Below are 99726 nucleotides of genomic sequence, written 5' to 3'. Positions count from 1 at the left end.
TACTGCGACCCAAGTCGTGGGAGAGTAGGTCACCGCCAAACCTGATAAGAAACAAAAAAACCTCATTCTATACGATGATACTGAACAGACCGAATTGTCGCGGGGTGGAGCAGCCCGGTAGCTCGTCAGGCTCATAACCTGAAGGTCGTAGGTTCAAATCCTACCCCCGCAACCAAATTCCTACGCGTTTCCAAACGCTTAAACGCCGCCCTCCGGGGCGGCGTTTGCGTTTCCAACACCCGTGGAAGCACTGTGGAAGCAAGAGGGGCCGAAGTCCTTCATATCGCTGCGTATTCTATGAATCCGACATAATGGCTGGTCTCGGCTCGAGGCGAATTTGCAGGTCGCCGAGCATCGAGCCATCCATACCAGCACCTATGATATGCTGCAGATACTCCAGAAGATCATCCTGACGGGGCTGGCCGAAGGCCAGGCGATACACTGTCAGGCTGCGCTTGAGCCAAGCCAAGCGGGTTACCTCCCGGCTGAACGGCAACATCGGCACGCGCCGTTCGACCCTCACTGAGCCCTCATAGATCCAATAGGGGATGAGATCGGTGTCTACTGGCGCCTCGGATCGGGCGCGTTCGAACATCAGTCTCCACGGATCGTCAGGAGATCGCCCGCCGCCCCTGATGGCGTCGGCCTGCCGTTCGGCAAGATTGAGGCGCACTGCGTGGCTCTTGAATCGGTGAACGCGGCCTTCACGCTGTTCGAGGTCAACCGGGTTGCTCGGCAAGTTCCAATGGTAGACGCGATAGCAATAGGGATGAAAATCCAGCCCCTCCTGTCCGACCGAGGTCGTGGCGAGAACAAACGGCCGAAACGGTGAGTTAAACGCTTCGCGGACGCCTCCGAGCCGTGCAACGGCGCCATCCTCATCTTTGTAGTCGGCGAGCCGCATCGCAAAGCGTCCGCGCATCTGGAACTTGCTGATGGCGAGGGACTCGCCGTCGACATGCACATCATCGACGTCGATCTGCGAAGGGCGAATGGCGAGGGCATGGGCCATCGCATGAGCGACCCCTGTGGCTCGTTCTTTGGCTGGACGGGTCCCGAGGCCTTCTGCGTCGACGAGGTAGTGGGCGTATTCGTCGAGGACGGCCTGAAGATTGTGCTGGGCCCCATAGACCAGAACGCGCCGCCAGTAGTGGTCGTCTGTATCCCGTCGAAGCAACGCGACCGCGTCATGCTGATTGAACAACGTCCGGAATGACCAAGCGACTTCAGCGGCAGCGCTGAGTAGGCATGGATCGTCCCAAGCCAGTTCGGAGGCGATCCGCTTGAGGGCGCGAAGCGCGCAGACCGCCGGGCTCCCCAACGCCACGTCGACAAGCAGTTCCGAAATATCAGCCGGCAAAGCGCCAACGTCACGCGTCGTCACCGCGGCCGCTAACTCACGGACATGATCCTGATAAGCGTCCTCGCTCGCCAGGGCGCGCATGCCTAGGGGAGACTCCAGCCATGTGCGGGACCGTGCGCCAAGGAGGTCATCGATCACTGCGGGAGCGGCCCACTCCGCGCTGCCGGTATCGTGCCGCGCTTCGACTTGTTCGTTCAGACCATCGAGGACGGGCTTGAGGCGGTCGCCTATCACGGCGCGCATCCCCTCCTGCGACAAGAGAGTCTCGGTTTCGCGGAACACCATCAGCGGATCAGCCAGTTCCGCCAGCTTCGGTGATGGATAGATCAGCAGCAGAGCGCGCAGACCTGCAAGCCGACCGTGGTCGTGCCGGAACTGCAACGGGCGCAGGCGATGCTGTTCGAAATAGCGCCGACCGGATTCGCCGACGCCCATGCGCCGTTCGGCCTCGTAGGACAGCAGTGCTGCAATCGCGTCTGGCACCATAGACCAAGAGGAGAACAGCAGCGCCTTGGTCAACGGCGCGCCGGAACGTGGCTCGCCGTAATAAGGCATAGCGGGGGGTATCCAGAGGTTCTGTTCAAGGTTCTGGCCGAAGATGTCGTCCATGATCGCACGCATGCGGCCATTGGCCGGGTCCAGAGGCGCGTAGGCATCGATGGCGTCGTGATCGAGCATCGTCGCGCGCGCTGACTGAATTGCGGCGCGGAGCGCAGCCGAAGGAGCGTCCACCTGGTTCTCGAGCAGCCGTTTCAGACTGTAGTGACGCATGAAGTTGAGTAGGTACGGTGAAGACTTCCAGTACTCGATGATTTCCGGAGCATCGAGTATGCGCGCCACTTGGGAAACGGCGGATGCCTGCGCGAGATCGGCGGGCGCGACCGAGACGCTGATGGCCGGCTCACTCATCATTGAGTCGCGATCGACTGTGGACGCCACCCGCTCGGTTCGAGCGATCACCTGCCGAAGGCGCTTTTCAATGGCCTCGCGGCTCGCGACCGCTGGCGCGTGAGATTGTGGCAGGGCATGAAGGAGCCTGCGGAAGTCGCGCATTTCGCGCGCAAGCGTCGCCGCTACCTCCGGTCCCTTTTCCCGGCCATAGAGGAAACTGATGGTCTCAAGGAAGTCCTGGTAGTGGTCGCCTTCGTCAGGCTCGTCGCCGTTGAGTGTGAGCATCCGGTAGGGCGTGGCGGAAAGCAGCAATGTGCGGGCTGCGTGCCCATCGCTGCCCGAGTAGTCGAACAGCTCTCGCGCTAGGATCGCTGCGTCGCTGTCGCCGTGCAGTAGGTCCCGAAACCGCTGAAACTCGTCCATGATGATCAGGTCGGGTTGCAGTGCATCCACGCAGGCGTGGGACAGCTTTGCGCGGAGCCGTGCGACCAAGCTGTTGCGGGGCTGTGTGATCTCCGGGGGATAGAAGTCCCTGCGGCGTGGGAAGAGTTCGCAGACCCGCTCAAGTTCCTCGAAGAGATTGTGATCTGCCTGTACGTCGCGGCGGAAGCGATCGATTATTCGCTTGTCGACCCCTTCGAGGGTGAGATCGTGCACTGCGCGGTTCCAGCCGTCCACGCCGGCCGTGACCTGCAGCAGGTTGTGTAGGCCCCGTGGGCGCGCAACGAGATCGCGCAGGAGATGGCACAGCAGGGCGCGTTCCTGCGCAACTCCCGTTGAGGAGCGCAGATCGAATGTCGTGCCCGGCGTCAGACTGATGAAGTTCACCTTGTTGGCATCGAGACCCACTTGGCCGCGCAGTTGCAGAGGAACGAGAGTCATGCGGGTCGGCAGGGCGAGCTCCCGCCGACCGAGGACATTTAGCCGATTGAGGTTCTGGGCTGCGATCGCCTGGTTCGAGCAGATGTAAAGGATGTCGATCCGTTTGGTGCTGTCCCACAGATGCTCGATCATGCGAGCGATGACTCCGCGCGCCACCATCGTCTTGCCGAGGCCGACTTCGTCGGCGACCAAGAACTGGCGGACAGGATCGTCCTCGCCGTAGAGCCGATGGAAAACATAATCGACGGTGCGTCGTTGAAAGACCTTAAGAGGAGCGAGCGCTGAGTCGGCGCGGAACCGTTCATTCACCATGCACGGTATCCTGCGAAGCAAGCGCAATTCGGAAGGTGTTCCAGAGCGCGCGGAACTCGGCGGGGATCGGGTCGGTATCGGTACCGTCGCCGGTTCCCAGGCGTTCGATGAGGCGTTCTATGGCGCGGAGCTGGTCGCCGCCTTGGCAGAACGCCCGGACCATCTCTTCGAGGATTGGAGCGTCGTCGCTTGCCGCGCGCCAGGCACCTTGACCGGACCCGTCCTGCGCCGCCAGAGCGGCGGCGAAGGGATCGCCCAATTCCGAGAGTAGAAGCCGCAGGTAGCGAAAGAAAGCGTCCCTGCTATCGATGACCCAGCGAAGGATGGCGGCGTGGCGTTCTGCGGGGAGCCCATCCATCATGAGCCCAGTGCTGAACAAGATAGAGAGATTTTCCTTTTCGTCGGTCAGATGACAGGCGAGGAATCGGGTGAGGTCGACCAACGGCATCGTGCCAAGGTCAGCCGGCTGTCCTTGCCGAAGCAGCTGTAGCACGAAGTGCGCATGCCCTTCGCCCCGAGTGATTGGCCAAACGCGCAAAGCGCCAATCCCAGCAAGCGGCATCGGTTCGGGTGGTACAAGCCAGACCCGCCACGTCGAAGCGCCTTCATCGGTTGGCTCGCCACGCTCGCAACGGAGCTTGAGGCCCGTTCGGCATATCTCGCGCCGCGCCAATTCCAAGCGCGCCTCGGCTGCCCGTTGCGCCGCATCGGCTGCACTCATCTCGTTGCGGACGAAAGGCCGCGTCAGCCTGCCAAACCCCTTCTCGCCAAGGATTTCCTCGATGCTCCCGACCCGCGAGCGCTTCCCCGTCAGGGTGGCGAAGATCTCTACATTCTTTCCGGTCAGCAGCGCTGGCCGCGTTGCGTTTCCCGAACCGATCGTGATCGCGGTGTCCCAGCCGCGCTCGGCGATGAACGCCTTGGCGTGAAGCCCTTGCAAGGCCGTGGCATCCTCCTCCTCGCCATCTTCCGTGGTCGCCATTTCATCGAGTACCGCAACGCGGGCAAAGCCATCCAGCGTGACATCCGAGACTTGTGCGAGTTCGTCGGACCGGCCGATGAAGATGGGTTTTCCGGCGCTGGTCAGGCCGCCGAGCATCGACAGGGTCTGATCATCGCAGAAGGGTGAAACCACGCCCAGCCGCGCGCAGGGTTCCGGGCGCCAAGGCTTCCCGCCGAGTCCGTTGACCGAGAAAGAGACGCTCTGGAACGGCTCGGGCAGAGTCCATTCGGCGCGCCGGATGTCTGCGGCGAGTTCATCGACGAGTGTGTTCACGCCCTCGGGAGCGCCTGCGGTCGTGATGCCGGGAAGCTGACGGAGAAATTCGGCGATCGGGCGGTTGATGGCTTTGGGCTGCTTGGTGACCACGCCGTCGAGGGTGGCCGCAAGATCCCAGGAACGATCACGTGTCAGGTTCCGAGATAGGATGAGTAGGCGAACGCGCGCTGGGTCTTCGGGTCTTAGCGGTGTGAAACGAAGCGCCCACATCTTGGGATGGAAGGCTCCGCCTTTGGGTGCTGCCACCTCGACCACAATGCGTTCGAGCAGCGAGCAAAGGCGGGAGTGCGGTCGGGCACTCGCCTGAATGTGGCCCGCGTCGGTGAAGACGACGAGCCGGCCCGCGATGCGCTCGGCACCCTCCAGCAGCGCCAAGGGGTGAGAAAGTATGTCGTCGCGATTTTCCGCTGCAAAGAGCGCCAGACTTACCGGCACCGCGAGCGCGGTCTCGAAGTCGAGCGAGAAGGTCGTGGCGACCGCCGCGTCGAAGACATAGCCTGCGGGCGGCTGAAGGTTGGCGCCGTATAGTGTTCGCTGCTCGGGATCGAGGCTGCGCCTATTTAGCATTCGCGAGATCCCGGAGATGGGATTTGGCCTGCGCCCAGCGGAAGCTGAGGCGTTCTGCGCCCGATGCACCGGTCCAGCGGTCGCGCACGGCATGATTGGCGTAGCGGGACTGGCTGGTCTTGAGCCGGCGTTCACGCTCCTCGACAAGCTGTCGCCCCGCGGGCGACGTAACCACTTGTTCTGTCCCCGCTAGAACCAGTTCTCGCCACTCGGTCACGAAGCGCTTTGCGGCTGGTCGGACGGCGTGCGCCGGATGCTCCACCACGTTCCAGAAATCATCGAGCGACCACGCACGGACGGCGCCGAGATCGAGTTCGTCGCTCCAGGCTTCAAGCCGCTCGCGATAGGTGTCGATCCAATCATCGCGCTGGCGCAGCTCGCTGAGCGCGAGGTTGTAGAGCAGAGCCGCACCGTGCATCAGATGGGAGAAGATTTCCCCATGTTGGACGAGGCGCCGAGCGGCGGCCGGAAACGCCGCTAGATGAGGATGCGTCCAGATCTGGTCGCAGTCCGCGTCGATGCCTTCGCGCGCCAGCATCGTGAGCAGTGAGTTCGGTTGACTGGCGACCAGCCGATCGATGAGAAACTGCGCCTCCTCAGCGGTCAGGTGGAAGACGGCGCGCTCGAGCAGGCCGCTTGGCATCTGCGGCAAGGCTGGATTCCAGACGGTGGGCGCCTGGGCGCCGGCCATGGCTTCTTCACCGCTCGATGTGACGTGCGAACGGCCTCGGCGGCGCAACGCGACGAATAGGCTGTCAAGGGAACCGGGGAAAACCCGAATCCCCCATGCGCCGAGCCCGGCCCAATACACCGAACTCGGAAGTCGCTGGAGACGCGGCCCGGCATCGCGGCCGATGATGCCGTTGGACTCGCCGCCGGCTTTCAAGGCGTCGGCGAGCCGGATCTCCGCGTCGCGCGCCTGAGTGCGCAACTGCGCTTCGGGAAGGTCGCGCTTTTCCAGATCCCGATAGAGCCACGGAATGAACAGCATGTACCGCAGCCGCGTCTGGATCGTGCTCGTGCCGGGGAAGAGGTGATCGGCGATGGAGTCCCGGATCGCGCCAAGCCCCAGCTCATCGCGGGTCTCGCGCTCTTGGAACAGCGCCGTGATGCGCTGTGCCCGCTGACGCTCTGCTTCATCAAAGTCTATCCAGGCAAGCGACGACATGTGTTCAGGCGCTTCGTGGCTTGCGTCCGTTCCGTGAAGGACCAGTCGCGCGTTCAACTGCCTGCATCATGTACGGCCGCCTCCGCATGGGCCGGTCTCCTTCACTGTTGATCCCCTTGTGGATAAGGCGTAACAGTTCGCATATCCGCGAACAAGCGGATTGACAGGGAGATGAAGCGATGAACCGGCCATGTCCGCCGACGGTGTGACCTTCGGCCAGGCGATTTCGAAGGCCCGCAAGGCACTCGGTCTCAGCCAGAAGGAGCTCGCAGCGCGCGTGATGAAGGAAGAGGGTGGCGGGTCGATATCCCCGCAGTACCTCAACGACATCGAGCACGATCGACGCAGCCCCAGCTCGGGGCACCTGATCCGCCAGTTCTCCGGCATCCTGAACATACCGGAGGACTACCTGTACGCACTTGCAGGCCGGCTGCCGGATGATCTGCGACCTGGACGAAAATCGGTCTGAACAACACCGACTACAACGACCAAGGCGCGTTCGACGCCACGAACAACCGCTTCGTGGCGCCCGCGAACGGCACCTACCTCTTTGGCGCGACGCTGCTCTACAAGATCAATGCCAGCACTTCGGCGCGGATGAGCGGGCGGCTCGTCCTGAACGGCGCGACGGAAATCCGCGGCTCCCTCGGCGAAATGTCCGCCACCCACGTTTCGCTGGCCACCGCCATCTGGCTGCAGACCATGGTGCCGCTCACCGCGGGCGATACCGTCGAGCTGCAGGGGTATTTCCGGGTCGCGGACGGGTATTTCGCCGCCGACCACACGTCCTTTTGGGGCTGCAAGGTCGGCTAAATTCTCGGCACGCTGACGGTACCGTTCCCCGGGCCGTCGCAACCTTCAGAATTGGCCTGACGCATCGCCCGCCGCATCTTGGTTTGCCTCCCAATCCGCGTAATTGCGTCCGTCTGGGAGCTTCCAGAGGATCCGGCCATTGGCGCTCGCACCAATGACGGCCGCAGCTGCGGCAGAGGCAGATGTGAAGCTGTAGGCGCTTGTGAAGACAAGAAAATCACCTTCCTCGCGGAGGACGCCCTTCTCGACAAGGGTGTTCCGGAGCGTGACCGTCCCTCTCGGTATCGTTCGCGTCGTCCGTACCCTTGCCCTCGAACCTGCTGTGACGACGAAATCCCCGGAGGGCCCGATCTCCATCTCTGCCGCGAAGCCGTCGCCCCGGAAGAAGAACCGAGGGCTTTCATGGAGTTCAGCCTTTGGCAGTTCTTGCTCCGCGATCTGCTCCGGCGCACGACCGCGGACTTCTCGGAAGAGATCCCAGCCAAGGGCCCCAACCAGAGTTTTCGTCTGATCCACGAACTCGTCCATGGCTGCGCGGTCGGGGAGCGGTAGCTTGCCCGCGTCGTCGGACGGCGTGCGCGTGTTGGGCAGGGTCCAACGGGGATTGCTGACGACCCCCCGGATCAGACAAGCTTCGACATAGCGCGCGTGGCTCTTGGTCAGGTTCTCGTCCTTGCTTATCAGCACGACCGTGTCGGTCCAGAAGCCTTTGGCATCGCGACCGGCCTCATTCGAGTTGTGATACGACAATCGAGCGCCGACGCCTTCGGACTCGCCGATGTAAGCCAGTTGCCGGTCCTGCGCATCTTCATCGGCGCCGATCAGGATGTACACGCCTGGCCGTTCGATTTCGGGGAAAGCCTCACGGACCCGGCGGAGCTGATTGCGCCGGAAGGCGATCGCTTGGATCGTCGACATCGAGATTTGTGCCACCCGTATGCCATTCGGATCGCCGTCGAGCAGGAAGATATTGATCGAGCGGGGCTTCATCACGCCGCACGCCCGACCAAGTCCATTAGCTTCCCGTAGTCGGTCACAACATCGTATTTCACGCGATCTGTGGTGATACGCTTGCTGATCTCGTCGAAGAATTTGCGGGCGCACTCAATCTTCGTCTTCTCGATTTCGCGCAATTTCATGCTGGACATCGTGCCCTTCGTCTCGGCCACGAAGTAAATGTGCCGTACGCTGCCAGCCTTAAAGGATATCGCCCAATCTGGGTTGTAGTCGCCGACTGGAGTCGGGATCAGGAAACCCCGTGGGAGTTTGGCATAGACAACGACCTCGCTGCTTGTATCCAGCTCCTTCACGAAATCTCTTTCGACATCGGAATCGGTAATCGCATAGTCGTAGACGTGGTTCTTGAGCTGCTTCGTGGCTCGGGAAAAATCTTGGCCAGTCTGGTTCGCGGTGAAAATGTCCACGTCGTACCGCTCAGCCTGACGCGGCCGCCATGCGCCACCTCGAAGATCAGCGGAAAGGGGATGGCCTTGTCGATGGCGCGCAGCACGTCACGGTCGAGCGTCGCGGTGCGCGCGGTGATGCGGAAGACCTGTATCTCGGCCACCTGCTTCGTCGCCGCCAGATTGACCGTCTCGGGCGCCAGCTTGTGCGACCAGACGATCTGATCGACCTCGCGCACGAAGAGGTCCTTGAGGCCCGTGTTCGCCCCGGCGTGCTCGTAGATCTTGGTCTTGGGGATCACGCGCCCGAAGGCGGCGGCGCGGGGCCAGTCGTAGAGGGTCATTCGCTGCCCCCTTCGATGACCAGGAAGGCGATCAGCTCGAAATCGTCCAGCCCCTTGATGGTGTGAGTCAGCGCCGTGGTGCGCCCGCCGCTGAAGAGGCTGTCGATATCCTTCTCTTCCTTCACCTCGATCATGGAACGGATCACGCTGGAGAGCAGGTCGGAGTAGCGGCCCATCTTGCGCCCGTCTTCGGTGCGTTCGTTGAAGACGCGGCAGACGTCGTGAATGGGCTCGATCCGCCCTTTGCAGCTGGATCGGATCAGATCGAGCAGGCGCTTGACCTCGGTATGGTCGGCGACGATCTGCCCGTCGTCGTCGATGTAGACCAGGTAGAAGGGGTGCAGCCGGTTCTGCTGGTTGACGTTCACGCTGTCGTGGATGTTCTTCAGCGCGAAGATGACGCCGGGCGCCAAGCCCAGCTCTGGCTGGGCGGGGACCACGGCGTGCATCCCGAAGGGCACGTTGTCGAGCTCGCCATGCTGTTTGACGTAATTGAGCAGGTCCATCCGGAAGTCGTTCAGCCCGAGATCGGTGATCGAGATGCCCGCTTTTGCGTCCTCCAGCTCGATCACCTCCTCCTGCATCCGCCTCAGTTGTTCCTTGCGGTAGGCGATGTCGTTGGACTTGGCGGTGAGGACGTTGTCGTCGCCGGTGGCAGTGACGTCGGCGATCACCATCCGGTTTTCGACGCGTTCCTTGAGGTTGATGTACTCGTCGAGCGAGATGTCGGGCCAGTAGTTGACCAGCTGGATCTGGCTGTTGGGGGAGCCAATCCGGTCGATCCGGCCGAACCGCTGGATGATCCGCACCGGGTTCCAATGGATGTCGTAGTTGATCAGGAAGTCGCAATCCTGAAGGTTCTGGCCTTCCGAGATGCAGTCGGTGCCGATAAGGATGTCCAGCTCTCCCGGCTCGTTTGGAAGGACGATGGCCTTCTCCTTTGACCGCGGGGAGAACAGCGTCAGGACGCTCTGGAAATCGTAGGACTTCTTGAGCGTCGTTTTGGGTGCGTCCGACCCGGTGACCTTGCCGACATGCAACCCGAGCTGCTGTGCAAAGGGCGCGAGATTATCGAAGAGGTAGTTTGCCGTGTCCGCGAAGGCGGTGAATACCAGCACCTTCCGGTTTCCGGGGTTCAGCGGCTCGTCCACTTTCTGCCTGATGAGGGCAAGCAGGTGCTGGAGCTTGGCGTCGTCCGCCGGTTTGACCTTCTCCATCGAGGCGATCAGCTCTTCGATGAGAACTATGTCAGCGGCCAGGTCGTGCTTCCAAGACGGCAGGTCCATGTCGGCTAGGCTGATCTGGACCTTCTTCCCGACCGTGAACTCGTCGAGGCCGGAGAGGTCATCGTCCTCCGGGTCAAAATCGCTCACGTCGGCAAGGTAGTCACTGACGCTCTCGCTGCGTCCCGTTCTCTCGAAATCGTCGATCGCGTCGATGGTGCGCGAGATGTTTGCGCCGAGAGACCGAAGCGTAAGCCGGAACGCTGCGACCGAGCTCTCCAAGCGTTTCAGGAGGTTGGTCGTCATCAGCGCCTGAAGGCTGCGCTCACGATCGGCCTGTCTGAGCTTGCCCCGTCCGCCCTCGACCTGCGTGTCGTAGATCTCCTCATACTTCCGCAGACGGCTGGGCAGGATGTAGCTGATCGGGGCGTAGACCGCGAGCTTCAGCACCGAAAGCTGGGTGAAGATGTCGTTAAACCCCATCACGTCCGACCGCTCGGTAATCGGGCGGTGATAAGAGAGCGGCTTGCGCCTTTGCCCCCATCGACGGGGCGGATAATCGTCGCCATGACCCTCACACCTTCAGCAGATCGAGCAGCGGATCAAAGGCGTACATTGCCGCACGTCGTCCGGAAGCCGGTTCAATGGTGCGCAGCATGCCCACCTCGACCAGCCGTCGGGATAGCGCGCGCGCCGAGGATGGTGGGATGCCTGAGCGTTCGACGAAGCGGTCGTTGCGGAAGATCAGGCTTGCGAAGACCAAGTCCAGCGCCTGATCATGGAACTGTGAGTTCAGGACTTCGCGGAACCGCTCCCGCATCTCGCCGTGCAGGCGGAAGATCGCGTCGGCCGTCTGGATGTTGACCGTCGCCTGGGCGTGCATCGCCTGGAGGAAGAATACCACCCAGCCGGTCCAATCGCTCTTGGCGGAAACGGCTCGCATCCGCTCGATGTACTCGTCCTTGTTGGCCTCGAAGTAACCCGACACGAAAAAGTTCGGCTGATGCAGGACGCCGAGCTTCCACAGCATCAGGGTGATCAGCATGCGGCCGATCCGACCGTTACCGACCTCGAACGCATGCAGCGCCTCGAATTCGACATGCGCGATGGCGGTGCGGATCAATGGCCGCATCGTGCTTTCGTTGATGTAGCGGACCAGTTCGCCCATCGCCGGGCCCAGCTGATCCGGGGCAATCGGAACGTAGTAGATCCTTCCCTGCCGTTCATCCCCGATGTAGTTCTGCTCAACCTTGTAGCTGCCGGGGCGCTTGCGGGCTCCCCGGCCAAAGGACAGCAGCTGCTGGTGGGCAGTCCGGATCAGGTGTTCGCCAAGCGGGGCGCCGTCGGCGAGGGCTTGCTGGGCATTCCGCAGTGCGCGGGAATAAAGGTAGGTCTCGACGTCGTCGTTGCGCGCTTCCCGATAAGGGTCGGCGCTGCCCGCGTCTTCTTCGGCTTCAAGGCGGTAGAGCTCTTCGTTCCATCCGAGACGAGGTAACCGCATCCTGGCGACGCAGGGGGGCGAGGAACAACTCGCTGTTCACCATTCCCGACATCTCGGCATCGTATCGGGCAAGGGAGGCCGCTGCCTCTTCAAAGGGTCCGAGAAACACCTCGTAGTCGAGTGAGCCAGGGGGAAAGTCGCCGGTGTGATAGGGAACGGCATCTGTCAGATCGTAGGGTTTTGATGATCATGCAGGCACTGATTCTGTCGTCAACGAGCGTTGCTGCGAACCGAGTCACAGAAAATGCGCTTGGCAACAGAATATCGCCCGATACTAGCATCAAAGGGCGTTGTCGCCAGCGGTCTGCCGCCAAGAAGGTTTGGTGACAGAAACTGGCAGGAAAACGGTATCAAAGCATGATCCCCTGTCATTCGCCGCAACTGATGCGGAGAATGGGGGTTCTAATCTCCGCATGAACATTGTGGCGACTTGTTTCCTGAACGACTGGGCGGGGTGGCGCCCAGCCGCTCCCCTGCATGTCAGGAGCCCCCGGACGATTTCTGTTCCTGTCCGAGGTCTTGCAACACAAGCTCGCGCGCAGGACAATCGGTACATCTGTGCCGCCGCTGCTCCGGCAGTCGCTCGGCCATGATCAGGATGGTGATCAGCACTGCATCCGAATGTTGCGCGAGCCGGATCAGATGCTCTCCGCTAGGCCCGCGTTCGCCAGACAGCCAGTACTTGGCCGTCCGCTCACTCGCTCCGGTCCAGCGCATCACCGTTTTGATGGCCTGATGCGTCGGCCCCAGTTCGCGGCGCAGGGCATCGGCAATGGCCGTGCGATACGCGGTCTGATCGGCGTCTAGGTGCACAGTTGTGCCCATTTTCGGCACAGATGTGCCCATCTTGATCCGCATCGCGGCGTCCTCCTCCGGTAAACCTGTGGAGAAGACAACACAGCGGCAGATTCCATTTTGCGCCCCAGCCAATACCCCGGGTCCGACCAGACGGAGACGCCTGCATGAACTGATCTGGAGACGGGCATGGCAGGCAGAGAGCTGCCCTCAAGAAAAGAACCGGCGAACTCCCCGCCAAAGCGCCGTGCGGCTGAATACGTCCGCATGTCGACGGACCATCAGAAATACTCGACCGAAAACCAGTCGGACGCGATCCGCAAATACGCGGAGGAACGCGGCTTTGAATTGGTCCGTTCCTATGCCGATGCGGGCAAGAGCGGGCTCAGGATCGAGGGTCGCGAGGCGCTGCAGCAGCTGATCCAGGATGTGCAGGACGGCACCGCGGATTTCGAGGTGATCCTTGTCTATGACGTCAGCCGATGGGGCCGTTTTCAGGACGCCGATGAATCCGCCTATTACGAATACATCTGCCGTCGCGCCAACAAGCAGGTCGAGTATTGCGCCGAGCAATTCGAAAATGACGGAGGTCCGGTTGCCACAATCGTCAAGAGCGTCAAGCGCGCGATGGCGGGGGAATACAGCCGGGAACTTTCCAACAAGGTCTTCATCGGGCAGTGTCGCCTGATCGAACGCGGCTTCCGTCAGGGCGGTGCGGCAGGTTTTGGCCTTCGCCGGGTCCTGCTTGACGAACGGGGTGAAGTGAAGGCCGAGCTGAAGCGCGGTGAGCACAAGAGCTTGCAGACAGACCGGGTGATCCTGGTGCCAGGACCCGACGCTGAGGTGCAGACCGTGCGCTGGATCTACAGTCGGTTCCTCAAGAACGGCCGTTCGGAAAGCGAAATCGCCAGAGAATTGAATGAGCGCGGGATCCTGACCGATCTCGGCCGGGCCTGGACCCGCGCCACCGTCCATCAGATCCTGACCAACGAGAAATACATCGGCAACAACGTCTACAACCGGCGCTCCTTCAAACTGAAGCAGAAGCGGGTCGCGAATGGTCCGGAGATGTGGATCCGTTCGGAAGGGGCGTTCGATGCCATCGTCGAGCAGAAACAGTTCCGACAAGTGCAGGCGATCATAGCCGCCCGGAACCGCCGGTTCTCGGACGACGAGATGTTGGAACGGTTGACGCGGCTGTTCCAGCGCCACGGCTACATATCCGGTCTGGTGATCGACGAGGCCGACGGGATGCCGTCCAGCGGCGCCTATGCCCACCGGTTCGGCAGCCTGATCCGGGCCTATTCCCTCGTTGGCTTCACACCGGACCGGGACTACCACTACATCGAAGTGAACCGCTTGCTGCGGCTGTTCCACGGCGACGAGGTGGAGCGTGTGATCCGCGAGATCACCCGTCTCGGCGGCACCGTGACGCGCAATCCGGCGACCGACCTGCTGACGATCAATGGCGAATTCACCGCCTCCGTTGCTGTCGCCCGCTGCCGCGAAATCTCCACCGGCGGCCTGCGCTGGAAAATCCGTTTCGACACCGGCCTCGTGCCCGACATCACCATCGCCATCCGGATGGACCGAACGAACACCGCCGCGCTCGACTATTACCTGCTGCCCCAATTCGAGATGCGAACAAGACCCCTGGGGCTTGCCGAGGAGAATGGCCTGATGCTGGACGCTTTCCGATTTGAAACGCTCGATTTCTTCTTCGACATGGCCCGCCGCGTACCGGTTGCCGAGGTGGCACCATGGTGAGCGAAGTCGAGTTGCGGGACGAAGTGCAGATCATCCCGATTTCAGCCATCACGGTGGAGAACCCGCGTGAACGCTCGGACAAGACCTTCCGCGCGCTTGTCGACAGTATCGGCAAGGTCGGGCTGAAAAAGCCGATCACCGTCGCCCGGGTCGATGAAGAGGCGGGAGTGTCCTATCGTCTGGTCTGCGGTCAGGGTCGGATGGAGGCTTATGTCGCCCTTGGGGAAACCCAGATTCCGGCCATCGTCGTGGATGCGAGCGAGCCCGAGCGACTTTTGCGCAGCGTGATCGAGAATATCGCCCGCCGTCAGCAGCGGCCGCTCGAGCTGTTGCAGGACATCGCCATCCTGCGCGACCGAGGCTACTCTGATCATCAGATCGCCGACAAGACGGGGCTTTCCTTCGCCTATGTTCATGAAATCGGCGAGTTGATCGCCAACGGAGAAGAACGCCTGCTGATCGCGGTCGAGACCGGGCAAATGCCGCTCAGCGTCGCGCTCTACATCACGCGGGCCGAGGAGAAGGACGTGCAGAAGGCGCTCGAGGCTGCTTATGCCTCCGGTGAACTGCGCGGAAAGAAATTGCTGGAGGCGCGGCGGCTGGTTGAGTTGCGCCAGCGCCACGGCAAGCAGCGAGGCGGCGCGCGGAACACACAGGCACGAGCGCGAATAACTTCTGCCGCGCTGGTCAAAGCCTATCGCGCCGAGGCCGAGCGACAGCAGGACATGGTCCGCAGGGCGCAGTCGACGCGAAGCAGCCTGCTGTTTCTCGATGCGGCGTTTCAGTCTCTGCTGAAGGACGAGAACTTTCTGACGCTGCTCCGTGCCGAGGGTCTCGACAGCCTGCCGCGCATCATCATCGACGGGTTGCGGGAGCCAAGAGCATGACACAGACAGGGAGAATGCCTCCGCCGAAGAGCCCGGGATTTGAAGCGAACCTGCGCACGATCCCGATCGATGCGATCCTGCCGGTCAAGCAGTTGCCAGTCACCGTGACCAAGAGTCAGAAATATGGGCAGATCGCCGCGACGATCCGTGAGGTCGGGCTGATCGAGCCGCCGGTGGTCGCCCGCGCGGCTGGGCAGGACGGATCCTTCATCCTTCTGGATGGCCATGTTCGGCTGCATGTTCTGAAGGAAATGGGCGAGACGACCGTCACCTGCCTGGTGGCGACCGACGACGAATCCTTCACCTACAACAAGCGCATCAGCCGCCTCGCCACGATCCAGGAGCACAAGATGATCCTGCGCGCGGTCGAGCGCGGCGTATCGGAGGCCCGTATCGCTGCAGCCTTGAATGTGAACATCGCGCTGATCCGACAGAAGCGGACCCTGCTGAACGGCATCTGTCCGGAGGCAGCCGAACTGCTGAAGGCCAGGCACTGCCCGATCAACAGTTTCCGGTCCCTGCGGAAGATGAAGCCCCTGCGGCAGATTCAGGCGGCGGAACTGATGATCGCGGCTAACAACTACACGGTGCCCTATGTCGAGGCGATCCTCGCAGCATCTGACGCCACAGACCTGGTTGACCCGGCTCCAAAGAAGCCACCTGCTGGCGTAACGCGCGAACAAGCCGAGCGAATGAAGGCCGAGATGGCCAACCTGCAAAAGAACATAAAGCTGATCGAAGGCACCCTTGGACCCGATCACCTTCGGCTGGTTGTGGTCGGTCGCTATGTCGAGCGGCTTTTGCAGAATGACCGTCTCGCCCGCTACCTCGACAAGAACCACGGTGAAATCCTCGGCGAGTTTCGCCAGATCGTGGCGGGCCTCGTGCAGCCTGCGTCCACGACGGAAGCGAGGAGGAGCGAGACCGAGTAGTTCGGCAACTGTCCTTCTTTCGACGATGGGGACCTGGACCCGAAAGCGCGGGGACCGCAGGAGGCGCCGGACAGAGGGCCGGATCAAGTGCGGTGGCGGGGATGGCGGCGAACCCGCGCGGAGCCCGCCAGGCTGGATTGAGTTTTCACCGGCCCAATGGTCGGTGTCCGGCCATTGAAACAAGCGGGCGCATTCGCCGCCGAAGGTGAATGCGCTCGTTCATCATGGCGAAGCCCTTAAATTTCTCGTTCCACCGGAACCCGAATCCTCTGAGCAGACGGAGTCGCATTCGCTCAGCTGTTTGGAACAGCTTTCACCGGCACGCCCGCGCCTGATCGCGCAACACGGCGTAGTCGGCGAGCATCCTGACGATGACGGCCCCTTGCGGCAGCGCTTCGACCTCGTCGGCGGCGCGCGCTTGTTCGGCGCTGGTGTATTCAACCATGGGCGGGCACGGCGCGCGGGCGTCAGAACCTGCCATCGCGCAGCCGGTCAGCCAGAGCATCGCAATCAGGAGGGCGGCGGGCGGCAGCGTCGAGCATCTGGCGGTGGATCGCATCGTTTCTCTCTCGGTTGTCCAACCCTTCGGCGGCGCGCCCAGCGCGTTCACCGGCGCGGCGCGCTTTCCGCGCCGGGCCATGGGTGAGGAGCCAACCCATCACCGCTGGCCCTCTTCCAGTCGTCCAGCCGGGCGTGGATGGTGACGGCGATGCCGATCAGGGCGATGGCGATCAGCACCCAGCGCAAAGTGTCGAGATACGGCACCAGTGGCTGGATCGTGGACTGGGTTTCGGCGAGGACGTCCTGTAGCACTCCACCCCGGCCGCGCCGACAGTGGCATTCCCAGCCGCACCCCCACCGCGCAGGGTGCGGCTTTCCGACAGGACTTCGCGCGCGGGCGGTAGTTCCGGAGCGAAGGGCACGGGCCGGGCCGGGAAGGCATCGCCCCAGGGCCGGGCGGGGCCAAGGTCGATGGGCATGAAGCCGGAGCGGGGATAGTATCCAAACCCCAGGAACCCGACCGCTCGCGCCGCCGCCTCGAAAGCCGCGGGATCGTGGTTCGACATGGCGATGTCGAAAGCGGTCCCCTGCATGTGCTTCGAGCCCGGGGCCCCGCCGACGGCGCGGTTGTGCTCCGGACTGCGATAGGCCGACCGCACGATCAGCGGCTTGCCGAGGCGGTCGCGCAAGGCCTGCAGCTTGTCCATCGCCTCGGTGTTGATCTTGATCGCGCCGGTGCCACGGCAGCGATCTCGGTGGCCGAGAAGTCCGGCCAGCGCCAGGTGTTCGCGGGCGCTTCGCGCCAGTGGGGGTAGGTCAGGGTCGGCATAGGATCATCCAAATGAAAAAACCCGCCTTCGGGGGCGGGGGACGTGGCAGTCGCAATAGGGGTTCACGTCAGGCGGATCCGCCGCGCTGGACCGCGTCGAACAGCATGTCGCGCATCGAGCGGATGTCGGTTTCGATCCGGTCGAGACGGTCGCCCTCGGCCTTGCGATCCTCGCTGCGCTGACGGTCGATCCGGTCCCGGTCGGGGCGGTGCAGAAGGGCCTCGTTCGTGAAGGTCTTCCTCGTGATCGCCGCGATCAGCGCCATGGTGCCGCCGATCAGCGCGGCGGTGATCCCGTGGTCCCGAAAGGCCTGCGCGACCTCCCCGGCGATCGCGATCACGATAACCGTTGCGCTGTGCCAGCCGCTCAGGGCTTTTCTCACCGTAGCCGGTGCTGGTCTTGGCGCCAACCTCCAGCTCCATCAGACGTTCGGCGGCAAAGCCAATCATCTCACGCAGAAGGTCGGCATCTCCGCTCTTCTCCACCAGGGCTCGGAGGTCCATCATAGGTTTGGTCATCGGGTCTATCCCTCGGTTCAGGTTGGTTGTCGCAACCCGACCCTACCGAGAAACCGATGGCCACCGACACCTACACCACCAAACGGGACGTCACCCTACTGGGGCCATGTCGCCGCTCGGTTTCTCGTCCTCTCGCATGAAGTCGCGCGTCCGTACCGCTCGCTCGTAAATGCATCGCTCGCGCCGTTCTCCGCGCGGGTGAAGAGCCACAAGATGATTTCCTGGGCCTTCCGGGGTGCTCCGTCGGAAGATCGGTGCTGAAAGGGGCGAGACGTGCCTTCACCTCATGAACGTCATGGGTAAATCGTTGGAGTTCGTACCACCCGCCGAGTGTCCGGCGCTCGATGCCGACCGCCGTTTCTGGTGCGTCGATCTCACCATCGCCGCATGCCACTGTGCCGATATCAACCGTGCCGATGGCGCAAACCTGCATCCCGCGTTCTCGCTCACGCTCCAAGGGAGTACGAGAACCACGCGACATCGTCAGCCGCTCAGTCGCGCAACCCAATCATGGTAGTGCTGCAATGCCGGCTCATTGCGGCCGAAGACGAAGGCTTCGTTGGCTTTCGAGCTCAGCGTTTTCTGGATCTGGAAGCCCATGTTGTAATCCTCATCCCGAACGGCCCGGAGGGTCATCTGGCTGAACCCTTCCGTGGCGGCCTTCTCGGCATCGGTCTCGGGCTTCTTCGCACAAAGGATCGACTGGCGGGTCAGCGTGCTGTCCGGGTTGGGGCCGGGGAACACCTGGCTGACCAGCGCATGATCGCCGACCACGCCAGAGATTGAGGTGTTGGGAAACACGGAATGGATCAGGCGGATATGTTCGGAGGGGTCTGCCCAGGCGGTTTCAGGCTTGCGCGCAATTTCCTTGAGGGATTTCCGCCCGAAAACAATGCGTTGATGGGGACCATAGGTGTCGTGCAGCATCAGATTGCCGACGGTGTACTTGCCCACCGTTTCAGCGTGCAGGGTGTTGTGGTGATAGGCTTCCAGGTAGCCGTCCCATGCCACTTTCCAACCCGGCCCCGGCAGATCACGCTGATCGTAGAGATACCAGTTGCCCAGATCGAGCGTTTCGAGCTCGGCGGCGAAATCACCGAGCCATTCGTCAATGTCGAAGCTCTTGCCCGGCGTCAGGCAAACCCACACCAGTCCTGCCTTCTCGACACAGGGTAATTCGCGCAGGCCCATCTTTTCGATATCGACATCGCCGAACGTCTTGCCGCCATACATGCTGACCAGCGCACCCTTGGTGTCATAAACCCAGGCGTGGTAGGGGCACGAGAATTGCCGCGCTTCTCCGCGACCGTCGGCGCAGACCGGCGCGCCGCGATGACGGCAGGCATTGAGGAAGGCATGGGCCTTGCCCTCTCCGTCGCGGGTGACGATCACAGGCGTGCCGCAAACCTCGGTGGCGCGGTAGGAATTCGGCGTGGCAATCTCGATCGACAAGACAAGCGCGAGAGGCTGTTCTCGGAAGACCCGCTCCACCTCATGCCGATACCGGTCGGGATCGGTATAGGCCGAGACATCCAGCGCATAGGTATCCGGCGCCTGATCAGTGGTCCGGTTGACGTAATGGGTGACGGCGCGGCGCGCCAGGTCCATCGTTTCTTCGATCGGTCGTGTCATGGGGTCCTCCCTGTCAGATCGTTCGGCCGGTTACCGGGACCGGGCCGCGTTCCGCCGGGCCTCGAACCCGGCATAGCTGGGCAGCGGTTCGGGGATATCGGCATCAACCCGCTTCGCGCCAAGAACGACGCGATCCGTCTGTGTCAACGCACCGGGATATTCTGCGGCCGGAACATAATAGAAGAACCGGATGGCACGGTGGGCGATACGCCATGCACCGTCTTCGATCCGGTATTCGTCTTCATACTTCAGGGCTGCGAGGCTGTGGTTGCCGTTGGGCGTGGTCTCGGCGTGACCGAAAATGGTGCCGGCGGCCCGATCGTCGCCGGTGAAGCGTATGATATGATCATGGGTCCAGTGGAACCCCGGGCCGCGGACGGCCAGAACCTGTTCGAACATCGCGCTGATCCCTTCGCGCGTCTCCGCACGCATCGAGCCGTTCGGCGTATCGAAGACGGCGTCCTTGGTGAACAGGCTAGCCAGCAGGTCCAGGTCCCGCTCGTCACAGGCAATGGCGTAACGGGTGACCAGCTCCGAAATCTCGTGGCGAGCCTCAAGGCGGGCAAGCCGGGTTTCGATGTCGAGTGACTCACGCATCGCAATCCTCACTGTGCGTAGAAGAGATCGGGAAGCCAGGTCGCAAGCCCGGGCTGCCAGATCAGAAGAACGATCAGCGCCAGCATCGCGGCCAGGAACGGCGCAGCGCCGATGCAGACGTCGCGGAAAGGCGCGCCCCGGGCGCGGATGCCCTGCACGACGAACAGGTTCACACCGATGGGTGGCGTGATCAGCGCCGCTTCCATCAGCAGCACGACGACAACACCGAACCAGACCGGGTCGTAGCCGACGGAAGTCACCAGCGGGAAGACGATTCCGATCGTCGTCAGCATCATCGAGAAGGTTTCCATGAACATGCCGATCACCAGATAGAAGACGACGATCAGCGCCATGAGCTGCCAGGGTTCGAGCCCCAGCGCGCCGACCATCCGTGTCGCCGCCTGAATCGCGCCGAAATAGCCGACGACGATGTTCAGAATCATCGCGGCCAGAATGATGAGCATGATCATCGAGGTCGTACGGACGGTTCCTTCGAAACTGGCGAGCAACATGCGGCTGTTCAGGGTCCGGTTCGCCGCCGACAGGATCAGCGAGAGAACAACGCCGATGGAGGCGGCCTCGGTCGGCGTGGCGATCCCGGCATAGATCGTCCCGATAACGCCCAGAAAGATTACCATCGGCGGCACCAGATCGGTCAGGGCGCGGAGCCTGTCGGCCCAGCTGGCGCGTACCGGGCTGCCCGACAGCCCCGGACGCAACAAGCAGAGCCCCAGCACCGTCAGCGAGAACAGGGCCGCCAGCAAGGCGCCCGGGACAATACCGGCCATGTAGAGCTCCGGCACCGATGTCTGCGTCAGCACACCATAGACGATCAGCGTGACCGAGGGCGGGATCAGGATTCCCAGAGTTCCCCCCGCCGCGATCGAGCCCAGAAACAGCGGCTCGGAATAGCCGTGCCGGGCGATTTCGGGATAGGCGACGGTGCCGATCGTGGCCGAAGTGGCAACACTGGAACCCGATGTCGCGGCAAAGATGGTCGAGGCGCCGATATTGGCATGCATCAGTCCGCCGGGCAGCCACCCGATCCACTTCGCCACCGCGTCATACATCCGCGCCGCGATGCCCGACCGCAGGTTGATTTCGCCCAGGAGGACGAAGAGCGGAATGGAGAGAAGAAGATACTGGTTCGACTTTTCCCACAGGAAGCCGCCGAAGGTGCGTTGCAGCCGGCCATTGTTCCAGAACTGGTCCATGACGATGGCAATGTCGCCAAGGATCGCTGCCACCGGCAGGGACAGCGCCAGAAGGGCTAGCAACCCGGCAAGGAACCCCATCGCTTTCATTGCGCGGACCCTCCGCGCGTCGCGGCGGCCCCGGGAGCGGTGCCGCCGTGCTGGGCGACATGCGGAATGCCCGCAATCGTACCCACTTCGGCCGAGCGGCCCCGCAGGATCAGCAACAGAACATAGGTGGACAGGAAAACGAGGCAGAGCAGAAAATAGGCCAGCCCGGCCAGCCACAGGGATTGCGGGATCCAGAGCGGGGTTTGCAGCGCGGTCCGTGCGCGCGAATCGAACAGCAGCGTTTCGTCAAGCGTCAGCCACGCGCGCCAGGTCAGCACGGCCACGAAAAGCGTCAGCGCCAGAAGCGCCAGAAGGTCGGCCAAGGCCCTCAAGCGGGGCCCCAGCGCCTGATACACCACGTCGATACGGACATGCGCGCGCTCGAACAGGACAAAAGCGAAGCCCCATGTCGTCGCCACGGCGAAAATATAGCCCGAAACTTCGTAGACGGCCGGCGTCGAGATCGAGAAAAGCCAGCGCATCAGGACATCCGCCGTCGTCGCGAGTGCGATCGCCAGATAGCCCGCGCCGAAGATCCAGACGCTGAGACGCGACAGGCGATACAGGAAGGAATGCAGCTTCTGCATGAAGGTCTCCGTGAGCCCGGCCCTGATGCGGGCCGGGTCAGTGCAGGTCAGAGTGTCGCCGACGGCGCTGAATCAGGGCCGGGCCTCGAAGCCGAGCAAGGCCCCGATCGTTTCGTTCCAGGCTTCCGCGCAACCGGGAGAGCGCGCCTCGCAGCGGGTAGCCCAGGCGCCGATCACCCCGGTTTCAACACTGTCCCGGAGGGCTTCGCGTCCGGCATCGGTCATCGTCATCTGCTGCAGTCCGCCCGGCTCGCCGCGTGGGCAGGGACCGTCGGAAAGACAGGCGATACCCTCGGCATCCTCGCGTGCGGTCGCTTCCCAGGTCTGGTCTTCCAGCAGCGCGACCTGTTCCTCGATCAGTGCGCGATCCTCATCCGACAGCGCGTTCCACGTGTCATTGTTCACGGCAAGGAACGACGCCGTGTAGCCCAGAGCGACCTGCAGGTCATGCGTGGTGCCCTGTTGCCAGCTGCCAGAATAGGCCGAAAGCACGCCGGTCGCCCCGCAATCCAGCGCGCCCCGTTCGAGGCTTGGCAGAACCTCCCCGAAGGCGACGGCGACTGGCACCGCGCCAAGCGAATTGGTGATGAATTCGTCAGCCGAGGCCCCGAAGCTGCGCACATGCCGGCCCTCGAAGAACGACAGATCGACCTCGGAGGGGGTGTCTTCGGGGAAGTTGCAGATCAGATGCGTCTGCGGCCAAGCGTAGAGCATCAGGATATGGGAATTGAACAGCCGCTGGAATTCGCCCTCAAGCACGGGCCGGTAGACGTCCATCACCTGCCGGAACGTGGCAAGGTCCGGCGTAACACCAACCAGATCCGCGCCCTCGATCACCGGGCTGTCGGCCGCGACATACAGGAACACGCCATGCGCGAAATCGAACGCGCCCGAGCGCAACTCGCGCATCACGGTGGTGCCGTCCATGCCAAGCTCAGTCAGCGGGCGGGCCGTGGCCGTCAGGCGGCCGTCGGACGCGGCCGGCAACGTTTCATTCCAAAAGACCGATTCCCGATCCATCCAATGCGCCAGCTGCCCCCAGGTGCCGACCACCGCGAAATCGTGGCTTTCCTGAGCGACAGCGCCACCGGCGATACCCGCGGCCATCGCGAGGCCCAAAGCGCCTTGCTTTAATGTCATCATCGTCTCCTCCCCGGACGTGGTGATGGCACCCGACCCTCCCCGGCCGGGTGGCGAGTCTCGTTGCGACTCCTCCCACCATGCTATATTATATCGATATCAATACAATCGAAAACACTATAATTTTGCCCTGTGTCGATCTTGGGAGGAAAGCACATGGATCTAGGTTTGAAGGGGCGCAACGCGATCGTCTGCGGCTCGTCAAAAGGACTCGGTCGTGCCTGCGCGGCCGAGCTGATGCGCGCGGGCGTGACTGTCGTGATCAACGGACGCGATGCCGTGCGGCTAGGCGCGACGGCAGAAGCGCTGCAGCGCGAAACCGGGGGAACGGCGATTCCCGTTGTGGCCGATCTCGATACCGAGGCGGGGCGAGATGCGCTTCTCACCGCCTGTCCCGAGCCGGATATCCTGGTTAACAACAATGGCGGTCCGCCCTTTGCGGATTTTCGAAGCCTCGACCGGTCGGCGATGGAAAAAGGCATCGGCATGAACATGCTGACGCCGATCCAGCTTGTGCAATCGGTGATTGACGGCATGGCAGACCGGGGATTCGGGCGTATCGTCAACATCACCTCCGTGACGGTGAAGATGCCGGTTTTCGGTCTCGATCTCTCCAGCGGCGCGCGCGCAGGTCTGACGGCCTTTCTGGCCGGTGTTGCGCGCGACGTTGCCAGCAAGGGTGTCACGATCAACCAGATTCTGCCCGGCTATTTTCGTACCGAACGGCTGCAGCAGGGCTTTGCGGCGAATGCCGCCGCCAGTGGACGGGAAACCGAAGCGGTCGCCCGCGACTGGGAGGCGCAGGTGCCCGCCGCGCGGCTGGGCGATCCGGAAGAGTTCGGCAAGGCCTGCGCTTTTCTGTGCAGCGCCCATGCCGGTTACATCACGGGGCAGAACCTGTTGCTGGACGGCGGCTTGTTCCGCGGTGCCTTCTGAGGAGCGAAAAGATGATCGTCGAACAACGCACCTATCGCTTCCGTCCCGGCATGATCCCGCAGTTCATGGCGCTTTATCAGGCGGGCCCGCTGGCGTTGCAGCGCCGCGTTCTGGGCAATCTCATCGGCTATTTCGTCACCGAACTGGGGCCGCTGAACGAAACCGTGCATCTGTGGGGCTATGACGGCCTCGATGACCGGGCGCGGCGGCGCGCCGCCCTCATGGCTGAACCTGAGTGGCGGCGATTCCTGACCGAGATCCTGCCCCTGCTCGAGACGCAGGAGAGCAAGATCCTGCTGCCCACGGACTTCTCGCCGTTTGGCTGAGTCCGGCCTGTGGGTCAGTGGAGCTCTTCGATCGCCGGCGGTTCGGGCGGTGTTTGCGGCCCGAACGCCACGTCGCGTGTCAGGCGTCGGCCGCCCATCGATGCCAGCCGCCATCCCGGAATCGGGCGGCGCGGAGGCAGGGGTGAAAGGTCCTTTTCCTTTCCGTCGATCAGCACATGGCGCATGTTGTCCGGATCACCGAGCAGGGCCAGATCCTCGTCGACCCGGCCCTTCACGCAGATCACGTCGGCCCGATAGCCCGGGGCGATCACCCCGACTTCGCCCGGCATCCGGATGCCGAAGGCGCTTTTCTGTGTCGCGCACTGGATCGCCTCGAGCGTCGACAGGCCGAAGTATTTCACAAAGACCTCCATTTCGCGGTAATGCCAATCGCCATAGGGCACCAGCGCAAAGCCCGCCTCCGAACCGGTGAGCAGGGGCACGCCGGCGCGGTGGGCCTCGGTCATGGTGTCGATGGAATCGGTGATCTCGCGTTCGAAGAGCTTGATCAACTCGGCCGAGGTGCCCAGCGCCGGGCCGAAATCGACCATGTTTGCCTGGAAGGTCAGGGCGGGTGCGATCGGGATCTTGCGATCAACGACCGCCGTCAGCGCGGCCTCGTCCATGCCGGTCGCATGGAAGATCAGGTCAAACCCCGCGATGGCGGCGCGGCGGGTCGCCTCTGCGCCCCGGCAATGGCCCATCACGGGGGTCATCAGTTCGTGCGCGGTGTCGCAGATCAGCTTCAGCTCATCCAGTGTCCAGACGCACATCTCGCCGCGCCGCGCCTGCCGCGGCACGATCCCGGTGACATGCACCTTGATCCAGTCCGCGCCATACTTGATCTGGCGCCGCACCTCCGCCACGATCTCGTCGCGCGAGTTGACTGGCTTGTAATAGCCGGTGACGCCCTCATCCGCGATCATCCGTCCGGCCGTGCCGCCCACGCCGGTGATCAGGGCATAGGCGCCGCAGGACATGCGAGGCCCTTCGACGATACCGGCTTCGATCGCATCGCGCAGATCGATCATGTTCTCGAAGGTGGAATCCGGGTCGAGCAGCCCCGTTACCCCCGCGCGCAGAAGCTTGCGGGCGTTATAGGATGCCACCAGAGCCGACAGCGCGTTCCGCCGTTGGTGGAAGATCTCGGCATTCGAAGCGGCATCGTCGAAAGCCAGATGGCAATGGGTATCGATTATTCCCGGCATCACCGTGCAGCCCGTGGCATCGATCCGGCGCAGCCCCGGTCGGCCCGCCGCGCGCGACTGCGCTTCGGCGCCCAGCGCAGCGATTGCCCCGTCTTCGATCAGGACGGCAGAGTCAAAGGCCGGCGCCCCGGTGCCGTCGATGACGCGGCCATTCTCGATGATCAGGTCGGACATGGGCGAACTCCTCGGTCAGGGGCGGCGCAGAAGACGCCGCGCGTTGTCGGCAAGATGGGCGGGCGGTGTGTGTGTCCCGAGATCTTCGGGCGCGTCCCAACCGGCGAAATTGGTGCCGAAAACAAGACGGTCCTCACCAACCAGATCGGTTAGCAGCGACAGGGATTCCGCGCGGTTCAGATGATTGTCGAACCACAACCGGGCGAGGCGCTCTTCGAACGCACCGTCCTTGCGATGATCGGGCGGGGACCACGGACGTTTGCGCATCGCCTGCGCCATGCGCCCGGCAAGGAAAGCCGTCGACCCGCCACCATGGCTGAGACAGATGTCGAGCGCCGGATGCCGGTCCAGAACCCCGCCGAAGATCAGCCGCGCGACAGCCAGCGTTTCCTGAGCCGCGAAGCCGATCACCACATCAAGATCATAATCCTTCAGATTGGGATCCCCCGCCGGGCCGTCGATCCCGGCAGGACCGGGATGCAGGAACAGCGGCACATCCCGGGAGACGCACGCGTCATAGAGCCGGTCCATCCCGGCATCGTCCAGCCGGTGCGGCATATCTGTGCCGATCGCGGCGCCCCACAGCCCGAGATCCCCGACCGCCCGGTGAAATTCTTCGACCGCCGCGCCGATATCCTGCATCGGCAGGGCGGCAAGTCCCGCGAGACGCTCGGGATACGCGGCGACCTGGCATGCCAGGGCATCGTTGTGGATCCGACAGAAGCGGATCGCGACGGCCGCAGGGACATGATGCAGATAGGTCAGCGGGTTGGGCGAGAGCACCTGAAAATCGATCCCTGCCGTCGCCATGCGTGCAAGCCGCAATGCCGGATCCATGAATGCGCTGCCCGCGTAACGTACCCCGTCAAGACGGTACTCGCCCACGCGGAACCAGGGGGCATCGCCATCCTGCCCGCCCATCTCAGGACCCAGTGTGCCGGCCGCACCAAAAGTCTCGGCCAGCACGACATGCGCATGAACGTCGATGACGCCGGCTGTCTGTACACCTGCCACAGGCTCCCCCCTCGGACAGATTCATTTCGATATAAATATAATCGAAATCGATCTATACTGTCAAACTTGGAAAGCGGCCCGAATGATGGCAAAGCCTTGGGGTGAAGAGCGCAGGGACCGAGCAGATGGCGAAAGCAGCACTACCCCGGCTGGAAAACCGGGTCACCTTCCTCACGCATCGGATCAATGCCCGCCTGCAGCAGGTCAGCACGCCGGTTATCGCGCCGGTGGGGCTGGATCTGTATTCCTCGCGGATCCTGTTCGCGCTGGATCAGAACGGGCCGATGAAGGTCGGTCAGCTGGTCGACCTTATGGCGCTGCCGCAATCGACGATCTCGCACCAGCTGAAACGGATGGAAAAGAACGGGCTCTTGCAGCGTGTCCGCTCGGACCTGGACAACCGCGCGGTCGAGGTATCCCCGACCGAAGCTGGCCGGCAGGCGATCCGTATCTGCACCGCGCTCAGCGATGCGATCGCAGAGAAACTGTCTTCGGCTTTCTCGCCCGAAGAGATGACTACGCTGATAGACGGACTCAATCGTGTTTTCGAGGCACTTGGCGAAATGCCGACCTTGGCCGAGCGGACCGCGGAGCTTGCCGGAAATCGGTGAAACCTTGCGCCCCGGCGCAACGAGCGGTGTCAGGGACGGGCCAGCCCGCTCCGGTGGACGCGTTTACCGGGGGCTGTGGGGGGGCCTTCGTCGACGCGACGAGCCGTGCAGAACCGAATGGTCTTCAAGAGCCTTCGCGCAAAGCTGTCTCGAAGCGCCCCTCAACGGCGCGGCAATCGCTCGTGTCCGCTTCGGCAAAGAACCCGTCTTTTCGACAAAGCGTTGCGACGAAACTTCCCGTGGCTGAGGCCGGATCGTCCAGCGAAAGCGTGTCGAGCGTGACTTCGGCCGTGCCGCCTTCGTCGCTCTGGAAGAACGGCGCGTTCATTCCCTCGGGCCACCAGCTTACCGAAGGCGTCATCGGGTTCGGCGCCCCTCCGGCCCCCATCAGCATGAATTCCACAACCATTACGTCTTGCATGACGCTTTCGGCCTCGGTGGCATGAGCCTGTATCGACACTGACATGACCGGGCCTGTAGCCCGGAATTCTGCGGTAGAGGTACCCTGTGACGGGATGTCGATCGTTTGCCCGGCATAAGCGTCGCCGTCGATGGCTGCGGTCATTGTGCCAACGGCAACACTCTCCTGCGCAACGACGGTCTGGCCGAAGAACGACAGCAGCAAGCACGAAATGGCGCCTGCACGGAGCTTGTTATGGCTCATCAAAGATATCCTTCCTGTAATGCCCGGGATTCCCAGAGCTTTGCTTTCGCACTGAAATCGCTTTTGAACGACTTGGATCGGCACGGCTGGGCCGCAGCCCGATTTCATCCCGGTGTTGGACTGAATAGAGCCAACAGTATCCGCGTGACGCAAGTCTACCGGCGCAGAAGCATGACCAAACCGGGCATCGTTCCCGCAAGTCCGCTGATCGGCAGCCGCCCTTTCCATCAACTGCAAACAGGCGGGAGCCTAACAAGTCCCCTGCAATTGGCCACTCACAGCCATGTGACATTTGTTAAGGAGTCGGGCCCATCCTGATCGAAGAACGCGAAGATGATCGTTCGCGACCCGAAACATTCAGAGCACCCATCCGGGTGCCAGATGTCTACTCGGGCGATCTGTCCAGCCGTGCAGCATCTATGGCTGCCGCGCCGGCGACATCGGGCGGCAGCGCCTCGGCCGGCGTTCGGGCCACCGCCATCTGACGCCGCCAGTTGCGGCCGCCCGCCTCGACCCGCTGGCTCAGCCTCCGCGTGACGGTGCTTGGGCTCTCCGGAAAGGGACCGCCAAGCTGAACGGCAAGCGTATCCACCGTGCCGGTTTCCGGTCCGGCCCAGAGACAGGAAAGGCTTTCACCATCCCACAGGATCAGGGCCTGCTCGTTGCCGAGTGTCAGGAACGCCCCGTTCTCCTGCAGGGCGCCTTCGACCGCATCGGTGAGCTGACCCAGCAATCCGATCTGCGCCTCGGCCGGATGATCTGGCAGAAACGACCACAGATGTGCAGCCGTGAGCGCCGTCAGCGCAGGGCGTCGCCCGGCGGTGTCGGGCTCGGACCAGCCGCGCCCGCGCAGCCCTGCGACGATGGCGTCCGGCTGCGCCTCGGTCGGGGTGCAGGCCGCCATCAGGGCCGAAACTTCGGGCGGCGGGGTGATCGTGATCTGAGCAAGGGCGGGTGTCGACGCGCCGTAAAGAAGAATCGACAGGGCAAGGGAAAGCGGATTCATGAAACTCTCTTTGCGGATCATAACTCATTGGGCGTCGGGCACCGGTTGCCACATTTCGGCGGCGATCAGCCAACCATCCTCGACTTGCTCGAGAAACAGCAGCGTCCGGCCGTTCAGTGTGGCGATCGCGCCCTGTTCGGGACGATGCCGCGCGGTCCAAAGGTAGACACTCGCGGCGGCGTCGGTGCGGCGTCGGTCTTCGGGCGTACCGATCCGCAGATCCGTGAACCCGTCTGCAAAAGCGCGGCGCCATTCGGTTTTTATCCGGTCGCGCCCTTCGACTGCTGGCTGGCCCGGGATCAACAGAAGCGCATCTTCGGCATAGAGGCCGGCCATGCCCACGGCGTCCGCAGCCGCTGTCGCGGCCATCATCCGATCAACCGCCTCCTGTGGCGTGGCGAAGGGTTGGGCGAAGGCGGAAGAGGCAAGGGCACAAGCCAGCAGCGTGGGGGCGAGCGCAGGGGTAGAAATCATGTGTCACTCTTGCGGCCTGTGCCGTTTCATGCGGTCAGGTTCACCACGGGCGTCAAGATCTGACTGTGGCCGCCAGACGTTTTCACTCTCGGCACGCGCCAAAGCCAGCAACAAGACCTGACCCGCCAGCTCGTTGTTTTCCCGCGCGAGCGCTTCGCGCAGATAGGGCTCGGCTGCTCGCCGGTCCAGCGTGTCGAGCGCGAGCGCCACATGGATGCGGGTTTGCCATTCGGCGCTCTTCAGGCCGGCGGCGACGGTTCCAAGATGGTGGCGGGACACGCGGGCAAGGATCCGGTGCAGCGCGTCCTGTTGTTGAAATATCCCGGTCAGCGCGGGACGATCCCAATCCTCGACCGCGCAATGATCGCGTGCCAGGTTGTCGAGCCAGACTATGGCCGCTTCGATCTCGATCCTTCCGCATTGCGCCCCGATCAGTCTGACCCGCTCGCCGGAGAGCCGGGCGAGCGGTTTCAGGTCCGAGAGGGCGCGGTTGACCATAGTCTGCAATCGCGAAACGGGTTCCGGCGCCGGGCCCGCCGACTGGAAGTCCTGTTCTTGAAACATGATTTGCGCCCTTCGTCCGTCGTGCTGTGCAACGAGCCGTGCGGAGCGCGAGACTACAGGGTTGCGCATGCGGGGCACCCCCCTGTTCAGGGGGGCCGGGGCCATGAGATCTGGCACTCGACCCGCACTTATGATCCTCTTTCGCCGGATCGGTCTGGTCTTCTGCCCGTCGCTGCCGGCAGCGGTCATCCAGCCCGACGACACCCGGCTGTCGAGGGATCATGGCGGCGAAGCCAGGCCAATGCACGGAAAGACCGAAATCCGTTCCCGGGCGGACCGCGGTGCTGCCCTGGCGTCTGGCGCCGGGCATCGCCCTTTTCGCAGCCGTCGCATTAAGCATGATCTTCGCCGGATCGATGCTGGGGCTTGCCATCAGCCGGCCCTGGCTCGGCCTGGGGCTGAGCCCGTTCGCGCCCGTTGCCAAGCTCCAGGACGAGGGGGCGCTCTGGCTGACCGCGGTCGAAGGTCCGGCCGCACGCGCCGGGATTCCGCCCGAACCCGCGCGGATCCTGAGTATCGCGCCCCTTGGTCCCGGGGCGGCCGGCGGTGCCGTCCTACTGACGGGCGCCGATATCATGGAAGAGCCGGACGTCTTGCCGAGCCATGCCGGCATGGCCGCCTATTTTGCGCGTCAGAACCAGCTGGCCGGCCTGATGGCAGAACCCGTCGAACTGCATATCGCCGCGCTTGAGGAAGCGGGGTCCGATACCCCTCCACCGACAGCTGTTTACCGGATAACGCCCGAGCGAAGACGCCCGCTGACCAGTCTGCCCGCCGCGTTCTGGATGCAGATTGGGGTCGGATTGTCGGGCTTCTGGATCGGTGTCTGGATCTGGACGCTTCGCCGAGGCGACTGGGCTGCGCGGTTCCTGGCGGTCGCGGGAACGGGGTTGATGGCCTCGGCTTTCCCGGCAGCGGTCTATTCCACCCGTGAACTCGCGCTGCCCGATCCGCTTTTCTGGGCACTCTCGTCACTCAATGCGACGGGCTCGCTGACCTTTGGTGTCGGTATGATCGGCCTGTTCCTGATCTATCCGCGGCGGCTGGTGCGCAATCAGTTTCTGTTCGTGCCTGCTCTCGTTCTGGGTCTGTGGCGACTGGCCGACATGCTGGAATGGATCGATGGGCCGGCCCTTGGCCGCCACCTTGCGATCCTGACGGCGATGGGGGCGATCATCGTGCTTGTCGGGCTGCAATTCCGGGCCACAAAGGGCGATCCGCGCGACCGCGCCGCGCTGACCTGGCTGGGGCTGGCGGTCATCATCGGGGCGGGCGCCTTCGTGACGACCGTGATCCTGCCCGTCGCGCTTGGGGTTTCGGCCGTGGTGTCGCAGGGGCAGGCATTCCTGTTCTTCCTGTTGATCTATGGCGGCATGGCCCTGGGTGTGGCCCGGTACCGGTTGTTCCAGCTGGACGAGTGGGCGTTTCGCATTCTTTTTTATGTCACGGGTGTGCTGCTCTTGCTCGTGCTGGATGCCATCCTGATTGTCACGGTGATCGACGAGCGCGCACCTGCCTTCGCCCTGTCTTTGCTGGTGGTCGCCTTGCTGTGGTTGCCATTGCGGGACATGCTGGGCCGGCTTGTCCTGCGGCGCAGGGAACCGCAACGGGGTGCGCTGTTCCGGCAGGTGATGGATGTCGCGCTGACCCCGCCCGGCCACGATCAGCGCGCGATCTGGGCGGCCCTTCTGGAGGGGCTCTTCCAGCCTCTGACCCTGAGCCCGCTGGAAAACGCAACGCAATCGAGCATCACTGACGAGGGGGCCGGACTTGTGGTCGGTGGCGTCGGGGGGCTCCCGGCTTACAGGCTCGACTTTGCGGATCAGGGACGCAAACTTTTCGCCCCGGCCGATGTCGCCCTTGCAGACGAGTTACGGGCGATGCTGACCAATGCCCTCGAAAGCCGCGCGGCTTATGAAAAGGGCGTGGCCGAGGAACGGCTGCGCATCGCGCGCGACATTCACGACAATATCGGCGTTCAGCTCATGGGGGCGCTGCACAGCCTTGAGCCGCGGCGCAAGGATCAACTGATCCGCGAAACGCTGACCGATTTGCGGGATATCGTGAACAATGCCAGCAATCCGGAACTCTCGTTTGACGAAATGCTGGCCGATCTGCGTGCACAGATCTCGGAACATGTCTTTGCAGCCGGGATGCGCATGGAATGGGTGGTGGAGGGCGGAGACTCGGTGATCCTGCCGCTTGCCAATGCGCATACGCTGCGCTCGGTGGTGCGCGAAGCGGTTCAGAACGCGCTGAAACATGCCGATGCGGGCCTGGTGCGCATCGTCATAAGGCAGGGCGATGACGCCATCTTCGCCAGGGTCGAAGATGACGGCAAGGGTTTCGATATCTCGGCCGATTATCGCGGCAACGGGCTTGAGAACATGCGCGCGCGGATCATTGCCCTGGGCGGCGATCTCTCGATGATCAGCGGTGCTGGCGGCACACGGATCGAGGCCAGATTTCCCTTTGGAGCCGAACGGAGACGTCGATGACACGGATCCTGATTGTCGAGGATATCAGCGAAACGCGCCGATGGCTGGTCGAGATCGTCACCACCGCTTTCCCCGGTTGCGAGATCCGCGAAGCCGCCAGCATGCGGGCCGGTATTGGCGAGGTAGCGGCGCAGGATTTTGATGTCGCGCTGATCGATCTTGGTCTGCCGGACGGCTCGGGCCTGGATGTGCTGCGCAATCTGCGGCTTCTGCACCCTGAAACGATCTGCGTCGTCACAACGGTGATGGGGGACGATGCATCGATCGTCGGCGCGCTTTCAGCCGGGGCGCAGGGCTATCTGCTGAAGGAACAGCCTCAGGATCTGCTGACCCGGCAGCTTCGGCAGATGGCCGAGGGGTTGCCGGCGCTGTCGCCCTCGGTCGCGCGCCGGATCATGGAGCATTTCCGCCGCACCGGCCCCGCGGCGCCCGACAATGACATGACGGGCCGCGAGCGCGAAGTGCTGGGATTGATCGGCCGGGGTCTTCGCAACGCTGAGGTGGCCGTGCAGTTGGCCATCTCGGAGAACACGGTCGCCGGCTACATCAAGTCGATCTATCGCAAGCTGGGGATTTCCTCACGCGCGGAAGCATCCTGGCACGCCTCCCGACTGGGATTGAGCGATGATTCAAAAGGGAGCCGCCGATAGTCGGGCCGTTGGGCGCGCACGGAACAGCACGGAGCAGATTGATTGCGCAGGCCGCCTGATGGCGGTGCTTGGCCCCCTTGCGGGCCGCGACCGGGGGCGATGACGCGGGGATCGCGCGCGGTATGGTCTGGCACCCGTTCGAACCGCCCGGCTGGGCCGATAAAGGCAAGTCCCTGCGCGAGCTTCTGACCGCCCCGTCCGGCAGGACGCCCCGGAATTTCTGCAAGACACCGTCGCTGGGGCATTCCGTCCCTTATGCCGAGGACCTGCGCCCCGGGGAAACCCTCCGCACCCGTCGGCGGATCCGCTGGTCGCCGAGGCAGCCGGAACATTACTCTGCCGCCCGGGACGTGCCCGCGACGCGGCATGTGGCAAAAAGGATCGCCCGGCGGGAATGCCGGGCGACCGGATTCCCGCTGCGTCAGACCTCGACCGCGACCTTGCCGATCGGGTGGGAACAGCAGGCCAGAACGTAGCCCGCGGCGATGTCCTCGTCGGTGATTCCGCCATTGTGAACCATGTGCACCTGGCCCGAGGTTTTCCTGATCTTGCAGGTGCCGCAGACGCCGAAGGTACAGCCCGAGGGAATGTTCAGCCCCGCCGCCCGCGCCGTCGCCAGGATCGTGTCCGTTTCCGTGCAGCTCTGCGTGACGCCGGAAAGGGCGAAATCCACCTCGGCCTGCGCGGCCCCGTCGGGGATCACATCCCCGGCCTCGGGATCCGCGGCCTCGGCGGCAAGCGAAGGCTGGAAGCTTTCCTGGTGATAGCGCTCCATGTCGAAGCCAAGCCCCGCCAGCGCTTCGCGAACCGCCTGCATGAAAGGGGCGGGGCCGCAGCAGAACACTTCCCGTTCCAGGTAATCGGGCGCCATGAGGCCCAGCATGAGCTGGTTGAATATTCCCTGATAGCCGGTCCAGGGCTGGAAGCGGTCGCCTTCCTCGACCACGAATTTCAGGTCGATCTCGGGGAAGCGGCTGGCCATGTGTTCCAGCCGTTTGCGGAAGATGATCTCGGACGGACGCCGGGCACAATTGACGAAGACAAGGTCGGCGGGCCGTCCCATGTCGAACATCCATGTCGTCATCGACATCATCGGCGTGATGCCCGAACCGGCAGAGATGAACAGGTACTTTCCGGCCGGATGGTGATGGCTGGAAAAGGTTCCCGCGGGCGCGGTCGCCTTGATGCGCATCCCCGGTTTCAGGTGATCCAGCATCCAGCGGGTGCCGAGGCTGCCCTTCTGCGCCTTGACCGTGACCGAGATCGACATCGGACGCGAGGGCGACGAGGATATGGTGAACGTCCGGTAAAGCGGCCCCCCCGGCACCGGCAGTTCAAGCGTCAGGAACTGGCCCGGCACATACGAGAACAGCGCGCCGGCGGGGGATTGGAAGCAGAAGCTTGCGACATCGGGCGCCTCGGGGATGACCGAGACGCATTCCAGCATTTCCGTCCCGTCCCAGACCTGGACGGGATGCGAGATCGTCGGCTGCGGGATTCTCATTCTGCGGCCACCCGGATCGGATCGAGCCGGCCGGCGAGCGTGTCGCAATACCAGTCGACGAATTGCCGCACGCCGCTTTCCTGGATCGGGGAATACGGCCCCGGCTCGTAGGCGGGGGAATTGATGCCGCGCTGGTTGTCCTCGACCACGCGCCGGTCCTCGTCATTGGTCGCTTCCCAGACCTCGGTCAGGGTCTTCAGATCGTAGTCCACGCCCTCGACCGCGTCCTTGTTGACCAGCCATGTGGTCTGGACCTCGGTCTGTTGCGGGCCGATGGGGGTTACACGGAACGTGATCGCGTGATCGGGCAGGAAGTGGTTCCAGGTGGTCGGATAGTGGAATTTCAGCAGCGATCCCGCATCGGCGAAGGGAACACGCCCCAGCCAGCGCCGCACGGCGATATCGCCGCTCATGGTGTAGCTTTTCGCGCCCACTTTCAGTGGCATCCGTGCCAGCCGGTACTGCCCCGTCTGGGAGAGATGAAAGCGCGACGGCAAGCCGGCATCTTCACAGCGGCTGAAATGCGCCATCAGATGTGCCGGTGTCGCGCCCCCTTCGATGCCGCTGACAGCCGGATCCTCGGGGAAGGTGCGGCACAGCGAGGGGTGGTTGCCGCCGCAATGATAGCACTCGCGGTTGTTTTCCCAGACCAGCTTCCAGTTGCCCTCTTCGATGATGGTCGACTGGTGCGCGATCTTGGCGTTGCTCAGGTCGTGCGGGGCCAGATAGGGCGCGGCGCGTTCAGCGAAATCGTCGAAATCGGGCGCCTGCTGGGCCAGGCAGATATAGACCAGCCCGGCCAGTTCACGGCAATGGACCTCTTTCAGGCCATGCTTGCTGGCATCGAAATCGGGGCCCATGTCGCGCGCCCAGAGCAGCTTGCCGTTCAGCTCGTAGGTCCATTGGTGATAGGGGCAGACCAGCTTGGGCACATGACCCGACGCGCCCTTGCACAGGATCGAGCCGCGGTGACGGCAGGTATTGTGGAAGGTCCGGATCACGCCGTCCTGACCGCGCACCACGATCAGACTGTAGGCGCCGACCCGGTGGGTGACGTAGCTGCCGGGCTTGGGCAGCGAACAGGCCGGCATGGCATAGAGCCAGTCGCGGTAAAAAATCCGCTCCAGATCCAGATCATAAAGATCGGCATCGGTATAGAATGCCTGTTCAAGGGAATGGCCCGGCTGGCGCCGGTTCAGAAGGTCGCGTGCTCTGGCCTCTGGACGCATGGCCTGTACTCCGTTGCCGGGATGGATGCCGGCAGTCTCTGTGGCGGGCGCGGAAGCAAGGATCAATGCCGTGCCGGGAAGTCGGCACAGCGCATGATCGCCCCCACCGCCTCCCGCGGTTTGACGTCATGCCGGGCTGGTTTCCGGACTTGGAACGTGTGGCTTTCACCCTGTGACCGGCGCCTTCCCGGGGGATACCTCCTTCCCCAGTGGCCTGTGCCGGACCTTGTCGTTCCCTACCGTTGCGGGGGCAGTGCCGGCCTTTCACCGGCTTCCCAATTATCGGACGCTGAAGCTTCAGCACCCGCACCTGACATGTGCCCTCAACTTATCGTCGCGCGGTGGGGGCGATCCATTGTTTGCGACACCAATCGCCCTGAAACAGACCATCAGAGTCGGGGCGCGGACAAACCGGCCCGGCGCCCGCAAACGGGGCGCGCCGGTCAGGACCAGCGAAGGGATCGGGACCGGATCTGACGGGCGCCGCTCGCGATCAGCCGAACGGATCGATCAGGACCTTGCACTGGGTCGTGCGCTGTCTCAGGGCCTCGAAGGCGGCGGGCGCGGCATCCAGCCCGACCACGTCCGACACCAGGCCCTGCGGCGCGAAACGGCCGGTATCCAGCGCTTCGATCGAGGTGCGGAATTCGTGCATGTCGAAGAAAACCGACATGATGATCGTCACTTCCTTCGAGATCGCGCGAAAGCTGTCCATCCGGTCGGTGCCCGTGCACAGGCCCAGAACACAGACTGTCCCGCGCGGGCGCACCAGCTCGATGCAATGGTCGATCAGGCCCACCTTGCCCACGCATTCGAAGACGATGTCGGGCGCTCCGCCGCAGGCCTCGGCCACGCGCGTTGCCATATCGGGCCCCGATTGCACGAAGCCCGTGGCGCCGAGGGAGCCGGCGCGCTCTTCCTGATGGCGGGCCAGATCGGCCGCGACCACGGCCTGCGCCCCCAGCCGCCGCGCCCAGTAGACGACGGCAAGCCCGATGGCCCCGGCGCCCACCACCAGCACGCGGTCGCCGGGTTTCATGCCTGACCGCATCACCCCGTGCAGCGCCACTGCCAGCGGCTCGGCCAGGGCGCCGTCGGCAAGCGACAGGCCCTGTGGCATCTTGCGCAGCTGGTGATGCGCCAGCGCGGTGTATTCGCCATAACCGCCGCCGATCAGCGTCATGCCGTTTTCGCACCATGCCGGTTGTCCCGCGCGGCAGGGGCCGCATCGTCCGCAGCCCCGGATCGGCGCGGCGGCCACCAGGTCGCCGGGTTTCAGCGTGGTGACATCGCGCCCGGTTTCGACAACCTCGCCCGCGAATTCGTGGCCGATGACCTCGCCGCCCTGCAGGCCGAAGGTCTCGTCCTCGGTCATGTGCAGGTCGCTGCCGCAGATGCCGCAGCGGCAGACCTTCAACACCACCTCGTCGGCGCCGCAGGTCGGGTCGGGGATCTCGGTGGCGCGCAGGGGTTTTCCGAACCCGTCGAAGACCAGGGCTTTCATGCGTTCTCTCCTTCCTGCCGGATCAGGCGGCGTCGGGTCGGGAACCACGGCGCCTCGACCCAGCGCGACCAGAAGCCCCACAATCCGCCGCGGAAATAGAGCGCGCAGGCCAGCGTCAACAGGCCCAGCACGATCAGGTAGCTGGCGCCGTACTCGCCGAACCAGCGGTCGGCGAAGAAATAGATCACCGCGCCGATCAGCACGCCCTCGATGCTGCCGATGCCTCCCACCATGACGATGAAGATCGCCAGATTCGCCCAGTTCGCATCGAAAGCCGAGGGTGGGGTAATGCGCAACTGCGCCATGAAATATACCGCGCCGGCAAAGCCCGTTCCCACCGCCGTGGCGATGAAGATGAGAAGCCGCAGCCGTCCCACGTCGACGCCCTGGCTGGCCGCCGCGACCGGGTTGTCGCGCATTGCCGTCAGTGCGATCCCGTAGCGCGAGCGCAACAGCAGGTAGCTGCCGCCCAGCGTCACCAGCAGCAGGGCGGCGGCCAGCAGGGACGAGGCCACGGCCCGCTCATGCGCCGAGAATTGCGTCATGACGCGCAGGCTCATCCCCGCGCCGCCATTGAGCATCGGCATGTTGGTGGCGACAAGGCGCAGGGCCTCGGCCACGACCCAGGTGCCGATGGCGAAATAGGCGCCTTCGAGCCGGTGAAGGAGTCCGTAGATCGGCACGGCCAGGATCGCCGGCGCGATCAGCCCCACGAAGACCGCGACGAAGGGGTTCATCCCGAAGGTCTGGGCAAGCACGAACATCGCGTAGGCCGAGACGCCGACAAAGGCCTGCTGGCCTACCGAGACGATACCGCCATAGCCCGCCAGCATGTTCCACATCTGCGCGACGGCGATATAGCAGGCCAGCGTGACGACATCGCGGATAAGCCCCTGCGACGCCCACCAGGGCATGGCGACGATCCCCAGAAGGGCCGCGCTGAACAGGATCAGCGCCAGCCGCCCCGACAGGGTCATGCGCACGACACGGTATTTGGACATGGCGGCCCCCATCAGGATTTGCGCTTGAAGATGCCTTGCGGGCGGATCGCCAGCACGGCCAGAAAGACAAGATGCCCGGCAAGGATGCCGAAGCCCGGCGAGATGCGGAAACCGATGGCCTGGCTGATGCCCAGGATCATCGCCCCCGTGAACGCGCCCCAGATCGAGCCCAGCCCGCCGATGATCACCGCCTCGAAGGCAAAGATCAGCTGGAACGGGCCGTCCGCCGGCGCCACGGTCGAGCGCATCGCCTGGAAGGTCGCGGCAAAGCCCAGGATGCCCACGGCGATCGCGGTGGCGGCGGCGTAGACGTTCCTCGGGTTGACGCCCACCATGGCGGCGGCCTCGACATCGGCCGAGGCCGCGCGCAGCGAGCGGCCGAAGCGGGTGCGCCGCATCACCGCGTCCAGCCCGCCGGTCAGGAGCGTCGCGCAGATCAGCACGATCAGCGGCAGCACGCCGATGAAGATCGGGCCCAGCGAGATCGAGGCCTGCTGGATGCCGCCGCCCGGAAGCGACCGCGTATCGGCCGACCAGATCACCAGCATGGCGTTCTGAAGCGCGATGGACAGACCGAACGTGGCGATGAGCGAGGGCAGCGGGTCGTCGCCCACCACCCGGTTGAGCAGCGCGCGCTGCAGCAGCCAGCCGATGGCCGCCCCGATCGGAACCAGCGTGGCCAGCACCGCCCAGGGGCCCAGCCCCGCGACATTGGCCAGCGAAATGCCGATCAGCGCCAGCAGGATGACCAGGTCCCCATGCGTGACGTTGACGATCTTCATCACGCCGAACATCAGCGCCATGCCGAGCGCGTATTGCGCATAAAGGCCGCCCAGAAGGACGCCTTGGACGATACCGTCAATCCAGTGCATGGCTGGCTCCGAAATAGGCGGCGGAAATCGCATCGCGCGCGATCTCGCCGGATTGCCCGTGCAGGGTCACGCGCCCTTCCAGCAGGCAGTACAGACGTTGCGAGGCGCGCTGCGCCAGGCCGACATCCTGTTCGACCAACACCAGCGCCGTGCCATTCGCGCTGATCTCGGGCAGGGCGGCATAGATTTCGCGCACGACCTTGGGGGCCAGACCCAGGCTGATCTCGTCGCACAGAAGAAGACGCGGCTGGGCCAGCAGGGCGCGCCCGATGGACACCATCTGCTGCTGGCCGCCCGACAGGTTCTCGACCGAGATGCGGGCCTTTTCCTTCAGGATCGGGAACAGCGCATAGACCCGCTCCAGCGTCCAGGGTTCGGCCACGGGATCGGCCGCGTGTTCGCTGGCGACGCGCAGGTTTTCCTCGACGCTCATCCCGGTGAACAGGCGGCGTCCCTCGGGGACGATGGCCAGCCCTTCGCGCACCATCCGGTGCGGGGCGCTGCCGCCCACCGGCTTGCCGTCCAGACGGATCATGTCGGGCGCGACGGGCAGAAGCCCCATGATCGCCCGCAACAGGGTGGATTTGCCCGCGCCGTTCGCGCCGATCAGCGCCACCGTCTCGCCCGGATCGACCCGCAGGTCGATCCCGTGCAGCGCGCGCATGTCGCCATAGCCTGCGATCAGGCCATGGGTTGAAAGAAGGGCGCTCATGCTTCGACCCCCATATAGACGCGCTGAACGTCGGGATCCTCGATCACCGCGTTCGGCAGGCCCTCGGCGATCTTCTCGCCGAAATTCAGCACCAGCAGCCGGTCGGCCACGGCGAACAGCGCGTGCAGGACATGCTCGATCCAGACGATGGTGATCCCGGCATCGCGGATGCGGCGTATCAGCGCGACCAGCGCGCGGCCCTCGTCTTCGGTCAGGCCGCCCGCGATCTCGTCGAGCAGCAGCAGGTCCGGTTTCGACGCCAGCGCCCGGGCCAGTTCCAGCCGCTTGCGATCCAGAAGCGTCAGCGACCCGGCCTCGGTATTCGCGCGCGGCGCCAATTCGCACTCCTCAAGGATCCCGGCGCAATGGTCGTAAGCCTGCGCCTCGGTCAGGCCGCCGCCGAAGGTCGCTGCGACGAGCAGGTTTTCGAACGTGGTCATGCCGGCATAGGGCCGCGGGATCTGATAGGTGCGTCCGATCCCCGCCCGCGCCCGGCGGAAGGGGGGACCGGCCAGAGGCCGGCCCCGGAAACGGATCTCGCCCGCATGGTCGCGGATCTCGCCGCTGACGAGGTTGAACAGCGTGGTCTTGCCTGCCCCGTTGGGGCCCAGGATGCCCAGAACCTCGCCCTGCCGGACCTCGAAATCGAGATCATGCAGGACCCGGACCGCCCCGAAGGACTTGCCCAGCCCGCGCGCCACCAGAAGCGGCGCGCTGTCTCCGTTTCTTTCCATCACCGTCAGACCTCAGACCGACCAGGGCAGCGGAACCATCGCCTGCTCGGGTTCGAACAGGGGATTGACCGTGTTGTCGACGATCTTCAGCTCGAAGGGCCATTGCTCGCCGCGCACCCATTGCCCGCCGAAGATCGGCGTGGTCGACACATTGGGATGCGGACCCGAGCCGAAATCGACCGGCCCGATCAGCGTTTCCATCGAGGTGGTGCTCAGCGCGTCGCGGTTCGCGGCGCGGTCCAGCGGATCGGCCGAACGCTTCAGCGCGTCGATCGCGACTTCCCAGATCGCGTGGCTGTAGCCCAGCGGCTGCGTCCACTGGCGGCCCGTTTCGGCCTCCCATGCATCGGCGACATCGCGGCTGTTCTGGCCGGTGATCGACGACTGGAACGGAAAGGCCGGCGTCCACCAGACCTCGGACGACATGCCCACGCCCAGATCGCCCAGCGCCTCGATCCCCGACGGGAACAGCAGCGCGGCGGCGACGGTGATCGCCTTCGGGTGGAAGCCCTGCTGCGCGCACTGGTTCACGAAGGTGGTCAGGTCGTCCACATAGGTGATGCCGCCGACGATATCGGCCTCGAAATTCTTGAACGACGAGATGATCGACGAGAAATCGTTGGTGCGCGGCTGGAAGAAGCCCGGCATGTTGGTCTGGAACCCGGCCGCCTGCGTCGGCGAGGGCAGGCCGTAATCGGTGTTGCCCCAGGTTTCGCCATCGGCGTTCTGCGGGAACAGCATGCCGACATTGCGATTGGTCTCGAGGCTGTTCCACAGGCCCACGAAGGTATTGAGCGCCTCGTCCAGCCCCCAGAAGAAGTGATAGGTCCACTGGAAGGGCTGTTCGGCCCCGCCCCGCGGAAAGACGATCGCCTGCCACGGCGCGGCGGTGGACAGGCAGGGCACGCCGAACAGTTCGGCCTGATCGGCCGCGGGATTGATGATGTCCGTGGTCGACGCGGGCAGCAACATGTGCACCTCGTCGTTCAGGATCAGGTCGGCGGCAACTTCGGCCGAGCGGTTCGGATCGGACTGCCCGTCGCGCACCAGGATTTCCAGGTCATAGGTCCCGGCGGCGGTCTCGATCCGACCGCCAAGCGCTTCGCGGATGCGGTCGACGGTGAAGCCGTCGGTTTCCCCGAACAGCGCCAGCGGGCCGGTGGCGGGCGTGATGAACCCCACCTTGATGGTGCCCGCGCTTTGTGCCCGCACGATCGAGGGCGCGGACAGGGCCGCCACGCTGGCCCCCATCCCCTGCAACACGGTCCGCCGCGAGGGCGTCCAGATCTTGGTCTTGCTCATTCCATTTCCTCCCTGGGAAAAAGCGATTGCCTTGATTTGCCTTGAAAGGGCGCGGGTCCTCTCCTTCCCGCGCGGTGGATGCGGTTCACCCCCTGAGGGACGACCCGCCGTCGATCGTCATCTGCGCCCCGGTCACATAGGCCGAGGCGGGCGAGGCCAGGTACAGCGCCAGCCCCTTGATTTCGTCGGGATCGGCGATCCGGCCCAGAAGCGATTGCGCTTCGAAAGCGGCGCGGTCGGCCGGGTTCTTCAGGCGCCCGCCGCCGATATTGGTCACGAAGGGACCGGGCGAGATGCAGTTCACGAGGATGCCGAAGGCGCCCAGTTCCATCGCCGCGTTCCGCACGAGATGATCCACCCCGGCCTTCGCGGGCATGTAGGGCGTGCCCACGAAGCTTTCGTTCACCCGCGCCGCGACCGACGAGGTGACGATGATCCGCCCGCCGCCCGTGGCCTTCATGTGCCGCGCCGCGTTGCGGATGGTCGAAAACACCGCGTTCAGGTTGACGTCGATCACCCGGTCCCAATGGGCCTCGGGCAGGGCGTCGATCTGGCCTTCGGGGTCACGCTCGCCCTCGGGGGTCAGGAAACCCGGCCCGGCATCGACCCCGGCATTGGCGAAGACCACGTCGATACGCCCGTGCCGTTCGGCCACCGTGTCGAAGGCCGCCGCCAGGGCGGGCCGGTCGCTGACATCCAGCGGATGTCCCCAGACCGTGCCCGGCCAGCCCTGCGCCGCGATCCCGGCCACGGTTTTCTCCAGCCCGCCGGCATCGAGATCCAGCACGCAGACCCGCGCGCCCCTCTCGACCATGATCTCGGCATAGGCGCGTCCGATGCCCGAGGCCCCGCCGGTGACGATCACCGACTTTCCCGTCACATCGAACATCGTCTCAAGGGACATGCGCGTTCTCCTCCTGGCATCCATCCGAGCCGGGCTCAGATGAACATGTCCTTGTTGACGGCGATGCCGTTGGCCTCGCAGTAGCTGACGTAATGGTCGATGAACCAGAAGACGTCGGCGGTGAAATCGTACTTGCCGTTGTCGTCGAAGAACTCGATCGCACCGTTGAGCCAGAACAGCGCCTTCATGCCGTTCGGATCGTCGGAGTAAAGCGTGTGCGCGGTGCCCGGCAGCTCGTAGACGAAATCGCCGGGACGGGCGACCCAGTCGTATTCGTAATAGCCCCAGGACCCTTCCAGCGTCACCGCCGAGACGACGCCCCGGTGCTTGTGCGTGCCGATCCGTCCGCCGCCCTTCACCCACAGGATGTTCGCGGCCGAGTTGTTGCGGATATCGAACGCCAGATGCTTGATCGCCGCCGCGTCACCGAACGGCACCCAGGGGTTGTTGGTATCGTCGCCGGGAATGAATGCGCCTTCCTTGCCGAAGCGCTTGATCATCGCTTCATGCGGTTCGGGCGGCAGGGCGGTAATGTTCTCGGGCTTGGGCATCTGGTCCTCCTCTGACCTGGCCTTTGTGACCATCCAATCGGACAGGCGAGGGGCGAAATCCGTCAAACGGAAAAAATCGCTCTGCGCTGCAGAAAGCGGGATCGGCGCCGGGAGTTGCCCGTGAAATCGAGGGGATCGGGGCGGAAAAATCTCTTCGACGCGGGGCTGGGCCCGCCCTGGCCCGGCGGTCTCGCTGCGCCGCGGCTTTATCATTTGGTGACAGGCGGATGACTATATGATGAAGTGTCGCGCATGAAGACCGACAGCGCCCAGAACGATCTGCTCACCCGCGGGGGTCGCCCGACCCTGCGCGACCTTCTCGACCGGCTGGAATTCAACCCGGCGAAAGGCTCGATCACGCTCAACGGCGAGCGGATGCTGCTGACGCGCGCCAGCTTCGGCAGCGACATCCGCGACCAGCTCACCCGCCGTTATTCCGAGCACGAGGCGATGGTGCTAATGCTGCGTCTCGGTTTCCGCTCGGGGCGCGAGGATGCCGAGTTCATCCGCCAGTCCTGGCCGACGCTGGACCCGGGCGACGCCTTTACCGCGGGCACCCGGCTGCACATGGTGACGGGCACGGTCAAGGTGGAAACCCTGTCCAACGATTTCGATTTCGACAGCGACCGCTTCTCGGGCGATTTCCTGTGGCATGAATCGGTCGAGGCCGGCGCCTATCACAAGCGTCATGGCCGGGCGACGCGTCCGGTCTGCTGGCTGCAGACCGGCTATGCGGCTGGCTATGCCAGCGTCTTTTTCCGCAAGCTGGTGATCTACAAGGAAATCAGCTGCTCGGCGATGGGGCACAAGGCCTGTCGCGTCGTCGGCAAGACCGTCGATGCCTGGGGTCCCGGCGATCCTTTCGTGCAGATGTTTCTCGACGAGGTGCTGGGCACCGTGCCCGGCCCCGCGCAGCCGGCGGCGCATGTTCAGCGTCTCAGGGCGCCCGAGGATCTGGACGCGCTGATCGTGGAGCCGGTGCGCGAACGCCTTCTGATCGTCGCGCGGTCGGGCGCTCCGGCGCTGATCACCGGCCCTGCGGGGGCCGGGCTGCGGTCTGCCGCGCGCTGGCTGCATCGGCAACATTCGGCAGAGACGGCGCTGAGCATCGTCCATGCCCAATCCGCCGAGCTGGCCGAGAGGCTGACCAGCCTGCGCCAGACGCATGGGCCGCGCCGGGCGCCGGCTCCGTTGCTGGCGATCTCGGATATCGACGCGCTGCCGGTCGACCGTCAGGCCATGCTTCTGGATCTGCTGACGGCGCGCAAAGGGCGGCCTCCTCAGGTTGCGGCGCTGTCGAATTGCCGGCCCGAAAGCCTGTTCAACCGCCCCGATTTCCTGCCCGAGCTTGCCTATGCGCTGAATGTGTTGCCCGTCGCTTTGCCGCCCTTGGGCGACCGGCGGGCGGATATTCCTGCGCTGGTTCAGGCCTTGCTGCTGGCGATGCCCGGCAGCGACGGGGGGAAGGTCCCGGTCGTGTCCGACGAGGCGCTGGCGCTGCTGGGCCGTATCGATCTGCCCGGCAACATTCCTCAGTTGCGCATGCTGATCCATCGCGCCGCCCTGCTGGCCGAGACGCCGACGACGATAACGGCCCGCGATCTGGCATCCGCGCAGGCCGTCACCGGGCCCGCTTCCGCCCCGGATCCCGCGGGCGATCCCTGGGCGCTGTTGCGATCCCGGTTCACCGACGGACAGCTGACGCTCGACAGCCTCAACGCCGCCCTGTTGCGCGGCGCGCTGGGCGAGGCCGAGGGCAATGTCGCCGCCGGCGCCCGCCTGCTGGGGCTGTCCCGCCCGCAAATGGCCTATCGGCTGGGGCAAGCCGACCGGTCCCCCGGCGAAGGAGCCGGGACGAGCGATCAGCAAGGCGGGGCGTCTGAGGGCCCGCGGCGCGGGTAGGGCGCGCCCCTGTCACGCATCGATACGAAGGCCCGGTTGCGTGGCCATGGCGCAGGCAGGGCGCTGTGCCAGCCGTATTCTGATTGCGGCGGCAGATAAGCGCTTGGCGAGTGTGCCGGCGTTCTGGATCAACCCAGAGGGCAGCATAGCTGCACAAATTTTGTGCGCTTAGCGTATCTGCCGTCCTGAACCCTGAAATATCACCAAATTCTTTCAAGTAAGAAGAATACTGTTGCGCGGCGATCAAGGATGGTTTTCCTTGTAAACACGATTCCAGCATTCCGGTTTTGATCGTTCGCAGTCAGCCCATCCAAGGAGATTCCGATGCCTTTTCGTCGCAGCCTGATCGCCACAAGTCTCGCCCTATTGGCGGCTTCTCCCACTTATGGGCAACAATCAGAGAATACTGTTCGTTTCGCCTATGGCCAATCGCTCGAGAATCCGAACCCGTATTTCACCACCCTTCGCCTTGGTGTGATCCTGGGCCGGAACGTCTGGGATACGCTGGTGACCCGGGACCTGGAAACGGGCGAGTTCGCGCCGCTTCTGGCGACGGAATGGCAGTGGATTGACGAGACAACGTTGGAAATGTCGCTGCGTGAAGGGGTAAGCTTCCACGACGGCAGCAGCTTCGAGGCCGAGGATGTTGTCGCCACGCTGAGCTATGTCGCCGATCCCGACAACCGGATCGTTTCGCAACAGGTTGCGTCCTGGATCGAGAGTGTCGAGCAGGTCGATGAGTATACGGTTCTAATTCACACGGCCGGCCCCGCGCCTTCGGCGATGGAGTTCCTGTCGACGCAGCTCGCGATCTTCCCGGCCGAATACTTCACCGGCCCGGTGGGCGAAAGCGATGCGCCCCTGCCGGTCGGCACCGGGCCTTTTCAGTATACGGAATACACCCCGGGCGGCGATATCGTGTTGTCCCGCTTTGCCGATTATTTCGCCACCGATGCCAAGGGCGCCGCGTCGCTGGACCGGGTCGTGATCCGCACCGTGCCGGATGTGCAGACTCAGGTGGCCGGGATGCTGTCGGGCGAGCTTGACTTCCTGATAGGCCTGCCGCGTGATCAGGCCGATCAGCTGGGGACGCTTCCTTCGGTCAATGTCGAAAGCGGCGAGACGATGCGCATCGTCTTTTTGCAGATCAACACCACCGAAACCGGCCCCAACGCCGCTTTGCGCGACCTGCGCGTGCGTCAGGCCCTGAACTACGCCATCGACAAGGAAGCGATTTCTTCCAATCTTGTCGGTGAGGGCTCGACGCCGATCAACGCGGTCTGCTTCATCGACCAGTTCGGCTGCACCGAAGAGGGCATCACCGCCTATCCCTACGACCCCGAGCGCGCACGGGAATTGCTGGCCGAGGCAGGCTATGCCGACGGGCTGACCATCGAACTGGCCGCCTATCGCGACCGCAACCTGTCCGAGGCGATCATCAACTATCTGGGCGAGGTCGGCGTGACCGTGACCCTGAACTACCTGCAGCCCGCAGCGCTGCGGGACGGGATGCGGGCGCATACGACCGAACTGGTGCAGATGGCGTGGGGATCGTATTCGATCTACGACCTGTCGGCCTCGACCCCGGTCTATTACGGGGGCCAGCCGGACGACAACAACATGGACCCCGACCTGATTGCGATCCTCGACCAGACGGCGCAGACCACCGATCCCGAGATCCGCGCCGGGCTCTTCCAGCAGGCGCTGGCCCGTATCGCCGATCAGGCTTACGCGGTGCCGATGTTCTCGCTGCCGATCTATTACGCGGGGGCCGAAGGGCTGCGCTACGAGACCTATCCCGACGAGATCCTGCGCTTCTGGAACTACGGCTGGGAGTAATCGCCCCGCCGCGCGGGCCGGTGTCGCAGCCGGCCCGCGCGATCGCCACGTCCGACCGACGGAGCCCCCATGCTCATCTACCTTTCCAAGCGCCTTGGCCTGTCCGTGCTGGTTGCGCTGTTTGCCTCGATCCTGGCCTTTTCCCTGCTGCGCTTGCAGGGCAACGCCGCCTCGGCGCTGGCCGGTGAAGGCGCCCGGCCCGAGGATATCGCGCTGATCATCCAGACATACGGTTTGGACCGTCCGCTGGTGGTGCAATACCTGTCGTGGCTCGGGGACGTGCTGCAGGGGGATTTCGGCACCTCGTACTTTTTCCGCAGCCCGGTTGCCGATCTGATCCTGGCCAAGGTCGGCAATACCGTGATCCTGGCCTTGGCGTCGCTGAGCATCGCGCTTTGTCTTGCCATTCCGCTGGGCGTTCTGGCGGCGGTGTATTCGGGCACGTGGATCGACCGGATCTGCGTGCTGATCTCGCTCATGGGGCAAGCGCTGCCGTCTTTCTTTCTGGCGCTGTGCCTGATCATGGTCTTCGCGATCAAGCTGCGCTGGCTGCCGGCCTCGGGCGATGCAAGCTGGCGGCATTTCGTGCTGCCCGCGCTGACGCTGGGCTATTATATAACACCGCCCTTCATGCGGCTGGTCCGCGCGGGCATGATCGACGCGCTGGGCAATGACTATGTCCGGACCGCGCGCGCCAAGGGGCTTCCCGGCTACCGCGTCGTGACAAAACACGCGCTGCGCAACGCGCTGGTTCCGGTCGTCGGGCTGGTCGCGGTGCAGCTGGGTCTGCTGATCGGCGGCTCGGTGGTGATCGAAAGCATCTTTGCGCTCGATGGGCTTGGCTATCTTGCCTATCAGTCGATCGGCTATCGGGATTTCCCGGTCTTGCAGGCCGTCGTGCTGCTGCTGGCCGTCGTCTACGTCGTGCTGGTGCTGCTGGCCGATCTGGTCAACGCGTGGATCGATCCGCGCCTGCGCGTGAGCTGAGGACTTCCCATGACTGATCTCTCTCCCCCAGCCACGCCCGGCCGCTATTCGTGGTCGCGCATCAAGGAGCATCCGTCGCTGGTGATCGGCGGCGGCATGGTGTTGCTGATCGTGCTGATGGCGGTCTTCGCGCCCGTCATCGCACCGCATGACCCGCTTGCCCAGAACATCACCGCCCGCACCATCCCGCCCGTCTGGTATGAAAACGGAAGCTGGGAGCATATCCTGGGCACCGATCAGCTGGGCCGGGATTACCTGTCGCGGCTGATCTACGGGGCGCGGGTATCGCTGTTCATAGGCTTTGCCGCGGTATCGATCGCCGGCGTGATCGGCACCGTGCTGGGTCTGCTGGGCGGCTATTTCGGCGGACGGATCGACAGTTTCGTGACCTTCGTCACCACGATCCGCCTGTCGCTGCCGGTGATCCTGGTGGCGCTGGCCGTCGTGGCGGTGTTCGGCGGCTCGATCACCATCGTCGTGATCGTGCTGGGCCTGTTGAAATGGGACCGCTTCGCCGTGGTCATCCGCGCCACGACCGCGCAGATCGCGCGGCTGGATTACATCCGTTCGGCGCAGGCGGCGGGGGCCTCGACCTTCTACATCCTCACGCGCGAGGTTCTGCCCAACCTGACGCCGCAACTGATCGTCATCGCGACGATCGAAATCGCCTCGGCCATCCTGATGGAGGCGGCGTTGTCGTTTCTCGGGCTCGGGGTCCAGCCGCCCACACCCAGCTGGGGTCTGATGATCTCGGAAGCCAAGGCCTACATGTTCTTCTCGTTCTGGCTGATCGCGATTCCGGGGCTCGCCCTGGCCACGCTGGTCTTTGCCATCAACATGGCGGGGGACGGTCTGCGCGACCTCATCTCGCCCGACCGGAGGGGCTGAGCATGACGCTTCTGACCGTGGACAAGCTGAGCGTGGATTTCGGCCGGGGGGCAACGGCGCTTCATGCGGTGCGTGATCTGTCCTTCTGCGTGGCCGAGGGCGAGACGCTGTGCATCGTCGGTGAATCCGGCTGCGGGAAATCGATGACCTCGCTGGCGATCATGGACCTGCTGCCACGCATCGCCCGCCGCTCGGTCGCAGGGATGACCATGGGTGAGACGGATCTGACCCGTCCCGGCGGCATCCGCGCCGTCCGCGGCAACCAGATGGCGATGATCTTTCAAGAGCCGATGACCGCGCTGAACCCGGCCTTTCCGATCGGCGACCAGATGACCGAGGCCTATATTCACCATAGCGGCGCCACGCCGGCCGCCGCGCGGGCCCGCGCCATCGAGATGCTGAACGAAGTCGGCATCGCCTCGCCCGAAAAGCGGCTGGGGCAATATCCGCACCAATTGTCGGGCGGGCTGCGTCAGCGCGTGATGATCGCGATGGCGCTGATGACCTCGCCGAAACTGCTGATCGCGGACGAGCCGACGACGGCGCTGGATGTGACGATACAGGCGCAGATCCTGCGGCTGTTGCGCGATCTGCAGAAACGGCTGGGCATCGCCATCATTTTCATCACGCATGATCTGGGCCTCGTGTCGCGGATCGCCGACCGGGTGGTCGTGATGTATGCGGGCACCCGCGTCGAGGAAGGCAATGTGGCCGAGATTTTCGACAATCCCCGCCACCCCTATACCCGCGCGCTGATCGATTGCATTCCCCAGCCCGGCAAGACCGAGCGGGGCGCGATGCTGGGGACGATCCCGGGCGTCGTGCCGGCGATGATCGGCGATGTTCGCGGCTGTGCCTTTCGAACCCGCTGCGCGCTGGCGACAGCGGGCTGCGAAGGCGTCATTCCCACCCATGGCACGGGCAGTCATCAATGGGTCTGCCTGCACGAAACCACGCTTCAGGAGGGCACGACATGAGCCAGCCGATCCTGGAAACCGTCGATCTGCACCGCCGTTTCACGGTGAGCCAGGGCGTGTTCAAACCCAAGGCAACGCTGAACGCCGTGAACGGTGTCGATCTGCGGGTCCATCGCGGCGAAACCCTGGGCATCGTCGGTGAATCCGGCTGTGGCAAATCCACGCTGGCACAGATGTTGCTGAACCTGCTGCCGCCGTCCGAAGGCGCGGTGATCTTCGACGGCAAGCCCATGGCGCAGACCAGCCGCGCGGCTTTCGCCCGCCGGGTTCAGCCGGTGTTTCAGGACCCGTTTTCATCGCTCAATCCGCGCAAGACGATCCTGGATATCGTCAGCGTCCCCCTGCGGGTTCACGGTCTCGGTTCGCGCGCCGAGCAGGAAAGAACCGCGCGCGCGATGATGGACCGGGTGGGCCTGCCCGCGCGCTTTGCCGACCGCTATCCGAAAGAGCTGTCAGGTGGTCAGCGTCAGCGCGTGGCTATCGCCCGCGCTCTAGTCATGCGACCAGATCTGGTGATCTGCGACGAACCGACCTCGGCGCTTGATGCCTCGGTCCAGAGCCAGATCCTGAACCTGCTGATGGAGCTGAAGGCCGAGTTCAACCTCACCTACGTTTTCATCTCGCACAACCTGTCGGTTGTCGAACATATCGCCGACCGCGTGGCGGTGATGTATCTTGGCCGGGTGATCGAGATGAACACGACCGACCGGATCTTCGACGCGCCACAACATCCCTATACGCGCGCCCTGCTGGATTCGGTGCTGACCGTCGCGCCGGGGCAGGGGGTGCCGGATCTGGCGCTGGGCGCCGGTTTCCCGGACCCGCTGCATCCCGCACCGGGTTGCACGTTTCATCCCCGCTGCCCGCTGGCCTTCGAGGCCTGCCGCACCCGCGTCCCGGCGCCGGTGACGGCCACGACCGGCGGCGCCTCCTGCCTTCTGACCGAAACCGAGACCGCCCATGCCTGACATCCGAACCCGCGACACCGCCATTGCCAACGCTCTGGCGTCTTTGGAGTCCGGTCGCTTCGAGGCCGACCTGCGCCGCCGGGTGGCGATGCCCACGGAATCGCGCAATCCCGACCGGAAAGCGGAAATCGAGGCCTATCAGACGGCCGAGATGATCCCGCTTTACGAAAGGCTAGGCTTCACCTGCCGCCTGTTGCCGCATGACGCGGCGCCCGGTCCTTTCCTGCTGGCCGAGCGGATCGAGGACCCGGCGCGTCCCACGGTGTTGATGTATGCGCATGGCGACGTCGTGACCGGCATTCCCGAACAATGGTCGCCCGGCCTGTCGCCCTTCGACATGACCGAGCGCGACGGCCGCTGGTACGGGCGCGGCACGGCGGACAACAAGGGGCAGCATTCGGTCAATCTTGCCGCGCTGGAGGCGGTGCTGGAAACCCGTGGCGCGCTGGGCTTCAACCTGAAATACCTTGTCGAGATGGGCGAGGAATCGGGCTCGCCCGGGCTGGATGCGATCTGCGACACCTATCGCGCCGATCTGGCCGCCGATCTGCTGATCGCCTCGGACGGACCGCGCATGACACTGAAGGATCCGACGATCTTTCTGGGCTCGCGCGGGGGGATCGACATCCATCTGGAGCTGATCGCGCGTGAGGGCTATCACCATTCGGGCAATTGGGGCGGGCTTCTGGCCAATCCGGGCGTCGAGCTGGCCCATGCCATCACCGCGCTGATCGGGCCCAAGGGCGAATGCCTTGTGCCCGAGCTGACCCCCGGAACGATTCCCGCCAATGTCCGCGCCGCGCTGAAGGATTTCGTCATCCAGACCGCGCCGGGCGACCCGGATCTGGACCCGTGGTGGGGGGCGCCGGGCCTGTCGCAGCCCGAGCGGGTCTATGCGTGGTCGACGCTGGAAGTGATGGAGATCGAGGTCGGCAACATCGCCAACCCGCTCTACGCGATCCCTCCGACGGCCCGCGCGCGATTGCAGCTGCGCCATCCGGTCGGCGTTGACCAGTCCCGCGTGAAGCCTGCGATTCAAGAGGCGCTGGATGCCGCCGGCCATGGCCGGGTGCGCGTGGTGATGGACGATACGCCTGGCTTCCCGGCCAGCCGTTCGGACCTGGACGGGCCCTGGGTGCGCTTCATCGCGGCGTCGATGGAGCAGACCGCGGGGCGGGCGCCGGTGATCCTGCCCAATCTCGGCGGCTCACTGCCCAATGCGCTGTTTACCGATACGCTGGGCCTGCCGACCATCTGGGTGCCGCATTCCTATCCCGGTTGCCGCCAGCACGGCGCGGACGAGCACCTGCCGCTTTCCATCGTGCGCGAGGGGCTGGCGCTGATGGCCGGGATCTTCTGGGATCTTGGCCAGGCGGGTCACCCCTGATCGTGGCTCTTGTTGTCGATATTCTGCGCCCGGTAGCTGGCTTCGCCCGCAAAGACATAGCGCAGGGTGCAGTTCGCGGCTTCCAGCGCGTCCTTGCGGATGATGGCGTCCAGAAGCGCCTTTTGTCCCGCGATGACGGCGCGATGCGCATCGGGGTCGCGCATGGTGAGCAGGCGCACGGTCTGCACCTGCCCCGACAGCCGGTGGATCGCCGCGCGCAACTCGGGGTTCGGCACTTCGGCCAGCCACGTGTTGCGATAGAGTTCCGAGGCGCGCAGGAACGGCTCGAACTCGCCCGTTTCCAGCGTCGCGGCCGAGGCCGCGACCGCCTCTTTCATCTTCGCCAGCGCCTCTTCGCTGCGCGACTGGGCGGCGCAGGCGGCGGCGTGCGGCTCGAGCAGACGGCGCAGGAGATAGATGTCGAGCACCCGCTCGTGCGAGAGGCTCGGCAGAGAAAATCCGCGCGAGGTGCCTTCGAGATACCCTTCGCTGACCAGTTGCATGAGCGCTTCGCGCACGGGCATTCGCGAGACGCCCATCTCTGTGGCGATGACGGTATCGACCAGGCGGTCTTCGGGGCCGATCTCGGCCCTGAGAATGCGGGACCGAATGGTATCGTGGATGCGCTGACGGTGACTGGTTCGGGACATTCCGGGGCTTTCCTGTCTCAGGGCGGCGGTTAAATCGTATACTATTATTCGCAAGTCCCATGCACAACCAGGCATTTATCGCAGATTAATCAACGATTATGTGCCATGGATCCAAAGATTCACCCCGATTCGCGTTGACAAAAGAATACTGTTTCGTAGTTTCGCGAGCATAAGTCGCAACCGCCACGGCACGGGAACTTCCGGTCGGCTGCGAGACGACGGCCCGAAGCGGGCACCGTGACAAAAGGACAGGGCATGACCCGCAATACCAAGGCCGCCGGCTACTTCCTATATCATTCGATCGGGATGTATCCCGGCAAGGAGGAAGACCTCGCGCGGGCGATGGCCGAATTTGCCGCGATCTGGGCCGAACCTGAAGACCGGCAATGGGGGTATGTGATGCGGAAGCGGCAGGAGTATCTGGATGCCTGGGGGTCTCTGATCGGCGCGCCCAGGGGCTCGGTCACGCATGTCGACAACGTGACCGAAGGGATGCACAAGCTGATGCGCGCCCTGCCCGAAGGTCTGCTCAAGGGCAGGAAAGTACTGGTCGGCGCCGATTGCTTTCCATCCCTGCATTTCCTGCTGACCGGTCTGGCCGAGAAAATCGGCTTCACGCTGGTGACGGTGCCGCGCTCGGACGGCAAGTTCTGGGCCGAGACGGAAGATTTCATCGCGCAATGGGACCGCGATGTCGCGCTGTCGCTGCTGACCTGGGTGACGTCGACGGCCTCGGCGCGCATGGATTATCCCGCTCTTGTCGCGCATGGGCGGGCCATGGGGAGCCTGATGGTGGCGGACATCACCCAGGCGGCGGGGCTCTTGCCCTTTGATGTCAGCGCGCCGCGCGTGGATTTCGTCATCTCGACCAGCCTGAAATGGCTTTGCGGAACACCCGGGGCCGGGATCCTCTATGCCGACAAGGGGCTGCTGGACGACCTGCAGCCCGAAGCGCGCGGCTGGTTCAGCCAGAACAACCCCTTCTCGTGGGATCTCGACAGGTTTCAGTACGCTCCGGACATGCGGCGTTTCGACAGCGGAACGCCGGGATCGGTCGCGGCGATCGCGTCGCTGCCCGCCCTTCGCTGGTTCACCGCGCAGGACCAGACCGCCATTGCCGCCCGCAATCGCGCGATGGTCGAGCATATCATCGATCAGGCCGACGCGCTGGGCTTGCCTCTCTTGTCCCCGCGCGAGGCCGGGCGCCGGGGCGGGGCGGTCATGCTGCAGATGCCCTCCGGGGCCGAGGCGGCGGCGGTGGTCGGCGCGCTGGGGGTCGAGGGTTACTCGGTCGATTGCCGCGATTCGATCCTGCGGCTTTCGCCCGGGATCGTCACCGAAGAAAGCGCCATCGAAACGGTGTTCGACATCACCGGGCGCACGATGGATCGCCGTCAGTCCCGTTTTGCCGGGCAGGGCATCACTCTGGCACGGGACGACATGACGGCGGATATCGCGATGGACGATCTGCGCGGCCTCGGACAGGCGCTGCTGAGCGGAGCCATCCGCATTGTCGATTGCACGGCGCCGCTGGGTCCGGATACCCCGTTGCTGCGCCTGCCCGAGGATTTCGCGCGCAACACGCCCGGGGTTAAGATCCACAAGATCAGCGCATACGACAAGAACGGCCCGTACTGGGCGTGGAACTGGATGGAGCTGGGCGAGCATTCCGGCACCCATTTCGACGCGCCGCATCACTGGCTGAGCGGCAAGGACCTTCCCGACGGCGCCACCGACACGCTGGATGTGCAGCGGCTGATGGCGCCCGTGAACGTGATCGACTGTACCGCCGAGGCCGCCGCCGATCCCGATTTCCTGCTGACCGCGCAGCGGGTCAAGGAATGGGAGGCCAGCCACGGCGAGATCGGACCCGGTGAATGGGTCGTCATGCGCACCGACTGGGACAAGCGGATGCAGGACGCCGACCTGTTTCTCAACATGGACCCCGATCCGGACCACGGGGGCGCCCATACGCCCGGCCCGTCGGCCGATTGCATGAATTACCTGCTGTCGAAGGGCATCGTCGGCTGGGGCACGCAATGCGTCGGCACCGATGCGGGGATGGCCGCCAGTTTCAGCCCGCCCTTTCCCGCGCATAACTTCCTGCACCGGGACAATTGCTTCGGGCTTGCCAGCCTGTGCAATCTCGACCAGCTTCCTCCCAAGGGCGCGATCCTGATGGCAGCGCCCTTGAAGATCGAAGGCGGAACCGGCTCGCCGATCCGGGCGCTGGCCCTTGTAGGGCAGCCCTCAGTGAGACAGACCCCGCAGCCGCGCTAAGATCCTGAACGCTGCCCCGTCCGATGCCAGAGAGAACCCATGACCGACCAGAAGATCCTTGCCGAAATCGTCGTCCCGACGCAGGAGCTGCGCGACGACATTCCCTTCTTTACCCGAACCCTGGGCATGCGGCTTGAGAACATCTATCCGGCTGACAGCCCGGCGGTCGCCAGTTTCTCGGGCCACGGGCTGCGGGTGCGCGTGGAAAAGGGGGCTCCGGTCGCGCCCGGCCTGATCCGCATTCTTACCGACGACCCCGACAGCTTCGCGCAGGGGCAGCGCCGGCTGACCGCCCCGAACGGCACCGAGGTTCAGATCGTGCCGCTGACGCCCGCGGTCGAGCCCATCACCACCGAGCACGCCTTTGCCGTGCAGCGCCTGCGCGACAATGCGCCCTGGGTCATCGGTCGCGCGGGCATGCATTATCGCGACCTGATCCCGACGCGCCTGGGCGGTTCGGTCATCGCCAGCCATATCCGCATTCCCGATGGTGGCCCGGTGCCGGACATGGTGCATTACCACACCGTCGGTTTTCAGCTGATCTTCTGCTATCGCGGCTGGGTCGATGTGCTTTACGAGGATCAGGGCGAGATGATCCGCCTGCATGCCGGCGATTGCGTCAACCAGCCGCCGGGCATCCGTCACCGGGTCGTCCATGCCTCGCCCAATATCGAGGTGATCGAGATCGGTGTCCCGGCCGAGCATGTGACGACCATCGACCACGAGATGACCCTTCCCAACGGCAAGGGCGATCCGGCGCGCGAATGGGACGGGCAGAGATTTGTTCATCACCGGAAGGACGAGGCCGTCTGGGCCCCGTTTCGCGTGCCGGGCTTCACCGCGCGCGACACGGGCATGAGCGCCGGGACCAAAGGGGTCGCCGGTATTCAGGTCATCCGCAGGGGCGAGGGACAGCCCCGGCCCTACAGCCATGACGCCGACATCCATTTCACCTTCGTGATGGACGGCACCATGCGGCTCAGCGCCGACGGGCAGGAGCCGCGCGATCTGGAACCGGGCGACGCCTTCGTCATCCCCCCGGGCCTGACGGTGCGATACGAGGCCGCGTCCGACGATCTGGAGCTTCTGGAAGTCGCCCTGCGCGGGGATTTCGTCACCCGGCTGCAGGCCTGACCCCCCGGTTGCCGCGCGGGGGGGCGTCGCGGCGGGGCCTGTCCCCCGGCCGCCCCCGGCCTGCCCGCGGGACTTGCCAAAACGGGTCCTGCCCGATAGGCAGGAGGCGTCGGTTCCCGCAAGGGATCAAAAGGGAATTCGCCGCCGGTCCGCCGGCGAACCGAAACTGCCCCCGCAACTGTAGGCGGTGAGCGCGCAGCGATGAGCCACTGTGATCCGGTCCGCCGGTTCATGGGAAGGCGCTGCAAGCCACGATCCGCCAGTCAGGAGACCTGCCGACATCGTCAGCAACGCGGCCCGGGCGGGGTGTCCGGGGAGGTGTCTCATGGTGTTTTTCCCCGCGCGCGCAGCCCTGCGCGCCATCGCCAGCTTCCGATCCTTTGCCCCGCGGGCAAAGGCCGGGGACAGCTATCGGGCAGACCCGGTTCTTTGCCCTCTCCTTCCTGTCTCCGGTCGCCCTTTCAACCGGAGCTTTCCCATGCCGTTCCCCCTCTCCTCCGCCCTGCGCGGCGCCGTGCTTCTGGCGGCCCCCCTGTTCTGCGCGTTTCCGGCGCTGGCGCAGACCGAATACCCGCTGCACCTGTCCAATTGCGGGGTCGATCTGACCTTCGACGCCGCGCCCGTTCGCACGGTGACGGTCGGTCAGGCCGCGACCGAGATCCTTTACGCGCTGGATCTGGGCGACCGGGTGCTTGGCACGTCGGTCTGGTTCTCGGCCGTCCTGCCGCAATTCGAGACGGTGAATGCCGGTGTTCCGCGTCTGGCCGACAACGATCCCAGCTTCGAAAGCGTCGTCGCCCTGCGCCCCGATCTGGTCGCCGTGCAGTACGAATGGCATATCGGGCCGCAAGGCAGCGTCGGCACCCGCGACCAGTTCGCCGACCTTGGCATCCCGACCTACACGCTGCCCTCGGATTGCGAAGGCAAGGACAATTCCGTCGGCTCGGACGGCACCCGGCTTGCGCCCTATTCGATCGAGAGCCTGTATCAGGGCATCGACGAACTGGCGCGGATCTTCGATGTGCCCGAGCGCGGTGCCGCGCTGCTCGATGACCTGCGCGCGCGCGAAGAGGCGGCGATCGACGCCGCGCGGGCGCTCGACCTGGGCGATGCGTCGGCGGTGTTCTGGTTCTCGTCTGCCGAGATGGATATCGACCCCTATGTCGCCGGGCAGGGGGGCGCTCCGGCCTACATGATGGAGGCGCTGGGCCTGCGCAACATCATCGACAGCAACGAGGAATGGCCCGTCGTCGGCTGGGAAACCATCGCGCGCGCCAATCCCACGGTGATCGTGCTGGCCCGCATGGATCGCCGCCGCTTCGAGGCGGACGATGTCGAGCGCAAGCTGGACTTTCTGCGCACCGATCCGGTGGCAAGCCAGATGGACGCGGTGCGCCACAACCGCATCGTCGTTCTGGACGCGCATGGCATGGACCCGTCGATCCGCAATATCGACGCTCTGGAAACCCTGTCCGCCGCCTTGGCCGGGCTTGACCTGCAATGACGCGCCGGGCGGCGCTTGTGGCGCTGACGCTGCCGGTGCTGCCGCGCGTGGGGCTGGGGGCGGTGCTTCTGGCGCTGGCGGTTCTTGCCGGCGTCATTGTCGGCGAGACGGCGCTGCCCCTTCGGCTTGTGGGTGACGTGCTGGCGGTGAAGCTCTGGGGCGCCGAGCGCGCGCTGGACCCGATCGACGCCGGGATCCTGTGGAGCTATCGCCTGCCGCGCACGCTGGTCGCCGCCGCCTGTGGCGCGGGGCTGGCGCTGTCGGGGGTGGTGTTGCAGGCGCTGGTGCGCAACGCGCTCGCCGATCCGTATCTGCTGGGCGTGTCCGCCGGCGCCGGTGCCGGTGCCGTGTCCGTGGCGCTCTTGGGGATCGGCGGCGGGGCCATCGGCCTGTCCGCCGGTGCGTTCGGCGGCGCCACGGCGGCCTTCGTGCTGGTGGCGCTGCTGGCCCGCGCGGCGGGGGGCGGTCCCGCGCAGCTGGTTCTGGCCGGGATCGCCGGATCGCAGCTGTTCAACGCGCTGACATCCTTCCTGATCGCCAAATCCGCCAATGCCGAACAGGCGCGGGGGCTGATGTTCTGGTTGCTGGGCAACCTGTCGGGGGTACGCTGGCCGGATGTGACGATGGCGCTGCCGGTCGTCGGGGCGGGCTTTCTGGTCTGTCTGGCCCATGTCCGGCCGCTGGATGCGTTCTCGTTCGGCTCGGGCGCGGCGGCGGCGCTGGGCATTGCGGTGCGGCGCGTTCAGCTTGTGCTGATCGCGGCTGTCACGCTGATGACCGCCACGCTGGTCAGCCTTGTCGGGTCGATCGGTTTCGTCGGTCTGGTGATCCCCCATGCCGTGCGCCTGCTGGTCGGTCCCCGCCATGCCCGGCTGGTCCCCGCCTCGGCGCTGGCCGGGGCGATTTTCCTGATCGCCGCCGACATCGCGTCGCGCGTGCTGATCCCCGGGCAGGTCGTGCCCATCGGGGTGGTCACCGCGCTGGTCGGCGCGCCGGGTTTCGCGCTGATCCTCATCCGCAACCGGAGGCGCGCATGAAGATCGAGGCCCGCGATCTGGGCTGGCGCAACATCGTGCGCGGCGTTTCCTGCGAGATCCGCCCGGGCGAGACCTTTGGCCTGATCGGACCGAACGGATCCGGCAAGTCGACGCTGCTGAAACTGCTGGCGGGCCTGATGCCCCGCGCGGCGGGCGAGGTGCGGCTCGATGACGTGCCGCTGGGGCAGCTCACCCGCCGCCAGGTCGCGCAGCGCATCGCCATGGTCGAGCAGTTCGCCGATACCGGCGAAGCGCTGAGCGTCCGTGACGCGGTCGAACTGGGCCGCACGCCGTGGCTGTCCCCGCTGTCCCCCTTTGGCCCCGAGGACACGCGGATCGTCGACGAGGCGCTCGCGGCCGTCGACATGACCGGCATGACAAAACGGCCATGGTCGACCCTGTCGGGCGGCGAGAGGCAGCGGATCCATATCGCCCGGGCGCTGGCGCAACAGCCCCGGGCGCTGATTCTGGACGAGCCGACCAACCATCTCGACATCCATCACCAGCTGGCGCTTCTGGGACTGGTGGCGGCGCTGCCGGTCACGGTGGTGATGGCGCTGCATGACCTCAATCAGGCGATGATGTGCGACCGGCTGGGCGTGATGTCCGAAGGCCGGATGGTCGCCTGTGGCGCCCCGTCCGACGTGCTGACGCCCGATACGCTGGGCCGGATCTTTCGCGTCCGCGCCATGCCGATGACCGATCCCGAGGACGGCTCCACGCTGTTCCGCTTCCTGCCGATGGAGGAACCTCGATGAGCCTCCTGCCTCCGCTGGCCCGGATGGTCGCCGCGCCACCCAGCCCAGCCGCGATAGCGCGCGGCTAGTCGCCCATTTTCGCCTCGCGCGCGAAGGCCACGAACTTCTTCGCCATGCGTGACAAGGGCGCCCGGCGACGGTGCACCACGACGACCTGCCGGTCGAGCGGCGGATCGACCAGGGACACCATGCGCAGCCCGTAGATCGGCAGCATCGGCTGCACATAGCGCGTCATCACCGCGATCCCTTCGCCCGCCGCGATCAGCGCCAGCGCGCTGGTCCCATGTGCGACGCGCTGATGCGGCAGGGTCAGGGCAATGCCGGCCTCGGCCAGATTGTGGCGCAGTTTCTCTTCGCGCCCCAGATAGATGATGTTGTGACCGGCAAGCTGCGACCACGCGATCTGCGGCAAGCCGGCCAGCGGATGCGCGGGCGCCATCACCACGCACAGCGCCGAGCGGAACAGCGGCACCGCTTCCAGCGTCTCGTCGCTTTCCACGTCCAGATAGACGCCCAGATCCGCCTCGCCCGAGCGGACTGTCTCGATCACGTCGTCGATGGCGCTGTCGATCAGCTGCAGCCGCGCCTCGGGCTCGGCGGTGCGAAAGGCCTGAAGCAGGGGTGGCAGGGTGGTGCAGGACAGGAATTGCGTGGCCGCGATGCGCAACGTTGCGTTCTCGGCCTCGCGGCGGCGTCGCACGAAGGTCTCGGCGCGCTCCATCTCCAGCAGGATACGCTGCACATGCGGCAGGAACTCGGCCCCGGTATCGGTCAGGCCAAGCGAGCGCGTCGTGCGCTCGAACACGCGGAACCCGATTGAGGCCTCGGTCTCGCGGATCATCGCGCTGAGCGCGGCGGCCGAGACGTTGAGCTGCCGCGCGGCAGCGGCGAAACTGCCGCAATCGCTGATGGTCTGGATCGCCCGCATCTGGCGGATGGTGAGGTTCAGCATTGCCGCACAGGCCCGTTATTATAAAGGGTTATCTTGATAGTTATCAATCAGAATTTTCTTGTGGTTGTCGAGAATAATTTCAATGCTCTGCCCAGTTTTCGGCGGTGGCTGCGGGCCGGAAGACATGAGGAAATCCTTTCCAATAGCCGCCGCGATCAGGGAGAGAGATCATGAAAAGACTGTCCATTCTTCTGGCCGGAACGGGGCTTGCGCTGATGGCGGGGGCGGCCCAGGCCGACCAGCTTGCCGAGATCCGCGACGCCGGGGTTCTGGTCTGCGGCGTGCCCTCGAACTATGTGCCGTTCTCGTATCTTGAAAGCGACAATGACCGCACGCCGGTCGGCTTCGACGTCGAGGTCTGCAACGCCATCGCCGACCATCTGGGCGTCACGCCCGAACTGCGCTATGTCACCGGCGCGTCGCGGATCCCCGACCTGACGGCGGGCCGGATCGACATCGCCACCGCGGCGCTGACCATCACGCCCGAACGGGCGCAGCAGGTCGATTTCTCGATCCCCTATTTCCGCACCGGCGTGCGCGTGTCCGTCCCCAATGACAGCGACATCACCGAAATGGACCAGCTCAACGGCCACCGCATCGCCGTGCCGGAAAGCGGCATGGCCTCGATGATCGTCGAAGAGCGCTTCCCCGACTCGGCCGCCGTCGGCTTCCCGACCCCGGCCAACACCTTCCTGGCGTTGCAGCGCGGCATGGTGCAGGCGATGGCGGGCGACGAGACCACGCTTCTGGGCCAGATGAGCGGTGCGCCGGGCGAATATCACCTGCTCGACGGTTTCCTGACCGATGACTGGCTGGGCGTCGGCGTGCGCAAGGGTGAGACCGCGCTGCTCGAGGCGGTGAACGAGGCGCTTCTGGGCATGGAGGCCGACGGCTCGGCCCTGGCCAGCTTCAACCGCTATTTCGGCGCCGAGACGCCGATGGGGATGGAGCGCAACTTCACCATCAACACCGACAACCTGCCGGCCGAATAAGGACCGGAAGCGTGACCCTGATCGAGTTTCTGAGCGGTCGATACGGCGAGCTGTTGCTCAAGGGATTGATCGTCACCCTGCAACTGAGCGGGGTCACCCTGGCCGCGAGCTTCGTGATCGGCGTCGTGCTGACGCTGATCCGCCTCTCGCCGCTCTGGATCGTCCAGCAGGCCGTGGGTCTGCTGGTCGATGCCATCCGCTCCGTGCCGCTGCTGGTGCATGTGATCTTCTGGTATTTCGGCGCGCCCGAGCTTCTGCCCGACGGGCTGCGGATGTGGCTGTATGCGCGCGATGTGAATTTCATCTGCGCCGCGGTGGCGATTTCCATCTATGCGGGTGCCTTCATTTCCGAAGACCTGCGTTCGGGGCTGCGGTCGATCCCGCGCGGGCAAAGCGAGGCGTCGCTGTCGTTGGGGTTCTCGGGCTTCGAAACCTTCCGCTACATCATCCTGCCGCAAGCCTTCCGCATCACCGTGCCGCCGCTTCTGGGGCAGGCGATGACGCTGACCAAGAATACCTCGATCGCGCTGATGATCGGCGTGCCCGAACTGGTCTATCAGGCCCGCCGCATTCAGGACATCACCTACGAGCCGCTGATGCCCTATGCCTCGGCCACGCTGGTCTATGTGGTGATCTGCGCGCTTCTGACGCTGGCCAGCCGCGCCTATAGCCGCACCGCGCTGTCGCATCGGACCGAGCCCGAGCGCACACCCGCCACGCGGGAGCAGAGCGCATGATCGAGATCCTGCAGACTTACGGGATGCAGCTGCTGATCGGCGGTTTCCCCCACACGCCGCTGGGCGGGCTGGCGCTGACCGTGATCCTGGCGGTGAGCGGGCTGGTTCTGGCCATGCCGGTGGGCTTGCTGATGGCGGTGCCGCTGCGCAGCCGCTTCCGCCCGGTCAAGGCGCTGGCCGAGCTGATCGTGTTCTATATCCGCTCGGTGCCGCTGCTTTTGCATGTGCTGTGGGTCTATTTCCTGATGCCCGCGATCATCGGCGTATCCTTTCCGCCGGCGATCACCATGCTGATCACGCTGGTGCTGTTCAACGGCGCCTATATCTCGAAGATCGTCGTCGCCGGGATCGACGCCCTGCCGCGCGGCCAGACCGAGGCGGCCTTGTCGCTGGGTTTCGGCCGGGTGCAGACCATGCGCCACATCATCCTGCCGCAGGCCTTGCGCAACATGCTGCCCAGCCTTGTCAGCCAGCTTTCGCTGCTGATCAAGGAAACCGCGCTGGGTGCCGCCATCGGGGCGACCGAGGCCACGCAGACCTTTCTGGATCTGGCCGACAACCTGCCGGGGCAGGCGATCCAGGTCTACGCGCTGCTGGCGCTCGCCTATTTCGCCCTGTGCTACCCGCTGTTGCTGATCGGCCGCCGACTGGAACGGTGCGTCGGCAAGGCCCAGAAAATCGCGACGGAACCCGCCTCATGATCACGATCACCCATCTCGACAAGCATTTCGACCGGCTGCATGTCCTGAAAGACATCTCGCTGAACGTGAAGCCCGGCGAGGTTCTGGTGCTGTGCGGGCCGTCCGGGTCGGGCAAGACCACTCTGCTCCGCACGATCAACGGGCTGGAAACCATCGACAGCGGCACGATCACCGTGGATGGCGAGACCGTCGATCCCAAGTCCCGCGAGATCCGCAGGCAGCGGCAGGGGATCGGCTTCGTGTTCCAGCAGTTCAACCTGTTCCCGCATCTGTCGGTGATCGACAACATCACGCTGGCCCCGCGCAAGCTGAAGGGCCTGACCCGGGACGAGGCCGAGGCGAGGGCGATGCAGCTTCTGGACCGCGTCGGCCTGCGCGACAAGCGCGACGTGCATACCGACACGTTGTCGGGCGGTCAGCAGCAGCGCATCGCCATCGCCCGCGCGCTGGCGATGGAGCCGCCGGTCTTGCTGTTCGACGAGCCGACCTCGGCGCTGGATCCGGAAATGGTGGGCGAGGTCCTGTCAGTCATCCGCGAACTGGCGCAGGACGGCATGACCATGCTGTGCGTCACCCACGAGATGGGCTTTGCCCGCGACGTGGCCAGCCGCATCATTTTCATGGCCGATGGCCGCATCGTCGAAGATACCAGCCCCGGCCAGTTCTTTTCAGCCCCCGAAAGCGCGCGGGCACGCGCCTTTCTGCAAGACATCCTCGGACACTGAAAGGCCCCGACATGACCCTGAGTCCCCCCGAACGCGCCGCGCTTGCGGACGTGCTGGACCCGCTTGGCCTGCCGCTGGCCGATCTGCGCACCCGCGCCGCCCATCACGGCGACGAGCCGCCGCTGGACACCGATCTGGCGCTGGGCCTTGCCGCGCGGACGGCGGTTCTGGCGCAGGCGGTCGCGGCGGCGGAACTGGGGGCGCTTCGGGGCGGACCCGTGCAATCCGTCAGCCTTGACCGCAACGTCGCGATCTACGCGCTGTGCTGCGGGCTGTTCCAGTCGTGCTACGGGCAGGACATGACCATGGCCTCGGGCGCCGCCGCGCCGCTTAGCGATTTCTATCAGGCGAAGGACGGGCGCTGGTTCCACCCGATGGGCACCTATCCCGGCCTGCGCGACGGCGCGCTGGCGCTGCTGGATTGCGCCAACAACCCGGAGGCCATCGCCCGCGCCGTGGGCACCCGCGACGCGCTTGACTGGGAAGAGGCCTTTGCCGCGGCCAATCTGGCCGGGGCCATGGTGCGCAGCCGCGCCGAATGGGAGGCGCATCCGCAGGGCAAGGCGCTGGCCGCCGCCCCGCTGGTCACCGTCGAGAAGATCGCCGAGGGAACGCCGCAGCCGCTGAGCAAGGGCGCGCGCCCGCTTTCGGACCTGCGGGTGCTCGATTTCACCCATGTGATCGCGGGCCCCATCCTGACCCGCACGCTGGCCGAACAGGGCGTCGATTGCCTGCGCATCAGCGCGCCCGCCCATGCCGATCCGCAGGCTTTCCTCTTGGAAACCGGCTGGGGAAAGCGGGCGGCCTATCTGGATTTCCATCGCAAAGGCGATCTGCAACGGATGCGCGATCTGGCGCTCAAGGGCGATGTCTTCGTGCAATCGTGGCGCCCCGGCGCGATGGCGGAATTCGGTCTTGGCGCCGAAGATCTCGCCGCCGCGCTGCCCGAAGGGCATCCCGGGCTGATCCATGTCAGCGTTGACAGCTGGGGCCGCACCGGCCCCTGGGCCGGGCGCAAGGGGTTCGAGCAGCTTGCGCAATCGGTCACAGGCGTGGCGCTGGACGAAGGGCAGGGCGGCAAGCCGCGCTATGTGCCGACCGGGCTTCTGGCCGATTACCTCGCCGCCTATCTGGGGGCTGCCGGCACCATCGCCGCGCTGATCCGCCGTGCCCGCGAAGGCGGCAGCTACCGCGTCCACGTCTCGCTTGCACGCGTGACCATGTGGTCGCAAACCCTTGATGGCCCCGGCCGTCAGCCCGGCGCACCCTTTCCCACCGAACAGGGCCTGCCGCCGTCGGTCGAGCGCGACAGCCCCTTCGGCCTGTTGCGTCACCTCGCGCCCTTCGCGCAATTCTCGGCCACGCCGGGCGACTGGGCGCTGCCGCCCTGTCCGCCGGGACGCCACGATGCGCGCTGGCTCGACCGGGGCGGCCGCGTATGAGCCTCGAACCCATGGCGCTCGACGCGCTGCACCGCAAGCGCAACGCGAAATGGAGCACCTTCGCCCCCGACGTTCTGGGCATGGGCATCGCCGAGATGGATTATCACCTCGCGCCCCCGATCCGCGCGCGCCTTGCCTCGCTGCTGGCGGACGAGCGCACGGGCTACCCGATGCGCGGCCCGGTGGGCCTGATGGCCGATGTCTCGGACAGCTTCACCCGCCGGATGGCGCGTGTCTTCGGCTGGCGGGCGGATCCGGCGGGCAACGTGCTGTGCGTCGATCTGCTGCAGGCGATCTCGGCCTGTCTTGCCGCGTTCAGCGATCCCGGCGACGGCGTGCTGATCCAGACGCCCTGCTACCCCGCCTTTCTGATCGCGCTCGATCAGGGGCGCCGGGTGCTGCATGATGTGCCGCTTCTGGACACCCCGACCGGCTTTCGTGCCGATCCTGACCCCGGGGCCAGCCTCGCGCGGCGCGGCCTCAGCCCGCGGATCCTGCTGCTGTGCCAGCCCCATAACCCCACGGGCCGCGTTTTCTCCCGCGACGAACTGGCCCCCTATATGCGGCTGGCCGAGGCCCGGGACATGGTCATCGTCTCGGACGAGATCCACGCCGATCTGGTCTTCGCCCCGGCCCGCCATCAGCCGCTTGCGCAGATGTTCCCCGAAGCGGCAGAGCGGATCGTCACGCTCTATTCCGCGACCAAGAGCTTCAACACGCCCGGCCTGCGCTGCGGCATGATTCATTTCGGCGCGCCCGCGCTGCTGGAGCGGTTTCGCGCACGCGTGCCCGAATGCCTGCTGGGTCTGCCCAGCACCGGCGCGATGGAGGCCACGCTCGCCGCCTGGGAGGAATGCGACGACTGGCTGGCCGCGCTCATGCACCGGCTCGATACGCAGCGCCACCGGCTGACCGACACGTTGCGCGCCGCCGATCCGCGGCTGCGTTGCCACCTGCCCGAGTCGACGTATTTCCTGTGGCTCGATGCGCGGGATGCCGGTCTGCCCGGCGGTCCGGCGCGGTTCCTGCTTGAGCGCGCGAAGCTGGGGGTCAATGACGGCGCGGCCTTCGGGCCGGGCTGGGACGGCTTCGTGCGGTTCAACTTTGCCACGACCCCCGCCCTGTTCGACGACCTCTGCGCCCGCTTGACACGGGCCCTGACGGAGAGTTCATGACCGCCCCCCTGATCCGCTACGACGACGAGGACGGCGTGGCCGTCATCGCGCTGGACCGCCCGGAGAAGCGCAACGCGATAAACAAGGCGATGGCTGCCGAGCTGGACGCGGCCTTTCAGCGCTTTGCCACCGGGCCGGCCCGCGTGGCGGTGCTGACCTCGACCGCGCCGGACCTCTTCTGCGCGGGGGCGGATCTTTACGACCCGCCATCCGAGGCATGGCGCGCCCTGCCCGAGATCGGCTTTCACACGGACAAGCCGATTGTCGCGGCGCTGGGCGGCAAGGTGATCGGGCTTGGCTTCATGCTGACGGCGATGTGTGACCTGTGCGTCGCGTCCGAGGATACCGAGTTCCACTTCCCCGAGGCGAAGCTGGGCTTCTCGATGGCGGCGGTCAGCGCCGCGGCCACCCGGCTGCCGCTGCGCATGGCGATGGAGCTACTGCTGCTGGGTCGTCCGGTCACGGCGCGGCGGGCCTTTGATGTTGGCTTCGTCAACGACATCGTGCCGCCGGGGACGCAGCGCGCCGCCGGGATCGACATGGCGCGCGCGCTTGCCGCCAATTCACCCGATGTGGTCGGCGCCCTGAAGCGGCTGACGCTGGACGTGCTGGGCGAGTCACCCGTGCAGGCGCATTATGCCGTGAGGCGGCGCGAAGAGGCGATGATGCTCGGTCCCGATGCGCAAGAAGGGTTGCGTGCCTTCCGCGAGAAGCGGCGCCCGGATTTCACGCGGTCCTGACGACCCTACGCGCCCGGTCGGGACGGTGCCGGGCGTCGGCGCGGCCAGCGCCGGATCGCCGCGCTGGCGACCACGGCGCTGGCGATGATCAACGGGCAGGCGATGACGAAGTTCCAGCCCGGGACCTCGGCGAAAAGCGCAAGACCCAGCAGCACCGACCACAGCACCGAGAGATATTCGAACGGGGCAAGGGCGGCGGCCTCGGCATGGCGGAAGGACAGCGTCATCAGGATATGCGCCACGCCGCCCGCCAGTCCCGCGCCGATCAGCAGCGCCCATTGGCCGGGCGTGGGCCAGACCCAGCCGAAGAATGCCGTCGCCAGCCCGCACAGCGCCGAGACGACGGCGAACCAGAACGCGATGGCGCCCGCTTTTTCGCCCGCCTGCGTCAGCCTGCGGACCTGCAACAGCGCAATCGCGGTGAGCAGCGCGGTCGTCAGGCCCGTGACCAGCCCCAGCCCGGCGCCCTCGGGCAGGGTGCCCGAAAAGGCGGGCACGACCAGCGCGGCGCCGCCCGCCAGACCCAGAAGAACCGCGGCGATCCGGCGCGGACCCAGGCCTTCGTGCAGGAAGGCCCAGCCCATCAGCGCCAGGATCACCGGCGAGAGGTAGGACAGCATGTTCGCCTCGGCCAGCGGCAGCAGACGCAGCGTCGCGAACGAGGTGAACATTGCCGTGGCGCCGGCGAGGCAGCGGACGATATGGCCCAGCGGGCGGGTCGTCGACAGGCCGCGCCACAAATCCCCGCTCCACCAAAGAAAGCAGATCAGCGGGATCAGCGCCAGCGCCGAGCGGAAGAACACGACCTGTCCCAGCGCGACCTCGGATCCCAGCGCCTTGACGCAGACCACCATCGCCGCGAAGGCCAGCGTCGAGCCGATGCGCAACAGGATGCCGACGGGTTCGCGCGGGATGAACGGAGCAGGCGGAACCGGGATCGCGGCGGGGGTGGTCATGTCGGTGTACTCAGGCGCCGGGCGCCCCGGTGAAGCGGATATGCGGGCGGGGATCGTCGCTGACCTCGGCCTCGACCCGGAACACATCGCGCAAAAGTTGCGCGGTGACAACCTCGCGCGGGGTGCCGAGCATGACCAGCCTGCCATCCTTCATCACCGCGATCCGGTCGCAGAACATGGTCGCAAGGTTCATGTCATGCAGCGCGATGATGCTGGTCAGATCGAGCGCGCGCACCATGCGCAGGATCTCGATCTGGTGATGGATGTCCAGATGGTTGGTCGGCTCGTCCAGGAACATGATGCGGGGTGCCTGCGCCAGCGCGCGGGCGATATGCACCCGCTGACGCTCGCCGCCCGAAAGGGTCTGCCAAGGCTGGTTGGCGTGGCCCGTCATGTTGACCCGTTCGAGCGCGCTGGCGACGATGTCTTCGTCGGCATTGGTCCAGCCACCCAGCGCCGAGCGGTGCGGTGTGCGGCCCAGCCGGACGACATCGCGCACCGAGACATTGGTGTCGGTAGCGGCGCTCTGCTGGACGAAGGCGACCTGCCGCGCCAGCATCCGGCGCGGCACGCGGGAAATGTCCTGCCCGTGGATCTGGACCCGGCCCGAGGCCGGACGCTTCAGCCCGGCCAGAAGCCGCAGGAGCGAGGATTTGCCCGATCCGTTCGGCCCGATCAGACCCAGCGTTTCGCCCGGCGCGACGCTCAGCGAAACGCCCGACAGGACCACCCGGCGGCGCACGCCCCATTCGAGATCGGTTGCGACGACGCTCATGTCTGGGGCCTTGCGCGATACAGGATGACGGCGAAGAAAGGCACCCCCACCAGCGCGGTGACAACGCCGATGGGGATCGTCTGTTGCGACACAAGAATGCGCGAGACGATATCGGCCAGCACCATGAAGATGGCGCCGGTGATGGCGCAGGCGGGCAGGAGTTTCAGGTGGAGGGGGCCCACGATGTAGCGGGCGGCGTGCGGCACGACCAGCCCGACGAAACCGATCGCGCCCACCATGCTGACGATGGCTGCGGTGATCATCGCGGTGACGCCGAACAGGATCAGCCGGATGCGACCCACCGGCACGCCGAGTGCGGCGGCATCCTCATCCCCGAAGGTGAAGGCGTCGAGCGAGCGCGCCATCCACAGGCAGATCGCCAAGCCCAGAGCGGTGACCGCGAGAAGAAGGAAGAAATCCGGCCAGCGCACGCCCCCGAAGCTGCCCAGAAGCCAGAACATCACGTCGCGGGCCTGCTGGGCATTCCCGGACGTGGTGACGATGTACGAGGTCAGCGCGTTGAAGAGCTGCGCGGCGGCGACACCGGCAAGGATCGTGTGGTTGGGGCCGCTGGTGGCCCCGTTCGACAGAAGCGCGACCAGCGCGAAAGCCGCGAAAGCCCCGCCGAACGCGCCCACCGACAGCGACAGCCCGCCGCCGCCGATGCCCAGAATGATCACCGCCACCGCCCCGGTCGAGGCCCCGGCCGACACGCCCAGAACGAAGGGTTCGGCCAGCGGGTTGCGCAAGAGCGCCTGCAGGATCGCGCCGCACAAGGCCAGCCCGGCCCCGGCAAGCGCCGCGACCAGCGCGCGGCTGAGCCGCAGATCCCACACGATGCTGAACTCGATCCGCGAGATTTCGGCCGTGCCGAGGCCGATCCCGTTCCACACGGCCAGAAAGACCGTGCGCAGCGGAATGTGGTAATCCCCGATCGCGGTCGCCAGCGCCACCGCGAAGACAAGGATCACCAGACAGGCCCCGAAATACACGAGGGCAAGGCCGCCCTCCCGGTGACGACGCGCCGCGCGTTTCACGGCAGGTCGTAGCGGCGCAGTTGTTCGGCCAGTTCCTCGGCCCCGTAGATCGTGCGGATGCTGGGATTCATCGCGGCGCCGGCCATCACGGCGATCCGGCCCTCTTGCACGGCCCGCATCTGCGACACGGTCGGATCGGATGTCAGGAACTCGGTCTTTGCCTCGGCGGTATCCAGCTCCCAGCGGTTGCGGTCGACCTGCGCGACGACGATCACCGTCGGATCCGACGCCATGATGCCTTCCCAGCCCAGCGTCGGCCATTCGGATTCGGTCTGAAGCGCGTTGGTGCCGCCCAGAATGTCGGCGATGAAGGCCGAGGTCCCGTTGCCACCGGCCAGATAGGCATCGTCAGAGGGCGAGGGGCTCGAAAACCAGAACAGGAAAGTCAGATCGTCGCGCGGCGCGAATTCCGCGCGCAGGGCGGCTTCGCGCTCGCGGAAATCCGCGATCAGCGCGTTCCCGCGATCCGCGACATCGAAGATCCGCGCCAGTTCCGAGATTTCCTGGTAGACCAGTTCCATGTTCCAGAGCTCGGCGCGATTGCCGTAGATGTCGTTCGGGTTCTCGGTCGTGCTGCAGGCGCTGGGCGACAGGTAGGTGGGGATGCCGAGCGCGTGAAAATCCTCGCGCTTGGCGACGCGGCTGTCAGGGCCCAGCAGCGTGACCAGCATCGCGGCGACCATGTCGGGCTGGACCGACAGCACCGATTCCAGCGTCGGGAATTCGACGGTCAGCGTTTCGACCTGCGCATTGGCCTCGGCCAGTTCCGGAAGCACGGCGTTCGGCCAGAAGGCGGTGGCGCCCATCCGGTCCTCGAGCCCCAGCATCAGCATGATCTCGGCGCTGTTCTGTCCCAGCGCCACGGCATTTTGCGGCGCGGCATCGAACGTGATGCTGACGCCGCAATTCTCGATCGTGAGGGGATAGGCCGTCGGTTCGGCGTGCAGGCTGGTGGCGAGCCCGGCGGCCACAAGACCGGCGAGAGCGGCGAAAGACGTCTTTGACATAGGGGCACCCGTGCAGTCATCGAAGGTGCCGCCTTCTAAAGATGCCGGACGACCGATTACAAGAGTAATTTTGTCGGGAATGTCTGGGCGAAGCCCGCGGACCGCCGGAACGGGCGGTCCGCCGCTTTTTTTTCGCAGGCTTATTCCAGCGACGCCCTGGTGTCCGCCACGGTGGCCGCATCGACCGCCGCCGCGCTGTTGCCCCAGCCACTGCGCAGGAAGCTGGCCAGCGCCGCGACTTCCTCGTCATCGAGCCTTTGGCCGAAGCCCGGCATCTGCAGCCGGTAGGGACGCAAGGCCGTCGACGGCAATTGCGAGCCGCCGAGGATCATCGTCAGCAGGCCGCGCGGGCTTTCCGCCGTCACCAGCGAGTTCCCCGCCAGTTCCGGGAAGACCTCGTCCGCGCCGCGCCCGTCGACGAAATGGCAGGCGTTGCAATTGTCGATGTAAAGCCGCGCGCCAAGCCCCATATCGGGCGAGGCCGAAGCGAGCAGGCGCTCGGTTTCGGTTTCGCCCGGGTCCTCGGCGACGGGTTCCACGTCGTCGTTCAGGCCGACGAGAAAGGCCGCGACCGCGCCCAGATCCTCGTCGGTGAAGTATTGCGACGAATCGCGGGCCACCAGCTGCATCTCGCCGTTGAGCGCGGCATGGGCATTGCGCCCGGTGCCAAGGATCATCGCGATGTCTTCCTCGCTCCATCCGCGCACCGCGCTTTGCGGGCCGCGCAGGGGCGGGGCCGTCCAGCCGGCGATTTCGCCCCCGGCCAGGAATTCGGGATCGCCCGCCTGAAGCCCGGCCTGCGCCATGACGGTGTTGCGCGGCGAGTGGCAGGCCGAGCAGTGACCCGGGCCCTCGACGATATATTCACCGCGCGCCAGCACCGGGTCGTCGTATTCCGGGACGAAGCCGGGATCGTCCAGCGCCACCCATTTCCACAGCCGCAGGCCCCAGCGCTGATCGAACGGGAAGCTGAGCGCGGTTTCCTCGACCTGCTGGTTGACGGGTTCGACCTCGTTCATGAAGTAATCGTACATCGCCCGCACGTCTTCTTCGGTGATGTGACGAAAGTTCTCGTAGGGCATGGCGGGGTACAGGTGCGTCCCGTCCGGGCGCACCCCGTCATAAAGCGCCGCGCGGAAGTCCGCGAGGCTCCAGCCGCCGATGCCGGTTTCTTCGTCCGGCGTGATGTTGGTGGAATAGATCGTGCCCAGCGGGCTTTCGATGGCCCGATTCCCGGCAAAGGGCTCGCCGCCCTCCTCGGTATGGCAGGCCATGCAGTCGCTCAGCCGCATGGCGTATTCGCCGTGGCCTTCCTCGGGCTGCCAGTCGTCGGCCAGCGCGGTCTGCGCCGGGGTCCGCTGAACCGGGACAAAGATGATGGCCAGAAGCGCGATGATGCCGAGAACGACCAGACCGCCGATGACTTTCAGAAAGGTGCGCATGGTTCGTCCTCCTCAGACCAGCGGCCGCGGATCGGGCAGGTAATCGTTGACGATCGCGTCCGCCGCCCAATAGGCCAGCGCCCCGACCGCGCCGGTCGGGTTGTACTGGATGTTCTGCGGGAAGGCCCCGGCGCCCAGCACGAAGACATTGTGCTGACCCCAGGCCTGCAGATAGCGGTTCACGGCCGAGGTGTTGGGATCCGTCCCCATGATCGCGCCGCCCACATTGTGGGTGGTCTGATAGGGACGGATGTCATAGCGCGCGCCCTCGGATTTGTAGCTCGAGCGCCAGCTGTCGGGATTCATCGACTGGGCGATAGGCTCGATCTGCCGGCGCATGAACTGCGTCATCCGGATGTCGTTGGCTTTCCAGTCGAAGGTCATCCGCATCAGCGGGCGGCCATGACGGTCGGTATAGGTCGGATCGAGATCGAGATAGCAGTCGCGATAGGCCATGTTCGACCCGTGCGAGCCGATCGACATCGAATGTCCGTACCACTCGCCGATGGCCTGTTTCCATTCCGCGCCCCAGCCCGGCGTGCCTTCAGGCAGCGAGATACCGCGGATCGGCTGGCCGTTGGACAGCCCGGCGGTGATGTAGCTGCCGCCGATGAAGCCCTCAGTCGCGAAATCGATCTGGTTGATGGCGAAATCGTCGATGCTGACGCCCGACGAGCCCGCCGCAGCGAAGGGATTGAAGTTGTGGTCGCGGAAGAACAGCGTGGTGCCGCCGTTCATCTGGTAGGAATAGTTCTTGCCCGTGACGCCCTCGCCAGTCTGCGGGTTATAGGGCTCGCCGATCCCCGACAGCAGCATCAGGTGGACATTGTGCAGCTGATAGGCGGCCAGAATGACCATGTCCGCCGGCTGGGTGACTTCTTCTTGCGCCTCTTCGTCCCAGTAGGTCACGCCCGTCGCGGTCTGGCCGTCGGCCGCCAGATTGACGCGCAGAACCTCGGAATTCACCCGGTAGCTGAAATTCTCGTACCGCTTGAGCGCGTCCAGGATGCAGGTCTGGGGCGAGGACTTGGAATAGTTGATGCAGCCATAGCGTTCGCAGAACCCGCAATAATTGCAGGGGCCCAGCTGCATTCCGTATTCGTTGGTATAGGCTTGCGTCGCGTTCGCCGCCGGGCGCGGGAACGGGTGATACCCCATCGCCGAAGCGGCCTCGCGGAACAGGCGCATGTCGGTCTGTTCGGGCATCGGCGGCATCGGGTAGCCGCGGCTGCGCGGCGCTTCGAACGGGTTGCCGCCCGGCTGGATCTCGCCGTTGATGTTGCCCGCCTGCCCGGCGATGCCGGCCATGTATTCGAAGCGGTCGAAATAGGGCTCCAGCTCTTCGTAACTGACACCCCAGTCCTGGATCGTCATCTCCTCGTCGATCAGGTCTGCGCCGAAATTTTCCTCGACATAGGACCGAAGGCGGAATTCCTCGGCCATCGGGCGCCATGTCTGGCCGTTCCAGTGGATCCCCGCGCCGCCCACGCCATCGCCCGGCAGGAACGAGCCCAGCTTGCGCATCGGCAGCGCGGTTTCGTCCAGCGTGCGGCGCACGGTGATGGTGGAATTGCGCGGCTTCTGCATGAAGCCGTAACGAATGCCGTATTTCAGCTCGTCGATGACGTTGGGATACTGGAAGTCCGGCACGGTCGAACGGTCGGGACCGCGTTCGAGCGCGAGGATATCCAGCCCCTCTTTCGCCAGTTCGATGCCCAGGATCGAGCCGGTCCAGCCCAGACCGACGATGACGACTTCTTTTTTCGGATCGGTGCGTGCCATGGTTCAGGCCCTCTCGCCGGCGATGTTGACGGGACCCAGCGGATACGGCTCGTCGCGCCCGATCCATTCAAGGTAATTGGCGCGCGCGCCGGGATAGCCGATATAGATCCACGACTGCATCCCGGCATTGCCGCCATACATCGGGTCGGCGAAGTAACCCTCGCGCGTATTCTGCAAGAGCAGCGACCAGAATTCGCGCAGTTCGGGGGCAAGGTCGGTGTCGCCATCCGCCAGCGCCTGCAGCGCGGAATCCTGCGCGTCGGTATCGAGGTCGTGGAACGCCGCGCCCGCGTTCCGCTGGCACCAGTCGTCGAAGGCCGGAATGCCTTGCCGGTAAATCTCGGCGGGCGTCAGCGGGCTCTGGATCCCCAGTTGCGGCGTCGCGTCAGGGACGAACGGCCCCTCCATGTAGAGATCCGCCGCCGTGCCGAATTCCCCGGCGAGCTGCCGGTCGATGAAAATCGGCACGCCGGTTTCCAGCGCACCGGGGCCGTCGCCTTCGGACGGAATGATCCGCGCGGTCGCGGCCAAGAGGAAGGTCCATTCGGCGGCGCTGAGAAACTCGGGCGAGTAATCGTCGAGCGGGACCGCCTGCGCGTCAGGCCGCGTGTCGGGCGACTGCGCGAGGGACGAGAACCCGGCCAGCGCGGCGGCGCCGGCCGTGCCGCCCAGAAATACACGCCGGGTCGTTTGGGGCGTTTTTGATGACATCTGGCTTCTCCCTCAGACTGCCGAGAATGCTGGATTCCAAGCGGCAGGCATCAGCGGGAACTGCTGTGGGGCAGGGGTCTCCGCGACTGCGAGCGCAGTGTTCTGGAAGTCGTAAGGATCTGATATGAAATGATTTCATCGGTTCCCTGCGAGGCCAAACCCTGAAAAAATGCCTGACGCTGTATCGGGTTAACGGCCAGGCGGGGCAGATGTTCCTTAGTTTTTGATAACATTTGACCGGAGCGGTGAGCGGACTCACAGCTGAACTCTCGGGCACCACGACGCGGAAACCGGCTGATGGCGCCGCGGCCCGGAAACGTCCTGGGAACCTTGTCGCGCCGCAGCAGTTGCCCTGCAGAGCCGCCGACAGCCACCCATGGGCGGACACTGTCATCTTTCATCGCCATGTCTTTCATCGCCATGTCGCCACAGGAGCCCCTATGCAGATCACCCTGAACGTGAACGGCGTATCCCGCGCGCTGGATCTGGACACCCGCGTCACCCTTCTGGATGCGCTTCGGCATCATCTGAGGCTGACGGGGTCGAAGAAAGGCTGCGATCACGGGCAATGCGGGGCCTGCACCGTGCTGGCCAACGGGCGCCGGATCAATGCCTGTCTGAGCCTCGCGGTGATGCATGACGGCGATGCGATCACCACGGTCGAAGGGTTGCACGAGGCAGACGGGGCCGGGTTGCAGCAGGCCGTCATCGACCATGACGGGTTTCAGTGCGGCTATTGCACCCCGGGCCAGCTGTGTTCGGCCATCGGGATGCTGGACGAGCTGGCGCAGGGCTGGCCCAGCCACGCGAGCGACGGTCTTGAGGGGCCGTTCACCCTGACCCAGGCGGAAATCGCCGAGCGGATGAGCGGCAACCTGTGCCGCTGCTCATGCTATCCCGGCATCAACGCCGCGATCCGTGACGCCGCCAAGACCGGCACCGGCGCGACGGAGGCTGCGGAATGAGGCCCTTCGATTACCACCGCGCCCGCGACTTGCAGGATGCGCAGACCGATTACGTCTCTGGCGCGGCCTTCATCGCCGGCGGCACCAATCTTCTGGACCTGATGAAACTGCAGGTGATGACGCCCGAGCGGCTGGTCGATATCTCGCGTCTGGGGCTCGACCGGATCGAGGATGACGGCGACGGGCTGCGCATCGGCGCCACCGTCACCAACAGCGACCTGGCCGCCGATCCGCGCGTCCGCCGGCGCTGGCCGGTCCTGTCGCGTGCGCTGCTGGCCGGGGCGAGTGGCCAGTTGCGCAACAAGGCCACGACCGGCGGCAACCTGCTGCAGCGCACGCGCTGTCCGTATTTCTACGATCCCGATACGCCTTGCAACAAGCGCGATCCCGGCTCGGGATGCGCCGCGATGGGCGGGGAATTGCGCAACCACGCAGTGCTGGGAACCTCGGCGCATTGTCTCGCGCTCAGCCCCGGCGACATGCCCGTCGCCCTGCGCGCCCTCGATGCCGTGATCGAGATCCGGGGCACCGACGGCCGGACCCGCGCGCAGCCGATGGAGGGTTTTCACAGGCTTCCCGGCGACACGCCCGAGCGGGAGACGGTGCTTGACCCCGGCGAGCTGATCACCGCGGTGCGTCTGCCGGCGCCGCGGGGCGACCGGCAGGTCTATCGAAAGGTCCGGGACCGCGCATCCTATGCTTTTGCGCTGGTTTCGGTCGCGGCGGTGCTGCGGCTGGAGGGCGGGGTCATTTCCCACGCCGCGCTGGGCTTCGGCGGGCTGGGCACGGTGCCATGGCGCGACCCCGAGGTCGACGCTCTGCTGACGGCCGAGCGTCCCTCGGCGGCCTTGTTCGACGAAGCGGCGACGCTGTTGCTGCGTGGCGCCGAACCGCGCGAGGGCACGGCGTTCAAACTGCCCCTGGCGCGCCGCGTGCTGCGAGCCGTGCTTGAGGAGGCGACACAATGACCATCACGCTGAAAGTGGACGGCAAGAGCCCCGACCGCATTCCCGATATGAAGCAGGGACTTGTCGGCACCGAGATCGCCCGCCCCGAAGGCCCGCTCAAGGTGACGGGACAGGCGCCCTATGCGGCCGAGGATCTGCCCGAGGGATGCGCTTTCGGCACTCTCGTCCGGGCGCCGCGATGGGGCAAGGTGAACCTGCGCAACGAGGAACGGCTGGCGGCGATGCCGGGGGTTCTGTCGGTGCTGCGCGATCCGGCGATGATCCGGCGCACCGCGCAGGGCGGGGCCGGCAAGGCGCCCGCGCAGGGAATGGACGAGGCCGATTTCGCGGGCCAGTCCGTCGCGCTGATCGTGGCCGAAAGCTTCGAGGTGGCGCGCGATGCGGCGCGGGCGGCCGTGGTTGCGGTGGATGGCCCCGCGCCCGCTGTCGACCCGGACCAGCAGGAGACCGAGGGCGAACCCGACAGTCACGGCGATCTTGAAGCGGCGATGCGCGGCGCCGCGCATGCGCTGGACGTGACCTATACCACGCCCTCGATGGCCGCTGCCGCGATGGAACCGCATGCGGCCGTGGCATGGTGGGACGGCGATGGCGTCACGGTTCGGACCTCGCTGCAGATGCTCAAGCACAACCGCAAGGAGCTGGCGGATTGCCTGGGGATCGACCCGTCCCGGGTCCGGGTGCTGTCGCCCTATGTCGGGGGTGGCTTCGGCTCGAAACTGGGGGTATCGCCCGAAGCCGTGGCTGCGGCTCTGGCGGCCAAGACGCTGGGGCGCCCGGTCTGCGTGGTCCAGGAACGCCGGCAGGTCTTCGAACTGGTCAACCGCCGCTCGGAATCGCGTCAGCGTATCCGGCTGGCGGCGGATGAAGACGGGCGGCTGGTCGGCCTTGGGCACGAGGCACTGGTTTCGAACCTGCCGGATGAAGGGTTCTCCGAGCCGGTGACGCAGGCCAGCCATTTCGCCTATGCGGCCGAGAACCGCCTGATCGGCAACCGCGTGGCCCGGGTCCGGCGTCCGAATGCCGGGTCGGTCCGCGCACCGGGCGAGGCCATCGGCGTCACCGCCTTCGAATGCGCGATGGACGAGCTGGCCTCGGCGCTGGATCTGGACCCGATCGCGCTGCGTTTGCGCAACATCCCCGACGCGCACCCCGAGACCGGCCAGCCGTTTTCGTCGCACAAGCTGGCCCAGGTGCTGACCGAAGGGGCGGAACGCTTCGGCTGGCAGGATCGTGATCCCGCGCCCCGGCAACGACGCGAGGGCGAATGGTGGATCGGCACCGGCGTCTCAGCGGCGTTCCGGGTGAACCTGCTGACCGAAGCCGAAGCGCGCATCACGCTGACATCGGACGGCGCACGGGTCGACACGGACATGACCGATATCGGCACCGGCACCTATGCCATCCTGACCCAGATCGCCGGCGAGGCGCTGGGCCTGCCCCAAGGGCGCGTGACGGTGCGGCTGGGCGATACCGACCTGCCGCCGGGCTCGGGCTCGGGCGGGTCGTTCGGCGCTGCCTCGACCGGCAGCGCGGTATGGCTTGCCGCCCTGGACCTGCGCCAGCAGCTGGCCACGCGGCTGGGCTGCGACGAAGCGGATCTGACCTTGCAGGACGGCGAAGCGCGGGTTGCGAATACCCGCCAGCCGATCACGGAGATCCTGAAAGGCGACACGCTGACGGGCCACGGCCATGTTCAGAAGGGCGAGGCCGCGCAGAAGGTACGGCAGGCCACCTATGGCGCCCATTTCGCCGAGGCTGCGGTCAACGACGTGACGGGCGAGGTGCGGGTGCGCCGGATGCTGGGCAGTTTCGCCGCCGGCCGGATCCTGAACCCGCGCACCGCGCGGTCGCAATGTCATGGCGGCATGACGTGGGGGATCGGCATGGCCTTGACCGAGGGGCTGGTTTTCGACCGCCGTGACGGCCATGTGGTCAATCGCGACCTTGCGGAATACCACGTTCCGGTCAATGCCGACGTGCCGCCGCTGGATGTGCATTTCGTCGATGAACACGACCCCTGGACGGGCCCCCTGTTGGCCAAGGGAATCGGAGAACTGGCGATCTGCGGTGCGGGCGCGGCGGTGCTGAACGCGGTGCATCACGCCTGCGGCGTGCGGATCCGCGACTGGCCCGCGACGCCCGACAAGGTGCTGGCGGGGCTGGACGGGTGGCCTGTCCCGGCCACTGCGGGATCGGATTGACGCTGAACCTGCTCTGAAGTCCGGACCTTGCTGACGTCTTCGCAGCGCGTGAGACCGCTGAGCGTCTTGAGCCGGCGAGCGTGGTTGCAGGTTGCGGAGGTGCCGGCGCCGTCGCGCGTCGAAGAGGCTTGCACCGTCATCCGGATGAGGGGCCGCCGGCTCCGGCGAAGAGCAACACGCGCGGCGAAAGCGGGCTTGTCCAGCTTCAGCCGATGGTCAGCAACCAGCCCCGGATCAGGACGGCCGCGTGGCGCGGTCGCAATCCCTGGAGCGTGCCGACGATCAGGCGGCGGTTCAGCCAGTCCCATCGGCCTTGCGGGGCGGTCACCTCGATGCGCGACATCGCGTAGCGCGGCCCCTCGACCGTTTCGTCGATGATAACCCGGTTGCGGATCGTCAGCAGGGCCCCGTCCGCAACCCGCATTTCGTAGAGGGCGTCGAGCTCCTTGGCACCGTCGGGACGCAGCAACTGGCGATCTGCGCCCCCAGCTTCGACCACGCCGTGAAAATCGGCCTGATCCCCGCCCATGCCGGGGCCCCCGCGGAACTGCCCGCCCAGAATGGGCACGATGCCCCGCGCGCCGCAGGGTCCCGCGCCCAGGTCCTCGCGCTCGCCTATGTCGACGACGGCTTCCCACAGCAAATGCGCCCCCGGGGCCGAGGGCGGGAACTCTGCCAGGATCTCGATTGTCTGCGCTGCGCTCAGCATGCTCTTTCCTTTTGTCAGGCCGAGGCCCGGCGGATCAGCGTGAAGCCCACGTCGATGACCGATCGGGACGGCGTTGCCCCGTCGATCCGGGTCAGAAGCGCTTGCGCCGCGGCGCGGCCCAAGGCCTCGCGGTTGACGCGAACCGTGGTCAGGGCGGGTTCGACCGCATCGGCCAGTTCCTGATCGCCGAACCCGACCACGGCAAGGTCGCGCGGCACCGACAGGCCACGCGCCGCCGCCTCGATCAGCACACCCTGCGCCAGAACATCCGAACTGCAGGCGACCACCCCGCCCGTGAAACCGCGCTTGTCGATCAGTTGGGTCAGCAGCGCCCGTCCCGACGCGAGGTTGCCGCGTTCGGTTCGGGCCACCGGGACGTCCGTTCCGCTGAGCGTGCCGAAGCGTTCGGCGAAGGCGGACAGGCGGCGTTGCGCGCGTTCGTCGCCCGCGCAAATCCCGGCGGCCTGCCGATATCCCGCGCCGTGGGCGAACTCCGCCACCGCCCGGCCCGAGGCCGCGTGCGAGAAGCCGACGCACAGGTCGATGGGTGTTTCGGTGATATCCCACACCTCGACCACCGGGAGATCGGCGCCCAGCAACATGCGCCGGGTCCGCGCGGCATGATGAACGCCGGTCAGCAGCATCGCGTCTGGCCGGCGGGAAAGATGCGCTTCCACGGTGGCGGCTTCTTCCTCCGGGTCGAAGCCGGTTTCCGACAGCAGGATCTGGTATCCCCGGCTTTTCAGTTCGTCACTGAACGGCGCGAGCATGGTGGCGTAGACGATATTGGTGATCGAGGGCACGAGAGCGGACACCATCATGCTTCGGCGCGACGCCAGGGCGCCCGCCAGCGCATTGGGTACGAAGCCTGTAACGGCGATTGCCTCGCGGATGCGGGCCATCGTTTCGGGCGACACTTTCGACGGATCGGACAGCGCGCGAGAGACGGTCACCTGGCTGACCCCGGCCATACGGCCCACGGCCTCCATCGTCACGCCGCGCGGGTTGCGCTTGCGGGGTATCGGGGCGGGATCGTCACTCTGGTTCATGGTGCCATTCTTTCCGGCGAAACGCGACAAAGGCAATCCTGATTCGCGATGAATGCGAAACCATTACTGTCTCTCTTGATCAAATATGAGTTCGTATACATAGGCGGTATGTAAAGATTATTTAAGAAATGACGGCATATTGCGGAGGATAAAACCGGTAGATCACCCAGTTGACAGGTCTTGATGTATGCGCATACATATGAGTCACTCAGGAGGACCCCATGACGCCAAGACCCCGCAAATCGCCTGCGCAACTGCGCTCTGCCCGGTGGTTCGCTCCCGATGACCTGCGCAGCTTCGGCCATCGCTCGCGGATGATGCAGCTGGGCTATTCCGAGGCCGATTTCATGGGGAAACCGCTGATCGGAATCCTCAACACCTGGTCCGAGCTGAACACGTGCCATGCGCATTTCCGCGAACGCGCGCAGGATGTGAAACGCGGCGTGCTTGCGGCAGGCGGCTTCCCGGTCGAGCTGCCGTCGCTCTCGGTCGATGAAAGCTTCACCAAGCCGACCTCGATGCTCTATCGCAACATGCTCGCCATGGAGACCGAGGAGATGATCCGCTCGCACCCGCTCGATGGTGTGGTGCTGATGGGGGGCTGCGACAAGACCACGCCGGGTTTGGTGATGGGCGCGATCACCGCGGGCGTGCCGATGATCTACCTGCCCGCCGGCCCGATGCTGCGGGGAAATTACGCGGGTCAGAAGCTGGGCTCCGGTTCGGACGCGTGGAAATATTGGGACGAGCGGCGCGCGGGCAATATCTCGGCCGAGGAATGGCAGGGCCTGCAGGGCGGCATCGCCCGTTCGGCAGGGGTCTGCATGACCATGGGTACGGCGTCGACCATGACGGCAATTGCCGATGCGATGGGGCTGACCCTGCCCGGCGCATCGTCGGTGCCGGCGGTCGATAGCGGCCATCAGCGCATGGCGGCGGATTGCGGTCGGCGCATCGTCGACATGGTCTGGGAAGACCTGACGCCGGACCGGATCATCACCGAAGGGGCCGTCAAGAATGCCGCCATCGTCGCCATGGCCACCGGCTGTTCGACCAACGCCGTCGTCCACCTGATCGCCATGGCGCGGCGCGCGGGCGTGGACCTGACGCTCGATGATCTCGACGCCCTGGGCCGGGTCACGCCGCTCATCGCCAATGTCCGGCCGTCGGGCAAGGACTACCTGATGGAGGATTTCTTCTACGCCGGCGGCCTGCGCGCGTTGATGGCGCAGATCAAGGAGCGGCTGGATCTTTCCGTCCTCACCGTCACCGGCAAGTCAATGGGCGAGAACCTCGACGGCGCGAAGGTCTTCAATGACGACGTGATCCGCCCGCTGTCGAACCCGGTCTACAAACAAGGCTCGCTCGCCGTCCTGCGCGGCAATCTCTGCCCCGATGGCGCGGTGATCAAACCCGCCGCCTGCGATCCGAAATACCATGTGCACGAAGGTCCTGCGCTGGTGTTCGACAGCTACGCAGAGATGAAGAAATTCGTCGATGACGAGAATGCCGAGGTCACCCCGGACCATGTCATGGTCCTGCGCAATGCCGGTCCCCTGGGCGGGCCGGGCTTTCCGGAATGGGGGATGTTGCCGATCCCCAAGGCGCTGATCAGGCAGGGCCACCGCGACATGCTGCGCATTTCGGACGCCCGGATGTCGGGTACCTCGTACGGCGCCTGCGTTCTGCACGTCGCGCCGGAAAGCTATGTCGGCGGCCCGCTGGCGCTGTTGAAGAACGGTGACATCATCCGCCTCGATCTGGACGCCCGTCGCCTCGACATGTTGGTCCCCGAGGACGAGCTGAAAGCCCGCGCCGCCGCCTGGCACGCGCCCGAGCCCCGGTTCGAACGCGGCTGGGGCTGGATGTTCTCCAAACACGTCACGCAGGCGGACAAGGGCTGCGACTTCGACTTCCTCGAGCGCGACTTCGGCAAACCCGCCGGTGAACCGGATATCTACTGATGACCCTCACCCTCGACCAAACGCTGACCGGCATTTCCGGCATCCTCGTCACCCCGTTCGACGACAAGGGCGACGTGGCGCCCGCCCGTCTCGCGCCGATCCTCGACCGCGCGCTGGGGGCCGGGCTGCACATGCCCGTCGTCAACGGCAATACCGGCGAGTTCTACGCGCTGACGACCGATGAGGCCGTGACGATGGTGCAGGAAGTGGCCGGCATGGTCGCCGGCCGTGCGCCGCTTCTGGCCGGCGTCGGCCGTGGGTTGCGCGACGCGCAGCGGCTGGCCAAGGCTTCGGCCGAGGCCGGGGCGACCGCGCTGATGATCCACCAGCCGCCTGATCCCTTCGTCAGCCCGCGCGGCATCCTCGACTACCTGAACGCGGTGTCGGATGCCTCGGGCGGGCTGCCGATGATGCTGTATCTGAGGAACGACGCCATCGGTACCGGGAACATCGCCGCCCTCTGCGCCCTGCCGACCGTCAAGGGCGTGAAATGGGCGACCCCCAACCCGATGAAGCTGGCCGAGGCCAAGGCCGCCTGCGACCCCGCCATCGTCTGGGTCGGCGGCCTGGCCGAGGTCTGGGCGCCGTCCTTCTACGCGGTCGGCGCGCGGGGCTTCACCTCGGGCCTGATCAACGTCTGGCCGGAACGCTCGCTGGCGATCCATGCCGCGTTGGAGGCCGGGGACTATACCAGGGCGAACGCCCTGATCGCCGGGATGCGCGTGTTCGAGGACATCCGCGCCGAGGAGATGGGCGGCACCAACGTGACCGGCGTGAAATCCGCGCTGATCGCCCAGGGCTATGATTGCGGCCCGACCCGCGCGCCTTCGGCCTGGCCGCTGACCGAGGGCCAAAGCGCCCGCATGGCCGGGTTTCTCAAAGACAACCGACTGATCTGAGGCAGATTATGACCGAATACACGCTCTCCGACGCCACGCGCGAGAAACTGAGGAAGGTCTCCACCGCCTCGGTCGCGACCGCCCTCTACAAACGGGGCCTGCGCAACCAGTTCATCCAGGGCGCGCGGCCCGTTCAGCCCGGCAAGGGCACAATGGTCGGCCAGGCCTTTACCCTGCGCTACATCCCCGCGCGCGAGGATCGCAACCCGATCACCATCTTCCGCGACCCCGAGCACAAGCAGCGCGTCGCCATCGAGACCTGCCCGCCGGGCTGGGTTCTGGTCATGGACGCCCGCAAGGACGCGCGCGCCGCGACCGCTGGCTCGATCCTGATCACCCGGCTGGCGCTGCGCGGCGCCGCGGGCGTGGTCTCGGATGGTGGCTTCCGCGATGTGACCGGCATCGGCGCGCTGGACATGCCGTCTTACTGCGCGGGCCCCTCGGCGCCCACGAACCTGACCCTGCACGAGGCCATCGAGATTGGCGGCCCCATCGCCTGCGGCGACGCCGCGGTGTTCCCGGGCGACGTGGTTCTGGGCGACAATGACGGCGTGATGGTGATCCCCGCGCATCTGGCCGATGAGATCGCCGAGGAATGCACCGGCATGGAAAGCTTCGAGGATTTCGTCCTGGAACAAGTCAACGACGGTGCCGGCGTGATCGGCCTTTATCCCGCTACCAAGGAAGAAAACCTCGCCAAATACCAGGCGTGGCGCGAAAGGACTGGCCGATGAGCTATCAACCCCATGGGAAACACCTGATCGCCGGCGACCGCATCGCATCCGAGCCAGGCTGGGCATCCTCGCCGTCGTCGGGGCCGTCACATCGGTTTTCGACGGGCTCGCCCGCGCTGATCGCGCAAGCCTGCGAGGCCGCCGAGCGTGCCTTCTGGAGTTTCGGCTATTCCTCGCGGGCAGAGCGCGCGGCGTTGCTTCATGCCATTGCCGACGCGATCGAGGCCCGTGGCCCGCAGATCACCGAGATCGGCTGTCAGGAATCCGGCCTGCCCGCTGCCCGCCTGGAAGGCGAGCGCGGGCGCACGACCGGACAACTGCGGCTGTTTGCAGACCATATCCTGAAGGGTGACTATCTCGACCGGCGGGTCGACGCTGCCCTGCCGCACCGGCAGCCCGCGCCGCGCCCGGAATTGCGGATGATGCAGCGGCCGATCGGTCCGGTCGCCGTCTTCGGCGCGTCGAACTTCCCGCTGGCTTTCTCGGTCGCGGGCGGGGACACGGCAGCGGCGCTGGCGGCGGGATGCCCGGTCGTGGTGAAAGGTCATTCCGCCCATCCCGGCACCGGCGAGATCGTCGCCGAAGCCATCGCCGAGGCCGTGGCCGCACAGGGCATGGACCCCGGCGTGTTCAGCCTGGTGCAGGGCGGCAAGCGCGACGTGGGCGAGGCCCTCGTGCAGGATCCGCGCATCCGGGCGGTGGGCTTCACCGGCTCTCTCACCGGCGGCCGCGCCTTGTTCGACCTCTGCGCCCGTCGCCCCGATCCGATCCCGTTCTTCGGCGAGCTGGGTTCGGTCAACCCGATGTTCCTGCTGCCCTCGGCCATGGCCGCGCGGGGCGAGGCCATCGCACAGGGTTGGGCCGGCAGCCTCAGCATGGGGGCCGGCCAGTTCTGCACCAATCCCGGCATCGCCGTGATGATCGAGGGACCGGAGGCGCAGGCTTTTTCTGACGCCGCGCGTGTTGCGCTGGGGGCGGTCGGGCCGCAGGTCATGCTGACCGACGGCATAGCCGATGCTTATCGCAAGGGGCGCGACCGCGTGCGCGGTTCAGCCGGTGTCCGAGAGCTGCTGACCTCGGTCTGCGACCGGCGCAACGCGACGCCTTACCTGTACGAAGTTTCGGGCGATGACTGGCTTGCAAACCACGCGCTGGGCGAAGAGGTGTTCGGCCCGCTGGGTATGATCGTTACCGTGCGCGATGCCGGGCAGATGGAACAGATCGCCCGCGCGCTGGACGGGCAGCTGACCTGCACCCTGCATCTCGACGAAGGTGACACGGCTTTAGCGCGGCGCCTGATGCCGGTCCTGGAGCGCAAGGCCGGGCGGCTTCTGGCCAACGGGTTCCCCACGGGCGTCGAGGTCTGCGACGCGATGGTGCATGGCGGGCCTTATCCGGCCTCGACCAATTTCGGCGCGACGTCGGTCGGCACGTTGTCGATCCGCCGTTTCCTGCGTCCGGTCTGTTACCAGAACCTGCCCGAAGCCCTGCTTCCCGCCGATCTGGCCTGAGCGCTCAAGGCTTCTTGCGCAGGTCGGTCAGGCCCTGCGCAAGAAGCCGGATCGCCGGCGTCGCCGCTTCGGGTTTCCAGTAGAACCCCATCGGTTCCAGAGGCGTGTTCACCCGGAAGGGAAGCTCAACCAGCGTGCCCTCCTCAAGGCGCGGCAGGGCTACGCTGCGGGGTGACAGGCAGACCGCCGTGCCCTCGCGCAGCATGGACCACATGACCTCGGGGATCCTGGAAATTATGTTGATTTCCTGCAGGTTGTCCAAGCCGTGCTCCTCGCGGAGCGCGTCAAAAGCGTGCCGCGCAAGCGTCGCGACATGGTTCTGCAGCCAGATGCATTGCCTCAGGTCGGCGGCCATCACCGCCGCTTTCGTGGCCAAGGGATGGCGCTTGCCCGCCACGATGACCGACCTGTCGTCAAAGCAGGGGACGAAGGTCCAGCCTTCGGGAACCACGTTCAGGCGGCGGCAAAGGACGATGTCGTAGTCCTCGGCATTGAAGGACGCCGAAAGGCTCAATCCCATCACCGTCTCGACCATCAGTTGCAGCGTCGGCTGCGCGCGGCTGAGGTCGGGCAAAAGCCGGTTCAGAAGCGCCCCGACCGCCGCCACGGTCGCTGCCACACGGATCGGTCCGCTGTCGCGGCGGATGCGTGTGGCAACGGCTTCGGCCCCTTCCTCCATCGCTGCGAGGATCCGGCGGGCGACGGGCAGCAGGTCCTGGGCAACCGGCGTCGGGTCCACGCCGCGCGAATGACGCAGGAATAGCGTGGTCTCCAGCAACTGCTCCATTTCTGCCACGAGTTGGGTCATCGCAGGTTGCGTCATGCCCATCGCCTGCGCCGCGCGCGTCATCGAACGCAGGTCGTCAAGCATAACCAGCGCCTGCATGTGACGCAGCCGTGCGCGGGTGGTCAGGCGGGTCAGAAGGGTCTGCGCATTCAGAGCCATGCCAAAAGCATTCCTTATGGCTAGATGCAAATAGCAATTTCCGAAACTGCCCCCGTGTCAATACCTTTGAGGGCAGAGGAGAGTTCTGGGAGGAACGAACATGACGAATCACCTGAACCGCCGCGCGATGCTGGCCCTGGGGACCGGCGCGCTGATGATGGCATCCCTTCCGGCGATGGCGCAGTCCGAATGGCCCTCGGGGTCGGTGCAGCTTGTGGTGCCGGCGCGCGCCGGCGGCGGCACCGACGGTGCCGCGCGGATCGTCGCCGCGGCCCTGCAAGAGCAGACGGGTCAACCCTTTGTCGTCGTCAACAATCCCGGCGGTGGCGGCGTTGTTGCGGCGGAAACCGTGCGCAGCGCGGACCCGGACGGCCAGACCCTGCTGTTCTTCCACTCGGGCATCCTGGCCATGCATCATACCGGCGCGATCGAGGCCGATCCGCTGGAAGACTTCACCACCGCCGCCGCGATGGCCGTGGGCGGCACCTACGCCCTTGCTGTTGCCGCCGATTCCCCGTGGCAGAACGTGGCGGACCTTGTTGCCGCGGCCGAAGCCGATCCGAACGGCGTGACGCTGGGCGTACAGATCCGCGGCTCGACGCATTTCATGGCGGGGCTGCTGATGATGGATTCCGGCGCGGAGTTCCGCATCGTCGATGCCGGCAGCGACGCGGACAAGCTGGTTCAGCTGCAGGGCCATCAGATCGACGCCGCGATGATCAACACCGCCGGGACGCTGCAATACGTGGAATCGGGCGACCTGCGCATCCTGGGCACCATCGCGGGCGAAGCGGGTCGCGACCCCGCAGCGCCGGACATCCCCTCGGTAGCCGAACAGGGCTATGAGAACGTGCTCTATGGGCTCGACTTCCTGATCATGGGGCCTGCGGGGATGGACGACGCGACCATCGACGCGATCAACGCCGCGTTTACCGACGTCGTCTCGGATCCCGAGGTTGCGGCGCAGTTCGAGACCATGCGCATGCCTCTGACCGCGATCCCGGCTGAAGAAACGCGTGCGCGTCTCGAGGCCACCGATGCCCGCGTTGAGCAGACCGCCGAGCTGCTTGGTCTGAACTGAGGAATCCCTTCTGAACATACCCGAGCGGGGCGCCGCGGCGCCCCGCCCTGTCTTGCACAACCGAACATCCAGGAATGACCCGATGGCCCGCCGTCAATTGCCGCCCCTTCCCTCCGATCCGCTGGAATGCCTGAAACAGGGCTGCGAGCGTCCCTGGGAGGTCGCCGTCGATCCGTTCCCGGTAGCCCCGCGCACCTGGTATGTCGGCAACAACTGGGTCGGGGCCTATCTGCTGCAATCCACCGAGGGGCTGATCCTGATCGACACGACGATGCAGCCGCAGGTCTATCTGGTGTTCGAGTCGATCCGGAAGCTGGGTTTCGACATCACCGACCTGAAGCTGATCCTGGTCAGCCACATGCATTACGACCATCTTGGCGGCGTGCGTCCGCTGGTCGAGGCCTCGGGCGCCAAGGTGATGATGAGCCGCGAGGATTGGCAGTTTCTGTGCGACCGCCCCGACCAGCTGCTCGACAATGGATATCCCTGGGGACCGTTCGAACCCGATGATTTCTATTCCGACAACCAGCCTGTCGTGTTCGGCGACCGGGAAATCCGGACCGTTCTGACCCCGGGCCACACCCCCGGAACCACCAGTTTCTTCTTCGAGGTCGAGGAGAACGGTGAGACGCTGCAGGTCGGCATGCATGGCGGCATCGGTCTGATCACCGTCACGGACGCGTATCTTTCCGAAAACAACCTGCCCTTCTCGTTGCAGCAGGATTTCCACGATTCGCTGGTGCGTCTGCGCGCCATGAAGGTCGACATCACGCTGGGATCGCACCCCGCGCAGGTCGGGATGATGGACCGGGTCGATGCCATCCGCGAAGGGCACAATCCCTTCCACGACCCCGAGGTCTGGCCGCGGCTGATGGATCAGCGCATCGCGGGGATCCGCAAGATCCTGGACAAAGTCGCTTGAGCACCGCGCTGCCCGAATTTGCCCTGTCGCAGGCTGAACGGCTCGAACTGGCCGCGCAGCTTCGCGGGAGCAATCTTGTCGAGACGAAACTCACGCCCGCCCTTGAAGCCGATCTCGACCTCTGCACGGCCGAGGAACGCTTCATCCCGACTCGCGCGGGTGACACCCGGGTGGTCATCGTGACGCCCAAGTCCCCTGCCAGGGCGCCGCGCCCGCTGTTCCTGAATATCCACGGCGGCGGTTTCGTGCGGGGCTATCAGCGTCGCGACACGGTGTTCTGCGCGCATCTGGCCAGCCAGCTGGATGCGGTCGTGGTGGACCTGGATTATCGTCTTGCGCCCGAACATCCGTTCCCGACCGCGCTGCATGAGGGCTACGACATTGCCCGCTGGGCGGTGGCCAATGCCGGTGCGCTGGGGGCCGATCCGAAGCGTTTCGCGCTGGGGGGGCATTCCGCCGGGGGCAACCTGACCGCAGCGATCTGCCTGATGGCCAGGGACAGCGGCGATTTCACCCCGCTGGGACAACTCATGTCCTATCCGTTCCTCGATGGCATCACGCCCGCCGAGGACAAGCTCGAGCCGCATTCGATCTTTCCGCCAGCGCGACTGCGCGCGTTCAGCGCCTGCTACGCGGGCGTCGAGGAAAACCTGTACAACCCGCTGCTCTCGCCGATCCTCGCCTCGGACGAGGCGCTGACCGGCCTGCCACCGGCGCTGATCCTGACAGCCGGGCTCGACCCGCTGCGCTTCGAGGCCCGGAAGTACGCAGCGCGGCTGATCGCCCAAGGCAACGACGTAACCGTCCGCCAATACGCCGATGCCGATCACGGCTTCCTGATCGCGTGCCACACCCGCTTTGCCGAAGCTCGCACCGAGATCGTGCGCTGGCTTTCGGCGCTCTTCACAGACTGCGTTTCATAGGGAGGAAAAGAAGATGACCATGACCAAGACCCTTGGCCTTGCGCTGTCACTGGCGCTTGCGGCCACCGGCGCCCAGGCCGCCGACTGGCCCGGCGGCCCGATTCAGCTGATCATCCCGTCGCGTCCGGGGGGCGGCACCGATATCATGGGCCGGATCTTTGCGGATTACCTGCAGCGCGCAACGGGCAGTTCCGTGGCGGTGATCAACCAGCCCGAAGGGGGCGGTGTCGTCGCGCAGGAGACAGTGCGCAACGCCGATCCTGACGGCCAGACCCTGCTGTTCCAGCATACCGGCATGCTGGTCGGTATCCAGACCGGCCGCTACAACCACGATCTGGACGAATTCAGCGTGTTGGGCATCGCGCAATCCTATCCGCCGCAGGTCTATGCCGTAGCCCCCGATGCGCCGTGGCAGAACATGCGCGAGTTCATCGATGACGCCCGCGCCAACCCCGGCCAATACACGGTCGGCGTGTCGATGGGGCAGACCACGCATTTCATCGCGGGCACCATCATGATGAACGAGGATATCGACCTGCGACTGGTCGAAGCCTCGGCCGAAGTGGACAAGGTCGCGGGCATCCAGGGCGGGCATATCACGCTGGGCAACCTGGGCGCGGCCTCGGCCCGCCAATTCGTCGAATCGGGTGACATGCGCGTGCTGTGCATGGTCGACCCGACGCCGGACCCCGACTATCCCGAATTCCAGACCTGCCTCGATCAGGGCGTCGACGTGTCCTGGATCGCGCCGCTTCTGGTGCTGGGCCCGGCGGGCATCGACCCCGAGATCGCGACCGAGATCAACGCCGTGATCCAGGCGATGGGCGAAGACGAACAGGTCGCCGCGGCGCTGGAAACAGCCGATAGCAGTTTCGTGCCGTATTCGCTGGAAGAGGCGAACGAGATCGTTCAGCAGGAAAACGACCACATCGCGGCGCTTACACAACACCTTGGCCTCGCCCCCAACTGACCCACGCAGAGGGCGCGGCACCGCGCCCTCTCTTCCGGCAGGAGAAACAGCATGAACACCGAACGCCCTCTCGGCGCAGCGCTTCTGGCCCTCGGCGCAGGTGGAATCGCTCTGGCTTCGCAGCTGAGCGTGCGCACCTTCAACAACGATCCCGGACCAAAGCTATTCCCGATCTTCGCCTGCGTGATCCTGGTGATCTGCGGGCTGGGCCTGATCCTGCAACGCCCGGCAGGCGATGACCGCCCGTTGGAGCGCGAGGCCGTGATCCGGGGGGCTTCAATGGCCGGCGCGTTGGTGTTCTTCGCCGTGGCGCTCTGGCTTGTGGGTTTCTACGTAGCCAGCATCGTTTCGGTATTCGCACTCTACTGGATCATCGCCGGGCGCGAGCGCCGCGTCTGGTGGCGTGGTCTCGTCTATGCCGGGATGGTGACACTGGGCGTCCACCTTCTGTTTTCCACCGCGCTTGGGGCGTTCCTGCCCCATGGCCTCCTGTTCTGAGGTTCGTGATGCTCGATTCCCTTCTTGCCCTGTTCGAGCCGACCACCTTCCTGGTGATCCTGCTCGCGACCTCTCTCGGGATTATCCTGGGCGCCATTCCGGGCCTCTCGGGCGGCCTTGGGGTGGCGCTGCTGTTGCCCATCACTTTCGGGATGGATCCCCATGTGGGCCTCGCCATGCTGGTGTCGATCTGGGTCGGCGGCGTTTCGGGCGGCATGATCGGCTCGATCCTGCTGGGCATTCCCGGATCGCCCTCATCGATTGCGACCACCTTCGACGGCTACCCGATGACCCGCAACGGGCAGGCGGTGAAGGCCCTCGGCGCCGCCATCGTCGCCAGCTTCATCGGCACCGCCTTCTCGATCCTGATCGCCATGTTCTTGTCGCCGGTGATGGCCCGGCTTGCCCTGCAACTGGGACCGTGGGAATACTTTTCGCTGGGCTTCTGCGCCATCGCGCTGGTCGCGGCTCTGGCTCGCGGGTCCATCTTTCACGGCATGGCCGCCGCTGCGCTGGGGCTGCTTCTGTCCTGCGTGGGCTTCGCCCCCATCGACGGCAACGCGCGTTTCACCTTCGGTTCGATCTACCTGTCGGGCGGGATCGACCTTGTGGCGCTGATGCTGGGCCTCTTCGCGCTCAAGCAGATCGTGCAGGATCATGCGCGGGGCGAACAGCAGATTCCCGAGGTCGATGTGCGCGACATCAAGGGTTTCGGCGTCAGCCTGAAGGAATACACCGACAACGCCTGGAACATTGTCCGGTCTTTCGTAATCGGGCTCTGGATCGGTTTCCTGCCCGGCATGGGGGCGGCGCTGTCGAACCTGGTGGCCTATGCGCAGGCGAAATCCGCCTCGAAGCACCCGGAGAAATTCGGCAAGGGCTGCGTCGATGGCGTCTTCGCGTCCGAAACCTCCAACAATGCTTCGGTCGGCGGCTCTCTCATCCCGATGGTCGCGCTGGGGATTCCGGGCGACGGGACCACCGCGATCCTTCTGGGCGGTCTGATGATCCACGGCATCCAGGCCGGCCCGCTTCTGTTCGCGAACAACCCGGACATTGTGTATGCGTTGTTTCTGACTGCGCTTCTGGCCTCGGTGCTTGTGCTGCTCTTGCAGTATTTCGGGATGCGCCTGTTCCCTGCGATCCTGAAGATCCCGTATCACTATCTGTATCCGGCGATCGTCGTACTGGGCTTCATTGGCGTCTTCGTGGGTTCGTCGACCGCGTTCAACTATGTCTTGCTGCTGGGCTTTGCGGCCACCGGCCTCTTGATGGACCGCGTCAAACTGCCGGTCGGCCCCTTCATCCTGGCCTTCATCCTCGGCCCGATGCTGGAACTGAACCTGCGGCGCGGGATCACCTACACCGACGAGGGCGTGCTGCCTTTCTTCACCCGTCCGGTCTCGGCTCTGCTTCTGCTGGTGGCACTGTTGAGCATCGTCTGGCCCTATCTGTCTCCCTGGCTGAAAGCGCAACGCAGAGCGAGGAACGGATAGGTCAAGCCGGTTCGCCATTCGCCTTGCCGCGCACGTCGAAATCACCGACCGGGCTCGGGTCGTCGCGGGATGAAAGGGTTGCGTCAGCTGCCGAAACGCCCGGCTGGTGACTGAACGGCGAGGACGTTACCGGCAGCGCGCTGTCGATTGCCGGGGAATGACGGTCGGCGTTGCCTTGCGGATTTCGCCTTGGGCAGCGCCGCCGGCATGGGCAAGCAAATCCAGCGCCTCGAACGCGATCTGGTCGAAAGGCACTCGGACCGTCGCCAGCGGCGTTGGCAAAAGGCTGACCAACGGAATGTCGTTGTAGCCAATCAGCGAGACATCCCCGGGCACCGTCAGCCCGCGGCGCAGGATCGTCGACATGGCGCCGATCGCCGTATTGTCGTTGACGGCGAAGATCGCGGTCGGTGGTGCAGGAAGCGAGAGCAGTATCTCCGCTGCTTCGGCGCCCGATTCGATGCCGAAAGTGGACGCGACGACCAGCTCTGGATCCGCATCGTGCCCGGCCTCGGAAAGCGCCTGCCGATACCCTTCGGCACGCAGGCGCGAACTCGAGGCAAAGGCCGGTCCTGCGATCAATCCGATCCGCCGATGCCCAAGATCCAGCAGGTGCCGCGTCGCCAGGTAGCCGCCCAACTGATCGTCGCCCACCGATGAGGGACTATGTCCGTCGGTTCTCAGTGCGAGCACGAAGGGAACGCCGCGGTCCTGCAATTCGGCGGTGAAATCGTCGTCGTCCCGTGCGGTGGCCAGGACCAGTCCATCAACGCCGCGCCTCAGCAGCGAATCGGCCGCCGTCCGCACCGCGTCCGGGTTGTCGTCGGTCGTGGCGACGATTGCGAACCGACCGACCCGAGAGCAGGCGCGCGCCAGGGATTCGTAAAGCATTGCCATGACGGTGTCGGTCAGGCGCGGCACGATCACACCGATGGTCAGGCTTTGCCCGCGCCGAAGGTTGGCGGCGGCGACGTCGCGCATATAGCCCAGCTCGGTTGCAACCTGGCGCACCCGGTCCGCGGTGGGGTTGTTCGCGCGCGGCAGGCGTTCGTCGAGGATCCGCGAGACAGTGGACTTGGACACGCCAGCGGCGGCGGCCACGTCGTGCAGTGTCACGCGTCCGCCTCGCTTGGGGTCTTCGGTCTCGCTGGTCATTCGATGCGCCTTCACTGTGGTTTCCTGTCATATCCCGCGTTGAGCGCGAGGTCACGGGGGTGATGATTTGTCTTGACGAGCGGCCGCTTCCAACACTAAATGGGAACGTTCCCACAATCGTTCTCACACACCGGTCCGTTCGCAGCAAGCAAAAAGCACACCCGCAAATGGGAACGTTCCCAAAAACCATGCAAGACAGGAAGACCCCCATGACCCCCATGACCCCGATGAACCTCCGTGGCCTCAGCCCCGCCCCCGTCACCGCGTTCAAGAAGAACGGCGACATCGATTTCGACGCCAATGTGCGCATCGCCAAGTGGCTGGCCTCGTTCAAGGATGTCACCTCGCTGGTGATTCTGGGCCACGCCGGCGAAGGCACGTTCCTCACCGAGGGCGAGCGTCTCGACCTGATCCGGGCCTATGCCGACGCGGTCAACATCCCGATCATCGCCGGTATCACCGGTGAGGGCACCAAGGTCGCCGCCGAGGAAGCCCGGAAATGCAAGGACGCCGGCGCGACCGGCGCGCTGGTCTACCCGAACCACGGCTGGCTGCGGTTCGGCTTCCAGAAGGGCGCCCCGCAGGACCGCTACAAGGCAATCTGGGAGGCTTCGGGCCTGCAGGAAATCCTGTTCCAATATCCCGATGCGACCAAGGCGACCTACGACCTGGACACGCAGCTGGAAATCGCCGCGCAACCCGGCGTCGTCGCCACCAAGAACGGTGTGCGCAACATGAAGCGCTGGTATGTCGAGATCCCGCAACTGAAGGCGGCCCAGCCCGACCTGCAGATCCTGTCGTGCCATGATGAATGGTTGCTGCCGACCATGTTCGACGTTGACGGCCTGCTGGTCGGCTACGGCAACATCGCGCCGGAACTGCTGATCGACCTGATCAAGGCCGGCAAAGCACAGGATTACCCCAGCGCCCGCGCCATCTTCGAGCGCCTGCTGCCCGTGACCCGCGCGGTCTATCACCGCGGTTCGCACATGGAGGGCACCGTGGCGCTGAAGCTGGGCCTGGTGAAGCGCGGCGTGCTGGATCACGCAACGATCCGCGAGCCGCTGAAGAACCTGGGCGCCGCGGCAGAAGCCGAGATCTTCGCTGCCTTCGACGCCGCCGGGATCGGCCGGGTCGAGAACCTGATGGCCGCCGAGTGAATCGTTGCCCCCGCGCATTGCGCGGGGGCATACCAATTGCAATGGGAGGAGAGACCATGCTTAACGTCATCAAGACCGGCCTGCGTGCTGCGGCCTTCGGGTTGACCGCACTCGCCGTCACCGCGACGACCGCACCGGCCGAGGACATCCGTATCGGCGCGATGCGCGAAGGTACGTCGTGGTATGTGTTCGCTGCCACGCTCGAGCAGATGATCGAGCCGATCTTCGGCGCCAATACGGTTGAAGTCGTCGCCCGGGGCGGCGGCGTCGCCAACCCGATGGTGGTTCAGAACGGCCGCGCCGAGATCGCACTGTCGAACGTCGCGACCGCCGTCTGGGCCTTCGAGGGCTCGCCGGTCTACGAGGGCGCCTCGGCGCCGGAGATCCGGGCGTTGGTTGGCGGGCTGAACAACGTCTATGTCGGCGTGATGGCGCGCCAGGCGTTTCTCGACGAACGCGGCACCACCGATCTGGCCGAGATCCTTGCGTCCGATGCGCCGGTGCGCATCCTGATCAAGCCGGTCGGGTCCAGCGCCGTTCCCGCCGCCGAGATGATCCTTCAGGGCCTGGGCACCAGCGTCGACGAGATCCGGGCCAATGGCGGCGACGTGATCCAGGTCGACACGCCGCAGATCCCCGACATCCTGCGCAACGGCGACGCGGACATCTATATCGACACCATCATCCGCGGCCATCCGACCATCACCGAGGTTACCCTGACGGCCGGGATGCGGTTCCTCGACATCCCGCAGGAAGCGATGGACGTGCTGACCGCGAACGGCCTTACCGCTGGCACCTATGGTCCGTGGTTCGACGGTCAGGAGAGCGCGAATACCGGCGCCAATCTCGGAACCGTGCTGATCGCCAATGCCTCGCTGTCGGAAGAGGCCGCGTACCAGATCACTCGCACGCTGATCGAGAACGCCGCCGCCATGGGAGAAGCGCACGCTGCCTGGCGCGCATTCAACCCGGAAACCGCCTGGCAACCCGCGCAGGTCGGAATCCCGCTGCACCCGGGTGCGGAGCGCTACTACCGCGAACGCGGCTGGATGTAAGCGCCCCCGGGCCGGCGCGTGCGCGCGCCGGCCTGTCCCCAGCCGATACGAGGAGGAGTCCCCATGACCGCCGCATCCCCCGATAAGTCCGTTTTGTCCCCGAAGTTCCTGCTCGGCGTCGGGTTCGTCCTGTTTCAGGTCTGGATCCTGCTCAATCCGCAGCAACCGCTGTTCGAACGGCCCGTGCATCTTGTCTTCGCCCTCTTGCTGTTGTTTCTCTACCAGCCGCTGTCCTCGGAAAGCCTGTCCCGGCCGGTGCGCATCGCCATCGACGCGGCGATGATCGTCGCAACCCTGGGGGTCGGCGCCTATTACCTTCTCGAATTCGACCGCCTGACCACCCGGATGGAGAACGTCTCGCCGGTCTTCGACCTGGACATCTGGGCCGGTGTGGTGCTGGTCGCGCTGTTGCTGGAAGGCGCGCGTCGGGCTGTCGGCTGGATCCTGGTCGGCGTGCTGGCGGTGTTCATCGCCTATGCCTTCTGGGGCAACCTTCTCCCTGGCTGGCTGTCTTTCCGGGGCTTCGGCCTTGATGCCGCGATCGAGATATCGACCATGACCACGGCGGGGGTGCTGGGCATCACCACCTCGACCTCGGTCAGCTTCATCTTCTACTTCATCATGTTCGGCGCCTTCTATTCGGCAGCGGGTGGCGGGCAGCTTTTCATCGACCTTGCCGTGCGCGTCGCCGGTCGCGCCACCGGCGGCACGGCGAAAGCGGCCGTCATCTCGTCATCGCTGATGGGCTCGATCTCGGGCTCGGCGGTGGCCAACGTGGTCTCGACGGGCGTGCTGACCATCCCGTTGATGAAGCGAACCGGCGTGCCCAGCCACCGCGCCGCGGGGATCGAGGCCATTGCCTCGACCGGGGGGCAGCTGATGCCGCCGATCATGGGCGTCGCCGCCTTCATCATGGCCGAGATGCTGAACGTTCCCTACGCCCGCATCGCCCTGGCGGGCCTGATCCCGGCGGTCGCCTTTTATCTGGCGCTGCTTCTCGTCGTCGATCTGACCGCCCGGCGCGACGGCGTGCGCGCGATGACCGCAGAAGAAGTCGCCGCCGTCGACCCGATCTTGCCGCGCCTTCACCTGCTCCTGCCGCCGCTGATCCTGATCGGTGCGCTGGTCTCGGGCTATTCGGCGGCCTATTCCGCCGTGATCGCCTCGGTCAGCTGTTTCGTGATGCCATTCCTTCGGCGCAACACCTGGATCGGCTGGTCGGCATTGATCGACGGGCTGCGCGAGGCTCCCAGGCAGGCGGCCGAGGTCGCCGTGCCGATCGCCTCTATCGGGCTGGTGATCGCCGTTGCCGTGCAGTCGAACTTGGCGCTCAAGTTCGCGGGCTCGCTGGTGGCGCTGGCCGAAGGGTCGATCTTCCTGTCGCTGGCGCTGGCCATGGTCGGCTGCATCATCATGGGCATGGGGCTGCCGACGGTCGCCGCCTATATCATCGGCGCTGTTCTGTTCGTCCCGGCGATCCAGAACATCGGCGTCGACCCGTTGGCCGCGCATTTCTTCATCTTCTACTATTGCGTGCTGTCGATGGTGACGCCGCCGGTCGCGCTGGCGTCCTTTGCCGCCGCTGCCGTGGGCGATGCGCCGGTGATGAAGACCAGCTGGTCGGCCTTCGGTCTCAGCCTCGTGGCCTTCTTCGTGCCGTTCAGCTTCATCTTCGACCCTGCAGTCCTGTGGCAGGGCACGGCAATCGAGATCCTGCTTGGAGCGCTTGCCATGCTGACCTCGACGGCACTCTGGGCGATTGCCTTCGCGGGCTGGTGCGGCCGCTCGCTGGGTTGGACCGCACGGGCCGTGATCGGGGCATCCGGGCTTGTGGCGGTGATCGCCCCGGCCGGATCCTTTGCCTGGACCATCGGCTTCGTCACGGGCTGGGCGATGGCGCTGGCGGTGTTCCTGGCAGCCCGCCGGCGTGCTCCGCTGACCGCGAAATTGGCGGACTGACGCCCATGCCATGGATCGAAATGGCGGCCGAGGGGCGGATTGTTGAAGAGAGCGACCAAGGCGTCGTTCGGCAGGTGACAACCCACCCCTCTCTCCACCATCACCCGTTTTTCTTCGTCGATGCGTGGGATGACGCCATGCGGGCGTTGGTGCTGATCTCGCACCGCACGGGAAGCCCGCAGATCTGGATGGAATTGCAGGACGCCGGTACGCTGGTGCAGCTGACCGACGAGCCTGACCTCGCGGAATGGTCCGTGATCCCCTCCAGGGATGGCGCGTGGATCTATTTTGTCGCCGGCCAAACAGGGAAGCGGGTGTCGCCCCGGACGGGCGACATCGAAACGCTTGTCTCGTTTGGCGCGGCCGAGATGCGGGAAGCGGGTATGGTCGGGGCGGCGATGGGGACGACCGCGCTGTCAGCAAGCGGACGCTACTGGGCGGTGCCGGTCAAGTCCGGTTCGGTCAGCCGCTTCTGGCTGATGGATACCCTGCGCGGCACGGCCGAGACCTTCCTGGAGGCCCCGACAATCGGTCACCCGCAATTCTGTCCCGACGACGATGACCTTATCCTGTTTGCGGGGCCGATGACCGACCGGGTCTGGGTGACGGACCGGGCCGGCAATGCCCGCCGGATTTTTACCCGCGCGCACGATTTGCAGTGGATCACCCACGAGGTCTGGCGTCCGGGGCATCGCAGCGTCCTGTTCGTGGACTGGTCGAACGGGATGAACGAGATCGACATCTCGACCGGCGCCGTCCGGCCGGTCACCGGGTTCCCGGTCTGGCACGGTGCCCCCGACGCGACCGGCTCGTGGCTGGTCTGCGATACCAACTTTCCGGACCGTGGCCTGTTCCGGTTGGACCTTGCCGGGGCTGGTGAGCCCGACTTCCTGCACGCGCCCCGGGCCTCGTCGCAGGGCGCCCACTGGGCGCACCCGTTTCCCTACAACAACGGTCCCGTCAAGGTTCATGCCCCGCAGCATACCCACCCGCACCCGCGGGTTTCACCGGACGGTCGGCATGTCGTGTTCACCTCGGACCGGAGCGGCGTTGCGCAGGTCTATGTGATGACCTTGGCGCGGTGAGCCGGTGGCGGGCTCGGCGGGCGTGATGCCGGACATGATGACCATGGCCAAGGGCCTGACCTCGGGCACGGTGCCGATGGGGGCGGTGTTCACCACCGCCGAGGTGCACGACGCGTTCATGACCGGCCCCGAGCACATGATCGAGCTGTTCCACGGCTATACCTATTCCGGCTCGCCCATCGCCTGCGCGGCGGCGCTGGCGACGCAGGAGGTCTACCGCGAGGAGGGGCTGTTCCAGCGCACGGCCGAGATCGCGCCCTATTGGGAAGAGGCGCTGCATTCGCTGAAGGGCACGAAGCACGTCATCGACATCC

The 99726-nt window shown here is 65.4% G+C and carries 93 protein-coding genes, 1 tRNA gene, 2 pseudogenes and 2 riboswitches (1 of these 98 only partly in view); of the genes and pseudogenes, 48 read left to right on the top strand and 48 right to left on the bottom strand.

The features are described from left to right. Positions 1–98 precede the first annotated feature (98 nt). Positions 99–175 (top strand) — tRNA-Met (locus C4N9_RS16655). A gap of 120 nt (positions 176–295) precedes the next feature. Here C4N9_RS16655 and C4N9_RS16650 read toward each other — a convergent pair. The 3 genes from C4N9_RS16650 to C4N9_RS16640 are packed head-to-tail and all read right to left on the bottom strand — an operon-like array spanning position 296 to position 6462. Continuing rightward, positions 296–3448, bottom strand: coding sequence for a helicase-related protein (locus C4N9_RS16650; RefSeq protein ID WP_109534472.1), 3153 nt, complete (start codon positions 3446–3448; stop codon positions 296–298). Further along, the gene (locus C4N9_RS16645; RefSeq protein WP_109534471.1) at positions 3438–5294 is read right to left on the bottom strand and encodes a phospholipase D family protein; all 1857 of its coding nucleotides are present in this window, start codon (positions 5292–5294) and stop codon (positions 3438–3440) included. Before C4N9_RS16645 ends, C4N9_RS16650 begins: the two co-directional genes overlap by 11 nt. Beyond that, positions 5284–6462, bottom strand: a complete 1179-nt coding sequence (locus C4N9_RS16640) for a DUF6361 family protein (protein WP_109534470.1) — start codon at positions 6460–6462, stop codon at positions 5284–5286. Before C4N9_RS16640 ends, C4N9_RS16645 begins: the two co-directional genes overlap by 11 nt. A 190-nt stretch (positions 6463–6652) precedes the next feature. Between C4N9_RS16640 and C4N9_RS16635 the strand changes: the two genes are divergently transcribed. Together C4N9_RS16635 and C4N9_RS16630 are read left to right on the top strand one after the other, a co-directional pair. Then, complete coding sequence (locus tag C4N9_RS16635; protein WP_109534469.1) at positions 6653–6931, top strand: helix-turn-helix domain-containing protein; 279 nt, start codon at positions 6653–6655, stop codon at positions 6929–6931. Next, complete coding sequence (locus tag C4N9_RS16630) at positions 6922–7275, top strand: C1q-like domain-containing protein (protein ID WP_342748824.1); 354 nt, start codon at positions 6922–6924, stop codon at positions 7273–7275. Before C4N9_RS16635 ends, C4N9_RS16630 begins: the two co-directional genes overlap by 10 nt. A 45-nt stretch (positions 7276–7320) precedes the next feature. Here C4N9_RS16630 and C4N9_RS16625 read toward each other — a convergent pair whose 3' ends face one another. The 7 genes from C4N9_RS16625 to C4N9_RS16600 all read right to left on the bottom strand — a co-directional run bounded on the left by C4N9_RS16625 (position 7321) and on the right by C4N9_RS16600 (position 12604). Continuing rightward, positions 7321–8265: a GIY-YIG nuclease family protein gene (locus tag C4N9_RS16625; protein ID WP_109534467.1), complete on the bottom strand. Its 945-nt coding sequence runs from the start codon at positions 8263–8265 to the stop codon at positions 7321–7323. Then, positions 8265–8585, bottom strand: coding sequence for a restriction endonuclease (locus C4N9_RS16620; RefSeq protein WP_109534466.1), 321 nt, complete (start codon positions 8583–8585; stop codon positions 8265–8267). The genes C4N9_RS16625 and C4N9_RS16620 overlap by 1 nt, the downstream gene beginning before the upstream one ends. Beyond that, the gene (locus C4N9_RS16615; protein WP_109534465.1) at positions 8582–9022 is read right to left on the bottom strand and encodes a DUF4391 domain-containing protein; all 441 of its coding nucleotides are present in this window, start codon (positions 9020–9022) and stop codon (positions 8582–8584) included. The genes C4N9_RS16620 and C4N9_RS16615 overlap by 4 nt, the downstream gene beginning before the upstream one ends. Beyond that, entirely contained in the window at positions 9019–10728 is a 1710-nt protein-coding gene (locus C4N9_RS16610) for a C-terminal helicase domain-containing protein (protein WP_210404061.1), read from the bottom strand. The genes C4N9_RS16615 and C4N9_RS16610 overlap by 4 nt, the downstream gene beginning before the upstream one ends. Before the next feature lie 91 nt (positions 10729–10819). Next, complete coding sequence (locus C4N9_RS16605; protein WP_245902592.1) at positions 10820–11746, bottom strand: Fic family protein; 927 nt, start codon at positions 11744–11746, stop codon at positions 10820–10822. Next, positions 11700–11798, bottom strand: a complete 99-nt coding sequence (locus C4N9_RS22460; protein WP_342748823.1) for a hypothetical protein — start codon at positions 11796–11798, stop codon at positions 11700–11702. The genes C4N9_RS16605 and C4N9_RS22460 overlap by 47 nt, the downstream gene beginning before the upstream one ends. A gap of 428 nt (positions 11799–12226) precedes the next feature. Beyond that, the gene (locus tag C4N9_RS16600) at positions 12227–12604 is read right to left on the bottom strand and encodes a hypothetical protein (RefSeq protein WP_109534464.1); all 378 of its coding nucleotides are present in this window, start codon (positions 12602–12604) and stop codon (positions 12227–12229) included. 126 nt (positions 12605–12730) lie between these two features. Here C4N9_RS16600 and C4N9_RS16595 point away from each other — a divergent pair, with 126 nt between their 5' ends. The 3 genes from C4N9_RS16595 to C4N9_RS16585 are packed head-to-tail and all read left to right on the top strand — an operon-like array spanning position 12731 to position 16127. Next, a complete protein-coding gene (locus C4N9_RS16595) occupies positions 12731–14308 on the top strand; it encodes a recombinase family protein (RefSeq protein ID WP_281260139.1) in 1578 nt (525 codons plus the stop codon). Next, positions 14302–15195: a ParB/RepB/Spo0J family partition protein gene (locus C4N9_RS16590; protein WP_109534462.1), complete on the top strand. Its 894-nt coding sequence runs from the start codon at positions 14302–14304 to the stop codon at positions 15193–15195. The genes C4N9_RS16595 and C4N9_RS16590 overlap by 7 nt, the downstream gene beginning before the upstream one ends. Further along, positions 15192–16127, top strand: a complete 936-nt coding sequence (locus tag C4N9_RS16585) for a plasmid partitioning protein RepB C-terminal domain-containing protein (RefSeq protein ID WP_109534461.1) — start codon at positions 15192–15194, stop codon at positions 16125–16127. Before C4N9_RS16590 ends, C4N9_RS16585 begins: the two co-directional genes overlap by 4 nt. Before the next feature lie 313 nt (positions 16128–16440). Here the strand turns inward: C4N9_RS16585 and C4N9_RS16580 are convergent, their stop codons facing one another. The 9 genes and pseudogenes from C4N9_RS16580 to dctP all read right to left on the bottom strand — a co-directional run bounded on the left by C4N9_RS16580 (position 16441) and on the right by dctP (position 23236). Next, complete coding sequence (locus C4N9_RS16580) at positions 16441–16686, bottom strand: hypothetical protein (RefSeq protein WP_109534460.1); 246 nt, start codon at positions 16684–16686, stop codon at positions 16441–16443. A 47-nt stretch (positions 16687–16733) separates the two neighbouring features. Beyond that, positions 16734–17457 (bottom strand): annotated as a pseudogene (locus tag C4N9_RS16570) (YcbK family protein). Between the two features lie 68 nt (positions 17458–17525). Then, complete coding sequence (locus C4N9_RS16565) at positions 17526–17840, bottom strand: hypothetical protein (RefSeq protein ID WP_245902590.1); 315 nt, start codon at positions 17838–17840, stop codon at positions 17526–17528. Next, a pseudogene (locus tag C4N9_RS16560) lies at positions 17752–17976 on the bottom strand (transposase); the annotation flags it as partial. The pseudogene C4N9_RS16560 and the gene C4N9_RS16565, both read right to left, overlap by 89 nt. A 483-nt stretch (positions 17977–18459) precedes the next feature. Beyond that, entirely contained in the window at positions 18460–19608 is a 1149-nt protein-coding gene (locus C4N9_RS16555) for an aromatic ring-hydroxylating oxygenase subunit alpha (protein WP_109534458.1), read from the bottom strand. A 30-nt stretch (positions 19609–19638) separates the two neighbouring features. Further along, entirely contained in the window at positions 19639–20205 is a 567-nt protein-coding gene (locus tag C4N9_RS16550) for a nuclear transport factor 2 family protein (RefSeq protein WP_109534457.1), read from the bottom strand. 8 nt (positions 20206–20213) lie between these two features. Further along, positions 20214–21509, bottom strand: a complete 1296-nt coding sequence (locus C4N9_RS16545; RefSeq protein WP_109534456.1) for a TRAP transporter large permease — start codon at positions 21507–21509, stop codon at positions 20214–20216. Next, entirely contained in the window at positions 21506–22096 is a 591-nt protein-coding gene (locus C4N9_RS16540) for a TRAP transporter small permease subunit (RefSeq protein ID WP_109534455.1), read from the bottom strand. Before C4N9_RS16540 ends, C4N9_RS16545 begins: the two co-directional genes overlap by 4 nt. A gap of 72 nt (positions 22097–22168) precedes the next feature. Then, positions 22169–23236 (bottom strand): TRAP transporter substrate-binding protein DctP, encoded by a 1068-nt coding sequence (gene dctP, locus C4N9_RS16535; RefSeq protein WP_168192267.1) that lies wholly within the window; start codon positions 23234–23236, stop codon positions 22169–22171. Between the two features lie 156 nt (positions 23237–23392). Between dctP and C4N9_RS16530 the strand changes: the two genes are divergently transcribed. Both C4N9_RS16530 and C4N9_RS16525 read left to right on the top strand, forming a co-directional pair. Beyond that, positions 23393–24172 (top strand): SDR family oxidoreductase, encoded by a 780-nt coding sequence (locus C4N9_RS16530; RefSeq protein WP_109534453.1) that lies wholly within the window; start codon positions 23393–23395, stop codon positions 24170–24172. 11 nt (positions 24173–24183) lie between these two features. Further along, complete coding sequence (locus tag C4N9_RS16525; RefSeq protein WP_109534452.1) at positions 24184–24498, top strand: NIPSNAP family protein; 315 nt, start codon at positions 24184–24186, stop codon at positions 24496–24498. A 14-nt stretch (positions 24499–24512) separates the two neighbouring features. On the opposite strand, the gene C4N9_RS16520 is transcribed toward C4N9_RS16525, so the two are convergent. Together C4N9_RS16520 and C4N9_RS16515 are read right to left on the bottom strand one after the other, a co-directional pair. After that, a complete protein-coding gene (locus tag C4N9_RS16520; protein ID WP_109534451.1) occupies positions 24513–25880 on the bottom strand; it encodes a metal-dependent hydrolase family protein in 1368 nt (455 codons plus the stop codon). A 15-nt stretch (positions 25881–25895) separates the two neighbouring features. Further along, on the bottom strand, positions 25896–26894 hold the full coding sequence (locus tag C4N9_RS16515; protein ID WP_109534450.1) for an amidohydrolase family protein: 999 nt from the start codon (positions 26892–26894) through the stop codon (positions 25896–25898). Between the two features lie 125 nt (positions 26895–27019). On the opposite strand from C4N9_RS16515, the gene C4N9_RS16510 reads away from it, so the two are divergent. Then, positions 27020–27505, top strand: a complete 486-nt coding sequence (locus C4N9_RS16510; RefSeq protein ID WP_109534449.1) for a MarR family winged helix-turn-helix transcriptional regulator — start codon at positions 27020–27022, stop codon at positions 27503–27505. Between the two features lie 124 nt (positions 27506–27629). Here C4N9_RS16510 and C4N9_RS16505 read toward each other — a convergent pair whose 3' ends face one another. The 4 genes from C4N9_RS16505 to C4N9_RS16490 all read right to left on the bottom strand — a co-directional run bounded on the left by C4N9_RS16505 (position 27630) and on the right by C4N9_RS16490 (position 30213). Next, positions 27630–28169 carry a hypothetical protein gene (locus C4N9_RS16505; protein ID WP_109534448.1) on the bottom strand — a complete coding sequence of 180 codons (540 nt, stop codon included), beginning with the start codon at positions 28167–28169 and terminating at the stop codon, positions 27630–27632. A 385-nt stretch (positions 28170–28554) separates the two neighbouring features. Next, a complete protein-coding gene (locus tag C4N9_RS16500; protein WP_146195179.1) occupies positions 28555–29175 on the bottom strand; it encodes a hypothetical protein in 621 nt (206 codons plus the stop codon). 24 nt (positions 29176–29199) lie between these two features. After that, a complete protein-coding gene (locus C4N9_RS16495; protein WP_109534446.1) occupies positions 29200–29649 on the bottom strand; it encodes a YybH family protein in 450 nt (149 codons plus the stop codon). A 3-nt stretch (positions 29650–29652) separates the two neighbouring features. Further along, on the bottom strand, positions 29653–30213 hold the full coding sequence (locus tag C4N9_RS16490; RefSeq protein WP_146195178.1) for a hypothetical protein: 561 nt from the start codon (positions 30211–30213) through the stop codon (positions 29653–29655). Positions 30214–30551: 338 nt separating this feature from the next. Between C4N9_RS16490 and C4N9_RS16485 the strand changes: the two genes are divergently transcribed. Both C4N9_RS16485 and C4N9_RS16480 read left to right on the top strand, forming a co-directional pair. Beyond that, positions 30552–32711 carry a sensor histidine kinase gene (locus tag C4N9_RS16485; RefSeq protein ID WP_168192266.1) on the top strand — a complete coding sequence of 720 codons (2160 nt, stop codon included), beginning with the start codon at positions 30552–30554 and terminating at the stop codon, positions 32709–32711. Then, positions 32708–33361, top strand: coding sequence for a response regulator (locus C4N9_RS16480; protein WP_109534443.1), 654 nt, complete (start codon positions 32708–32710; stop codon positions 33359–33361). The genes C4N9_RS16485 and C4N9_RS16480 overlap by 4 nt, the downstream gene beginning before the upstream one ends. Positions 33362–33782: 421 nt before the next feature. Here the strand turns inward: C4N9_RS16480 and C4N9_RS16475 are convergent, their stop codons facing one another. From C4N9_RS16475 to C4N9_RS16430, 10 genes are all read right to left on the bottom strand, one after another. After that, entirely contained in the window at positions 33783–34865 is a 1083-nt protein-coding gene (locus C4N9_RS16475) for an FAD-binding oxidoreductase (protein WP_109534442.1), read from the bottom strand. Next, entirely contained in the window at positions 34862–36094 is a 1233-nt protein-coding gene (locus tag C4N9_RS16470) for an aromatic ring-hydroxylating oxygenase subunit alpha (RefSeq protein WP_109534441.1), read from the bottom strand. The genes C4N9_RS16475 and C4N9_RS16470 overlap by 4 nt, the downstream gene beginning before the upstream one ends. Before the next feature lie 117 nt (positions 36095–36211). Continuing rightward, positions 36212–36423, bottom strand: a riboswitch (cobalamin riboswitch). A gap of 164 nt (positions 36424–36587) precedes the next feature. Next, positions 36588–37598 (bottom strand): zinc-dependent alcohol dehydrogenase, encoded by a 1011-nt coding sequence (locus C4N9_RS16465; RefSeq protein WP_109534440.1) that lies wholly within the window; start codon positions 37596–37598, stop codon positions 36588–36590. Continuing rightward, positions 37595–38599, bottom strand: a complete 1005-nt coding sequence (locus tag C4N9_RS16460; RefSeq protein ID WP_245902589.1) for a branched-chain amino acid ABC transporter permease — start codon at positions 38597–38599, stop codon at positions 37595–37597. Before C4N9_RS16460 ends, C4N9_RS16465 begins: the two co-directional genes overlap by 4 nt. Before the next feature lie 11 nt (positions 38600–38610). After that, on the bottom strand, positions 38611–39471 hold the full coding sequence (locus tag C4N9_RS16455) for a branched-chain amino acid ABC transporter permease (RefSeq protein ID WP_109534438.1): 861 nt from the start codon (positions 39469–39471) through the stop codon (positions 38611–38613). Further along, on the bottom strand, positions 39458–40183 hold the full coding sequence (locus tag C4N9_RS16450; RefSeq protein WP_109534437.1) for an ABC transporter ATP-binding protein: 726 nt from the start codon (positions 40181–40183) through the stop codon (positions 39458–39460). The genes C4N9_RS16455 and C4N9_RS16450 overlap by 14 nt, the downstream gene beginning before the upstream one ends. After that, a complete protein-coding gene (locus C4N9_RS16445; protein ID WP_109534436.1) occupies positions 40180–40917 on the bottom strand; it encodes an ABC transporter ATP-binding protein in 738 nt (245 codons plus the stop codon). Before C4N9_RS16445 ends, C4N9_RS16450 begins: the two co-directional genes overlap by 4 nt. Positions 40918–40929: 12 nt before the next feature. Next, the gene (locus C4N9_RS16440; protein ID WP_109534435.1) at positions 40930–42219 is read right to left on the bottom strand and encodes an ABC transporter substrate-binding protein; all 1290 of its coding nucleotides are present in this window, start codon (positions 42217–42219) and stop codon (positions 40930–40932) included. 85 nt (positions 42220–42304) lie between these two features. Continuing rightward, positions 42305–43123: an SDR family NAD(P)-dependent oxidoreductase gene (locus tag C4N9_RS16435; RefSeq protein WP_109534434.1), complete on the bottom strand. Its 819-nt coding sequence runs from the start codon at positions 43121–43123 to the stop codon at positions 42305–42307. A gap of 35 nt (positions 43124–43158) precedes the next feature. Further along, positions 43159–43674 (bottom strand): 2,4'-dihydroxyacetophenone dioxygenase family protein, encoded by a 516-nt coding sequence (locus C4N9_RS16430; RefSeq protein WP_109534433.1) that lies wholly within the window; start codon positions 43672–43674, stop codon positions 43159–43161. Between the two features lie 252 nt (positions 43675–43926). Here C4N9_RS16430 and C4N9_RS16425 point away from each other — a divergent pair, with 252 nt between their 5' ends. The 7 genes from C4N9_RS16425 to C4N9_RS16395 all read left to right on the top strand — a co-directional run bounded on the left by C4N9_RS16425 (position 43927) and on the right by C4N9_RS16395 (position 52622). Next, a complete protein-coding gene (locus tag C4N9_RS16425) occupies positions 43927–45576 on the top strand; it encodes a XylR N-terminal domain-containing protein (RefSeq protein ID WP_109534432.1) in 1650 nt (549 codons plus the stop codon). A gap of 324 nt (positions 45577–45900) precedes the next feature. Next, the gene (locus tag C4N9_RS16420; RefSeq protein ID WP_109534431.1) at positions 45901–47415 is read left to right on the top strand and encodes an ABC transporter substrate-binding protein; all 1515 of its coding nucleotides are present in this window, start codon (positions 45901–45903) and stop codon (positions 47413–47415) included. Between the two features lie 69 nt (positions 47416–47484). Next, the gene (locus C4N9_RS16415; protein WP_109534430.1) at positions 47485–48402 is read left to right on the top strand and encodes an ABC transporter permease; all 918 of its coding nucleotides are present in this window, start codon (positions 47485–47487) and stop codon (positions 48400–48402) included. 9 nt (positions 48403–48411) lie between these two features. Next, a complete protein-coding gene (locus tag C4N9_RS16410) occupies positions 48412–49290 on the top strand; it encodes an ABC transporter permease (protein WP_109534429.1) in 879 nt (292 codons plus the stop codon). Positions 49291–49292: 2 nt separating this feature from the next. Beyond that, on the top strand, positions 49293–50267 hold the full coding sequence (locus C4N9_RS16405) for an ABC transporter ATP-binding protein (protein ID WP_342748820.1): 975 nt from the start codon (positions 49293–49295) through the stop codon (positions 50265–50267). Further along, a complete protein-coding gene (locus tag C4N9_RS16400) occupies positions 50264–51235 on the top strand; it encodes an ABC transporter ATP-binding protein (protein ID WP_109534428.1) in 972 nt (323 codons plus the stop codon). Before C4N9_RS16405 ends, C4N9_RS16400 begins: the two co-directional genes overlap by 4 nt. Then, positions 51228–52622, top strand: coding sequence for a M20 family metallopeptidase (locus tag C4N9_RS16395; protein ID WP_109534427.1), 1395 nt, complete (start codon positions 51228–51230; stop codon positions 52620–52622). The genes C4N9_RS16400 and C4N9_RS16395 overlap by 8 nt, the downstream gene beginning before the upstream one ends. On the opposite strand, the gene C4N9_RS16390 is transcribed toward C4N9_RS16395, so the two are convergent. Next, complete coding sequence (locus tag C4N9_RS16390; protein WP_168192265.1) at positions 52613–53272, bottom strand: GntR family transcriptional regulator; 660 nt, start codon at positions 53270–53272, stop codon at positions 52613–52615. The genes C4N9_RS16395 and C4N9_RS16390 overlap by 10 nt on opposite strands. Positions 53273–53527: 255 nt before the next feature. Here C4N9_RS16390 and C4N9_RS22455 point away from each other — a divergent pair, with 255 nt between their 5' ends. The 5 genes from C4N9_RS22455 to C4N9_RS16360 all read left to right on the top strand — a co-directional run bounded on the left by C4N9_RS22455 (position 53528) and on the right by C4N9_RS16360 (position 59985). Further along, the gene (locus C4N9_RS22455) at positions 53528–55552 is read left to right on the top strand and encodes an aminotransferase class V-fold PLP-dependent enzyme (protein WP_342748819.1); all 2025 of its coding nucleotides are present in this window, start codon (positions 53528–53530) and stop codon (positions 55550–55552) included. A 39-nt stretch (positions 55553–55591) separates the two neighbouring features. Continuing rightward, a complete protein-coding gene (locus C4N9_RS16375) occupies positions 55592–56686 on the top strand; it encodes a cupin domain-containing protein (RefSeq protein WP_109534425.1) in 1095 nt (364 codons plus the stop codon). Between the two features lie 93 nt (positions 56687–56779). Further along, a riboswitch (cobalamin riboswitch) is annotated at positions 56780–56980 on the top strand. A 184-nt stretch (positions 56981–57164) separates the two neighbouring features. After that, positions 57165–58190: an ABC transporter substrate-binding protein gene (locus C4N9_RS16370; protein ID WP_109534424.1), complete on the top strand. Its 1026-nt coding sequence runs from the start codon at positions 57165–57167 to the stop codon at positions 58188–58190. Next, positions 58187–59227 carry a FecCD family ABC transporter permease gene (locus tag C4N9_RS16365; protein WP_109534423.1) on the top strand — a complete coding sequence of 347 codons (1041 nt, stop codon included), beginning with the start codon at positions 58187–58189 and terminating at the stop codon, positions 59225–59227. Before C4N9_RS16370 ends, C4N9_RS16365 begins: the two co-directional genes overlap by 4 nt. Continuing rightward, positions 59224–59985: an ABC transporter ATP-binding protein gene (locus C4N9_RS16360; RefSeq protein ID WP_109534422.1), complete on the top strand. Its 762-nt coding sequence runs from the start codon at positions 59224–59226 to the stop codon at positions 59983–59985. Before C4N9_RS16365 ends, C4N9_RS16360 begins: the two co-directional genes overlap by 4 nt. Positions 59986–60049: 64 nt before the next feature. On the opposite strand, the gene C4N9_RS16355 is transcribed toward C4N9_RS16360, so the two are convergent. Then, on the bottom strand, positions 60050–60937 hold the full coding sequence (locus tag C4N9_RS16355; protein WP_109534421.1) for a LysR family transcriptional regulator: 888 nt from the start codon (positions 60935–60937) through the stop codon (positions 60050–60052). 170 nt (positions 60938–61107) lie between these two features. Between C4N9_RS16355 and C4N9_RS16350 the strand changes: the two genes are divergently transcribed. The 7 genes from C4N9_RS16350 to C4N9_RS16320 are packed head-to-tail and all read left to right on the top strand — an operon-like array spanning position 61108 to position 67449. Continuing rightward, positions 61108–61929: a transporter substrate-binding domain-containing protein gene (locus C4N9_RS16350; protein ID WP_109534420.1), complete on the top strand. Its 822-nt coding sequence runs from the start codon at positions 61108–61110 to the stop codon at positions 61927–61929. A gap of 11 nt (positions 61930–61940) precedes the next feature. After that, positions 61941–62666 (top strand): amino acid ABC transporter permease, encoded by a 726-nt coding sequence (locus tag C4N9_RS16345; RefSeq protein WP_168192264.1) that lies wholly within the window; start codon positions 61941–61943, stop codon positions 62664–62666. Continuing rightward, positions 62663–63367 carry an amino acid ABC transporter permease gene (locus C4N9_RS16340; protein WP_109534418.1) on the top strand — a complete coding sequence of 235 codons (705 nt, stop codon included), beginning with the start codon at positions 62663–62665 and terminating at the stop codon, positions 63365–63367. The genes C4N9_RS16345 and C4N9_RS16340 overlap by 4 nt, the downstream gene beginning before the upstream one ends. Further along, on the top strand, positions 63364–64092 hold the full coding sequence (locus tag C4N9_RS16335) for an amino acid ABC transporter ATP-binding protein (RefSeq protein ID WP_109534417.1): 729 nt from the start codon (positions 63364–63366) through the stop codon (positions 64090–64092). Before C4N9_RS16340 ends, C4N9_RS16335 begins: the two co-directional genes overlap by 4 nt. 11 nt (positions 64093–64103) lie before the next feature. Further along, positions 64104–65534, top strand: a complete 1431-nt coding sequence (locus C4N9_RS16330; RefSeq protein WP_109534416.1) for a CoA transferase — start codon at positions 64104–64106, stop codon at positions 65532–65534. Beyond that, a complete protein-coding gene (locus C4N9_RS16325) occupies positions 65531–66709 on the top strand; it encodes a MalY/PatB family protein (protein WP_109534415.1) in 1179 nt (392 codons plus the stop codon). The genes C4N9_RS16330 and C4N9_RS16325 overlap by 4 nt, the downstream gene beginning before the upstream one ends. Beyond that, positions 66706–67449, top strand: a complete 744-nt coding sequence (locus C4N9_RS16320; RefSeq protein ID WP_109534414.1) for an enoyl-CoA hydratase/isomerase family protein — start codon at positions 66706–66708, stop codon at positions 67447–67449. Before C4N9_RS16325 ends, C4N9_RS16320 begins: the two co-directional genes overlap by 4 nt. 5 nt (positions 67450–67454) lie before the next feature. Here the strand turns inward: C4N9_RS16320 and C4N9_RS16315 are convergent, their stop codons facing one another. The 7 genes from C4N9_RS16315 to C4N9_RS16285 form a co-directional block, all read right to left on the bottom strand. Beyond that, positions 67455–68405 carry a DMT family transporter gene (locus C4N9_RS16315; RefSeq protein WP_109534413.1) on the bottom strand — a complete coding sequence of 317 codons (951 nt, stop codon included), beginning with the start codon at positions 68403–68405 and terminating at the stop codon, positions 67455–67457. A gap of 10 nt (positions 68406–68415) precedes the next feature. Beyond that, entirely contained in the window at positions 68416–69180 is a 765-nt protein-coding gene (locus C4N9_RS16310) for an ABC transporter ATP-binding protein (protein WP_109534412.1), read from the bottom strand. Further along, complete coding sequence (locus C4N9_RS16305; protein WP_109534411.1) at positions 69177–70217, bottom strand: FecCD family ABC transporter permease; 1041 nt, start codon at positions 70215–70217, stop codon at positions 69177–69179. Before C4N9_RS16305 ends, C4N9_RS16310 begins: the two co-directional genes overlap by 4 nt. Next, a complete protein-coding gene (locus tag C4N9_RS16300; protein ID WP_109534410.1) occupies positions 70214–71224 on the bottom strand; it encodes an ABC transporter substrate-binding protein in 1011 nt (336 codons plus the stop codon). Before C4N9_RS16300 ends, C4N9_RS16305 begins: the two co-directional genes overlap by 4 nt. Before the next feature lie 140 nt (positions 71225–71364). After that, positions 71365–72666: a c-type cytochrome gene (locus C4N9_RS16295; protein ID WP_109534409.1), complete on the bottom strand. Its 1302-nt coding sequence runs from the start codon at positions 72664–72666 to the stop codon at positions 71365–71367. Positions 72667–72678: 12 nt separating this feature from the next. Continuing rightward, positions 72679–74448: a GMC family oxidoreductase gene (locus C4N9_RS16290; protein ID WP_109534408.1), complete on the bottom strand. Its 1770-nt coding sequence runs from the start codon at positions 74446–74448 to the stop codon at positions 72679–72681. A gap of 3 nt (positions 74449–74451) precedes the next feature. Beyond that, positions 74452–75159: a gluconate 2-dehydrogenase subunit 3 family protein gene (locus tag C4N9_RS16285; RefSeq protein WP_109534407.1), complete on the bottom strand. Its 708-nt coding sequence runs from the start codon at positions 75157–75159 to the stop codon at positions 74452–74454. Positions 75160–75599: 440 nt separating this feature from the next. Here C4N9_RS16285 and C4N9_RS16280 point away from each other — a divergent pair, with 440 nt between their 5' ends. Genes C4N9_RS16280 through C4N9_RS16270 form a run of 3 tightly spaced genes read left to right on the top strand, consistent with a single transcriptional unit; the run spans position 75600 to position 79296 of the window. Continuing rightward, a complete protein-coding gene (locus tag C4N9_RS16280; RefSeq protein ID WP_109534406.1) occupies positions 75600–76124 on the top strand; it encodes a 2Fe-2S iron-sulfur cluster-binding protein in 525 nt (174 codons plus the stop codon). Then, positions 76121–77092: an FAD binding domain-containing protein gene (locus C4N9_RS16275; RefSeq protein WP_109534405.1), complete on the top strand. Its 972-nt coding sequence runs from the start codon at positions 76121–76123 to the stop codon at positions 77090–77092. The genes C4N9_RS16280 and C4N9_RS16275 overlap by 4 nt, the downstream gene beginning before the upstream one ends. Continuing rightward, positions 77089–79296, top strand: coding sequence for a xanthine dehydrogenase family protein molybdopterin-binding subunit (locus C4N9_RS16270; RefSeq protein WP_109534404.1), 2208 nt, complete (start codon positions 77089–77091; stop codon positions 79294–79296). The genes C4N9_RS16275 and C4N9_RS16270 overlap by 4 nt, the downstream gene beginning before the upstream one ends. A 205-nt stretch (positions 79297–79501) precedes the next feature. Here the strand turns inward: C4N9_RS16270 and C4N9_RS16265 are convergent, their stop codons facing one another. After that, positions 79502–80005 (bottom strand): DUF3237 domain-containing protein, encoded by a 504-nt coding sequence (locus C4N9_RS16265; protein WP_109534403.1) that lies wholly within the window; start codon positions 80003–80005, stop codon positions 79502–79504. 14 nt (positions 80006–80019) lie between these two features. After that, positions 80020–81054 (bottom strand): LacI family DNA-binding transcriptional regulator, encoded by a 1035-nt coding sequence (locus tag C4N9_RS16260; RefSeq protein ID WP_109534402.1) that lies wholly within the window; start codon positions 81052–81054, stop codon positions 80020–80022. A 221-nt stretch (positions 81055–81275) separates the two neighbouring features. On the opposite strand from C4N9_RS16260, the gene araD reads away from it, so the two are divergent. The 4 genes from araD to C4N9_RS16240 are packed head-to-tail and all read left to right on the top strand — an operon-like array spanning position 81276 to position 86162. After that, entirely contained in the window at positions 81276–83018 is a 1743-nt protein-coding gene (gene araD / locus C4N9_RS16255) for an L-arabinonate dehydratase (protein WP_109534401.1), read from the top strand. Further along, on the top strand, positions 83018–83917 hold the full coding sequence (locus tag C4N9_RS16250) for a dihydrodipicolinate synthase family protein (RefSeq protein WP_109534400.1): 900 nt from the start codon (positions 83018–83020) through the stop codon (positions 83915–83917). The genes araD and C4N9_RS16250 overlap by 1 nt, the downstream gene beginning before the upstream one ends. An 8-nt stretch (positions 83918–83925) precedes the next feature. Next, a complete protein-coding gene (locus C4N9_RS16245) occupies positions 83926–84651 on the top strand; it encodes a ribonuclease activity regulator RraA (protein WP_109534399.1) in 726 nt (241 codons plus the stop codon). Further along, a complete protein-coding gene (locus C4N9_RS16240; protein ID WP_109534398.1) occupies positions 84648–86162 on the top strand; it encodes an aldehyde dehydrogenase (NADP(+)) in 1515 nt (504 codons plus the stop codon). Before C4N9_RS16245 ends, C4N9_RS16240 begins: the two co-directional genes overlap by 4 nt. A 4-nt stretch (positions 86163–86166) precedes the next feature. Here C4N9_RS16240 and C4N9_RS16235 read toward each other — a convergent pair whose 3' ends face one another. Continuing rightward, on the bottom strand, positions 86167–87108 hold the full coding sequence (locus C4N9_RS16235; RefSeq protein WP_109534397.1) for a LysR family transcriptional regulator: 942 nt from the start codon (positions 87106–87108) through the stop codon (positions 86167–86169). Positions 87109–87208: 100 nt separating this feature from the next. Between C4N9_RS16235 and C4N9_RS16230 the strand changes: the two genes are divergently transcribed. The 6 genes from C4N9_RS16230 to C4N9_RS16205 all read left to right on the top strand — a co-directional run bounded on the left by C4N9_RS16230 (position 87209) and on the right by C4N9_RS16205 (position 92998). After that, positions 87209–88189, top strand: coding sequence for a Bug family tripartite tricarboxylate transporter substrate binding protein (locus C4N9_RS16230; protein WP_109534396.1), 981 nt, complete (start codon positions 87209–87211; stop codon positions 88187–88189). Between the two features lie 82 nt (positions 88190–88271). Continuing rightward, on the top strand, positions 88272–89111 hold the full coding sequence (locus C4N9_RS16225; RefSeq protein ID WP_109534395.1) for an MBL fold metallo-hydrolase: 840 nt from the start codon (positions 88272–88274) through the stop codon (positions 89109–89111). After that, positions 89108–90034, top strand: a complete 927-nt coding sequence (locus C4N9_RS16220) for an alpha/beta hydrolase (RefSeq protein ID WP_168192263.1) — start codon at positions 89108–89110, stop codon at positions 90032–90034. Before C4N9_RS16225 ends, C4N9_RS16220 begins: the two co-directional genes overlap by 4 nt. Positions 90035–90053: 19 nt before the next feature. Then, positions 90054–91004: a tripartite tricarboxylate transporter substrate binding protein gene (locus C4N9_RS16215; RefSeq protein WP_168192262.1), complete on the top strand. Its 951-nt coding sequence runs from the start codon at positions 90054–90056 to the stop codon at positions 91002–91004. A 51-nt stretch (positions 91005–91055) separates the two neighbouring features. Beyond that, on the top strand, positions 91056–91502 hold the full coding sequence (locus tag C4N9_RS16210) for a tripartite tricarboxylate transporter TctB family protein (protein WP_109534392.1): 447 nt from the start codon (positions 91056–91058) through the stop codon (positions 91500–91502). An 8-nt stretch (positions 91503–91510) separates the two neighbouring features. Further along, the gene (locus C4N9_RS16205; RefSeq protein ID WP_109534391.1) at positions 91511–92998 is read left to right on the top strand and encodes a tripartite tricarboxylate transporter permease; all 1488 of its coding nucleotides are present in this window, start codon (positions 91511–91513) and stop codon (positions 92996–92998) included. Between the two features lie 126 nt (positions 92999–93124). Here C4N9_RS16205 and C4N9_RS16200 read toward each other — a convergent pair whose 3' ends face one another. Then, positions 93125–94153 (bottom strand): LacI family DNA-binding transcriptional regulator, encoded by a 1029-nt coding sequence (locus C4N9_RS16200; RefSeq protein WP_109534390.1) that lies wholly within the window; start codon positions 94151–94153, stop codon positions 93125–93127. A 209-nt stretch (positions 94154–94362) separates the two neighbouring features. On the opposite strand from C4N9_RS16200, the gene C4N9_RS16195 reads away from it, so the two are divergent. The 5 genes from C4N9_RS16195 to C4N9_RS16175 form a co-directional block, all read left to right on the top strand. Further along, positions 94363–95313 (top strand): dihydrodipicolinate synthase family protein, encoded by a 951-nt coding sequence (locus C4N9_RS16195; protein ID WP_245902588.1) that lies wholly within the window; start codon positions 94363–94365, stop codon positions 95311–95313. A gap of 56 nt (positions 95314–95369) precedes the next feature. Next, a complete protein-coding gene (locus C4N9_RS16190; protein WP_109534389.1) occupies positions 95370–96368 on the top strand; it encodes a TAXI family TRAP transporter solute-binding subunit in 999 nt (332 codons plus the stop codon). 63 nt (positions 96369–96431) lie between these two features. Then, complete coding sequence (locus tag C4N9_RS16185) at positions 96432–98327, top strand: TRAP transporter permease (protein ID WP_109534388.1); 1896 nt, start codon at positions 96432–96434, stop codon at positions 98325–98327. Between the two features lie 5 nt (positions 98328–98332). Then, positions 98333–99412 carry a TolB family protein gene (locus tag C4N9_RS16180; RefSeq protein WP_109534387.1) on the top strand — a complete coding sequence of 360 codons (1080 nt, stop codon included), beginning with the start codon at positions 98333–98335 and terminating at the stop codon, positions 99410–99412. A 25-nt stretch (positions 99413–99437) separates the two neighbouring features. Then, a protein-coding gene (locus C4N9_RS16175) for an aminotransferase class III-fold pyridoxal phosphate-dependent enzyme (protein WP_342748818.1) crosses the window boundary here: on the top strand, positions 99438–99726 show its 5' portion. 188 nt of this gene lie beyond the right edge of the window; only the first 289 of its 477 coding nucleotides appear in the window; the start codon lies at positions 99438–99440; its stop codon lies off the right edge, out of view.

It is taken from the genome of Pararhodobacter marinus (genome assembly GCF_003122215.1).
GTDB lineage: Bacteria > Pseudomonadota > Alphaproteobacteria > Rhodobacterales > Rhodobacteraceae > Pararhodobacter > Pararhodobacter marinus.
Note: the sequence above shows the minus strand (reverse complement) of the source record. Positions and strands in the feature narration are given on the sequence as shown.

Bases quoted from the DNA above. Each gene is read 5' to 3' on its own strand.
- C4N9_RS16650 (WP_109534472.1), bottom strand. From the start codon at position 3,448: ATGGTGAATGAACGGTTCCGCGCCGACTCAGCGCTCGCTCCTCTTAAG.
- C4N9_RS16645 (WP_109534471.1), bottom strand. From the start codon at position 5,294: ATGCTAAATAGGCGCAGCCTCGATCCCGAGCAGCGAACACTATACGGC.
- C4N9_RS16640 (WP_109534470.1), bottom strand. From the start codon at position 6,462: ATGTCGTCGCTTGCCTGGATAGACTTTGATGAAGCAGAGCGTCAGCGG.
- C4N9_RS16635 (WP_109534469.1), top strand. From the start codon at position 6,653: ATGTCCGCCGACGGTGTGACCTTCGGCCAGGCGATTTCGAAGGCCCGC.
- C4N9_RS16625 (WP_109534467.1), bottom strand. From the start codon at position 8,265: ATGAAGCCCCGCTCGATCAATATCTTCCTGCTCGACGGCGATCCGAAT.
- C4N9_RS16615 (WP_109534465.1), bottom strand. From the start codon at position 9,022: ATGACCCTCTACGACTGGCCCCGCGCCGCCGCCTTCGGGCGCGTGATC.
- C4N9_RS16610 (WP_210404061.1), bottom strand. From the start codon at position 10,728: ATGGGGTTTAACGACATCTTCACCCAGCTTTCGGTGCTGAAGCTCGCG.
- C4N9_RS16605 (WP_245902592.1), bottom strand. From the start codon at position 11,746: ATGCGGTTACCTCGTCTCGGATGGAACGAAGAGCTCTACCGCCTTGAA.
- C4N9_RS22460 (WP_342748823.1), bottom strand. From the start codon at position 11,798: ATGTCGGGAATGGTGAACAGCGAGTTGTTCCTCGCCCCCCTGCGTCGC.
- C4N9_RS16600 (WP_109534464.1), bottom strand. From the start codon at position 12,604: ATGCGGATCAAGATGGGCACATCTGTGCCGAAAATGGGCACAACTGTG.
- C4N9_RS16595 (WP_281260139.1), top strand. From the start codon at position 12,731: ATGGCAGGCAGAGAGCTGCCCTCAAGAAAAGAACCGGCGAACTCCCCG.
- C4N9_RS16590 (WP_109534462.1), top strand. From the start codon at position 14,302: ATGGTGAGCGAAGTCGAGTTGCGGGACGAAGTGCAGATCATCCCGATT.
- C4N9_RS16585 (WP_109534461.1), top strand. From the start codon at position 15,192: ATGACACAGACAGGGAGAATGCCTCCGCCGAAGAGCCCGGGATTTGAA.
- C4N9_RS16580 (WP_109534460.1), bottom strand. From the start codon at position 16,686: ATGCGATCCACCGCCAGATGCTCGACGCTGCCGCCCGCCGCCCTCCTG.
- C4N9_RS16555 (WP_109534458.1), bottom strand. From the start codon at position 19,608: ATGACACGACCGATCGAAGAAACGATGGACCTGGCGCGCCGCGCCGTC.
- C4N9_RS16550 (WP_109534457.1), bottom strand. From the start codon at position 20,205: ATGCGTGAGTCACTCGACATCGAAACCCGGCTTGCCCGCCTTGAGGCT.
- C4N9_RS16545 (WP_109534456.1), bottom strand. From the start codon at position 21,509: ATGAAAGCGATGGGGTTCCTTGCCGGGTTGCTAGCCCTTCTGGCGCTG.
- C4N9_RS16540 (WP_109534455.1), bottom strand. From the start codon at position 22,096: ATGCAGAAGCTGCATTCCTTCCTGTATCGCCTGTCGCGTCTCAGCGTC.
- dctP (WP_168192267.1), bottom strand. From the start codon at position 23,236: ATGACATTAAAGCAAGGCGCTTTGGGCCTCGCGATGGCCGCGGGTATC.
- C4N9_RS16530 (WP_109534453.1), top strand. From the start codon at position 23,393: ATGGATCTAGGTTTGAAGGGGCGCAACGCGATCGTCTGCGGCTCGTCA.
- C4N9_RS16525 (WP_109534452.1), top strand. From the start codon at position 24,184: ATGATCGTCGAACAACGCACCTATCGCTTCCGTCCCGGCATGATCCCG.
- C4N9_RS16520 (WP_109534451.1), bottom strand. From the start codon at position 25,880: ATGTCCGACCTGATCATCGAGAATGGCCGCGTCATCGACGGCACCGGG.
- C4N9_RS16510 (WP_109534449.1), top strand. From the start codon at position 27,020: ATGGCGAAAGCAGCACTACCCCGGCTGGAAAACCGGGTCACCTTCCTC.
- C4N9_RS16505 (WP_109534448.1), bottom strand. From the start codon at position 28,169: ATGAGCCATAACAAGCTCCGTGCAGGCGCCATTTCGTGCTTGCTGCTG.
- C4N9_RS16500 (WP_146195179.1), bottom strand. From the start codon at position 29,175: ATGAATCCGCTTTCCCTTGCCCTGTCGATTCTTCTTTACGGCGCGTCG.
- C4N9_RS16495 (WP_109534446.1), bottom strand. From the start codon at position 29,649: ATGATTTCTACCCCTGCGCTCGCCCCCACGCTGCTGGCTTGTGCCCTT.
- C4N9_RS16490 (WP_146195178.1), bottom strand. From the start codon at position 30,213: ATGTTTCAAGAACAGGACTTCCAGTCGGCGGGCCCGGCGCCGGAACCC.
- C4N9_RS16485 (WP_168192266.1), top strand. From the start codon at position 30,552: ATGATCTTCGCCGGATCGATGCTGGGGCTTGCCATCAGCCGGCCCTGG.
- C4N9_RS16480 (WP_109534443.1), top strand. From the start codon at position 32,708: ATGACACGGATCCTGATTGTCGAGGATATCAGCGAAACGCGCCGATGG.
- C4N9_RS16475 (WP_109534442.1), bottom strand. From the start codon at position 34,865: ATGAGAATCCCGCAGCCGACGATCTCGCATCCCGTCCAGGTCTGGGAC.
- C4N9_RS16470 (WP_109534441.1), bottom strand. From the start codon at position 36,094: ATGCGTCCAGAGGCCAGAGCACGCGACCTTCTGAACCGGCGCCAGCCG.
- C4N9_RS16465 (WP_109534440.1), bottom strand. From the start codon at position 37,598: ATGAAAGCCCTGGTCTTCGACGGGTTCGGAAAACCCCTGCGCGCCACC.
- C4N9_RS16460 (WP_245902589.1), bottom strand. From the start codon at position 38,599: ATGTCCAAATACCGTGTCGTGCGCATGACCCTGTCGGGGCGGCTGGCG.
- C4N9_RS16455 (WP_109534438.1), bottom strand. From the start codon at position 39,471: ATGCACTGGATTGACGGTATCGTCCAAGGCGTCCTTCTGGGCGGCCTT.
- C4N9_RS16450 (WP_109534437.1), bottom strand. From the start codon at position 40,183: ATGAGCGCCCTTCTTTCAACCCATGGCCTGATCGCAGGCTATGGCGAC.
- C4N9_RS16445 (WP_109534436.1), bottom strand. From the start codon at position 40,917: ATGGAAAGAAACGGAGACAGCGCGCCGCTTCTGGTGGCGCGCGGGCTG.
- C4N9_RS16440 (WP_109534435.1), bottom strand. From the start codon at position 42,219: ATGAGCAAGACCAAGATCTGGACGCCCTCGCGGCGGACCGTGTTGCAG.
- C4N9_RS16435 (WP_109534434.1), bottom strand. From the start codon at position 43,123: ATGTCCCTTGAGACGATGTTCGATGTGACGGGAAAGTCGGTGATCGTC.
- C4N9_RS16430 (WP_109534433.1), bottom strand. From the start codon at position 43,674: ATGCCCAAGCCCGAGAACATTACCGCCCTGCCGCCCGAACCGCATGAA.
- C4N9_RS16425 (WP_109534432.1), top strand. From the start codon at position 43,927: ATGAAGACCGACAGCGCCCAGAACGATCTGCTCACCCGCGGGGGTCGC.
- C4N9_RS16420 (WP_109534431.1), top strand. From the start codon at position 45,901: ATGCCTTTTCGTCGCAGCCTGATCGCCACAAGTCTCGCCCTATTGGCG.
- C4N9_RS16415 (WP_109534430.1), top strand. From the start codon at position 47,485: ATGCTCATCTACCTTTCCAAGCGCCTTGGCCTGTCCGTGCTGGTTGCG.
- C4N9_RS16410 (WP_109534429.1), top strand. From the start codon at position 48,412: ATGACTGATCTCTCTCCCCCAGCCACGCCCGGCCGCTATTCGTGGTCG.
- C4N9_RS16405 (WP_342748820.1), top strand. From the start codon at position 49,293: ATGACGCTTCTGACCGTGGACAAGCTGAGCGTGGATTTCGGCCGGGGG.
- C4N9_RS16400 (WP_109534428.1), top strand. From the start codon at position 50,264: ATGAGCCAGCCGATCCTGGAAACCGTCGATCTGCACCGCCGTTTCACG.
- C4N9_RS16395 (WP_109534427.1), top strand. From the start codon at position 51,228: ATGCCTGACATCCGAACCCGCGACACCGCCATTGCCAACGCTCTGGCG.
- C4N9_RS16390 (WP_168192265.1), bottom strand. From the start codon at position 53,272: ATGTCCCGAACCAGTCACCGTCAGCGCATCCACGATACCATTCGGTCC.
- C4N9_RS22455 (WP_342748819.1), top strand. From the start codon at position 53,528: ATGACCCGCAATACCAAGGCCGCCGGCTACTTCCTATATCATTCGATC.
- C4N9_RS16375 (WP_109534425.1), top strand. From the start codon at position 55,592: ATGACCGACCAGAAGATCCTTGCCGAAATCGTCGTCCCGACGCAGGAG.
- C4N9_RS16370 (WP_109534424.1), top strand. From the start codon at position 57,165: ATGCCGTTCCCCCTCTCCTCCGCCCTGCGCGGCGCCGTGCTTCTGGCG.
- C4N9_RS16365 (WP_109534423.1), top strand. From the start codon at position 58,187: ATGACGCGCCGGGCGGCGCTTGTGGCGCTGACGCTGCCGGTGCTGCCG.
- C4N9_RS16360 (WP_109534422.1), top strand. From the start codon at position 59,224: ATGAAGATCGAGGCCCGCGATCTGGGCTGGCGCAACATCGTGCGCGGC.
- C4N9_RS16355 (WP_109534421.1), bottom strand. From the start codon at position 60,937: ATGCTGAACCTCACCATCCGCCAGATGCGGGCGATCCAGACCATCAGC.
- C4N9_RS16350 (WP_109534420.1), top strand. From the start codon at position 61,108: ATGAAAAGACTGTCCATTCTTCTGGCCGGAACGGGGCTTGCGCTGATG.
- C4N9_RS16340 (WP_109534418.1), top strand. From the start codon at position 62,663: ATGATCGAGATCCTGCAGACTTACGGGATGCAGCTGCTGATCGGCGGT.
- C4N9_RS16335 (WP_109534417.1), top strand. From the start codon at position 63,364: ATGATCACGATCACCCATCTCGACAAGCATTTCGACCGGCTGCATGTC.
- C4N9_RS16330 (WP_109534416.1), top strand. From the start codon at position 64,104: ATGACCCTGAGTCCCCCCGAACGCGCCGCGCTTGCGGACGTGCTGGAC.
- C4N9_RS16325 (WP_109534415.1), top strand. From the start codon at position 65,531: ATGAGCCTCGAACCCATGGCGCTCGACGCGCTGCACCGCAAGCGCAAC.
- C4N9_RS16320 (WP_109534414.1), top strand. From the start codon at position 66,706: ATGACCGCCCCCCTGATCCGCTACGACGACGAGGACGGCGTGGCCGTC.
- C4N9_RS16315 (WP_109534413.1), bottom strand. From the start codon at position 68,405: ATGACCACCCCCGCCGCGATCCCGGTTCCGCCTGCTCCGTTCATCCCG.
- C4N9_RS16310 (WP_109534412.1), bottom strand. From the start codon at position 69,180: ATGAGCGTCGTCGCAACCGATCTCGAATGGGGCGTGCGCCGCCGGGTG.
- C4N9_RS16300 (WP_109534410.1), bottom strand. From the start codon at position 71,224: ATGTCAAAGACGTCTTTCGCCGCTCTCGCCGGTCTTGTGGCCGCCGGG.
- C4N9_RS16295 (WP_109534409.1), bottom strand. From the start codon at position 72,666: ATGCGCACCTTTCTGAAAGTCATCGGCGGTCTGGTCGTTCTCGGCATC.
- C4N9_RS16290 (WP_109534408.1), bottom strand. From the start codon at position 74,448: ATGGCACGCACCGATCCGAAAAAAGAAGTCGTCATCGTCGGTCTGGGC.
- C4N9_RS16285 (WP_109534407.1), bottom strand. From the start codon at position 75,159: ATGTCATCAAAAACGCCCCAAACGACCCGGCGTGTATTTCTGGGCGGC.
- C4N9_RS16280 (WP_109534406.1), top strand. From the start codon at position 75,600: ATGCAGATCACCCTGAACGTGAACGGCGTATCCCGCGCGCTGGATCTG.
- C4N9_RS16275 (WP_109534405.1), top strand. From the start codon at position 76,121: ATGAGGCCCTTCGATTACCACCGCGCCCGCGACTTGCAGGATGCGCAG.
- C4N9_RS16270 (WP_109534404.1), top strand. From the start codon at position 77,089: ATGACCATCACGCTGAAAGTGGACGGCAAGAGCCCCGACCGCATTCCC.
- C4N9_RS16265 (WP_109534403.1), bottom strand. From the start codon at position 80,005: ATGCTGAGCGCAGCGCAGACAATCGAGATCCTGGCAGAGTTCCCGCCC.
- C4N9_RS16260 (WP_109534402.1), bottom strand. From the start codon at position 81,054: ATGAACCAGAGTGACGATCCCGCCCCGATACCCCGCAAGCGCAACCCG.
- araD (WP_109534401.1), top strand. From the start codon at position 81,276: ATGACGCCAAGACCCCGCAAATCGCCTGCGCAACTGCGCTCTGCCCGG.
- C4N9_RS16250 (WP_109534400.1), top strand. From the start codon at position 83,018: ATGACCCTCACCCTCGACCAAACGCTGACCGGCATTTCCGGCATCCTC.
- C4N9_RS16245 (WP_109534399.1), top strand. From the start codon at position 83,926: ATGACCGAATACACGCTCTCCGACGCCACGCGCGAGAAACTGAGGAAG.
- C4N9_RS16240 (WP_109534398.1), top strand. From the start codon at position 84,648: ATGAGCTATCAACCCCATGGGAAACACCTGATCGCCGGCGACCGCATC.
- C4N9_RS16235 (WP_109534397.1), bottom strand. From the start codon at position 87,108: ATGGCTCTGAATGCGCAGACCCTTCTGACCCGCCTGACCACCCGCGCA.
- C4N9_RS16230 (WP_109534396.1), top strand. From the start codon at position 87,209: ATGACGAATCACCTGAACCGCCGCGCGATGCTGGCCCTGGGGACCGGC.
- C4N9_RS16225 (WP_109534395.1), top strand. From the start codon at position 88,272: ATGGCCCGCCGTCAATTGCCGCCCCTTCCCTCCGATCCGCTGGAATGC.
- C4N9_RS16215 (WP_168192262.1), top strand. From the start codon at position 90,054: ATGACCAAGACCCTTGGCCTTGCGCTGTCACTGGCGCTTGCGGCCACC.
- C4N9_RS16210 (WP_109534392.1), top strand. From the start codon at position 91,056: ATGAACACCGAACGCCCTCTCGGCGCAGCGCTTCTGGCCCTCGGCGCA.
- C4N9_RS16205 (WP_109534391.1), top strand. From the start codon at position 91,511: ATGCTCGATTCCCTTCTTGCCCTGTTCGAGCCGACCACCTTCCTGGTG.
- C4N9_RS16200 (WP_109534390.1), bottom strand. From the start codon at position 94,153: ATGACCAGCGAGACCGAAGACCCCAAGCGAGGCGGACGCGTGACACTG.
- C4N9_RS16195 (WP_245902588.1), top strand. From the start codon at position 94,363: ATGACCCCCATGACCCCGATGAACCTCCGTGGCCTCAGCCCCGCCCCC.
- C4N9_RS16190 (WP_109534389.1), top strand. From the start codon at position 95,370: ATGCTTAACGTCATCAAGACCGGCCTGCGTGCTGCGGCCTTCGGGTTG.
- C4N9_RS16185 (WP_109534388.1), top strand. From the start codon at position 96,432: ATGACCGCCGCATCCCCCGATAAGTCCGTTTTGTCCCCGAAGTTCCTG.
- C4N9_RS16180 (WP_109534387.1), top strand. From the start codon at position 98,333: ATGCCATGGATCGAAATGGCGGCCGAGGGGCGGATTGTTGAAGAGAGC.